The 115,343-nt window shown below is 55.1% G+C and carries 102 protein-coding genes, 1 pseudogene and 1 other annotated feature (1 of these 104 only partly in view); of the genes and pseudogenes, 49 read left to right on the top strand and 54 right to left on the bottom strand.

From position 1 onward, the window contains the following. Positions 1–162: 162 nt before the first annotated feature. Positions 163–1,623 carry a cardiolipin synthase gene (cls, locus tag SERS4_RS0114445; protein WP_012145416.1) on the bottom strand — a complete coding sequence of 487 codons (1,461 nt, stop codon included), beginning with the start codon at positions 1,621–1,623 and terminating at the stop codon, positions 163–165. A 252-nt stretch (positions 1,624–1,875) separates the two neighbouring features. Between cls and SERS4_RS0114440 the strand changes: the two genes are divergently transcribed. Then, positions 1,876–2,052: a YciY family protein gene (locus tag SERS4_RS0114440; protein WP_071593055.1), complete on the top strand. Its 177-nt coding sequence runs from the start codon at positions 1,876–1,878 to the stop codon at positions 2,050–2,052. A gap of 46 nt (positions 2,053–2,098) precedes the next feature. Here the strand turns inward: SERS4_RS0114440 and SERS4_RS0114435 are convergent, their stop codons facing one another. Together SERS4_RS0114435 and SERS4_RS0114430 are read right to left on the bottom strand one after the other, a co-directional pair. After that, positions 2,099–2,590 (bottom strand): Dps family protein, encoded by a 492-nt coding sequence (locus tag SERS4_RS0114435; protein WP_012145415.1) that lies wholly within the window; start codon positions 2,588–2,590, stop codon positions 2,099–2,101. A gap of 196 nt (positions 2,591–2,786) precedes the next feature. Beyond that, on the bottom strand, positions 2,787–4,259 hold the full coding sequence (locus tag SERS4_RS0114430; RefSeq protein ID WP_026142398.1) for an MFS transporter: 1,473 nt from the start codon (positions 4,257–4,259) through the stop codon (positions 2,787–2,789). Between the two features lie 122 nt (positions 4,260–4,381). On the opposite strand from SERS4_RS0114430, the gene SERS4_RS0114425 reads away from it, so the two are divergent. Next, positions 4,382–4,927, top strand: a complete 546-nt coding sequence (locus SERS4_RS0114425; RefSeq protein WP_017893039.1) for a TetR/AcrR family transcriptional regulator — start codon at positions 4,382–4,384, stop codon at positions 4,925–4,927. 183 nt (positions 4,928–5,110) lie between these two features. Here the strand turns inward: SERS4_RS0114425 and SERS4_RS0114420 are convergent, their stop codons facing one another. Next, a complete protein-coding gene (locus tag SERS4_RS0114420) occupies positions 5,111–5,407 on the bottom strand; it encodes a YciI family protein (protein ID WP_012145411.1) in 297 nt (98 codons plus the stop codon). A 181-nt stretch (positions 5,408–5,588) separates the two neighbouring features. Between SERS4_RS0114420 and SERS4_RS0114415 the strand changes: the two genes are divergently transcribed. From SERS4_RS0114415 to SERS4_RS0114400, 4 genes are all read left to right on the top strand, one after another. Further along, positions 5,589–6,242 carry an epoxyqueuosine reductase QueH gene (locus SERS4_RS0114415; protein WP_017893038.1) on the top strand — a complete coding sequence of 218 codons (654 nt, stop codon included), beginning with the start codon at positions 5,589–5,591 and terminating at the stop codon, positions 6,240–6,242. Between the two features lie 237 nt (positions 6,243–6,479). Then, positions 6,480–7,226, top strand: coding sequence for a TonB system transport protein TonB (tonB, locus tag SERS4_RS0114410; RefSeq protein ID WP_012145409.1), 747 nt, complete (start codon positions 6,480–6,482; stop codon positions 7,224–7,226). Positions 7,227–7,554: 328 nt separating this feature from the next. Further along, positions 7,555–8,772: an MFS transporter TsgA gene (gene tsgA, locus SERS4_RS0114405; protein ID WP_012145408.1), complete on the top strand. Its 1,218-nt coding sequence runs from the start codon at positions 7,555–7,557 to the stop codon at positions 8,770–8,772. Beyond that, positions 8,769–9,737 (top strand): nucleoside hydrolase, encoded by a 969-nt coding sequence (locus SERS4_RS0114400; protein ID WP_017893036.1) that lies wholly within the window; start codon positions 8,769–8,771, stop codon positions 9,735–9,737. The genes tsgA and SERS4_RS0114400 overlap by 4 nt, the downstream gene beginning before the upstream one ends. A gap of 18 nt (positions 9,738–9,755) precedes the next feature. Here SERS4_RS0114400 and SERS4_RS0114395 read toward each other — a convergent pair whose 3' ends face one another. The 3 genes from SERS4_RS0114395 to SERS4_RS0114385 form a co-directional block, all read right to left on the bottom strand. Continuing rightward, entirely contained in the window at positions 9,756–10,781 is a 1,026-nt protein-coding gene (locus tag SERS4_RS0114395) for a LacI family DNA-binding transcriptional regulator (RefSeq protein WP_017893035.1), read from the bottom strand. Between the two features lie 250 nt (positions 10,782–11,031). After that, on the bottom strand, positions 11,032–11,460 hold the full coding sequence (yciA, locus tag SERS4_RS0114390; protein ID WP_012145405.1) for an acyl-CoA thioester hydrolase YciA: 429 nt from the start codon (positions 11,458–11,460) through the stop codon (positions 11,032–11,034). A 75-nt stretch (positions 11,461–11,535) separates the two neighbouring features. Then, positions 11,536–12,075 carry a septation protein A gene (locus SERS4_RS0114385; protein ID WP_012145404.1) on the bottom strand — a complete coding sequence of 180 codons (540 nt, stop codon included), beginning with the start codon at positions 12,073–12,075 and terminating at the stop codon, positions 11,536–11,538. A 234-nt stretch (positions 12,076–12,309) separates the two neighbouring features. Here SERS4_RS0114385 and SERS4_RS0114380 point away from each other — a divergent pair, with 234 nt between their 5' ends. After that, a complete protein-coding gene (locus tag SERS4_RS0114380) occupies positions 12,310–14,013 on the top strand; it encodes a SulP family inorganic anion transporter (RefSeq protein ID WP_017893034.1) in 1,704 nt (567 codons plus the stop codon). Positions 14,014–14,059: 46 nt separating this feature from the next. Here the strand turns inward: SERS4_RS0114380 and SERS4_RS0114375 are convergent, their stop codons facing one another. Then, complete coding sequence (locus SERS4_RS0114375; protein ID WP_012145402.1) at positions 14,060–14,812, bottom strand: YciC family protein; 753 nt, start codon at positions 14,810–14,812, stop codon at positions 14,060–14,062. A 355-nt stretch (positions 14,813–15,167) separates the two neighbouring features. On the opposite strand from SERS4_RS0114375, the gene ompW reads away from it, so the two are divergent. Further along, positions 15,168–15,812 (top strand): outer membrane protein OmpW, encoded by a 645-nt coding sequence (gene ompW, locus SERS4_RS0114370; RefSeq protein WP_017893033.1) that lies wholly within the window; start codon positions 15,168–15,170, stop codon positions 15,810–15,812. 47 nt (positions 15,813–15,859) lie between these two features. On the opposite strand, the gene SERS4_RS0114365 is transcribed toward ompW, so the two are convergent. The 6 genes and pseudogenes from SERS4_RS0114365 to SERS4_RS0114335 form a co-directional block, all read right to left on the bottom strand. Next, positions 15,860–16,174 carry a BON domain-containing protein gene (locus tag SERS4_RS0114365; RefSeq protein ID WP_012145400.1) on the bottom strand — a complete coding sequence of 105 codons (315 nt, stop codon included), beginning with the start codon at positions 16,172–16,174 and terminating at the stop codon, positions 15,860–15,862. 218 nt (positions 16,175–16,392) lie between these two features. Further along, positions 16,393–17,199, bottom strand: coding sequence for a tryptophan synthase subunit alpha (gene trpA / locus SERS4_RS0114360; protein WP_017893032.1), 807 nt, complete (start codon positions 17,197–17,199; stop codon positions 16,393–16,395). Next, on the bottom strand, positions 17,199–18,392 hold the full coding sequence (gene trpB, locus SERS4_RS0114355) for a tryptophan synthase subunit beta (RefSeq protein ID WP_172491194.1): 1,194 nt from the start codon (positions 18,390–18,392) through the stop codon (positions 17,199–17,201). Before trpB ends, trpA begins: the two co-directional genes overlap by 1 nt. Before the next feature lie 28 nt (positions 18,393–18,420). Continuing rightward, on the bottom strand, positions 18,421–19,782 hold the full coding sequence (gene trpCF, locus SERS4_RS0114350; protein WP_026142397.1) for a bifunctional indole-3-glycerol-phosphate synthase TrpC/phosphoribosylanthranilate isomerase TrpF: 1,362 nt from the start codon (positions 19,780–19,782) through the stop codon (positions 18,421–18,423). Positions 19,783–19,785: 3 nt separating this feature from the next. Beyond that, positions 19,786–21,381, bottom strand: a pseudogene (trpD, locus tag SERS4_RS27340) (bifunctional anthranilate synthase glutamate amidotransferase component TrpG/anthranilate phosphoribosyltransferase TrpD). Further along, positions 21,381–22,943 carry an anthranilate synthase component 1 gene (locus SERS4_RS0114335; RefSeq protein WP_017893029.1) on the bottom strand — a complete coding sequence of 521 codons (1,563 nt, stop codon included), beginning with the start codon at positions 22,941–22,943 and terminating at the stop codon, positions 21,381–21,383. Before SERS4_RS0114335 ends, trpD begins: the two are co-directional and overlap by 1 nt. Before the next feature lie 25 nt (positions 22,944–22,968). Further along, positions 22,969–23,072, bottom strand: a sequence feature (Trp leader region). Between the two features lie 243 nt (positions 23,073–23,315). Here SERS4_RS0114335 and SERS4_RS0114330 point away from each other — a divergent pair. The 5 genes from SERS4_RS0114330 to rluB all read left to right on the top strand — a co-directional run bounded on the left by SERS4_RS0114330 (position 23,316) and on the right by rluB (position 27,356). Further along, entirely contained in the window at positions 23,316–24,203 is an 888-nt protein-coding gene (locus SERS4_RS0114330) for a PHP domain-containing protein (RefSeq protein WP_017893028.1), read from the top strand. A 48-nt stretch (positions 24,204–24,251) separates the two neighbouring features. Further along, positions 24,252–24,872: an L-threonylcarbamoyladenylate synthase gene (locus SERS4_RS0114325; protein WP_012145392.1), complete on the top strand. Its 621-nt coding sequence runs from the start codon at positions 24,252–24,254 to the stop codon at positions 24,870–24,872. A 115-nt stretch (positions 24,873–24,987) separates the two neighbouring features. Beyond that, complete coding sequence (locus tag SERS4_RS0114320) at positions 24,988–25,347, top strand: Rap1a/Tai family immunity protein (protein ID WP_012145391.1); 360 nt, start codon at positions 24,988–24,990, stop codon at positions 25,345–25,347. A gap of 149 nt (positions 25,348–25,496) precedes the next feature. After that, on the top strand, positions 25,497–26,294 hold the full coding sequence (locus tag SERS4_RS0114315) for an alpha/beta fold hydrolase (protein WP_017893027.1): 798 nt from the start codon (positions 25,497–25,499) through the stop codon (positions 26,292–26,294). A 150-nt stretch (positions 26,295–26,444) separates the two neighbouring features. Continuing rightward, on the top strand, positions 26,445–27,356 hold the full coding sequence (gene rluB / locus SERS4_RS0114310) for a 23S rRNA pseudouridine(2605) synthase RluB (RefSeq protein ID WP_017893026.1): 912 nt from the start codon (positions 26,445–26,447) through the stop codon (positions 27,354–27,356). Positions 27,357–27,399: 43 nt separating this feature from the next. Here rluB and cobO read toward each other — a convergent pair whose 3' ends face one another. After that, the gene (gene cobO, locus SERS4_RS0114305; protein WP_017893025.1) at positions 27,400–27,990 is read right to left on the bottom strand and encodes a cob(I)yrinic acid a,c-diamide adenosyltransferase; all 591 of its coding nucleotides are present in this window, start codon (positions 27,988–27,990) and stop codon (positions 27,400–27,402) included. Positions 27,991–28,003: 13 nt separating this feature from the next. Next, complete coding sequence (locus tag SERS4_RS0114300; protein WP_017893024.1) at positions 28,004–28,765, bottom strand: YciK family oxidoreductase; 762 nt, start codon at positions 28,763–28,765, stop codon at positions 28,004–28,006. Between the two features lie 360 nt (positions 28,766–29,125). Here SERS4_RS0114300 and sohB point away from each other — a divergent pair, with 360 nt between their 5' ends. After that, positions 29,126–30,172: a protease SohB gene (gene sohB, locus SERS4_RS0114295; protein WP_012145386.1), complete on the top strand. Its 1,047-nt coding sequence runs from the start codon at positions 29,126–29,128 to the stop codon at positions 30,170–30,172. Between the two features lie 45 nt (positions 30,173–30,217). Here sohB and SERS4_RS0114290 read toward each other — a convergent pair whose 3' ends face one another. Continuing rightward, positions 30,218–30,469, bottom strand: a complete 252-nt coding sequence (locus SERS4_RS0114290) for a YciN family protein (protein WP_012145385.1) — start codon at positions 30,467–30,469, stop codon at positions 30,218–30,220. Between the two features lie 426 nt (positions 30,470–30,895). Here SERS4_RS0114290 and topA point away from each other — a divergent pair, with 426 nt between their 5' ends. Both topA and cysB read left to right on the top strand, forming a co-directional pair. After that, positions 30,896–33,493: a type I DNA topoisomerase gene (gene topA / locus SERS4_RS0114285; RefSeq protein ID WP_012145384.1), complete on the top strand. Its 2,598-nt coding sequence runs from the start codon at positions 30,896–30,898 to the stop codon at positions 33,491–33,493. A gap of 360 nt (positions 33,494–33,853) precedes the next feature. Then, the gene (cysB, locus tag SERS4_RS0114280; protein ID WP_012145383.1) at positions 33,854–34,828 is read left to right on the top strand and encodes an HTH-type transcriptional regulator CysB; all 975 of its coding nucleotides are present in this window, start codon (positions 33,854–33,856) and stop codon (positions 34,826–34,828) included. A gap of 127 nt (positions 34,829–34,955) precedes the next feature. Here the strand turns inward: cysB and SERS4_RS0114275 are convergent, their stop codons facing one another. After that, entirely contained in the window at positions 34,956–35,561 is a 606-nt protein-coding gene (locus SERS4_RS0114275; RefSeq protein WP_017893023.1) for a hypothetical protein, read from the bottom strand. A gap of 299 nt (positions 35,562–35,860) precedes the next feature. Between SERS4_RS0114275 and acnA the strand changes: the two genes are divergently transcribed. Then, positions 35,861–38,533 carry an aconitate hydratase AcnA gene (gene acnA, locus SERS4_RS0114270; RefSeq protein WP_026142395.1) on the top strand — a complete coding sequence of 891 codons (2,673 nt, stop codon included), beginning with the start codon at positions 35,861–35,863 and terminating at the stop codon, positions 38,531–38,533. 45 nt (positions 38,534–38,578) lie between these two features. Here acnA and ribA read toward each other — a convergent pair whose 3' ends face one another. Beyond that, positions 38,579–39,172: a GTP cyclohydrolase II gene (gene ribA, locus SERS4_RS0114265; protein ID WP_012145380.1), complete on the bottom strand. Its 594-nt coding sequence runs from the start codon at positions 39,170–39,172 to the stop codon at positions 38,579–38,581. Between the two features lie 277 nt (positions 39,173–39,449). Between ribA and pgpB the strand changes: the two genes are divergently transcribed. The 3 genes from pgpB to lapB all read left to right on the top strand — a co-directional run bounded on the left by pgpB (position 39,450) and on the right by lapB (position 42,163). Then, positions 39,450–40,223: a phosphatidylglycerophosphatase B gene (pgpB, locus tag SERS4_RS0114260; protein ID WP_017893020.1), complete on the top strand. Its 774-nt coding sequence runs from the start codon at positions 39,450–39,452 to the stop codon at positions 40,221–40,223. 461 nt (positions 40,224–40,684) lie between these two features. Beyond that, positions 40,685–40,987: a LapA family protein gene (locus SERS4_RS0114255; RefSeq protein WP_017893019.1), complete on the top strand. Its 303-nt coding sequence runs from the start codon at positions 40,685–40,687 to the stop codon at positions 40,985–40,987. Positions 40,988–40,993: 6 nt separating this feature from the next. Beyond that, positions 40,994–42,163, top strand: coding sequence for a lipopolysaccharide assembly protein LapB (gene lapB / locus SERS4_RS0114250; RefSeq protein WP_017893018.1), 1,170 nt, complete (start codon positions 40,994–40,996; stop codon positions 42,161–42,163). Positions 42,164–42,217: 54 nt separating this feature from the next. On the opposite strand, the gene SERS4_RS0114245 is transcribed toward lapB, so the two are convergent. Next, positions 42,218–42,514 (bottom strand): Arc family DNA-binding protein, encoded by a 297-nt coding sequence (locus SERS4_RS0114245; RefSeq protein WP_017893017.1) that lies wholly within the window; start codon positions 42,512–42,514, stop codon positions 42,218–42,220. Positions 42,515–42,683: 169 nt separating this feature from the next. Next, a complete protein-coding gene (locus SERS4_RS0114240; RefSeq protein WP_012145375.1) occupies positions 42,684–42,944 on the bottom strand; it encodes a YdgH/BhsA/McbA-like domain containing protein in 261 nt (86 codons plus the stop codon). Positions 42,945–43,272: 328 nt separating this feature from the next. On the opposite strand from SERS4_RS0114240, the gene pyrF reads away from it, so the two are divergent. Beyond that, positions 43,273–44,001, top strand: a complete 729-nt coding sequence (gene pyrF / locus SERS4_RS0114235) for an orotidine-5'-phosphate decarboxylase (RefSeq protein ID WP_017893016.1) — start codon at positions 43,273–43,275, stop codon at positions 43,999–44,001. 10 nt (positions 44,002–44,011) lie between these two features. After that, on the top strand, positions 44,012–44,338 hold the full coding sequence (gene yciH, locus SERS4_RS0114230; protein ID WP_017893015.1) for a stress response translation initiation inhibitor YciH: 327 nt from the start codon (positions 44,012–44,014) through the stop codon (positions 44,336–44,338). Between the two features lie 192 nt (positions 44,339–44,530). On the opposite strand, the gene osmB is transcribed toward yciH, so the two are convergent. Continuing rightward, positions 44,531–44,749: an osmotically-inducible lipoprotein OsmB gene (gene osmB, locus SERS4_RS0114225; protein ID WP_004945176.1), complete on the bottom strand. Its 219-nt coding sequence runs from the start codon at positions 44,747–44,749 to the stop codon at positions 44,531–44,533. A gap of 363 nt (positions 44,750–45,112) precedes the next feature. Here osmB and araD point away from each other — a divergent pair, with 363 nt between their 5' ends. Beyond that, positions 45,113–45,808 carry an L-ribulose-5-phosphate 4-epimerase gene (araD, locus tag SERS4_RS0114215; RefSeq protein WP_017893013.1) on the top strand — a complete coding sequence of 232 codons (696 nt, stop codon included), beginning with the start codon at positions 45,113–45,115 and terminating at the stop codon, positions 45,806–45,808. A 48-nt stretch (positions 45,809–45,856) separates the two neighbouring features. On the opposite strand, the gene SERS4_RS0114210 is transcribed toward araD, so the two are convergent. From SERS4_RS0114210 to SERS4_RS0114200, 3 genes are read right to left on the bottom strand one after another with little or no spacing between them, the layout of a single operon-like run. After that, on the bottom strand, positions 45,857–46,603 hold the full coding sequence (locus tag SERS4_RS0114210; protein ID WP_012145371.1) for a DNA-binding transcriptional regulator YciT: 747 nt from the start codon (positions 46,601–46,603) through the stop codon (positions 45,857–45,859). A 48-nt stretch (positions 46,604–46,651) separates the two neighbouring features. Continuing rightward, positions 46,652–49,084 (bottom strand): formate C-acetyltransferase/glycerol dehydratase family glycyl radical enzyme, encoded by a 2,433-nt coding sequence (locus SERS4_RS0114205; RefSeq protein WP_017893011.1) that lies wholly within the window; start codon positions 49,082–49,084, stop codon positions 46,652–46,654. Positions 49,085–49,088: 4 nt separating this feature from the next. Beyond that, positions 49,089–49,988 (bottom strand): glycyl-radical enzyme activating protein, encoded by a 900-nt coding sequence (locus SERS4_RS0114200; protein ID WP_017893010.1) that lies wholly within the window; start codon positions 49,986–49,988, stop codon positions 49,089–49,091. A 146-nt stretch (positions 49,989–50,134) separates the two neighbouring features. Here SERS4_RS0114200 and fsa point away from each other — a divergent pair, with 146 nt between their 5' ends. Continuing rightward, positions 50,135–50,800 carry a fructose-6-phosphate aldolase gene (fsa, locus tag SERS4_RS0114195; RefSeq protein WP_017893009.1) on the top strand — a complete coding sequence of 222 codons (666 nt, stop codon included), beginning with the start codon at positions 50,135–50,137 and terminating at the stop codon, positions 50,798–50,800. Between the two features lie 82 nt (positions 50,801–50,882). On the opposite strand, the gene SERS4_RS0114190 is transcribed toward fsa, so the two are convergent. From SERS4_RS0114190 to SERS4_RS0114180, 3 genes are all read right to left on the bottom strand, one after another. Beyond that, the gene (locus tag SERS4_RS0114190) at positions 50,883–52,940 is read right to left on the bottom strand and encodes a carbon starvation CstA family protein (protein WP_017893008.1); all 2,058 of its coding nucleotides are present in this window, start codon (positions 52,938–52,940) and stop codon (positions 50,883–50,885) included. 274 nt (positions 52,941–53,214) lie between these two features. Beyond that, positions 53,215–55,149, bottom strand: a complete 1,935-nt coding sequence (locus SERS4_RS0114185) for an exoribonuclease II (protein ID WP_017893007.1) — start codon at positions 55,147–55,149, stop codon at positions 53,215–53,217. 206 nt (positions 55,150–55,355) lie between these two features. Then, positions 55,356–57,662 carry an FdhF/YdeP family oxidoreductase gene (locus tag SERS4_RS0114180; RefSeq protein ID WP_017893006.1) on the bottom strand — a complete coding sequence of 769 codons (2,307 nt, stop codon included), beginning with the start codon at positions 57,660–57,662 and terminating at the stop codon, positions 55,356–55,358. A gap of 281 nt (positions 57,663–57,943) precedes the next feature. On the opposite strand from SERS4_RS0114180, the gene dacD reads away from it, so the two are divergent. Both dacD and SERS4_RS0114170 read left to right on the top strand, forming a co-directional pair. Beyond that, positions 57,944–59,113, top strand: a complete 1,170-nt coding sequence (gene dacD / locus SERS4_RS0114175; protein WP_017893005.1) for a serine-type D-Ala-D-Ala carboxypeptidase DacD — start codon at positions 57,944–57,946, stop codon at positions 59,111–59,113. 80 nt (positions 59,114–59,193) lie between these two features. Continuing rightward, complete coding sequence (locus tag SERS4_RS0114170; protein WP_012145363.1) at positions 59,194–60,090, top strand: LysR family transcriptional regulator; 897 nt, start codon at positions 59,194–59,196, stop codon at positions 60,088–60,090. Here the strand turns inward: SERS4_RS0114170 and SERS4_RS0114165 are convergent, their stop codons facing one another. From SERS4_RS0114165 to sapA, 6 genes are all read right to left on the bottom strand, one after another. After that, entirely contained in the window at positions 60,091–61,281 is a 1,191-nt protein-coding gene (locus SERS4_RS0114165; RefSeq protein ID WP_017893004.1) for a peroxidase-related enzyme, read from the bottom strand. A gap of 473 nt (positions 61,282–61,754) precedes the next feature. Then, complete coding sequence (gene sapF / locus SERS4_RS0114160; protein ID WP_012145361.1) at positions 61,755–62,567, bottom strand: putrescine export ABC transporter ATP-binding protein SapF; 813 nt, start codon at positions 62,565–62,567, stop codon at positions 61,755–61,757. Between the two features lies 1 nt (position 62,568). Continuing rightward, on the bottom strand, positions 62,569–63,561 hold the full coding sequence (sapD, locus tag SERS4_RS0114155; RefSeq protein ID WP_012145360.1) for a putrescine export ABC transporter ATP-binding protein SapD: 993 nt from the start codon (positions 63,559–63,561) through the stop codon (positions 62,569–62,571). Next, positions 63,561–64,451, bottom strand: coding sequence for a putrescine export ABC transporter permease SapC (gene sapC, locus SERS4_RS0114150; RefSeq protein ID WP_012145359.1), 891 nt, complete (start codon positions 64,449–64,451; stop codon positions 63,561–63,563). The genes sapD and sapC overlap by 1 nt, the downstream gene beginning before the upstream one ends. Next, positions 64,438–65,403, bottom strand: a complete 966-nt coding sequence (gene sapB / locus SERS4_RS0114145) for a putrescine export ABC transporter permease SapB (protein ID WP_012145358.1) — start codon at positions 65,401–65,403, stop codon at positions 64,438–64,440. The genes sapC and sapB overlap by 14 nt, the downstream gene beginning before the upstream one ends. Next, complete coding sequence (gene sapA, locus SERS4_RS0114140) at positions 65,400–67,052, bottom strand: ABC transporter substrate-binding protein SapA (RefSeq protein ID WP_017893003.1); 1,653 nt, start codon at positions 67,050–67,052, stop codon at positions 65,400–65,402. Before sapA ends, sapB begins: the two co-directional genes overlap by 4 nt. 205 nt (positions 67,053–67,257) lie before the next feature. Here sapA and folE2 point away from each other — a divergent pair, with 205 nt between their 5' ends. The 3 genes from folE2 to zigA are packed head-to-tail and all read left to right on the top strand — an operon-like array spanning position 67,258 to position 69,937. Beyond that, a complete protein-coding gene (gene folE2 / locus SERS4_RS0114135) occupies positions 67,258–68,187 on the top strand; it encodes a GTP cyclohydrolase FolE2 (RefSeq protein ID WP_017893002.1) in 930 nt (309 codons plus the stop codon). After that, complete coding sequence (locus SERS4_RS0114130; RefSeq protein WP_012145355.1) at positions 68,177–68,737, top strand: carbonate dehydratase; 561 nt, start codon at positions 68,177–68,179, stop codon at positions 68,735–68,737. Before folE2 ends, SERS4_RS0114130 begins: the two co-directional genes overlap by 11 nt. Before the next feature lie 12 nt (positions 68,738–68,749). After that, entirely contained in the window at positions 68,750–69,937 is a 1,188-nt protein-coding gene (zigA, locus tag SERS4_RS0114125; RefSeq protein ID WP_017893001.1) for a zinc metallochaperone GTPase ZigA, read from the top strand. A gap of 193 nt (positions 69,938–70,130) precedes the next feature. On the opposite strand, the gene pspF is transcribed toward zigA, so the two are convergent. Beyond that, positions 70,131–71,138, bottom strand: a complete 1,008-nt coding sequence (gene pspF / locus SERS4_RS0114120; RefSeq protein ID WP_017893000.1) for a phage shock protein operon transcriptional activator — start codon at positions 71,136–71,138, stop codon at positions 70,131–70,133. Positions 71,139–71,322: 184 nt separating this feature from the next. On the opposite strand from pspF, the gene pspA reads away from it, so the two are divergent. From pspA to tyrR, 7 genes are all read left to right on the top strand, one after another. Beyond that, on the top strand, positions 71,323–71,988 hold the full coding sequence (gene pspA, locus SERS4_RS0114115) for a phage shock protein PspA (protein ID WP_012145352.1): 666 nt from the start codon (positions 71,323–71,325) through the stop codon (positions 71,986–71,988). Between the two features lie 57 nt (positions 71,989–72,045). Beyond that, positions 72,046–72,273, top strand: a complete 228-nt coding sequence (gene pspB / locus SERS4_RS0114110) for an envelope stress response membrane protein PspB (RefSeq protein ID WP_012145351.1) — start codon at positions 72,046–72,048, stop codon at positions 72,271–72,273. Next, the gene (gene pspC, locus SERS4_RS0114105) at positions 72,273–72,632 is read left to right on the top strand and encodes an envelope stress response membrane protein PspC (RefSeq protein WP_012145350.1); all 360 of its coding nucleotides are present in this window, start codon (positions 72,273–72,275) and stop codon (positions 72,630–72,632) included. Before pspB ends, pspC begins: the two co-directional genes overlap by 1 nt. A gap of 95 nt (positions 72,633–72,727) precedes the next feature. Next, the gene (gene pspD / locus SERS4_RS25770; RefSeq protein ID WP_017892999.1) at positions 72,728–72,994 is read left to right on the top strand and encodes a phage shock protein PspD; all 267 of its coding nucleotides are present in this window, start codon (positions 72,728–72,730) and stop codon (positions 72,992–72,994) included. Continuing rightward, on the top strand, positions 72,975–74,372 hold the full coding sequence (locus SERS4_RS0114095) for a YcjX family protein (protein ID WP_017892998.1): 1,398 nt from the start codon (positions 72,975–72,977) through the stop codon (positions 74,370–74,372). The genes pspD and SERS4_RS0114095 overlap by 20 nt, the downstream gene beginning before the upstream one ends. Then, a complete protein-coding gene (locus tag SERS4_RS0114090) occupies positions 74,369–75,430 on the top strand; it encodes a YcjF family protein (protein ID WP_017892997.1) in 1,062 nt (353 codons plus the stop codon). Before SERS4_RS0114095 ends, SERS4_RS0114090 begins: the two co-directional genes overlap by 4 nt. Positions 75,431–75,760: 330 nt before the next feature. Then, positions 75,761–77,332 (top strand): transcriptional regulator TyrR, encoded by a 1,572-nt coding sequence (gene tyrR / locus SERS4_RS0114085; RefSeq protein ID WP_017892996.1) that lies wholly within the window; start codon positions 75,761–75,763, stop codon positions 77,330–77,332. Positions 77,333–77,396: 64 nt separating this feature from the next. Here the strand turns inward: tyrR and tpx are convergent, their stop codons facing one another. After that, positions 77,397–77,900, bottom strand: coding sequence for a thiol peroxidase (gene tpx / locus SERS4_RS0114080; RefSeq protein ID WP_012145344.1), 504 nt, complete (start codon positions 77,898–77,900; stop codon positions 77,397–77,399). Between the two features lie 223 nt (positions 77,901–78,123). Here tpx and ycjG point away from each other — a divergent pair, with 223 nt between their 5' ends. Then, positions 78,124–79,095 carry an L-Ala-D/L-Glu epimerase gene (gene ycjG / locus SERS4_RS0114075; RefSeq protein ID WP_026142394.1) on the top strand — a complete coding sequence of 324 codons (972 nt, stop codon included), beginning with the start codon at positions 78,124–78,126 and terminating at the stop codon, positions 79,093–79,095. A gap of 5 nt (positions 79,096–79,100) precedes the next feature. Here ycjG and mpaA read toward each other — a convergent pair whose 3' ends face one another. After that, entirely contained in the window at positions 79,101–79,808 is a 708-nt protein-coding gene (gene mpaA, locus SERS4_RS0114070; RefSeq protein ID WP_012145342.1) for a murein tripeptide amidase MpaA, read from the bottom strand. Between the two features lie 210 nt (positions 79,809–80,018). Between mpaA and SERS4_RS0114065 the strand changes: the two genes are divergently transcribed. The 3 genes from SERS4_RS0114065 to SERS4_RS0114055 all read left to right on the top strand — a co-directional run bounded on the left by SERS4_RS0114065 (position 80,019) and on the right by SERS4_RS0114055 (position 83,321). After that, on the top strand, positions 80,019–80,969 hold the full coding sequence (locus SERS4_RS0114065; RefSeq protein ID WP_017892994.1) for an NADP-dependent oxidoreductase: 951 nt from the start codon (positions 80,019–80,021) through the stop codon (positions 80,967–80,969). Between the two features lie 206 nt (positions 80,970–81,175). Beyond that, on the top strand, positions 81,176–81,526 hold the full coding sequence (locus SERS4_RS0114060) for a hypothetical protein (RefSeq protein WP_012145340.1): 351 nt from the start codon (positions 81,176–81,178) through the stop codon (positions 81,524–81,526). 160 nt (positions 81,527–81,686) lie between these two features. Then, on the top strand, positions 81,687–83,321 hold the full coding sequence (locus SERS4_RS0114055) for an ABC transporter substrate-binding protein (protein WP_017892993.1): 1,635 nt from the start codon (positions 81,687–81,689) through the stop codon (positions 83,319–83,321). 69 nt (positions 83,322–83,390) lie between these two features. Here the strand turns inward: SERS4_RS0114055 and SERS4_RS0114050 are convergent, their stop codons facing one another. Next, positions 83,391–84,467 carry a hypothetical protein gene (locus SERS4_RS0114050; RefSeq protein WP_017892992.1) on the bottom strand — a complete coding sequence of 359 codons (1,077 nt, stop codon included), beginning with the start codon at positions 84,465–84,467 and terminating at the stop codon, positions 83,391–83,393. A gap of 145 nt (positions 84,468–84,612) precedes the next feature. Here SERS4_RS0114050 and zntB point away from each other — a divergent pair, with 145 nt between their 5' ends. Continuing rightward, on the top strand, positions 84,613–85,596 hold the full coding sequence (gene zntB, locus SERS4_RS0114045; protein WP_017892991.1) for a zinc transporter ZntB: 984 nt from the start codon (positions 84,613–84,615) through the stop codon (positions 85,594–85,596). Positions 85,597–85,812: 216 nt separating this feature from the next. Here zntB and SERS4_RS0114040 read toward each other — a convergent pair whose 3' ends face one another. From SERS4_RS0114040 to nifJ, 5 genes are all read right to left on the bottom strand, one after another. Beyond that, positions 85,813–86,211, bottom strand: a complete 399-nt coding sequence (locus SERS4_RS0114040; RefSeq protein WP_012145336.1) for a VOC family protein — start codon at positions 86,209–86,211, stop codon at positions 85,813–85,815. A 140-nt stretch (positions 86,212–86,351) separates the two neighbouring features. Continuing rightward, positions 86,352–87,284: a tRNA 2-thiocytidine(32) synthetase TtcA gene (gene ttcA, locus SERS4_RS0114035; RefSeq protein WP_017892990.1), complete on the bottom strand. Its 933-nt coding sequence runs from the start codon at positions 87,282–87,284 to the stop codon at positions 86,352–86,354. 127 nt (positions 87,285–87,411) lie between these two features. Beyond that, positions 87,412–88,680 carry a translesion error-prone DNA polymerase V subunit UmuC gene (gene umuC / locus SERS4_RS0114030; protein WP_017892989.1) on the bottom strand — a complete coding sequence of 423 codons (1,269 nt, stop codon included), beginning with the start codon at positions 88,678–88,680 and terminating at the stop codon, positions 87,412–87,414. Further along, entirely contained in the window at positions 88,680–89,102 is a 423-nt protein-coding gene (umuD, locus tag SERS4_RS0114025; RefSeq protein ID WP_017892988.1) for a translesion error-prone DNA polymerase V autoproteolytic subunit, read from the bottom strand. The genes umuC and umuD overlap by 1 nt, the downstream gene beginning before the upstream one ends. Positions 89,103–89,391: 289 nt before the next feature. After that, positions 89,392–92,925 (bottom strand): pyruvate:ferredoxin (flavodoxin) oxidoreductase, encoded by a 3,534-nt coding sequence (gene nifJ, locus SERS4_RS0114020; RefSeq protein ID WP_017892987.1) that lies wholly within the window; start codon positions 92,923–92,925, stop codon positions 89,392–89,394. Positions 92,926–93,175: 250 nt separating this feature from the next. Here nifJ and SERS4_RS0114015 point away from each other — a divergent pair, with 250 nt between their 5' ends. Both SERS4_RS0114015 and SERS4_RS0114010 read left to right on the top strand, forming a co-directional pair. Continuing rightward, positions 93,176–93,508 carry an SMR family transporter gene (locus tag SERS4_RS0114015; protein ID WP_012145331.1) on the top strand — a complete coding sequence of 111 codons (333 nt, stop codon included), beginning with the start codon at positions 93,176–93,178 and terminating at the stop codon, positions 93,506–93,508. Positions 93,509–94,143: 635 nt separating this feature from the next. Then, on the top strand, positions 94,144–94,404 hold the full coding sequence (locus SERS4_RS0114010) for a DUF333 domain-containing protein (RefSeq protein ID WP_017892986.1): 261 nt from the start codon (positions 94,144–94,146) through the stop codon (positions 94,402–94,404). A gap of 42 nt (positions 94,405–94,446) precedes the next feature. Here SERS4_RS0114010 and hslJ read toward each other — a convergent pair whose 3' ends face one another. Both hslJ and SERS4_RS0114000 read right to left on the bottom strand, forming a co-directional pair. Continuing rightward, complete coding sequence (hslJ, locus tag SERS4_RS0114005; RefSeq protein WP_017892985.1) at positions 94,447–94,875, bottom strand: heat shock protein HslJ; 429 nt, start codon at positions 94,873–94,875, stop codon at positions 94,447–94,449. A 21-nt stretch (positions 94,876–94,896) separates the two neighbouring features. Then, positions 94,897–95,889, bottom strand: coding sequence for a 2-hydroxyacid dehydrogenase (locus SERS4_RS0114000; protein ID WP_012145328.1), 993 nt, complete (start codon positions 95,887–95,889; stop codon positions 94,897–94,899). A 557-nt stretch (positions 95,890–96,446) separates the two neighbouring features. On the opposite strand from SERS4_RS0114000, the gene SERS4_RS0113995 reads away from it, so the two are divergent. The 3 genes from SERS4_RS0113995 to SERS4_RS0113985 are packed head-to-tail and all read left to right on the top strand — an operon-like array spanning position 96,447 to position 99,585. Next, positions 96,447–99,059 (top strand): YdbH family protein, encoded by a 2,613-nt coding sequence (locus SERS4_RS0113995; protein ID WP_017892984.1) that lies wholly within the window; start codon positions 96,447–96,449, stop codon positions 99,057–99,059. Then, positions 99,056–99,253 carry a YnbE family lipoprotein gene (locus SERS4_RS0113990; protein WP_012145326.1) on the top strand — a complete coding sequence of 66 codons (198 nt, stop codon included), beginning with the start codon at positions 99,056–99,058 and terminating at the stop codon, positions 99,251–99,253. Before SERS4_RS0113995 ends, SERS4_RS0113990 begins: the two co-directional genes overlap by 4 nt. Before the next feature lie 8 nt (positions 99,254–99,261). Beyond that, positions 99,262–99,585 (top strand): YdbL family protein, encoded by a 324-nt coding sequence (locus SERS4_RS0113985; RefSeq protein ID WP_012145325.1) that lies wholly within the window; start codon positions 99,262–99,264, stop codon positions 99,583–99,585. A 212-nt stretch (positions 99,586–99,797) separates the two neighbouring features. On the opposite strand, the gene azoR is transcribed toward SERS4_RS0113985, so the two are convergent. Next, positions 99,798–100,403 (bottom strand): FMN-dependent NADH-azoreductase, encoded by a 606-nt coding sequence (gene azoR / locus SERS4_RS0113980; protein ID WP_017892983.1) that lies wholly within the window; start codon positions 100,401–100,403, stop codon positions 99,798–99,800. Between the two features lie 269 nt (positions 100,404–100,672). On the opposite strand from azoR, the gene hrpA reads away from it, so the two are divergent. After that, positions 100,673–104,560 (top strand): ATP-dependent RNA helicase HrpA, encoded by a 3,888-nt coding sequence (hrpA, locus tag SERS4_RS0113975; RefSeq protein WP_017892982.1) that lies wholly within the window; start codon positions 100,673–100,675, stop codon positions 104,558–104,560. A 31-nt stretch (positions 104,561–104,591) separates the two neighbouring features. Here the strand turns inward: hrpA and SERS4_RS0113970 are convergent, their stop codons facing one another. From SERS4_RS0113970 to folM, 6 genes are all read right to left on the bottom strand, one after another. Continuing rightward, entirely contained in the window at positions 104,592–105,413 is an 822-nt protein-coding gene (locus tag SERS4_RS0113970) for a serine protease (RefSeq protein ID WP_017892981.1), read from the bottom strand. A 300-nt stretch (positions 105,414–105,713) separates the two neighbouring features. Then, positions 105,714–105,995 carry an acid resistance repetitive basic protein Asr gene (gene asr, locus SERS4_RS0113960; RefSeq protein ID WP_017892980.1) on the bottom strand — a complete coding sequence of 94 codons (282 nt, stop codon included), beginning with the start codon at positions 105,993–105,995 and terminating at the stop codon, positions 105,714–105,716. 310 nt (positions 105,996–106,305) lie between these two features. Further along, positions 106,306–107,802, bottom strand: a complete 1,497-nt coding sequence (locus SERS4_RS0113955; protein ID WP_012145320.1) for a carboxypeptidase M32 — start codon at positions 107,800–107,802, stop codon at positions 106,306–106,308. Between the two features lie 67 nt (positions 107,803–107,869). Continuing rightward, complete coding sequence (rstB, locus tag SERS4_RS0113950) at positions 107,870–109,174, bottom strand: two-component system sensor histidine kinase RstB (RefSeq protein WP_012145319.1); 1,305 nt, start codon at positions 109,172–109,174, stop codon at positions 107,870–107,872. After that, positions 109,171–109,896 (bottom strand): two-component system response regulator RstA, encoded by a 726-nt coding sequence (rstA, locus tag SERS4_RS0113945; RefSeq protein ID WP_026142393.1) that lies wholly within the window; start codon positions 109,894–109,896, stop codon positions 109,171–109,173. The genes rstB and rstA overlap by 4 nt, the downstream gene beginning before the upstream one ends. Before the next feature lie 73 nt (positions 109,897–109,969). Further along, positions 109,970–110,692, bottom strand: a complete 723-nt coding sequence (gene folM / locus SERS4_RS0113940) for a dihydromonapterin reductase (RefSeq protein WP_017892979.1) — start codon at positions 110,690–110,692, stop codon at positions 109,970–109,972. Between the two features lie 125 nt (positions 110,693–110,817). Here folM and SERS4_RS0113935 point away from each other — a divergent pair, with 125 nt between their 5' ends. Then, positions 110,818–111,234 (top strand): hypothetical protein, encoded by a 417-nt coding sequence (locus SERS4_RS0113935; protein ID WP_017892978.1) that lies wholly within the window; start codon positions 110,818–110,820, stop codon positions 111,232–111,234. A gap of 29 nt (positions 111,235–111,263) precedes the next feature. Here the strand turns inward: SERS4_RS0113935 and SERS4_RS0113930 are convergent, their stop codons facing one another. Beyond that, positions 111,264–112,655, bottom strand: coding sequence for an amino acid permease (locus tag SERS4_RS0113930; protein ID WP_017892977.1), 1,392 nt, complete (start codon positions 112,653–112,655; stop codon positions 111,264–111,266). A 245-nt stretch (positions 112,656–112,900) separates the two neighbouring features. Then, on the bottom strand, positions 112,901–113,851 hold the full coding sequence (gene ydgH, locus SERS4_RS0113920; RefSeq protein ID WP_017892975.1) for a DUF1471 family protein YdgH: 951 nt from the start codon (positions 113,849–113,851) through the stop codon (positions 112,901–112,903). Between the two features lie 538 nt (positions 113,852–114,389). Here ydgH and pntA point away from each other — a divergent pair. Next, positions 114,390–115,343 carry the 5' portion of a Re/Si-specific NAD(P)(+) transhydrogenase subunit alpha gene (pntA, locus tag SERS4_RS0113915; protein ID WP_017892974.1) on the top strand. The gene runs 576 nt beyond the window's last position, so only the first 954 of its 1,530 coding nucleotides appear in the window; it begins with the start codon at positions 114,390–114,392; the stop codon falls past the right edge of the window.

Genomic DNA, 115,343 nt, shown 5'->3' with positions numbered 1-115,343 from the left:
TAAGTAAGTAACTGGGGGTGACAAATCTGCCGGGAGCCGATTTGAACGCTGCTTGCAGCGGCCCCGAAGGGGGGTGGCCCATGGACGGGCCACATAACCGAGTGCAGGTAACAACGCTGCAACTTGAAAGGCGACGGGTATGAAGCATGCCCGTTACGGCGTTTATAGCAGCGGGCTGAAAAAGTAGAACAGGCGCTCAACAATACGGTGCCAAAAAGGCCGTTTCTGCCACTCTGCGGCATTCAATAACTGCGAACGAGCAATATAGTCGTCCTGCACGCAGGCCAGATCGCTACCGAAACCGTCATCGTCAATCACCAGGGTAATTTCAAAGTTCAACCACAGGCTGCGCATGTCCAGATTCACCGTGCCGACCAGGCTGAGCTGGCCATCAACCAGTACGCTTTTGGTATGCAGCAGACCGTCTTCAAACTGATAGATGCGTACGCCAGCCTCCAGAAGTTCGGAGAAGAAAGAGCGACTGGCCCAACGGACCATCGTTGAATCGTTATCGCGTGGGACAATGATGCTGACTTCAACCCCGCGCAGGGCGGCGGTGCAAATCGCATGCAGTAAATCGTCGCTGGGTACGAAGTAGGGGGTGGTCATGATCAACTGTTCACGTGCTGAGTAAACCGCAGTCAGCAACGCCTGGTGGATCATTTCTTCCGGGAACCCGGGGCCAGAGGCGATAACCTGAATAGTGTGGCCGCTTTCCTGTTCGAACGGCATGATATTGACGTCCGGCGGCGGCGGCAGGATCCGTTTACCGGTTTCAATCTCCCAGTCACAGGCATAAACGATGCCCATGGTACTGGCGACCGGGCCTTCCATACGGGCCATCAAATCGATCCACTGACCGACCCCGGCATCCTGTTTGAAATAGCGTGGGTCGACCATGTTCATACTGCCGGTGTAGGCAATATAGTTGTCAATCAGCACCACTTTACGGTGCTGACGCAAATCCATTCGGCGCAGGAATACGCGGAACAGGTTTACCTTGAGCGCCTCCACCACCTCGATACCGGCATTGCGCATCATGCCAGGATAGGGGCTGCGGAAGAACTGCAAACTACCGGCAGAGTCCAGCATCAGGCGGCAATGTACGCCACGGCGTGCAGCGGCCATCAGCGATTCGGCTACCTGATCGACCAACCCGCCAGGCTGCCAAATGTAAAACACCATCTCTATATTATGGCGTGCCAGCTCAATATCACGGATCAGCGCCTTCAGCGTTGCATCGGTAGTGGTGAGTAACTGGAGTTGGTTGCCCTTAACGCCATCGATGCCCTGACGGCGATCGCAGAGTTGGAACAGGGGTCTGGCGACCTCGCTGTAATCGGTAGCGAAGATGCGCTGGCTCTCTTTTAACTCGCTCAGCCAGCGTGCGGTAGAAGGCCACATGGCCTTGGCGCGTTCGGCACGGCGTTTGCCCAGATGTAATTCACCAAAAGATAAATAAGCCACAATACCGAACAGCGGCAGAATATAGATCACCAGCAGCCAGGCCATAGCGGAAGGTACGGCGCGGCGTTTCATCAGAATACGCAGTGTTACACCAGCGATAAGCAGCCAGTAACCGAACACCATGAGCCAACTGATTACGGTATAAAATGTTGTCATAAAGGCGAAAAATCCCGTTCGCAAACCACCAACGATGAGTGTACGCACAGAACGCTAAAGGGGAAACCTTTTCTCGGCGCTTATGTTGCAAAAATATGATTGGCTTAAGGCACTTGCTGTAAACAAAAAAACATTTTGGCGCGGAAGACGCGTCGCCCAGCCGGATTAAAATACGCTGAACTGTGGCTTGGATCCTGTAATGAAAGGACTATAATGCCCGCCGTTGGCATTTGACGAATGAGTGACAAAACGATGAGACGCAGTAGAAACGAGGTGGGCCGCTGGCGGATGCTGCGGCAGAGTCAGCGCCGCAGGCATCGCTGGTTGGAACGCCAGTCTTGCAGCAATCGGCATATTATTCGGGTGCGACGTCGCCTGGATGACCAGCACCGGCGTTCATTGCTGTTTGTGGTGGCCTACGAGTGGTAAAACAAAAACAGTCCCCAAGGGGACTGTTTTGTTAGCTGGGTTGTGATTATTTCCCCAGATAGGCGTTAAGCATCCAAACCTGTTTTTCCTGCTCTTTGATGTAGTCGCTCATCAGTGAAGCAGTACCTTCATCCCCCGCATCGGCGGCCAGCGTCAACAACTCGCGCTGCTGTTGCAGCAGCACCGAATAGCCGTGCAGCAAACCACCCAACGTGCCTTTATCGTCGGTGACATTAGTGTCTTCCTTGATATCAGACGTTTTCAGATAATCGCTGAACGCATGGCGCGGCTGCGAGCCCAGAGTCAGAATACGCTCTGCCAGCTCATCAACCTTGGTCAGCAGATCGTTATAGGTTTCTTCAAATTTGACGTGCAGCTCAAAGAAGTGCGGGCCGGAAATATTCCAGTGGTAGCCGCGCACGTTCATATACAGCACCTGATAATTTGCCAGCAGCGCATTCAACGCTTCCGAGAGTTTTGCCGATTGTTTGCTGTCCAGGCCGATATGGTTTTTCGCTGCTTTCTTCGTCGTTGCCATAATAATCTTCTCCTGATTATTTGATTCGATGATTTACACAATATCCATAACAAACACAGTAACCGGATTTATCGCAGGGTTAAAGACGATCAAAAGCATCAATGCAATTGCTGAAACCGATAACGATAAATCCGACAAGCAAATTGCCCATTCAGTGTAAGCAGAATGCGTTAACAACAACAGCTGCTAGGTATCATTACTTGCGTAAGACCAATTTTGCCACGCCGGCGCTTAGCGCCATCAGTAATGCTGCTGCAATCAACACCGCGATAAATGCTCGGTCGAAAGCCAGCCGAGCCAGTTGTCTCAGTTGTTCAGCCTGTTCGACAGCCAGATTGGCAGCCAGCCGCAGGGCTTCATCAATGCTGTCGTAAGCGACATCGCCCACTGGCAAATTGTCGGGTAACACCAGGCTGTGGCTATAGATGGCGGTCATCAACCCACCCAGCAAGGTAATACCGAGCACGCCACCCAGCTCATAGGACACGTCCTCGATCGAGGCAGCCATACCGGATTTTTCTTCCGGAGCGTTGAGCATGATGGCGGTCGACGCGGCGGTAATGGCACCACCGATGCCAAAACCGGCGATAAACAGACAAGCCAACTGCGACATCAGGCTGTTCTGGTAAAGCAGAGCCAGCCCGGCAATGCCCAGGCCGGTCAGGAACAATCCACCGAATATCATGTTGCGCTCGCCGTAACGCGGCAACAGTAAACCGGCCAGCGGACCGGCCAGTGCGGAGGCCACCGGGATCGGCAGAATAAACAGCGCGGCCTGTAATGGACTCAGCTCAAGCACCAGTTGCAGGCGTTGAGTCAGTACCAGTTCAACACCGACTAGCGCAACCATCGACACCAGAGCCACGCCGACGCCGCCGGCAAACAGCCGATTCTGAAATAGTGAGAAGTCGATCATCGGGTAACGGGCCCGACGCTGTCGACGAACAAACAGCCAGAGCGACAAAATGCCAATGGTGGCGGCGATTGCCAGCGCAGAAATGGAGGGCGTTGTTTTGCTCAGCTCCTTCAGGGCATAGATGCTACCCACCAGACCGGCCATGATCTGCACTGACCCGATGATATCGTAAGGGCGCTTATTTTCCCCACCGCAGTGCGGTATCAATCGCCAGGCCAGCGGCAGCACCACCATGACGACAGGGACGTTGATTAAAAATACCGATCCCCACCAGAAATACTCCAGCAAGACTCCACCGACCACCGGGCCGATAGCGGCACCACCGGACGCGACTGCGGCCCAAATGCCAATCGCCAGGGCGCGTTCACGTTCGTCGGTAAACACATGGCGGACAATGGACAGGGTTGCCGGCATCATCATCGCCGCACCTACCGCAAGAAATACGCGGGCGGCGATCAGCCATTGGGCTGAAGGAGAAAAGGCGGCACAAAGGGAGGCGACGGCAAACACCGGCAATCCGGCCATAAACAGCCGTTTATGACCAATGCGATCGCTCAGCATGCCCGCACCGGGCAGTAACCCGGCGACCACTAGCGGGTAGGCATTCACAATCCATAATTTTTGCGAGGCGCTGGCGTCCAGCGCCTGGGTCAGCCGTGGCAATGCGGTGTATAGCACCGTCATATCGATAATGATCAAAAATAGCGCGCTGGAGATCATTGCCAGGATCAACCAGCGGTTGTTTGCGTGCATAATATTATTCCAAAAAAGCAGGCGACGCGGATGCGTTGCCATAAGGTCACCACCCGAACGCGCCGGGTGGTATACTGGCGTAATATATATCCATACGTATGTATTGAAAAGAGGGTTTCTCAATGGGACGTCAACGGAGCATCGATCGCGACAAGGTTCTGGATATGGCGGAGGAGATTGTCGCCAGGCAGGGTGCCGCCGGGTTGACCATTGATTCTGTTGCCAAGGCGATGGGGATTTCCAAGGGCGGGGTGCAGTACTGCTTTGGTACTAAAGACGCGTTGATTGATGCGATGTTCGAGCGTTGGGGTAAAGCCTATGACCAGGTTTTCGATGCCATTGCTGGGGAAAGTCCCTCGGCCACAACGACAGTGCGGGCGCATATGCAGGCCACCCAAAGTTCCGATCAGGCATCCAGCGCCAAGGCCGCAGGGCTGATGGCGACCCTGATCCAAACGCCAGAGCATTTGGAAAGCACGCGCGAGTGGTACCGCAGCCGGATCGCCGGTCTGGATTTAACCACCGAGGAAGGCAAGCGGGCGCGGTTGGCCTTTCTGGCTACCGAAGGGGCATTTATGTTGCGTTTCTTTGGCCTGATGGAGATTAACCAGCCGGAATGGGATGCCATGTTCGCGGATATGCAGACGCTGATTCTGGCGAAAAAATAGTTCACCTATCACAGCGATAGCTGGCGGACCAGCAGGTGAAAAGAGTAGTTTTATCGAACAAGATATTCCCTCGAAGAACCCTTTAGCCAGCCACTCCGTGCTGGCTTTTTTTGTCTGTAATTTAGCGGGAAAGGCGATAATGCCTAACCCGCGGCAGCAGAATCCAGCGGGTCGTGATTAAAACTAGAACACCTGCTTAAAGGGTTTGACCGTCACGTCAGCATAAACGCCGGCGGCAACGTAGGGATCCTGCTCGGCCCAGGCTTGGGCGTCTGCCAGTGAGGCGAATTCCGCAATCACCGTAGAACCGCTAAAACCGGCACTGCCTGGGTCGTTGCTGTCGATGGCAGGATTGGGACCGGCCACCACCAGACGGCCTTCATCACGCAGTGCCTGCAGGCGTGCCAGGTGGGCCGGGCGTACCGACAGGCGGTTTTCCAATGAATTGGGTACGTCTTGTGCGTAGATCAGATAAAGCATGTTTCACCTTTAAAATCATTGCTATAGAACGGTAAATGTAAAGTAGCGCAAAAGGGGATACATGGGAATGCCTGACCGTTGGAATTTGCCTGCGGCTGGCGCTTATGCCTTGAAGCGACTAGCTTTTATTCGTATAGTGCGGCCGCGCGATTTAATGAGACAAGGATCCAGAGGTGAGGAAATGACGGAACTGGTTAGAGATAAACTCGACTTGCCTGAAGGCAAAAGCAAACTGCTGCTGCACTCTTGCTGTGCGCCCTGTTCCGGTGAGGTGATGGAAGCTATTCAGGCTTCTGGCATCGAATACGCCATTTTCTTCTATAACCCGAACATTCATCCGCAAAAAGAATATCTGCTGCGCAAGGATGAGAACATCCGCTTTGCCGAGCAGCATGGCGTGCCGATCATCGACGCCGATTACGATACTGACAACTGGTTTGCTCGCGCCAAAGGAATGGAGCACGAACCTGAGCGCGGGATCCGTTGCACCATGTGTTTCGACATGCGTTTTGAACGCACTGCGCTGTACGCGCATGAGCATGGCTACGACACCATATCCAGTTCGCTGGGAATTTCACGCTGGAAGAATATGCAGCAAATCACCGACTGCGGCGTGCGCGCAGCGGAAAAATACCCGGATCTGGAGTATTGGGATTACAACTGGCGTAAAAAGGGCGGTGCGTCGCGGATGATTGAGATCAGCAAGCGGGAACGCTTTTATCAGCAGGAGTACTGTGGCTGCGTCTATTCGCTGCGTGACAGCAACCTGCATCGCAAGGCGCAGGGCCGGCCGCTGATCAAACTGGGCGTGCTGTATTACGGCGATGAAGAGTAACGCTGCATTGGTGACGAATGACCCGCTACGGCGGGTTTTTTATTTTCGGCGGCGGTAAATCAGGTTAATGAAGCGTGTAAAAGCCTAAGTTAAAAGGCAAATGAAAGGTTAATATCCCCATGAGTTTGCAGGTTTTAGCGATGAATAATGACGATTAGAGCGATAGTTTGCCATTCGTTATTGAATATGATTGCTATTTGCATTTAAACTTGGCGAACCAGAGGAAACAGAATCATTATGCCGCTAAAAAAGATGTTCCTTAATCGTCGTTTGTCCGTGCCAATTATCCTGTCTGTTGGCTTACATAGCGCCCTGGTGGCGGGTCTGCTCTATGCTTCTGTCAAGGAAGTGATGGAGTTGCCTAAACCTGAAGATGCGCCGATCAGCGTCATGATGATCAATACCGCCGCGATGGCAGAGCCGCCTCCGCCTGCACCGGCCGAACCTGAGCCAGAGCCGCAGGTAGAGCCGGAACCCGAGCCGGAACCGGAACCGCTCCCAGAGCCGCCGCCGAAGGCGATACTGAAGCCGGAGCCGGTAAAACCCAAGCCGAAGCCAAAACCGAAGCCGAAGGTCGAAAAAACGGTTAAGCGTGAACCACAGAAAGCCGAACCGCGTGAGCCGTCGCCGTTTGAAAATAACCAACCGGCCAAGCCTATCGATAAGGCCCCGGTGAAGCAGGGGCCGGCAGCACCGATTCAGGGCAATTCACGAGATGTGGGGCCGAAACCGATCAGCCGTGCCGATCCGATTTATCCACCGCGTGCCAGAGCGTTGCAGATTGAAGGCAATGTGCGGGTGCAGTTTGATATCGACAGTGATGGTCGTGTGAGTAACGTGCGTATCCTGTCTGCGGAGCCGCGCAATATGTTTGAGCGTGAAGTGAAACAGGCATTACGCAAGTGGCGTTATGAAGCCAAAGAAGCGAAAGATCGTACCGTAAACATTCGCTTTAAAATTAATGGCACCACGGAAATGAACTGACACTGAGATGGTTTTTTTATAACGAAGAGGGTCGCCATGCGACCCTTTTTGCTGTCTGCGACCTGGTAAAACATCGTCTTCGCTTTGAAATTTTGTTGGAAATAAAAGGGTGTAACGATAAACCTTTAGTTGATTCGCCCCTGGCCTAATGAATAAAAACCCTACTCCGGGGTTAATTCTCTGGATTTACCTCGAAAAAATACGATCCCCATCCCACTTGTTGTATTAATAACAGCCTTCTGAACGAATTGTGAACCCGATCACTTCAATAAAAAGGTGCATAAAACAAAATAAATTGGTGTAACGTTAAACCTTTTCGGGGAAAGCTATGAGTTCTTACAAAGCAAGTTTACTGTCAGTCTCATTTATGACCTACATGGTGATGGCCGGACTCCTCACTCAAATAGGCATTGTCATTAGTCCGATGTCTCAATATCTGGATATCAGTATTACGGACGCCGCGGCCATGTTCTCGTACCTGACCGGCGGAACTCTCCTGGGGACATTCATCTCGATGGTGGTGTATTCCCGATTTGAGATCCGTCACATTTTGCGAGCCACCTATGCAATTTTTCTGATTGTTATGGCCGCATTGGTCTTTCTTGAGGTCAGAAATCCGTTTGTCGTCTCGTTTTATCTGTTTGTTTTGGGAGCCTGCTGCGGTACCGGTTTGTCAGGTGGTGCCGTACTGATCTCCAAAGTTTTTGATGAAAACAAACGCGCTTCCGCCTTTATCGCCACCGACTGTGCATTTAGCGCCTCAGGTTTTATTTTTCCATCGGTGGCGACAATGATCATCGCTGCCAACATGCAATGGACCAATGCTTACGGACTGGTCGGCATTATTGCCGCACTGGTGTTTATCAGCACCTTTGTTTTGCAATACCCGAAAGGGGATTTGGCGGAAAACACGAGAGGTGAAGCCAACGCCAGCGCTTCCGGATTTAACTTCAAACAGATTATGACCCCCAGAGTGATTCTGATGGGGCTAGCGCTGGGTATCTATCTGTTCGCCCAAAGCACTTTCCTGACCTGGTCGCCCAGCTACCTGCAGCAGGCGTTTGGTTTATCTTCGACGGATTCCGGTGCGGCAGTGCGAAATTATTGGGGGCCATCCGTGTTTGGCTTAATCGCCGCCGCCATATTAGTGAATAAGATCCCCGCGAGGGTCATGTTGGTGACGGTCTCTGTCATCGCCATTGTCGTAACCTTCTACTTAAGCATGACCCATAGCCCGAAAGTCTTTTTGACCGCCACCCTGGGGTTCGGTTTCCTGACTTCATGTGTCTATAAATTAGGGATTTCTGTTGGCTCTCAGCAGGTTAAAAACTCACCCGCGGTGCTCGTCACCTTCTTGCTGACGTGCGGAACCCTTGGCAGCACCATTTCACCGGCCTTGTCTGCCGCCATGGTTGCGCGGTTCGGGGTTGCCAGTGCGATGGTCATGACCGCCCTGGGTTTTACTGCCGTATGCGTTTGCGTTGTCGCCTGCCTGATCCTTGAGAAGGTTGAAAATTCCAAATCCACAAAGGAAATATACTTATGAAGAGAAAAGTCATTTTTGATACGGATCCCGGTATTGATGACACTATGGCGATGCTATTGGCGCATGCCAGTGACCAGATCGAGCTGGTGGGCATTACCACGGTTTTTGGCAATGCGACCATTGAGAATGCCACAAGAAACGCCCTGTATATAAAGCAGCGGTTTGGCCTGACTGCGGATGTCGCCGTGGGTGCAGATACGCCTTTGGTGGTAGCGGCGGGTGAGGCGACCACTTTCGTTCACGGCGAAAATGGTTTGGGGGATATAGATATCCCCGCGGGGGATTACCAGGGTATTGATAAGCGAGCGGCACATGACTACATCATCGATAGCGTAAAAGCGCATCCTGGTGAAATCACGCTGATTGCCGTCGGCAGGTTGACCAATCTTGCCCTGGCGGTTGAAAAGGATCCCGGCATCGCCAGCCTGGTTAAAGAGGTGATTATTATGGGCGGGGCATTTGGCCATAACGGTCATACGGGCAATGTTACCCCTTTTGCCGAGGCCAATATCATCGGTGATCCGCATGCAGCCGATAGAGTGATGACCACCGACTGGCCGGTTACCGTCGTCGGACTGGATGTCACTCAGCAAACGGTGATGAGCAGCGAATATATTGAGCGGTTGCGCATCAATTCAGCCCGGTACGGTGAGTTCATTTACCAGATCACGCGTTTTTACGCTGATTTTCATAAGAGGGAGATCGGCATGGATGGATTCTATGTACATGACTCCTCGGCCATTGCCTATGCCATTGCGCCCGAGTTGTTTGACGTAAAAGTCGGTGCTGTACGGGTGATTACCGAGGGGCCGGCCATCGGGCATACCCTGCTTAAGGAAGGGGCGAAACCTTACCCTATCGATGAGTGGAGTGGCAAACCTCAGCAACGGGTCTGTGTTCAGGTTGACCATCGGGGCGTGCTCGATCTCTATATGGCAACCATGGCGGAGAGGGTTACCGCTTAGACTACGCGTTTTTGACGGTCATTTGCCAAAATCGGTGGGTTCACTGACTGAGCCCCTGACAACCAGGCTGGGCGTGGCGGATATTATTGCTTTACTGCCTGGGGTGGACATTTTCATGCTCAACCCTTCCAGCGCCTGGTAAGCAATGTCGTCCAAAGGAATTCTGACCGTGGTGAGTGACGGGAAAGACAATTTGGACATTTCTATATCATCATAGCCAATGACCGAGAGTTCCCTTGGAATTTTCAAACCTAACTCATTCGCTGCATTTTGTACGCCAATGGCCATTAAGTCGTTATGACAGATAATGGCCGTTGGCAACGCCACGGAGGAAAATAGTTGATACATGGCATCAACGCCACTCTGATAGGTGTAATCCCCTTCGATAAAATCGACTGAGTCTTCCGGCAGATTAAAATCTGCAAGTGCCTTTTTCAAACCCCCTATGCGATTCACCGTGGTTTTTAACGCTTTTGGGCCGGTAACGCAGGCAATTTTTTTGTGCCCTTTGGACAGCAAAAATCTGCCGGCTATGTAGCCGCCGGTCTCATTGTGTAAATTGAATTCCGTACCGCCGCACAGGCTCATTACATCACCGATATCGAAAGCGATGGCAACGACGGGGACCGCATGGATATGTTTGATTACGTTATCGATTTTATCGCGTTTTAACGAGATGAGGATGATTCCGTCAACACGACCCGACATCAAATTAATGTAGGTGTGTAAATCCTCTTTATCTTTATGGCGGAAGCAGGAGATAACGGTAAAGTCTTGCTTGAAGCACTCATTTTCCAGCTTGAAGAATAACTCGGAGAAAAAGGGATTTTGGTCAACGATGGAAATGATGCCAATGCTTCTCAGGCTCGCAGAGCTTTTCTTCAGTGAGGCGGCCAGGGCATTGTGTCGGTAGCCGGTAGCTTGAATAGCCTCCAGAATGTTATGCCGGGTATCATCTTTGAGCTTTTTTTTATTATTAATAAAATTCGATACTGTCGTTACAGAGACACCGGCATGGAGTGCAACGTCTTTAAGGGTAGCCATTCTCTACTTATAACCTCAGTTTTATGTCACAAGATGGATTGATAGTGCGCATCCCTTAACAGAATACCCATAGGCGCCCCAGGTCGTGAGGGTACCCGGTTGATTATACACAAGCAAAATCAAGATTCAGGCCTTTAACGTTCAAAAGGCGTTATCGAAACAGGGTATTGCGACACCGGGTAATCAGCATCAATAAAAAAACCCGATGGGTCACATCGGGCTTTTTGAAAAAGAATCCTGGCGCTAAGGCTTATTCTTCGAATCCGACGCGGAAGTTCATCTTGCCATCGGGCAGGGCGCGTGAATTGCCTTCATCGTCTACGGCAACATAGGTAAACACCGCTTCGGTGGCGCGATAGCGCTGGCCGATAGGGGCGGAAGACACTTTCTTGACCCACACTTCGATATTGATGGTGATCGAGCTGCGTCCGGTACGGATACAGTGCGCGTAGCAACACACCACGTCACCTACCGCGACCGGCTTCAGGAAGGTCATGCCATCCACACGCACGGTGACTACGCGGCCTTCGGCAATTTCTTTGGCCTGAATAGCGCCGCCGATATCCATCTGCGACATCAGCCAGCCGCCAAAAATATCGCCGTTGGCATTGGTATCTGCCGGCATCGCCAGCGTTCGCAGCACCATTTCGCCACTGGGTAAAGGTCGTTGTTGAGTCATAGCTGTCTGCTTATCAAAGAAGGGATTTCACTATACTGCCCGTAGCAAAGGCCACGGGCATTAACAATTTTGTAACTATTTTTTCTGTTCTTCCGGCATGTGCCGATAAATATAAACGCCGCTGAGCAGAGTAAAGACCAGCGTCAGCGCGGTCAGGCCGAACACTTTAAAGTTAACCCAAACGCTCTGAGGCAGCCAGAAGGCGACGTAGATGTTTGCCAGGCCGCAGACCAGGAAGAACACTGCCCAGGCCAGGTTGAGGCTGTTCCAGACTTTATCCGGCAGCGTCAGCTCTTTGCCCAGCATGCGTTGCACTAACGGTTTTTTGAGCACCAGTTGGCTGATCAGCAGCGCCAGCGCGAACAGGGTGTAGATGATCGTCACTTTCCACTTGATAAACAAATCGTTATGGAACACCAGCGTCAAAGTGCCGAACACCAGCACCATCAGGAAGGTGATCAGCGTCATCTTCTCGATTTTGCGGTATTTGAACCAGGTGAATACCAGCGCCAGGGCGGTAGCAACAATCAATGCGCCAGAGGCCACATAGATATCGTAGAGCTTATAAAAAGCGAAAAAGACAATTAACGGGAGGAAATCAAGAAACTGCTTCATAAATCAATCCATCATCTGTTTATCGGCCGACTATACCGGATTTGGCGGGCTCTGTGTACCGCTGGCAACTGCTGATTATCGGCGTTTGGCCGCCGGATTTCCGCCATGAAAGCAGGAATTTGCATAAACTTACGATTGAGGTCGCGAGTTCGCGGCGGGCAGATTGCCAGCACGGCATTGGCATCGCATGATACGCGCAATAATAGCCGGATAATTTATAACGGAAAACAGTTTATGCAGTGGAAATCTCTCCAGGCGCTTACGCCCGGTTTGACGCATTTATTAGGGTATCAACGCAGTTGGCTCAAACCGGACATCCGCGCCGGGCTTTCCGTCGCCGCCGTGGCCTTGCCGGTAGCGATTGCCTACGCCGAACTGGCCGGAGTCAGCCCGATAGTGGGGTTATATTCCTGCATTTTACCCATGGTGGCCTATGCGTTTTTCGGCTCCTCACGCCAACTGATTGTGGGGCCGGATGCGGCGACCTGTGCAGTGATTGCCGCCGTTGTGACCCCGTTGGCGGCGGGTAATATGGAACGCCACTGGCAATTGACCATTATGATGACGGCGATGATGGGCGCCTGGTGTCTGTTGGCCAGCCGCTTCAAACTGGGCGCACTGGCCGATTTACTCTCACGGCCGATACTCAGCGGTTTGCTGAACGGCGTGGCGATTACCATCATGGTCGATCAGATTGGCAAGGTGTTCGGATTTGGTGTGCACCCGGCGCAGCTGATCGAACGTATTTACGCGCTGCCAGGCAACCTGATGCACAGTGATTGGCTGACCATGGCGGTCTCGTTACTGGCTTTGGTTACGCTGATCGGGTTTAAAAAATGGCGCCCCAACTGGCCGGCACCGTTATTTGCCATTGTTCTGGTCACGTTTATTACCTGGGCATGCAAGCTGCAGCAGCATGGTGTGGTGACGGTCGGCGGCTTTAGTGATGTCTTGCCGATAGTGCAGTGGCCGGATTTTCAACCGGGTTTGCTACGTGACATGGTGATCCCGGCGCTCAACCTGGCCGTCGTGAGCTTTGTCAGCATGATGCTGACCGCCCGAAGCTTCGCGGCGAAAAACGGTTACGAGGTGAATGCGGATGCCGAGTTTCGTGCGCTCGGGCTGGTGAATATTGTCTCGGCGCTGTCGCAGGGGTTCGCCATCAGCGGGGCGGATTCACGCACCGCGGTCAATGATGCCAACGGCGGCAAGAGCCAACTGGTGTCGATCATTGCGGCGGCGGTAATTGCCTTCGTGCTGTTGTTCCTGATGGCGCCGCTACAGTTTATTCCGGTCGCGGGGTTGGGCGTGGTACTGATGTATGCCGCCTGGTCGCTGCTGGATATTCGTGGCATCTGGATCATGCGGCGACGCAATGCCCAGGCCTTCCGGCTGGCGATGTTTACCTTCCTTAGCGTATTGCTAGTGGGGGTGATCAGCGGCATTGGCCTGGCGGTTTTACTGGGCCTGATGCAGTTCCTGCGCACGGTGTTCCGCCCGACTGAGCAGCTGTTGGGCGTCAATGAGGAAGGTATGATCCACTCGATGGGCAACAATAACGGCATTAAAGCGGTACCCGGTGTGATGATGTATCGCTTCAACTCGCCGCTGACCTATTTCAACGTGGCGTATTTCAAACGGCGGATCCTGAACCTGGTGGACAGCACACCGTTCCAGCCGCGTTGGGTGGTGGTGGACGCCGTTGCCAGCTTTACTCACGCCGATATCAGCGTACTGGCGGCGATCGACGAATTGAAACGTGATTTGTTACAGCGTAACGTGAAGCTGGTGCTGGCAGGGCGCCGAACCGAGCTGACGCGCTGGTTCCGTATTAATCGGATGGGGCGCGACCGGGAATTGATCCTGGTACCGGATTTGTACCTGGCGCTAAAGTTGATCCAAAGTAAGGAACAGGCGGAACCGACCGTGGCTCAATAAACAAAAAGGCACGCCGAAGCGTGCCTTTTGGATTTCTACCGCAAGATTAGCTGCGCAGCAGCATATACAGACGGAACAGGTAAATCAGCAACAGGGCCGAAACCAGGTTGCTCAGGGCGGTCAGCACTACGCTGGCGACGTTCGGAGTCAGCACCGAAAGGTGGCTCACCATAAACAGCACCAGCAGCTTGGCTGCCAGCCACAGCATCATCGCCGGAACAATCACCCGCGCATTGGCGAACGCCAACTTGCAACTCAGCTTAATCGAGGCGAAAACGCCTTTCTTGTCGGTAGCCGTAATCACCGGCGCCAGCGAGAAGGCGATCGCCATGATCACGCCCGGCACCACAAACAGCGTCAGACCCAGCTGGATCAACAGCGTGCAGATGAACAGCAGCAGCAGCAAACGCGGCAGTTCCGGCGCGGAAGCACCGATAGCGCGCAGTGCGCTGATACGCTGCCCCTGAGAAACCAGACGAATCAATGTCAGCATCCCGCCAACCAGCAACACGTTGCCCACTAAGGCGGAAAAAGTGGCGGCGGCTGAAACCTTCAATAACACCATCTGTTGCTCAGGCGTCATTTGTTGAATGATTTCCTGGATCCCCATACCGGCGGATGCAGCAAAGTCACCTTCCGTTGCGCTCAGGATCTTCAACTGCTCGACGTCAGGGCTGAAAGCCTGATTGAGCAGCACAGAAATGAACGCGGTCAACAGCGCCAGCATCAGAATACTGGTCAGTTGGTTACGGAAAAAATTAAAACTGTCACGGTACAACGTGTTGGCCGTGATAGGCATGCAGACTCCTTGGCATCGAGAAACAGAGATAAATCAAAATCAGTGGGCGATTGTACCCTGTTCCAGGCCGCTGTGGCACCCCGCGAAGTGCACTGTGACGATTTCTTCTGCAATCAGCCTCATCGACATTCCCCGTCGTCTTTCATGCCGCGCCCTGGCAACTGAACATGTAGATAATTTGCAACAAAAGGCGTTTTTTGATTCAGATCAATCCTTGATTTATTAGCCTCTTAGGTAACCTTGTTTTTAGTAGGAATTAAAACTTTTACACATAAGATGTGATCTCGATGGGATCATAAATACCCGTAAGTAGGTATATTCCCCCTGGATGATAACCACACAAATGGAATGGATAATGAAAAAGACAACTCTGGTGGTATTGGCGGCAATGATGGCCCCTATGTTGGCAAGTGCGCATCAGGCAGGCGATTTTCTGTTCCGCGCAGGCGCTGCTACTGTGCGGCCAAATGCCGGATCGGACGACGTGTTGGGGCAAGGCTCATTCAGTGCCGACAATAATACCCAGCTTGGTCTGACCTTCGGCTATATGGTAACGGACAATATTGGCGTCGAACTGCTGGCCGCAACGCCGTTTCGCCACAAGGTAGGGCTGAATGGTGGCGCGGTGAACGGCAACATCGCGACGGTACACGATTTGCCCCCGACCCTGATGGCGCAATACTATTTTGGCGACAAACAGGACAAACTGCGTCCGTACCTGGGGCTGGGCGTTAACTACACCACCTTCTTCGATGAAAAATTCAACGATAACGGTAAAAGTGCCGGGCTGAGCAACCTGAGTTTGAAAGACTCCTGGGGCGTAGCCGCGCAAGCCGGTCTGGATTACAACCTGGATGAACACTGGATGCTGAACATGTCAGTGTGGTGGATGAACATCGAAACCAAAGCTCGCTTTGACGATGCGGACGGTAACCATCACAGCATTGATACGCGTTTGGATCCGTGGGTGTTTATGTTCGGGGCAGGGTATCGCTTCTGACAGGGGTGAAACAGGGAGGCGCATGCAGCGCCTCCGTTTTACTTTTACTACTTGATGTTCATGACGTTCTCAACGGATTTCACACCCGCTACGCCACGAGTCACCTGTACCGCACGGTTGGCATCGGCGCTTGAGCTGACAAAGCCGCTCAGTTGCACACGACCTTTAAAGGTCTCGACGCTGATTTCGGTAGATTTGATGGTTTTATCCGCCAGCAGCGCTGACTTCACCTTGGTCGTCACTACCGTATCGTCAATATAACCGCCAGTCCCTTCAGATTTCGCTGTTGGCGCGCAGGCACTCACTGCGAATGCCACAACGGCTGCCATGCATAAGACCGAAAGGGTTTTAAATAGCTTCATAAATTACTCTCCATGCAATGTTATTGTTGAAACTACATTTGGGTATTCACCTGAAAACATAGCGCATTCCCCCAAATAAAGAAATGCCCAACGCGCAAGGTTAATTGTGAGACAAGAATTGGGTTTGTTCAAATCCAGGCTGTAAAAAATAGCACAACTTTTAAGAGAAACAATATGTTAACAACGGGCACAGATCCTCTGCGCCCGTTGCTGGCCAATTATGCCCGGGTTGCGGCTTTCATTTCACTAACGAAGGTCGCCAGTCGCGCCAGCATTTCGGCCGGTTGCGTATGGTTTTGTTCGATAATCTTGACGATCGCCGAACCGGATATCGCCCCCGCAGCCCCGGCCTGCAGCGCATCACGTACCTGGGCCGGCTCAGAGATACCAAAGCCTTGCAGCGGTGGTGCTGCATGGTATTCACGCAGTTTGTTCACCAGATGATGCAGTGGCAACTGGGCACGGCTTTCGGTTCCGGTTACGCCTGCACGCGACAGCAGGTAGGTGTAGCCCCGGCCATGTGAGGAGATTTCACGCAGCAAATCGTCGTCTGCATTGGGCGGGCAGATAAAGATCGGCGCGATGCCATGGCGGATAGCGGCGGCACGGAAAGGCGCGGACTCTTCATACGGCACGTCGGCAATCAGCACCGAGTCTACGCCCACTTCGGCACAGCTTTGGTAAAACGCATCGATACCTTTATGGAACACCAGGTTGGCATACATCAGCAGGCCGATCGGAATGCTGGGGTGTTTCTGGCGGATGGCAGCCAGCATTTCGAAACACTGAGTCGGCGTGACGCCAGAGGCGAATGCGCGCAGCGCCGCACTTTGAATGGTTGGGCCGTCAGCCAGTGGGTCGGAGAACGGGATACCCAACTCCAGCGCGTCGGCACCGGCTTCAACCAGGGTATCGATGATTTGCAATGACAATGCCGGGTTAGGATCGCCGAGGGTCACGAACGGGACGAAGGCGCCTTCCTTGTTGCTTGCCAGGCGGTCGAACAGTTGCTGGTAACGTTCCATCAGATTTCTCCCCGTGCTTTCAGAATGTCGTGAACGGTAAATATGTCTTTGTCGCCGCGGCCGGACAGGTTAACCACCAGGATCTGTTCCTTTTGCGGTGTTTCACGGATCATTTTCAGCGCATGCGCCAGGGCGTGGGAAGACTCCAGCGCCGGGATAATCCCTTCGCTACGCGACAGCGCCTTGAATGCGTCCAGCGCTTCGTCATCGGTAATCGACACATATTCGGCGCGACCGATGCTGTTCAGATAGGCGTGCTGCGGCCCAACGGAAGGGAAGTCCAACCCGGCGGAAATGGAGTAGGACTCTTCAATCTGGCCTTCGGAAGTCTGCATCATCGGCGCTTTCATGCCGAAATAGATACCAACGTGACCGTGTTTCAACGGCGCACCGTGTTGGCCGGTTTCGATACCCAGACCGGCAGGCTCAACGCCGATCAGCCCTACGCTGGTATCATCGATAAAGTCGGCAAACATGCCGATGGCGTTGGAGCCGCCACCCACGCAGGCCAGCACCGCATCCGGCAGGCGGCCTTCGCGTTCCAGCATCTGCGCTTTGGTTTCTTCACCGATCATGCGTTGGAATTCACGCACGATAGTAGGGTACGGGTGTGGGCCGGCAGCGGTACCCAACATATAGTGGGCGGTTTCGTAGCTGCCGGACCAGTCACGCAGCGCTTCATTACAGGCGTCTTTCAGCGTAGAAGAACCGCTGTGTACCGGGATCACTTCCGCACCCATCAGGCGCATGCGGAATACGTTAGGCGACTGGCGTTCAATATCTTTGGCACCCATATAGATGCGGCATTTCAGACCGAGCAAGGCACAGGCCAGGGCCGAGGCAACGCCATGCTGACCGGCACCGGTTTCGGCAATGATTTCGGTTTTACCCATGCGTTTGGCCAACAATGCCTGACCCAACACCTGGTTGGTTTTGTGCGCACCGCCGTGCAGCAAGTCTTCACGCTTCAGGTACAGCTTGGTTTTGGTACCGGCAGTGAGGTTTCTGCACAGCGTCAGTGCCGTTGGGCGGCCGGCGTAGTTTTTCAGCAGATCGATAAATTCAGCCTGGAACTCTGGGTCGCGCTGGGCGCTGACAAAGGCTTCTTCCAGTTGTTTTAGGGCCGGCATCAGAATCTGCGGCACATATTGGCCACCAAATTCGCCGAAGTAGGGGTTAAGCAGCGTCATTATAGTTCCCGTTATTATCCGTTAATGATCTTCAGTAAGCGCGCAGGGTCTGGAACACCGCCGCGAGGCGGGCAGGATCCTTAATGCCGGGCTGGCTCTCAACGCCGGAGTTAAAGTCCAGACCGGCACAGCCAAGTTTGGCCGCGTCAACACAGTTATCCGCGCCCAGGCCACCGGCCAGCATCACGTTCTCCAGGTTTTCGCCATGCAGCACCGACCAGTCGAAACGCTGCCCGGTACCACCCGCACCGTTATCCAGCAGATAGCGGTCAACGTGCAGCAAATCGCGCTTTGGCAAATGGTCTTTTACGCTCAGCGCTTTCCAAATTTGGCAGTCGGCCGGCAGTTCGGCACGCAAGGCGGTGATATAGGTTTGATCTTCAGCGCCGTGCAGTTGCACCGCTTTCAGGCCCAGGCGCTCGACGGTCTGTACTACCGTCTCTACCTGCGCGTCACAGAACACGCCGACGTATTTTAGCGGTGCACCGGCAATCACTTCGCGGGCACGATTGATATCAACATAGCGCGGCGAGCGCCCGACAAAAATCAAACCACCGTAGACGGCACCGGCCTGATAAGCCGCGGCAGCATCCTGTGGACGGGTCAGCCCGCAGACTTTATTGTCGCCCAGTATCACCCGGCGAACGGCTGCGCGCAGGTCAGTTTCCGACATTAATGCGCTGCCAATCAGGAAACCGTTGGCAAAGTGGCTCAATTCGCGGATCTGACCGTAATTGTTGATGCCGGACTCGCTGATCACCGTCACGCCGTGTGGCACGCGTGGTGCCAACTGACGGGTGCGATCCAGATCGATACTCAGGTCGCGCAGGTCCCGGTTATTGATGCCCACCACGCGCGCTTCCAGAGCAATGGCCCGTTGCAGCTCTTCTTCGCTGATCACTTCGGTCAGTACACCCATGTTCAGGCTATGGGCCACTGCGGCTAACTGGCGGTATTGCTCGTCGTTAACCACCGACAGCATCAGCAAGATGGCATCGGCCTGATAGAAGCGCGCCAGATAGATCTGATACGGGTCAATAATGAAATCTTTGCACAGCACCGGCTGTGTCACCGTTTTGCTGACCAACGGCAGAAAATCGAAGCTGCCCTGGAAGTATTTTTCGTCTGTCAGCACCGAAATTGCCGAGGCAAAATCTTTGTAGACCGAAGCTATTTCTACCGGATCGAAGTTTTCGCGGATCAACCCTTTGGAAGGGGATGCCTTTTTACATTCAAGAATAAACGCCGTTCTGGCTCCCTCTAACGCGTGGTAAAAACCGCGTTCGCTTGGGACGATTTCATTTTGAAAACTGGCCAGTGGCTGTTGTTGCTGTCGTGCCGCGACCCATTGCGCTTTGTCACGAACAATCTTGTTGAGCACGGTTTCCTGCATCATTTATCCTCTTGCTGCCAGTGCGGTGACACGCTCGTAAGCCTGCCCGCTGTGAATCATGTCCAGTGCCTGCTGCGCATTTTGGCGCAGGTCTTCATGCCCGAATAACTTCAGCAGCAGCGCCACATTAGCGGCTACCGCAGCGGCGTGCGCCGGGTCACCTTTACCTTGTAACAACCTTGCCAGAATGTCACGATTTTCTTCCGGCGAGCCGCCCAGCAGGGCTTCCAGCGGATAGCTTTGCAGCCCGAAGGACTGTGGCGTCAACTGATAGCTTTCAATTTCGCCGTTATTCAGTTCGGCCACGTGGGTCGTTGCATGGATCGCCACTTCGTCCATACCGCCGCCGTGCACCACGGCTGCCCGTTGATAACCGAGCACGCGCAGGGTTTCGGCAATCGGCAGCACCAGTTCCGGGCTGTAAACGCCGATCAGCGCCAGCGGTGGGCGTGCCGGGTTGATCAACGGGCCGAGCACGTTGAACACCGTGCGGGTTTTCAACTGCTGGCGTACCGGCATCGCATGGCGGAATCCGGTGTGGTACTGCGGGGCGAACAGGAAGCACACGCCCAGTTCGTCTAGCGCCTTACGCGCTTCGTCTGCCGGTAAATCCAGGCGAATACCAAATGCTGCCAGCAGATCCGATGAACCCGACCGGCTGGAAACGCTACGGTTGCCGTGTTTGGCTACTTTGGCGCCGCACGCCGCCGCCACAAAGGCGCTGGCGGTGGAGATATTAATACTGTTGGTGCCGTCACCCCCGGTGCCGACGATATCGGCAAACGGGTAGTCCGGGCGCGGGAACGGCAGGGCATCGGCCAGCAATGCCTTGGCTGCACCGGCGATCTCTTCCGGGTGTTCGCCGCGGATCTTCATGCTGATCAGTGCGGCGGCCAGTTGGCTTGGCTCCAGTTCACCGCGCACGATGGCGCTGAATAACTGCTGGCTCTCCTGCTGGTTCATCGACTCTGAACGGTACAGTTTTTCAAGAATAGTTTGCATCGTCGTTTCCCCTCGTTATTTCGCCAGCGCCCAGGCCAGAGTCTGCTCAAGCAAACGCGCGCCATGGGTGGTCAGGATCGATTCCGGATGGAACTGGAAACCGCATACGCGATGCTGGTCATTACGGACTGCCATCACCATCTCGTTAAAATGGGCGTTAACGGTGAGTTCGGTCGGGATATTGCTGCCAACCAGTGAGTGGTAGCGTGCTACCGGCAGCGGGTTCGCCATACCGGCAAACATGCCTTCGCCGTCATGACTGATTGCCGAGGCCTTGCCGTGCAAGATCTCACCGGCCTGGCCGACGTGGCCACCGTAGGCTTCGACAATCGCCTGATGTCCCAGGCAAATACCGATAATAGGCAACTGGCCGCGCAGGCGCTGCAACAGCTCCGGCATGCAGCCGGCCTCGGACGGGGTACCCGGACCCGGAGACAGCATCAGCACCGGTTGTTCCATCTGCTGCAGGCGTTCGATAATCACGTCGGCAGAAATCTGGTTACGGTAAATCACTACCTGATGACCGCTGGCGCGCAGCTGATCGACCAGGTTGTAGGTAAAGGAATCGACGTTATCGAGCAGTAAGATATCGGCCATCAGAACACCTCCTTGGCCTGGTGCGCGCTGGCAATGGCACGCAGCACGGCACGTGCCTTATTACGGGTCTCATCGGCTTCCGCCTGAGGAACAGAATCCAGCACCACACCGGCACCGGCTTGCACGGTAGCAATGCCGTCTTCAACATACGCGGAGCGGATGACAATACAGGTATCCAAATCGCCGGTGGCGGTGAAATAACCGACCGCACCGCCGTAGCTGCCGCGACGGGTGCCTTCAGAGGCGGCGATTAACTGCATGGCGCGCACTTTGGGGGCGCCGCTCAGGGTGCCCATGTTCATACAGGCCTGATAAGCGTGCAGTACGTCGAGGTCGGCGCGCAGGGTGCCGATCACCCGGGAAACCAGGTGCATGACGAATGAGTAGCGGTCCACTTTGGTCAGGTCGGCCACATAGCGGCTACCGGCCTGACAGATGCGCGCCAGATCGTTACGTGCCAGATCGACCAGCATCAGATGCTCGGCCAGTTCTTTATGATCGGTCCGCATTTCCAGTTCGATACGACTGTCGAGATCCAGATCCAGAGAACCGTCGGCGCGACGACCACGCGGGCGGGTACCGGCAATCGGGTAGATCTCGATCTGGCGGTTGCTGGCGTCGTATTTCAGCGCGCTTTCCGGCGAAGCACCGAACAGGGTGAACTCGTCATCCTGCATGAAGAACATATACGGGCTTGGGTTGTTGTCTTTCAGCGTCTGGTAAGCGGCCAACGGGGCCGGGCACGGCAGTGAGAAACGGCGTGACGGCACCACCTGGAAGATTTCGCCCTGACGGATGGCCTGTTGCAATTCGCTGACAACCGCACCGTATTCTTCATCGGTCTGGTTACAGCTCAGTTGCATGTCTTCCAGCTTCTGGTGCGGGATCGGCTGTGGGGTCTGTTTCAATTGCAGCTGCAACTGCTCCAGGCGCTGTTGCAAGCGCTGTTCTTCCGCGGTATCGGCCGTGAAAACGCTGGCCTGCAGACGGGCAACGCCGCGCTGATGATCCAGCACCAGCAGGGTCTCCGCCAGATAGAAGCAGAAGTCCGGGCAGCGGTTTTCCTGACGCAGCGGCGGCAGGTCTTCGAACCCGGCGACCAAGTCGTAGGCAAAGAGTCCGCCGAGCATCACCGCTTCACGTTCGTCAGCCGGGGAGTCAACCAGTGTCAGCAGGGTGCGCAGTGCATCAAACACCGACAGCGAACGCAGGCGGGCATCTTCATCCTGAATCGCATCAATCACCGGGAAAGTCAGTTCACGTCCATTAGGACGCACCTGGTTCTGGACTTCTGCCGGCAGGGCCTCATCCAGCAGCGGCAGCATCGCCGCGCCGTTGGCGGTCAGCGCATGCAGCGTCACGGTGCGGCCCAGTGCGGTGATGCGCAGAGCGCTGTCGATCACCAACAGGCTTTGCAGGTTTTGCTTGCTGTTGATTTCAGCCGATTCCAACAGCAGGGTGGCCGGACGAGCGCCGCACAGCTGGTGGAAAATGGTGGTCGGATCGCCCCGGTAACTGGCCTCCGCCTTCAGTAATTTGAGTTGTGGTTTGATGTTCATCATTGGTGGTTCCAGTTAAAATTTGTCCATAAAAAAGCCCGCGTTACCAGCGGGCTTAGGGAATCTGCAGTGTCAGATGACAGGTATGCGTGATTACTCCGCCCGAAAAAGGGAGTGACGCCACCAACGAAGAAGAGAAGTTTGCTTATTCATTTCTATGCTCTCTTGTTTATCATCCAACCAGGGAACTGCCCTGAACTTGTGTACTAGTTAACTGGTTCGCAGGAATAAAGTCAACCCTCTTTTCGCACAATGTTTTAGCGCCAGGCGTGAATTATTTTCATCAAGAGGAAAGGGATGTGACCCAGAATAGATTTCCGTCCGGCGGGCGATCGCGGGTATGATAGAAGGCCAAGCCATTGCCGGATATTCCTTTTGACAGACAGCAACCCCCAGCCCTCCGCCTTTACTCTCTACGACTTACACAGCCACACCACCGCCTCTGACGGTTATTTGACGCCGGCGCAGTTGGTGCAGCGCGCGGTTGAAATGCGGGTAGGCGTTTTGGCGATTACCGATCATGACACCACTTCCGGCCTGGCCGCAGCGGCCGCCAGCATTGCTGAATTGTCGCTGCCGTTGCAGTTGGTTAATGGCGTCGAGATCTCCACGCTGTGGGAAAATCACGAGATTCATATCGTGGGTCTCGGGATAGAGACCGAGCACCCGGCGATGGTGCAACTGTTGGCCGAACAGACCGAACGCCGTAACCTGCGCGCTCAGGAAATAGGTATACGGCTGGCTAAAGCGCGTATCGACGGTGCTTTTGAAGGTGCGCAAAAGCTGGCGGACGGTGGTGCGGTGACCCGTGGCCACTTTGCCCGTTATCTGGTGCAGATCGGCATGGCCGATAATATGGCTCAGGTGTTCAAGAAATACCTGGCCAAAGGCAAAACCGGTTACGTTCCGCCCCAGTGGTGTACAATAGAACAAGCCATTGATGTGATTCATCAATCTGGTGGCCAGGCGGTGATAGCTCACCCGGGTCGTTATGACCTGACGGCCAAATGGCTGAAGCGGTTGTTGGCGCACTTTGCGGAACATGGCGGTGATGCCATGGAGGTTGCGCAGTGTCAGCAGGCACCGCATGAGCGTTCGCAACTGGCAAAGTATGCGCAGGAATATCAATTACTGGCGTCGCAGGGTTCTGATTTCCATCAACCCTGTTCGTGGATCGAACTGGGTCGCAAACTGTGGTTACCCGGCGGTGTTGAACCCGTGTGGCGTGACTGGCCGCAGCCACAACTGGCCAAGGTCGATTGATTTAACGTGGGCGACGCCGCCCGCGTGCATCATTTTTAGGAGCAAGTCATGAGTCAGCTTTTTTATATTCATCCAGACAATCCGCAACCGCGACTGATCAACCAGGCGGTGGATGTGCTGCGTAAGGGCGGGGTGATCGTCTATCCCACCGATTCCGGTTACGCGCTGGGTTGCAAGCTGGAAGAGAAGTCGGCAATGGAACGTATCTGCCGCATCCGTCAATTGGACGGCAATCATAACTTTACGCTGATGTGTCGCGACCTGTCCGAGCTGTCGACTTACGCTTATGTCGACAATACCGCGTTCCGACTGATCAAGAACAACACACCCGGCAACTACACTTTCATTCTGAAAGCGACCAAGGAAGTGCCGCGTCGTTTGATGAACGACAAACGTAAAACCATAGGTTTGCGCGTGCCGTCGAACCCGATTGCGTTGGCGTTACTGGAAGTCTTAAACGAGCCGATGATGTCGACCACGTTGATGCTACCGGGCAATGATTTTGCCGAATCCGATCCGGAAGAGATCAGTGATCATCTGGGTAAGCAGGTGGATCTGGTGATCCACGGCGGTTTCCTGGGCCAGCAGCCAACCACCGTCATCGATCTGACCGAATCCGCGCCAGAAGTGGTGCGTGAGGGCGCGGGCGACCCAGCGCCTTTCCGCTAAGTTATTGCCGGAATTTTTGCTCATTTTCTGAAAAGTGGCTGAAACGACGTCATTTATCGTTAAAGCCGCTATTCTACAATCATCAAAAATTGATAATCAGGCAGGATGCGTAGCGATGATTAAGTGTGTTTCTCTTTTAGCGGCCATATTGTTTTCCTCTGCGGCCAGCGCGGGTTTTTATTCTGGCAGCGCCTTGCTGTCTGAGACCAGCGGTTATGTGAAAAATAAAGACGGGGCAGCCACCGTTGCCGAAGCGCTCGATGGCGGGTTGTTTATGGGCTATGTGGCTGGGGTATTCGATACCTTTTCGATGCAAGGCAACCGCAATATTTGCCCGGATGCCGGTATGAGCGTTGGCATGGCATCAGATGCAGTCATGCAGTATTTAAATGAACACCCGGAACAACTGCACTACTCAGCACCTTCGGTGATTATGCTGGCGTTAACCGCCGCTTACCCTTGCGAACGGCATTAAAACTGTTCGTTTAGTGCGTATTTTTTCATTAGGTGCGAAGCCGATTATTTAGCACCATTTCCAATCGATGAAATCGATAAACGCTGTCATTTTACCGCTAACGCACAACACCCCTAACCGATGGGGGAATATGACGTTCAGGAGACAAAATGACAGCGTTTCGCCATGGTACTCTTTCCCTCGATTATCAAGATTCCGGCTCAGGTCCGCTGACGCTGGTATTACTGCCCGGTTGGTGTGAGCCGAAAACCGTTTTTGCCCCTTTCACCGCTTTGGCGGAACAACAATACCGGGTGATTAGTCTCGACTGGCGCGGCCACGGCCTGTCAGCCCGCGATGGCGGGCTGTCGCTGAGCGCCGACGATTTGCTGGCGGATCTGCGCCAACTGTTACTGGCGCTGCAGGTGGAGCGATTTGTGACCCTGTCTGTCGCGCACGCCAGTTGGATTGCGGTGGCGCTGGCCGAAAGCCTGCCACAGAAGACGCAAGGCATGGTGTTTCTCGATTGGATAATGACACCGCCCGAAGCGGAATTTTTCGATTCGGTGCAACAAATGCAATGGCCAGAAAAATGGCTGGCGGCGCGCGATGCTTTGTTTAACTTCTGGCAAGGTGGCATTGAGCAACCGCAGGTTAAACATCATTTGACCGTTGAAATGGCACGGGAAGATTTTCGTGTCTGGCAGGCGGCCGGCGTGGCGATTGAACAAGCCTATCGGCAATACCGTTCGCCGCTTAACCGACTGCGTGAATTAAGCTCACCCCCGGCTTGTCGGCATATTTACTCTCTTGATCGTGATGCCGATTACCTGCGGCAACAACAGACATTTGCCGCTGAGCATCCTTTTTTCTCGGTTGTACGACTGGAACAGGCGCGTACTCATCTCGGTATTCTGGAACGGCCGGATGCGGTGTATCGGGAGGTCGTCAATTTCCTCGGTAATTAATCGACCGGGCAATAAAGTGGGTTTCAACCCCATTGAAAGCCTGTATAATGCGCGGTTCGATCTATGTAAACGTATTGTTACTGCTGTGGCGCCCGACGCCGCGGCAGTCATCCCCCCGACGCCTGTGAAGGCGACACTAGAGGTTGCTCAATGAGCGAGAAGTTACAGAAAGTTTTAGCGCGCGCCGGCCATGGCTCGCGTCGTGAAATCGAAACCATTATTGAAGCCGGCCGCGTCAGCGTCGACGGTAAAATCGCCAAATTGGGTGATCGTGTTGAAGTCACCGCTTCAATGAAAATCCGTTTGGATGGCCACGTTGTCTCAATTAAAGAATCCGAGGAAGAAGTTTGCCGTGTGCTGGCGTATTACAAGCCGGAAGGTGAACTTTGCACCCGTAGCGATCCTGAAGGCCGCCCGACGGTGTTTGATCGCCTGCCTAAGCTGCGTGGCTCACGCTGGGTGGCGGTAGGGCGTCTGGACGTCAATACCTCAGGTTTGCTGCTGTTCACCACCGACGGTGAGCTGGCGAATCGCCTGATGCACCCAAGCCGTGAAGTTGAGCGTGAATATGCGGTGCGTGTATTTGGTCAGATTGATGACGAAAAAATCAAGCAACTGAGCAAGGGCGTTCAACTGGAAGACGGCCCGGCCGCTTTCCGCACCATCAGCTTCCAGGGTGGCGAAGGCATCAATCAGTGGTACAACGTAACTCTGACCGAAGGGCGTAACCGTGAAGTTCGTCGTCTTTGGGAAGCGGTTGGCGTTCAGGTTAGTCGCCTGATCCGCGTACGCTACGGCGATATCGATCTGCCGAAAGGCCTGCCGCGTGGTGGCTGGACTGAACTGGATTTGCCGGCGATTAACTATCTGCGTGAACTGGTTGAATTGAAGCCGGAAACCGTTAGCAAGATGCCGATTGAGCGGGAGCGTCGTCGCGTGAAAGCCAATCAGATCCGCCGTGCCGTCAAGCGCCATACCCAGGTTGCCGGCAGCGGTCGCCGCAGCACTGCGGGCAGCAAGCCTGGCAGTAAGCCCGGCAACAAACCTAGCAAGCGCAGTTAATCATCACGCCGCAGCTTCTTCGGGCTGCGGCGTTTTCTTTCTGTTACCAGTCAATTCCCTGTTGCGCCTTGATACCTGCGTCGAACGCGTGTTTCACCGGCCGCATCTCCGTGACCGTATCCGCCAGTTCCAACAGATCGCGATGGCATCCCCGCCCGGTGATAATCACCGTTTGGTGCGCAGGGCGCTGTCGTAACGCCACCAGCAGCTCCTCCAGCTCAAGATAGCCGTAGCTGACCATATAGGTCAGTTCGTCCAGCAGCACCAGATCCAGGCTGCTGTCGGCCAGCATGCGCTTGCCGTGTTGCCATACGGCCTGACAGGCTGCGGTATCGCTGGCTTTATCCTGGGTTTCCCAGGTAAAACCGGTAGCCATCACCTGAAATTCAACGCCATGTTGCTGCAACAGGTTTTTTTCCCCGTTCGGCCATTCACCCTTAATAAACTGAATAACGGCGGCTTTCATGCCGTGGCCGATGGCGCGAGTAACGGTGCCAAATGCGGCGGTGGTCTTGCCCTTGCCGTTACCGGTGAATACCAGCAGCAAACCCCGTGCGTCCTGAGCCGCAGCGATACGGGCATCGACCTGTTCTTTCAGACGTTGCTGACGTTGTTGGTGGCGATCTTCAGCCATGGTAAAACCCCTTTTATTCGGCGGCGCCGGGTTTACGGTTTGGCTGGGCGTCGAAGCTCATGCCGGTTTTACGGCGGCTGTCATCACCCATCAGGTAGAGGTAAAGCGGCATAATATCAGCCGGAGTTTTCAGCTTGCTTTTGTCTTCATGCGGAAAAGCCGTTGCGCGCATTTGAGTGCGTGTTCCACCAGGATTGATGCAATTTACCCGAAGATTGCGACTTTTATATTCATCGGCCAACACCTGCATCATGCCTTCGGTGGCAAACTTGGACACCGCATAGGCACCCCAGTTAGCCCGCCCGCTACGGCCAACGCTGGAGCTGGTAAAGACCAGCGATCCGGCATTGGATTTCAATAGCAGCGGCAACAGCGCCTGGGTGAGCATAAAGGTCGCGTTGACATTCACCTGCATCACCTCGTTCCACATCTCCATCGACAGCTCGGCCATCGGGGCGATATCGCCGAGTAGCCCGGCATTATGCAGCACGCCGTCGAGGCGCGGGACATGGGTAGCCAATTCATCGGCCACCTGTTGGCATTGTTCCTGAGTGGTATGCAGCAGATCCAGGGTGATGATGTAGGTTGGCGCACTGCTGAGCCTGGCGATTTCGGCTTGCACCGCCTGCAGTTTGCTTTCGGTACGGCCTAACAGCACCAGTTGCGCACCAAATTTTGCGTAAGTGAGTGCCGCTTCGCGACCGATACCATCACCGGCGCCGGTGACCAAAATAATACGTTTTTCCAGCAAATCTTGTTTAGGTTGGTAATGCACAATAATTCCTCGCGCCTTGGCGGCTGGTCTCCCGCTTGCATCGGGGAGAGGGGTGGGTTGAGAGGCCATGACAGGAGCTAAGGCTCGACCGCATGCAAGGCCCCGCAGCGAATTTGGATCATCATGTTGATGAATAATCCGTGTTATATGCCTTAAATGGATCGTATTTTCAATGATTAGGCAGCAGAATCGGCATTCTTTTGTAACAAAAACGGAACAGCAGCGGCTTGGTTAAGCCAAAATGCGCCCACATAGTAAAGAGGTAGCACAAGGAATTTTTATTTAGCCGCGACAGCCACTGCGTCGGTTGGCTAGAATGAATGAGATAGTACTAACAACCTGTTAATAAAGGCGGAATCTGTGGAGTTTATATCTGTTTACGGCCTGTTTTTGGCCAAAGTCGCGACGGTAGTGATTGCCATCGCCGCGCTGGCGTTGCTGGCGGTCAGCCTGGGGCAACGTAAGAACCGCCAGAAAGGGGAACTGCAGCTGACTGACCTCGGTGAACAATATCGCGACATGCAGCGTGATATGCGCCTGGCGCGCATGGGTGATGCGGAACAAAAGGCCTGGAACAAGCAGTTTAAAAAACAGACCAAGGCCGATGATAAACTGAAGAAACAACGCGCTAAAGCCGGTGCGGTTGAAGCCACCAAGCCTTGTCTGTACGTGCTGGATTTCAAAGGCAGCATGGATGCCCATGAGGTGACCTCACTGCGTGAAGAAATCTCGGCGGTGCTGGCGGTGGCGACGCCGCAAGACGAAGTGTTGCTGCGGTTGGAAAGCCCGGGTGGGGTGGTACACGGTTACGGCCTGGCGTCATCGCAACTGGCACGTTTGCGCACCGGCGGTATTCGCCTGACGGTAGCGGTAGACAAAGTGGCGGCCAGCGGGGGCTATATGATGGCCTGCGTGGCGGATCGCATTGTTGCGGCTCCCTTTGCCATCATCGGCTCAATTGGTGTCGTGGCGCAAATCCCCAACTTCCACCGCCTGCTGAAAAAGAATGATATTGATGTAGAGCTGCACACCGCCGGCGAGTTCAAACGCACGCTGACGCTGTTTGGTGAAAATACCGAGCAGGGGCGTGAGAAATTCCGTGAAGATCTGAACGACACCCATGAGCTGTTTAAACAGTTTGTGCATCAGCAACGTCCATCGCTGGATATCGACAGCGTGGCGACCGGTGAACATTGGTTCGGCACTCAGGCGAAAGAGAAAGGGCTGATTGACGCTATTGGCACCAGTGACGATTTACTGATCGCTGAAATGGAGAATCACGAGGTGGTCGGGGTGCGCTATGCACGTCGCAAACGCATGATGGACCGTTTTACCGGCAGTGCGGCAGAAAGTGTCGATCGTCTGCTGTTACGCTGGTGGCAGCGTGGTGAAAAGCCACTGCTTTAAACCGCAGAATTAAACATCAAAGGGGCCAGGGCCCCTTTTTAATGCTTAGTCGACTAAATGATATTTATCAGAAAACACGTGGGCCAAGTGTTTAAACATATTAAATACTGCGGTAGTTTTTATTGTTGGCAATCCGTCCGGATCCAAAAAGAATTCGCCGCGGAAAACTAAAACGCTGCCTTTTTGTTCAACATCGGTGGCAACCATACCTTGCAGATAATCATCATGCTGACGAATTAGATTATTTGCTTCTTCCAGCAGGGCTTCACGGGCAATAGGTGAGGTTTCAGCGCGCATTTATTACACTCCAATGAAAAATTCTGAACATATTCTAACGCCAGTTCGCATTTATCCGCAAACAGACTAAGGTTTATTTGCCGTCTGGATGGCCAGCACTATCTGCCGATTGGCGAAATCTGCCTTTCCGTGCTAATTAGGTTGCGTGACGCTTTTTATCAGGTACAGTGTGGGATTTTGCGGCGTCGGGTGGAAGGTTTTGTTTACGCCATAAATGAGTTTCACACAGCCATACCTCTGGGGCATGGGTGAATAGCGGCCAGGATCAACAACTTGCGTTCAGGTTGAGCAGTTAAGCAGCCAATAGAAAAAAACATGTTGATCTCTTGCCAGACTGCCGCAATATAAAAAAGAGATACGAATCGCTGCGGCAAGGCGAGATAAAAGACTTCTTTTTAGAAGAAATAAAATTAGGTAAAGGTAAATATGGGTAAAGCTCTCGTAATAGTTGAGTCCCCGGCAAAAGCCAAAACTATTAATAAATATTTAGGTAATGACTACGTGGTGAAGTCCAGCGTCGGTCATATCCGTGATTTGCCGACCAGTGGCTCAGCCAGCAAAAAGAGCGCTGACTCAACCGAAGACAAAGCCAAGAAGAAAGTTAAAAAAGATCCAACGACGGCGCTGGTAAATCGTATGGGCGTCGATCCTTACCATGGCTGGAAAGCGCATTACGAAATCCTGCCGGGTAAAGAAAAAGTTGTCGCCGAGTTAAAGTCGTTAGCGGAAAACGCCGACCACATTTATCTCGCAACCGACCTTGACCGCGAAGGGGAAGCCATTGCCTGGCACCTGCGGGAAGTTATCGGTGGTGACGACAAACGCTTTAGCCGCGTGGTGTTTAACGAAATTACCAAGAACGCGATCCAAAACGCGTTCAAACAGCCCGGCGAACTGAATATTGACCGTGTCAACGCACAGCAGGCGCGTCGCTTTATGGACCGCGTAGTGGGTTACATGGTTTCGCCACTGCTGTGGAAAAAAATTGCCCGTGGCCTGTCCGCTGGGCGAGTGCAATCCGTTGCGGTTCGACTGGTGGTGGAGCGTGAGCGCGACATCAAAGCCTTCGTGCCGGAAGAATACTGGGAGTTGCACGCCGATCTGTTGGCGAAGGGTGATACCGCGCTGCAGATGGAAGTGACCCATGCCCACGACAAACCCTTCAAACCGGTTAACCGTGAGCAGACTCACGCCGCACTCAACGTGCTGGAAAAAGCCCGTTATACGGTGCTGGATCGCGAAGACAAACCGACCAGTAGCAAGCCGGGCGCACCTTATATTACTTCTACGTTGCAGCAGGCGGCCAGTACCCGTCTGAGCTTTGGCGTGAAGAAAACCATGATGATGGCTCAGCGCTTGTATGAAGCCGGTCACATCACCTATATGCGTACCGACTCCACCAACCTGAGCCAGGATGCGCTCGAGATGGTGCGGGGTTACATCGGTGACAATTTTGGCGACAAGTACCTGCCGAAAGCGCCGAACCAGTACAGCAGCAAAGAAAACTCGCAGGAAGCACACGAAGCCATCCGTCCGTCGGATGTCAACGTGCTGGCCGAGCAGTTGAAAGATATGGAAGCGGATGCGCAAAAACTGTATCAGCTGATTTGGCGCCAGTTTGTGGCCTGTCAGATGACACCGGCGCAGTACGACTCCACCACGCTGTCGGTGAAGGCCGCTGATTACCAACTGCGCGCCAAAGGCCGTACGCTGCGTTTCGATGGCTGGACCAAAGTGATGCCTGCTCTGCGTAAGGGTGATGAAGACCGCACCTTGCCGTATGTTGAAGTAGGCAGCGATCTGGAACTGCAGAAACTGATCCCAAGCCAGCACTTTACCAAACCGCCAGCGCGTTATAGCGAAGCGTCATTGGTAAAAGAGTTGGAAAAACGGGGTATCGGGCGTCCTTCAACCTACGCTTCGATCATTTCCACTATTCAGGATCGTGGTTATGTGCGAGTCGAAAGCCGCCGTTTCTACGCTGAAAAAATGGGTGAGATCGTTACCGACCGTTTGGAAGAAAACTTCCGCGAGCTGATGAACTATGACTTCACCGCACGTATGGAAAACGGTCTTGACCAGGTAGCCAACAACCAGGCCGAGTGGAAAGCGGTGCTGGATGAGTTCTTTGCCGAGTTCAGCGAACAGCTGGAAACGGCGGAGAAAGAGCCGGAAGAAGGCGGCATGCGCCCGAATCAGATGGTGATGACCAGTATCGATTGCCCAACCTGCGGTCGCAAGATGGGTATCCGTACTGCCAGTACCGGCGTTTTCCTGGGTTGCTCCGGCTATGCATTGCCGCCGAAGGAACGTTGTAAAACCACCATTAACCTGGTGCCGGAAACGGAAGTGCTCAACATTCTCGAAGGGGATGACGCGGAAACCAACGCGTTGCGTGCCCGCCGTCGCTGCCAGAAATGCGGCACGGCGATGGACAGCTACCTGATCGATAACCAGCGCAAGCTGCACGTTTGCGGTAACAATCCGGCGTGTGACGGCTATGAGATCGAAGAGGGTGAGTTCCGCCTGAAAGGGTACGACGGCCCTGTGGTTGAGTGTGATAAGTGTGGTTCTGAAATGCACCTGAAAATGGGGCGCTTTGGCAAGTACATGGGTTGCACCAACGAGAGCTGCAAAAATACCCGTAAGATCCTGCGTAATGGTGATGTTGCACCGCCGAAGGAAGATCCGGTTCCATTGCCGGAACTGCCATGCGAAAAGTCGGACGCTTACTTTGTTCTGCGTGACGGCGCTGCCGGTGTGTTCCTGGCGGCCAATACCTTCCCTAAATCGCGCGAAACCCGTGCGCCGTTGGTGGAAGAGTTGGCCCGCTTCAAGGACCGTCTGCCTGAAAAACTGCGCTATCTGGCGGATGCGCCGGTGGCCGATGCGGAAGGCAACAAAACGCTGGTGCGTTTCAGCCGCAAGACCAAGCAGCAGTACGTCTCTGCAGAGAAAGACGGCAAAGCCACTGGTTGGTCTGCTTTCTACATCGATGGCAAATGGGTTGAAGGCAAAAAATAAATTTGCAGCCTGAATGCAACATTAAAAACCAGCCCATGTGGCTGGTTTTTTTATTGGCCAAAGAGGGCTAACGGATCTATCCTTGGCTGTTTTTTTCCTCCTGGGGCCAGGGTTTCACCTTGATCGCAATGCAAAATAATCGTTACCACAGTGTGACGTGGATCTATACTTGAAGCTGTAGCGTGATATAGTGGTTATATAAAAAGTTTTTTTATGATTAAAGCTTATTAACAACGGCGGTTTCTTCAGCGTCTGGGTGAAACACGGTGTTTATGGCTTGTTACTCTTCAGCATACCGGGGCGACACCGATATACCTGGCTGCGGCTCAACGCAGTGTTTAACCTAGGATGGTATAAGATATGAAATTGCAGCAGCTTCGTTACATCGTGGAAGTGGTTAACCACAACCTGAATGTCTCCTCGACGGCAGAAGGGCTTTACACTTCACAACCCGGTATCAGCAAGCAGGTGCGGATGCTGGAAGATGAACTGGGCATCCAGATTTTCGCCCGTAGCGGTAAGCACCTGACTCAGGTGACACCGGCAGGCCTTGAAATTATCCGGATCGCCCGTGAAGTCCTGTCCAAGGTAGATGCCATCAAAGCCGTCGCCGGCGAGCATACTTACCCGGACAAAGGCTCACTGTATGTGGCCACCACTCACACCCAGGCACGTTACGCGCTGCCTAACGTTATTAAAGGCTTCATTGAGCGTTATCCGCGTGTTTCGCTGCATATGCATCAGGGGTCGCCGACGCAAATCGCCGAAGCCGTCTCCAAAGGCACCGCAGACTTTGCCATTGCCACTGAAGCGTTGCACCTCTACGACGATTTAATCATGCTGCCGTGCTACCACTGGAATCGCGCGGTGGTAGTAAAACCCGATCATCCATTAGCCGGTAAAAGCCACATCACCATCGAAGAGTTGGCGGCTTACCCGATTGTTACCTATACCTTCGGTTTCACTGGCCGTTCCGAGTTGGATACCGCGTTTAATCGCGCAGGCCTGACGCCACGAATCGTATTCACCGCGACTGACGCCGACGTGATTAAAACTTACGTGCGACTGGGGCTTGGTGTAGGGGTGATTGCCAGCATGGCTGTGGATCCGGTTCAGGATCCCGATCTGGTGACGGTGGATGCGCGTGATATCTTCACTTACAGCACCACCAAAATCGGTTTCCGCCGCAGCACCTTCCTGCGCAGTTATATGTACGATTTCATTCAACGCTTTGCTCCGCATCTGACGCGCGACGTGGTTGATAGCGCAGTTGCGCTGCGTTCCAACGAAGAGATTGAAGCGATGTTTAAAGACATCAAACTGCCGGAAAAGTAAGCCGTCAGGTTAATGGCTGATAGCAGGAGGGGAACCCACCCCTCACTGTTTTATCTTTTCAGGTTTGTTCATCGCTGATATCCCCTTTGTACTCCCACAGAACGCTGCCAGTACCGGCATCCATTCGTCATCTGTCTTTCATTGCCAGTTTCTGCTGCACGGCAAGCAGGGTGCGGCGCCTTATCCAACCGCTGGCCGGGCGAATGGCCCCCCAATAGCAGGCGAAACGCGCTTTTACCTGGGGCGTAGGGCACCAGACGAAGGTTTCCGTACTTAGCACTGCCCATCCGGTACTGTCCTGTGTGACGTTGAAGCGCAACACCAGCTTAGCCGCGTCGGGATCGTTGTAATGGTCAAACTCTTCTGCATTGGCCAGATTTGCCACCCCCATGGTTGGGCGCCAGAAACGACCGGCCAATCCAAGAGAAATTTCATTAGTGCTCTGATGCAGCAGGGTAAAAGTGTCGAAACCAAACGCAGCGGGCGGCGCAGTGTTTTTGGTGTTGGTGAACCATTGGCGCAGCTTCGTGGGTAACTGACGCAGCATCAGTAACCGACTGATGATAGGGTCCTCGGCCATATCCAGCGCAAGCACCGCCTGAATAATGGCTTCAGGTGTGGCATTAATGGGGGCTGACTGATGTTTTTCATGAAAGCTGAAGGCGGGAATATAGGGCGGCGCGCCTTGCCAGCGCTGACACTCACGTTCACTGACGAATCCGAAAAATGCCACTCTTCTCTCCCTGGATTTAAAATATGACTTTGGCATCACGGCCATTGCCGTGCGGACGGCTGGAAAGGAACCTTAACAGATAGCAATCGACGCAGGAATATGGCTCTCTTGCTATTCTGTGCTCAGCGAAGTCCATGCCTAAGCCGTTGGGAAAAAACGACTTCTCCCTTCTTGATTACTTCTGCCTATCGTTATGATCAAAACGTGTTGTTATCAAAACGTTACATCATCTTTGTGTTATCTTTAAGTAAGACCTCAGTGATTACCCTGTTTTATGCATAATAAGAAATGGAGGAGCTATGTCGTCCGATCTTCGTGAAACGAGTATGGATAAGCTGGTTGCGCTCAATAGCGAATATCGCTATTACAGTCTGCCACTGGCCGCGAGACAGCTGGGTGATATCGACCGGTTGCCCAAATCAATGAAAGTGCTGTTGGAAAACCTGTTACGCCATGTGGATGGCGACACCGTGCAGGTTGACGACCTCAAAGCTATCGTCGGCTGGTTACAGACCGGTCATGCCGACCGCGAGATTGCCTACCGACCGGCTCGCGTACTGATGCAGGACTTTACCGGCGTGCCCGCGGTGGTGGATTTGGCCGCTATGCGTGAAGCGGTGCAGCGATTGGGCGGCAATGTTGACCAGGTCAACCCGTTGTCACCGGTCGATCTGGTGATTGACCACTCGGTCACCGTTGATGAGTTCGGTGATGACGAAGCGTTTGAAGAAAACGTGCGTATCGAAATGGAACGCAACCACGAGCGCTATACCTTCCTGCGTTGGGGGCAGAAAGCCTTCAACCGCTTCCGCGTAGTGCCGCCGGGTACCGGTATCTGTCACCAGGTTAACCTGGAATATCTTGGCCAAACGGTGTGGCACACCGACGAAAGCGGTCAGCGTATTGCCTACCCGGACACGCTGGTGGGCACCGACTCCCATACCACCATGATCAACGGTCTGGGCATTCTTGGTTGGGGTGTGGGGGGTATTGAAGCCGAAGCGGCGATGCTTGGCCAGCCGGTATCGATGCTGATCCCGGACGTGGTGGGCTTTAAACTCACCGGTAAGCTCAGCGAGGGCATTACCGCTACTGACCTGGTGTTGACCGTCACCCAGATGCTGCGTAAACACGGCGTCGTGGGCAAGTTTGTTGAGTTCTACGGTGACGGCCTGGCGGATCTACCGCTGGCTGACCGAGCGACCATTGCCAACATGTCACCGGAGTTTGGTGCGACCTGTGGCTTCTTCCCGGTGGACGAAGTGACGCTGGGGTATATGAAGCTGAGTGGCCGCAGCGATGAGCAAATCGCGCTGGTGGAAGCCTATGCCAAAGTGCAGGGCATGTGGCGCAATCCTGGCGACGAACCGGTGTTTACCAGTACCCTGGCTCTGGATATGTCGACGGTGGTAGCCAGCCTGGCTGGGCCGAAGCGTCCGCAGGATCGCGTGGCGCTGCCAGAGGTGCCCAAGGCTTTCAATGCCGCAACCGAGCTGGAGCTCGGCAACCAGCAACGAAAATCCGAATTCAAGCCCTTCACCCTTAATGGGCAGCAGCACGATCTGCATAACGGCGCGGTGGTGATTGCCGCCATTACCTCCTGTACCAACACTTCCAACCCCAGCGTAATGATGGCCGCCGGCTTGCTGGCGAAGAATGCGGTGAAAAAAGGGTTGCGAACCAAACCCTGGGTGAAAACCTCGTTGGCGCCAGGCTCTAAAGTGGTGACCGACTATTTCGACAGCGCCAAGCTGACGTCCTACCTGGAAGAACTTGGGTTTAACCTGGTGGGTTACGGCTGTACTACCTGTATCGGTAACTCCGGGCCGTTACCTGAGCCTATTGAGCAGGCGATTAAAGAGGGCGATCTGACCGTTGGTGCGGTGTTGTCAGGTAACCGTAACTTCGAAGGCCGTATTCATCCGCTGGTGAAGACCAACTGGCTGGCCTCGCCACCCTTGGTGGTTGCCTATGCGCTGGCCGGCAGTATGAAGATTGATCTGACCAACGAGCCACTGGGTGAAGGCCGTGACGGTCAGCCGGTTTATCTGAAGGATATTTGGCCGAGCAGCCAGGACATTGCCCTGGCAGTCGAGGAAGTGCGTACCGAGATGTTCCATAAGGAATACGGTGCGGTATTTGACGGTGACGCCAACTGGCAGTCGATTCAGGTTGCCGGTTCGGCCACCTATCCATGGCAGGCGGACTCCACCTATATTCGCCATCCGCCGTTCTTCAGCAGCATGAAAGTACAGCCGGATCCGGTGCAGGACATCAAGGACGCCCGCATTCTGGCGATCCTGGCCGACTCGGTGACCACCGACCATATCTCACCGGCAGGGAACATCAAACGCGACAGCCCGGCAGGCCGCTATCTGAGCGATCATGGCGTTGCGGCGTTGGATTTCAACTCTTACGGCTCGCGCCGTGGTAACCATGAAGTCATGATGCGTGGCACCTTTGCCAACATCCGCATCCGTAACGAAATGGTACCGGGGGTTGAAGGGGGTTATACCCGCCATATCCCGTCACAGAATCAGTTATCAATCTACGATGCTGCGATGCAGTATCAGCAGGAGCAGGTACCGCTGGCGGTGATCGCCGGTAAAGAATACGGTTCCGGTTCCAGCCGTGACTGGGCTGCGAAGGGGCCACGACTGTTGGGGGTTCGCGTGGTGATTGCCGAGTCCTTTGAGCGTATTCACCGCTCCAACCTGATTGGTATGGGCATTTTGCCACTGGAGTTCCCGGCAGGTGTGACGCGCAAAACGCTGGGGCTGAGTGGTGATGAGCAGATCAGCGTCAGCGGGTTACAAACGCTCAAGCCAGGGCAAGTGGTACCGGTGCTGATCGCTTATGCCGATGGGCGCAAGGAAGTGGTCAATACCCGTTGCCGAATCGATACCGGCAATGAGCTGACCTACTATGAAAATGACGGCATCCTGCACTACGTGATCAGGAAAATGCTGTAATTAAAAGGGCGCCTTTCATGGCGCCCTGATTTTTCCCGCGGGAAATTACTCTTGGTCCAGTAAATGGCCCATTTTTGCGGCCTTGGTGGCCAGGTAACGCTCGTTCTTCGGGTTGCGACCGACGATCAGTGGCACACGCTCGGTAATGTTAATACCGGCTTCGGTCAGGATCTCGACCTTTTTCGGGTTGTTGGTCAGTAAACGCACCGCATCCACGCCCAGCAGTTTGAACATGTCCGCACACAGGGTGAAATCACGTTCATCCGCAGCAAAACCCAACTGGTGGTTGGCTTCTACCGTATCAGCGCCCTTGTCCTGCAGGGCATAAGCGCGGATCTTGTTCAGCAAACCGATATTACGACCTTCCTGGCGATGGTAGAGCAGAATACCGCGACCTTCTTCCGCGATATGCTCCAGTGCGGCTTCCAGCTGAAAACCACAGTCGCAGCGCAGGCTGAATAAGGCATCACCGGTCAGACACTCAGAATGTACACGTGAGAGTACCGGTGTTGCGCCAGAAATATCCCCGAACACCAGTGCCAGATGATCGTGCCCGGTCGCCAGTTCTTCGAATCCTACCATCAGGAAATCGCCCCAAGGTGTTGGCAATTTGGCCTCTGCCACCCGTTTAAGCTGCATGTTGCTCTCCACAAATACTTCCGATTCAATCATGGTTGCGCATCCTACTTCTGGGTCAGTTGGCTGACCAGTATTAAATGCACAACGACGATCGGCATTTCGTTAATTATCGGCTATTTTGCCATAACTTCTTGCCCTGAGGTGCTCAGCAAATCAGCATCCGACGCTTTCAGCCAACTATTATTGCGATAGTCCGTTTATCTGTTTAATTTTTCGAGTGTTATCAATATTGCAAGATTGTTACACTGCAAATTGGCTTATGCAAAGGACGATGGGAATGTTTGAGATTGCAAAACGTACGGCAGCTGGTGCGCTAGTGCTGTTGTTGATGCCGCTGGCGGTATGGATTTCCGGCTGGCAATGGCAACCGGGTGGCGACGGCAGGCTGTTGAAAGGCCTGTACTGGCTGACTGAAACCGTCACTTCGCCCTGGGGTATCCTTACCAGTATTATTCTTGGCGCCTGGTTTCTGTGGTGCCTGCGTTTTCGTATCAGACCGGCCATTGGGTTGTTGGTGTTGCTTAGCGCGTCGATTCTGATCGGACAGGGCGTGAAGTCTTTTATTAAGGATCGCGTGCAGGAGCCTCGGCCATTTGTGTTGTGGCTGGAGTCGGCCCACCAGATTGATGAAAAGTACTTTTACTCGCTCAAGCGCAAAGAGCGGGGCGCGTTGGTGAAAGAGCAACTGCAGGAGCAAACGCTGGTACCGGTATGGCTACGTGAGCACTGGCAGTTTGAGACCGGCTTTGCGTTCCCTTCAGGCCACACGATGTTTGCCGCCAGTTGGGCGCTACTGGGCGTAGGGTTGTTGTGGCCACGACGGCACTACAAGACCGTCGCGGTCTTGATGGTGTGGGCAATAGGTGTCATGGGCAGCCGTTTGCTGCTGGGCATGCACTGGCCACGGGATCTGGCAGTGGCGACCTTGATCAGCTGGCTGTTGGTGACGATAGCTTGCTGGTTGGCTCAACGCTGGTTTGGCCCTTTGACGCCACCGCCGCAAGAGCAGCAGGAAATTGCGGAAAGAACCTCGGAAGAGAAAATCAGGTGACGCTGTCACTTAATGCGGTGTCGCCATGGCACCGCATTAACCGCTTACATTTCCCGTCATTGTAATTCTTATTAATGCCCCCATATCCTTATTAATCTATTATTTTGAGAAGCTTTCTCATTAATTTGTTCGGGAGCGTCGTTTACTGTCGAATATGCCAGCAGATATGTGGTTTTATCGTGCCGCAGGGTTTCCCTGCCACGATGGGAAATGCTAACTTAAAGGTTAGGGAAGCCACGTATTGGCATATACCCGTCATCTTTCAAGTCGCAGCGTTGTTATCTGCACTAGCTCACCCCAGTTACTTACTTGAGTAAGCGCCTGGGGATGAGCGAGCTGGCCGCCTAGCTGTGCTGTACAGGGATGTACAAATGCCGCGAGCGCATGGACGCGCTAGAGCGGCCAACTTGAAAGCTATAGGGTAGAATTCATCCGATTAACTCGGCATTGCGGGAAAGAATGTGAAATATTTGCTGATTTTTTTGTTGGTTCTGGTGATTTTCGTGATTTCTGTCACGTTGGGCGCGCATAACGATCAGGTTGTGAGTTTTAACTATCTGGTTGCGCAGGGCGACTACCGCGTATCGACCCTGTTGGCGGCGTTGTTTGGCGCCGGTTTTGTTCTTGGCTGGGTCATTTGTGGCCTGTTTTATCTGCGTACCCGCATTGCGTTGGGGCGAGCCGAACGCAAAATCAAAAGGCTGGAACTGCAGCTTGAACAACCTGCTGAATCGGCAGCTCCGTCCGTTGTCAGCAAGGAATAACCTTCTATGTTAGAGCTGCTGTTTCTGTTGTTGCCCGTGGCTGCCGCGTACGGCTGGTACATGGGGCGCAGAAGTGCTCAACAGGACAAACAACAGGAAGCCAACCGTCTGTCGCGTGAGTATGTGGCCGGGGTTAACTTCCTGCTTTCCAACCAGCAGGATAAAGCGGTCGATCTGTTCCTTGATATGTTGAAAGAGGACAGCAACACCGTTGAGGCCCACCTGACGCTGGGTAACCTGTTCCGTTCGCGTGGCGAAGTAGACCGCGCAATCCGCATCCATCAGGCGCTGATGGAAAGCGCTTCCCTGACCTTCGAACAACGCCTTTTGGCCGTGCAACAGCTGGGGCGTGATTATATGGCCGCCGGCATGTACGATCGCGCCGAAGATATGTTTGGCCAGTTAATCGGCGAAGAAGATTTCCGCATTTCCGCGTTGCAGCAACTGTTGGTGATCCACCAGGCAACCAGCGATTGGCAAAAGGCCATCGACGTGGCGGAAAAACTGGTCAAGTTGGGTAAAGATAAACAACGTATCGAGATCGCCCATTTCTACTGCGAACTGGCTTTGCAGGCGATGGGCAGTGACGATCTCGATAAGGCGATGGGCTTGCTGAAAAGAGCGGCCTCGGCAGATAAACAGTGCGCCCGGGTTTCTATAATGGTAGGGCGCATTTATATGGCGCAGGGTGAATACGCCAAGGCGGTTGAATCGCTCACGCGAGTGTTGAACCAGGATAAAGAGCTGGTGAGCGAAACCTTGCCGATGCTGCATGAGTGTTACCAGCATCTGGAACATCAACAGGATTGGGCGGACTTCCTCAAGCGCTGTGTTGAAGAAAATACCGGTGCCACCGCAGAGCTGATGCTGGCGGAAATTATTGAGCAGAATGAAGGCCGTGACGTGGTGCAGGTGTATATCAACCGCCAGCTCCAGCGTCACCCGACGATGCGGGTATTCTATCGCCTGATGGATTATCACCTGGCAGATGCGGAAGATGGCCGTGCGAAAGAAAGCCTGTTGCTGCTGCGTGATATGGTCGGCGAACAAATACGTACCAAGCCGCGTTATCGCTGCCATAAATGCGGGTTTACCGCGCACTCGCTGTATTGGCATTGCCCGTCATGCCGGGCCTGGTCATCGGTTAAACCGATTCGTGGGCTGGATGGACAATAAGCTGCAATAAAAAACGGGGCTAAAATAGCCCCGTTTTTTTATGATGTTAGCGATTTATTTTTTCTTGCCGGCTTTGACGCCGCCTTTCAGCAGTTGACGCAACTTCTTCAATTCTTTCTGGTTCAACGGCTGCTCGATTTCCTCTTCAATCCCCTGATTGTCAATTTCACCGTGATGCAACTCCGCCGATTTTTTAGCGGTTTTGTCCGCCTTGGCCGGTAAGTCGAAGCTATTTTCAAGACGTTGACAGACCTCGGCGCTCAGAGAAAGTTGGTTATCGGCAGCAATGGCACGAATTTTTTCTTTGAGTTCCAGAGGGATTTTAATCGTTAGTGTAGATATCTCGCTCATTTTGAAGCCTTTCTGCGGGAAGATTGCCTTCAAGCTAAGCCAGTCGCGAGTGAGAGTCTAGTGTGTAATAAAAATTTAATATTTCTGTAACATTGATCGGGGGAATAATGAACGATAAGGCGGGAGTATTGAGGTAGAGCCCGGCGTGCCGGGCTCTATACCAGAGTGCTTATTTGTAGATGACGGCGGTGCCACTTAGCATGTTATTACCACCGGCAGAGATAATGCGGTAGCTGCTGGCGCCCTGGGCTTCGGCTTTGGCGGCCAGTTTGGCTTCCAGGCTGCTCAGCGTCGTGGCATGGCCTGCAGAGACGACGCCGGATGCGCTCAGGCTGGTGGCCTGCTGTAGGTCTACCGGTTCAGCGGCGAAGGTAGCGAAAGAGGTCATGGCGATAGCGGCGGCTGCTGCAAAATATTTGATGCTTTTCATAAGAAACTCCAGTCTGTTTGTTTGGGTTGGAAGCCGTTCGCTTCCGATGTGTTGAATAATAAAGCATCCAGAAAGATTTAAAATCTGATAATGCTGAGCATCTTGTTCAAATTATTTGATTTATAATTTACGCATCTTTACGGCGCTTTACGCAGCCTGGGTTAATGGCAGCGGTGTTATATTGACGCTTGATGACGAACCTGGGCCTAACATTACTTAACCGCAGGGTGCGCTGCGGCTGGGATTTCTGTCGGCTGGCATGTAGAATGCGGCGGTTAGTTTGGCGGGTTGTTACCTGGTTATGTCCATTTTACAGAAGGTAGAAGAAATGAAGTCTGAAAATAACATTAATAACAACGACTTAAAATCATCTCCGATCATTGTTGCGCTTGATTACGCAGATATTGGCGCAGCATTGGCATTTGCCGATCGTATCAGTCCGCAGGACTGCCGGCTAAAAGTGGGCAAGGAAATGTTCACCCTGTTTGGACCACAATTGGTGCGCGACTTGCACGCCCGCGGTTTCGATGTATTCCTGGATTTGAAATTTCACGATATTCCCAACACCACCGCCCGTGCGGTAGCGGCGGCGGCTGAACTGGGCGTGTGGATGGTTAACGTTCACGCCAGCGGCGGTGCGCGGATGATGACCGCAGCCAAAGAGGCGTTGCTGCCTTATGGCGCGCAGGCGCCGTTGTTGATTGCCGTGACCGTGCTTACCAGCATGGAGGCGGAGGATTTGCAGGCTATCGGTATCGACCTATCTCCGGCCGAGCAGGCGGAACGACTGGCGCGTCTGACCCGCGATTGTGGACTGGACGGCGTAGTCTGTTCTGCGCATGAGGCCGAACGCCTGAAAGCGGCCTGTGGCCAGCAGTTCCAGTTGGTGACACCAGGTATCCGTCCGGAAGGCAGCGATGCCGGCGATCAGCGCCGTATTATGACGCCGGTGCAGGCACAGGCGGCCGGTGTTGACTATATGGTGATTGGGCGCCCGATCACCCAATCTGCCGATCCTGCCGCTACGCTGAGCGCCATTCGCGCTTCACTGGCCTGAGGAGTTACTGATGAAGGTCGATAACAGCCGTCTGGTTTACTCCACCGACAGCGGACGCATCAAGCCGGAAGAGGTTAAGCCACAGCGTGACAAGGGTGACGGCATCGTGCGCATTCAGCGCCAGACCAGCGGGCGTAAGGGGAAGGGCGTTTGCCTGATCTCGGGCGTCGATCTGGATGATGCGGCACTGGAAAAACTGGCGGCTGAACTGAAGAAGAAGTGTGGCTGTGGTGGCTCGCTCAAGGATGGTGTGATTGAGATCCAGGGTGATAAGCGCGATTTGCTAAAACAGCTGCTGGAAGCCAAAGGGATGAAGGTCAAACTGGCGGGCGGTTAATCGCCTCGGGCGAATTGCCATGCCGCGGTGCAATGCTGCGGCATGGCAGTGGGTGTTGCTGCCGGGCGTTAACCCGTTAATGGCAATGATGCCATTGACTAAAAGTAAAACAGACCTGAAATAATCTTTATTATGGTTAATACGTCAAAGCGTAAACGCTTTTGCCAGCCTGTCGGCTAGTGGCCGGATAGGTTACTTGCCTACCTGATGACCAATGATGCCCCCAACGGCGGCCCCGCCGAGCGTACCCAGTGCGCTACCATCGGTCAACACCGCGCCGCCTACAGCCCCCGCACCGGCACCAATAGCGGTGTTACGGTCACGTTTGGACATGTTGGAACAAGCGCTGAGTGAAAACGCCAGCGTAAGCGCCAGAGCGGCGGTGGCGAAACGTTTATTGATAATCATCATAGTGACTTCTCCTTAGCATTGGCTTATGGGAGTGCCCTATAAGTATAGGCATGAACCCTAAATTCGGCCTGCTATTGGCTCCCAAAGCGTATCGATATAAAAAATGGCATTTTTTGTTAAAGGCAGAACAATTGAAAAGCTAAAAGCGCTCTCTCTGCCAATATCCACTATAAGCCTCTGCCTGACGATAAACAGGTAAATAGTCCTAAAGTCCATTTACCCGCTTTTGGCCGGCCATTTCCTCTGTGCTCCACAGTTCTCGGTTTCCAGCAGAAGGCTACGCGGTCTTTAGCTATTTACGCCATACCCTCTCAGGAGCCGCCTGCCGACAATATTCCTTACAGGCTTAACCGGGAAAGACACATGCTTAACGAACTCAAGCAGCAGGTATTAGAGGCCAACCTGGCCTTGCCACGCCATCATCTGGTGACTTTCACCTGGGGTAACGTCAGTGCTGTCGATCGCCGCGAGGGGCTGATGGTGATCAAGCCGTCGGGGGTAGAGTATGCATTGATGACCCGTGACGATATGGTGGTGGTGGAACTGGAAAGCGGCAAAGTGGTGGAAGGGAGTAGAAAGCCGTCATCGGACAGCGATACCCATCGCGTGTTGTACCTGGAGTTTGCCGCTGCCGGGGGGATTGTTCATACTCATTCGCGGCATGCCACCATCTGGGCGCAGGCGGGGCTGGATATTCCTGCCTGGGGCACCACACACGCCGATTATTTTTATGGTGATATCCCCTGTACCCGCCAGATGCACAATGAGGAAATCAATGGCCGCTACGAGTGGGAAACCGGCCGGGTGATCGTCGAAACCTTTGCAGAACGCCAGTTGGATCCGGCGGCGATACCGGCGGTGCTGGTGCATTCACACGGCCCCTTTACCTGGGGAAAGGATGCGGAAAACGCGGTGCACAATGCGGTGGTACTGGAAGAGATTGCCTACATGGGGATTTTTTCGAGCCAACTGACACCGGGGCTGACGAACATGCAGCAGACGCTATTGGACAAACATTACCTGCGCAAGCACGGTAAAAATGCCTATTACGGTCAGTAATCCTCAGGTAGGCCGTCGTGTGACGGCCACCATTTCCCCGCCTGGATCCTAGTCGTTTACTATATCCAACTGTATTCCCTGGCGTTTTAACTGGTGCTGATAGTCCAGCGACAGCCGGGAATCGGTGATCACCCGATGTACCTTTCCCTGCTGAGTCAGTGGGTTGGGCTGTATTTGACCAAACTTGGACGAGTCGGTCAGGACAATATTCTCTACGCCCTTGGCCAGTACGGCATTAACTACATCGGCGCGCATCATATCGCGACCGGTAAAACCGGTGTCCGCATGGTAGCCATCAATGCCGATAAACGCCTTGCTGAAATGCACCTGCTGAATACATTGTCGCGTTAACGGCCCGACCACGGTTTCGCTTTTTTTCTGATACAGGCCACCCAGCACGATCACCTCGCAGTCGGTCTCTTTCAGCAGGTTGGCGATATAGTGGCTGACGGTGATTAGCGTGATGCGCTTGCGTTCGGCAATGTAGCGAGCCAACAGCGCGTTGGCACTGCCGCTTTCGATAAAGATGGTTTCATCGTCGTTAACCAGCGATGCGGCATATTGCGCCAGCTTTTGCTTGAGGGTGAAGTTGGACATCATGCGTGCATCGACGTCGTCACTTTCCAGCGCCAGCGCGGAACCATGCACCCGTTTCAAATAGCTGCGTTTCTCCAGCAGGTTCAAATCCTGACGGATTGTCACCTCAGAAACGCCGGTAGCGGCAGCTAAATCGCTGACGCTGATGCGCCGACGATCGTTAACCAATTGCAATATTGTCTGTTGTCTTGAATTCATATCAACCTGATGTGCGGCCACCAAGGTGCGGCCGCTAATATTTGTTGTTTAAATAGTATGTTCTGTTCGCGCAATAATATCATCCTGCGCGTCAGGGGATAATGCGGTAAAGAACGCGGAATATCCAGCAACGCGAACCACTAAATCACGATACTGGTCAGGATGTTGCTTCGCTTCCAGCAGGGTTTCCCGCGACACAATGTTGTACTGTACGTGCCAGCCCAGGTAGGTCTCAAAGAAGGTGCGCAGCATCAACATCAGCTTTTCACGGTCGACCGGGTTTTCCAGCGTGGCCGGGTTGAGTTTCTGGTTCAGCAGCACGCCACCGAGGATTGCAGCGGTAGGCAACTTGGACAGTGAATTGAACACGGCAGTCGGCCCGAGATGGTCGGTCCCTGATGCCGGGCTGGCACCTTCCGCCAGCGGCGTATGCGCTTTGCGCCCATCAGGGGTTGCCAGGGTAGCTGCTCCAAAGGGGACGTTAGCCGAAATGGACGAAGTGCCGGCGTAGTAAGTGCCGCCAATCGGGCCACGACCAAAGCGGGTATTGTGGTACTGCGCGAGTTCGTCAATGTAGCTTTGATAAGCGCGTACCAGCAATTGGTCGACCTCATCCACGTCATTGCCGTATTTTGGCGCGGCGTTGAGCAACCGCTGACGTAACTGCTCGCCGCTCAGCCCGTCAAAGTCATTGGCCAGCGCTGCCGCCAACTGCTGCTGGCCGATCGCACCCTGTTCGAACACCAGTTTACGCACTGCCGCCAGGCTGTTGCCCAGGTTGGCGATACCGACCTGCAGGCCCGAAACCCAGTCGTATTTTGCACCGCCTTGCTTAATGCTTTTACCGCGTTCGATGCAGTCGTCCACCAGCGCCGAACACAGGATGTCATGAGCATTTTCTTCCAGCACGCTATCGACCACGCACTCAATTTCAATCGACTTACGGGTGTAGTAGCGGATCTGGCTGTCCCAGGCACCCAGCACCTGGTCGAAATGGCTGAAGTTGCCCCGCGACAACGCCAACTCCTGGGGCAGGAAGACTTTGCCGGAGGTGGCATCACGCCCTTGCTCCAGTGCTGCCAGCAATACTCGGGCGAAGTTGATAAAACTCATGCCGGTGCAGCGATAACCCCATTTTCCGCCGACGGCGGTTTCGATGCAGCCGATCGCCGCATAATCATAGGCATCCTGAGGTTCCACGCCCAGCTTGATAAACTCCGGAATCACTATCTCATCGTTGTTGAAGGCCGGCATGCCAAACCCGCAGCGGATCACCTGCACGCATGCATCGAGAAAGTCGCTGCTCATCCCGGCATGGTAACGAACGCTGAGGTTGGGTTGGGTCGAACGCAGGCGGCCGCAGGACTCCAGAATGGTATAGGACAAAGGGTTCACCGCGTCGCGGGGTGAGCCATCGACCAGCTGTTGTCCGCCGATAGTGACGTTCTGATACAGCGGGCTGCCTGCCGAGGCTTTGGAGTGCGAGCCGGAACGGATCTTGTTGATCTCCAAAAGTTTCAGCCAGCAGCTGTGCAGCATTTCAATCGCACGCTCACGTGGCAGAGTCTGTTCCAGCTCGACATCGCGGCGATACCAGGGGTACAGATATTGGTCGAGACGGCCAAAGGACACCGAATGGCCGTTGGATTCAATTTGTAGCGTTAACTGAATGAAGTAACACAGTTGCAGCGCCTGCCAGAAGGTCTGCGGTGGGCGGTGGGCGATCAACTCGCAGTTTTCCGCGATGGCCTGCAGCTCTTCACTCCGCCAGTGGCGGCTTTCCGCCTGTGCCATGCTGCGGGCCAGTTCGGCAAAGCGCAGGATATGGGCGCTCAGTGCCTCCAGGGTCAGGTCGATAGCCTTCAGGAATTGTTCCTGCTGTAACTCTTGCCAGTCGGTGAGGTGAATGCGGCTGCGGCGCTCGTCCACCTTGTCGCGTAGTCCGTCGAGGCCTTTTTCCAACAGCAGTGGGAAATTCACCGCCAGGTGGGCATCTCCCGAAGTCATATTGCCTTCGGCCTTGATGATGCCGGTGGCCAGCAGCGCCCGTTGTTCATCGGTGAACATGCCGTAGCAGCGGTCTTGTACCGTCTGGCCACGCCACCACGGGCATATCCGGTGCAGGATGGCCTTATTCTCTTCGCTGATGGAAAAACCGGCACCCGGACGGTCGGCCAACTGGTCAATCTCGTCTTCGATCCAACTGACGGTATATTCCGGGAAGATCGGCGCGGCGCGCAATTCGCTGGCCTGGTTGCCGATAATCAGCTCATCGTTTTCGATTCTCAGGGTTCGTTTGGCCAGATGATTAGCTAATGCCAGCGCCCGACGCACCGGCAAGGGTTTGTCCAGGTGTTGCTGATAGGCTTCGGTATAGTGTTGCGCACGTTCGGTGCAAACCGGCGGTTTGACGATATGGATCAACGCGTTCTTGTGGGCCAGGGTGCGTGCGGTCAGGGTGGTCAGGTCCAGCGTGGTCATGATGTTATCCTCGCAAAATAGCGGTCAGCCCTTTGGTGTTGGCGTACTGCTCGGCATAGGCCAGCAGTTCGGGCGCATCCAGTGGGGTACGGGCAGCGTGATAGGGTTCGCCGAGCAGGTGGTATTTGTTGATGCCCAGTGTGTGGTATGGCAAAAAATGAATCTCTTTGGCGCCGGCTTCATCGGCGGCGAAATCGACAATCGCACGGACAGAGTGGCGATCGGCGTTAAACTCCGGGATCAGTGGTACGCGCACAATAGTTTGGGTACCGCGCTCGGCCAGCCGACGAAAATTGTCCATCACTCGTTTGGCGGAGCCGCCGGTCCACTGTTTGAAGCGCCGTTCATCGACGTGTTTCAGATCCGCCAGCATCAGGTCAAGCCAGGGCAGTGACGGGGCTATGTTGGACCAGGGGGTATGCAGACAAGACTCCACCGCGGTATGAATACCGGCCTCACGACTGCGGCGCAGCAGTTCAGCCGCCACGGTCGGTTGCATAAAGGGTTCACCGCCGGACAGCGTCAGCCCACCGCCGGTGCGCAAATAAAAGGGTCTGTCGCGCAGAACTTCGGCCATGATATCGTCGATATTTCTCGCGCTGCCGCACAGGCTGAGCGCGCCGGTTGGGCAACGGGCAGCCAATGCGGCATAATCCTCATGGCTGAGTAAATTGCGCTGGAGCACCAGGCTATCGTCTATCCGCCGGACAGCCTGCGTATTGTCTTCGATACACAGCGTGCAGCCGCCAAGACACAGGCGTGGGTCGAACAACAGGTCTGCCTTTCGCGCCCGGCTTTCCGGGTTCTGGCACCAGAGGCAGCCAAGCGAGCACCCCTTTAGAAACACTACGCTGCGAATGCCTGGGCCATCATGGGTGGAATAACGCTGCAGATTGAAAATCACGAGTCACCTGTCATTCGGTTGCTTTGCTGCTTTCATTAAAGTTGTTTCGAATGAAGGTTGATTTGATTTCGATCAAATATAAACCTATTGCATGTCCTACTATGTTCAGAGTTTGAATTCGCCCACAGAAGATTCAGGAGTCCGTAATGGAGCTTTATCTCGATACCGCTGATGTGAACGCCGTGAAACGCCTGGCGCGCATCCTTCCGTTGCATGGTGTGACCACCAATCCAAGTATTGTGGCCAAAGAAGGCAAGCCAATTTGGGAAGTGCTTCCGGCGCTGCGCGATGCGCTGGGAGGCACCGGTAAGCTGTTTGCTCAGGTGATGGCCAACGATGCCGAACTTATGGTGGCAGAAGCGGCGCTGCTTCATCAGCGGGTACCAGGGCTGGTGGTGAAGGTTCCGGCGACCGCTGAAGGGTTGGCAGCAATCAAGAAACTCAAAGCGATGTCGATCCCTACGCTGGGGACGGCGGTCTACGGCGCGGGTCAGGGATTGCTGGCGGCGCTGGCCGGGGCAGAGTATGTTGCCCCTTACATTAACCGTGTGGATGCGCAGGGCGGTGACGGCATTAAGATGGTGCAGGAGCTGCAGCAGTTGCTGACGCTGCATGCACCAGGAGCCAGAGTGCTGGCCGCCAGTTTTAAAACGCCGCGTCAGGCACTGGAATGTTTACTGGCAGGTTGCCAGGCCATCACCTTGCCGGTCGAGGTTGCCGAGCAGTTCCTTGCCGCCCCGGCGGTACAGGCGGCGGTAGAGAAATTCGAACAGGATTGGCAGGGGGCCTTTGGGACTAATTTATTGAACTGAGTTGTAAACAAAGAAAAGGGCACTGACCAAGTGCCCGGTTGTTTAGAAGTAGGGGCGCTGCATGCCGCGCCCAATCGCAGGTTTAGCCATTCTCACGCAGGACGATCGGTGACTCTTGGGCTGTAGGCTGACTGGAGTTCAGCGCACGGCGGATCACAAAGAAGGCGGAGACCAGCATGGTTACCGCCACCAGCATAAAGAAAGCACAGAGTGCGGCGTTAATCTGGTTGCTGAACACGATGGTTTCCATATCCTTTAACGTCTTGGCCGGTGCGATTAACGTACCTTGCTCAATACCGCTAGAAAACTTCTTCGCCTGCGCCAGGAAGCCGATACTCGGTTTTTCATGGAAGATCTTCTGCCAGCCGGCGGTCATTGAGGTGATAAACAACCAGACGGTGGGCAGGATAGTCACCCAGGCGTAGCGCTGTTTTTTCATTTTGAACAGCACCACGGTACCGAGGATCAGCGCCATCGACGCCAGCATCTGGTTACCGATACCGAACAGCGGCCACAGGGTATTGATGCCACCGAGCGGATCGACCACCCCCTGATAGACAAAGAACCCCCAGCCTGCGACTGCCACCGTAGTCCCCGCCAGATTACCGAACCACGAACGGTTGTTGGCCAGCCGTGGGATCGCCACGCCCACCAAATCCTGCACCATAAAGCGACAGGCACGGGTCCCGGCATCGACGGCGGTCAAAATAAACAGGGCCTCGAACAAAATGGCGAAGTGATACCAAAACGCCATCATCGCGCGGCTGTTAAAAACCTCGGTAATGATGTGCGCCATACCTACCGCAAAGGTCGGTGCGCCACCGGCACGGGACAGAATCGAGTGCTCACCGACGTCTTTGGCAATCATCGTCAGGGTTTCCGGGGTGATCATAAAGCCCCAACTGTTAATCACCTGCGAGGCATTTTCCACCGTGGTGCCGATCAGCGCCGCCGGTGAGTTCATGGCGAAGTAAACGCCCGGATCGATGACCGAGGCGCAGATCAGCGCCATGATGGCCACGAAGGACTCCATCAACATGGCACCGTAGCCGATAAAGCGGATATGGCTTTCACGCTCCACCAGTTTCGGTGTCGTGCCGCTGGACACCAGCGCATGGAAGCCGGAAATCGAGCCGCAGGCGATGGTAATAAACAGGAACGGGAACAGCGATCCGGCGAACACCGGGCCGCTACCGTCGATAAAGCGCGATACCGCCGGCATTTTCATTTCCGGCATGGCGAAGACAATGCCAATCGCCAGCCCGATAATGACGCCAATCTTCATAAAGGTGGACAGATAGTCACGCGGTGCCAACAGCAACCACACCGGCAGCACCGAGGCGACAAAGCCGTAGACGACCAGCACCCAGGTCAGCGTAGTGCCGTGCAGCGTGAAGAACGGGCCCCAGTAGGGGTCTTGCGCCACATTGCCGCCGTAAATAATCGCCAGCAGCATCAGGGCAAAACCCACCACCGAAATTTCGGCGATTTTACCCGGCCGGATAAAACGCATATACACGCCCATAAACAGAGCGATAGGAATGGTGGCGGCAATAGTGAACAGGCCCCATGGGCTGTCGGCCAGCGCTTTTACCACTACCAGCGCCAGCGCAGACAGAATGATAATCATCACCCCCAGCGCACCCAGCATGGTGATCACCCCGGCGAAGGCCCCCAGCTCCTGCTTGGCCATTTCACCCAGCGAACGGCCATCGCGGCGAGTGGAGATAAACAGGATCAGGAAGTCCTGCACGGCACCGGCCAACATCACCCCAACCAGGATCCAGATGGTGCCGGGCATAAAGCCCATTTGTGCTGCCAGGATCGGGCCAACCAACGGCCCGGCACCGGCGATGGCGGCAAAATGGTGTCCAAACAACACCCATTTGTTGGTGGGCACATAGTCCAGCCCGTCGTTGCGACGTTCTGCCGGCGTCTTGCGGCGATCGTCAAGCTCAAAAACTTTCTTGGCAATAAACAGGCTGTAGAAGCGGTAAGCGATGCTGTAGCAGGCGACCGCCGCGACGACTAGCCAAACCGCATTGACATGCTCCCCACGGCTTAGCGCCAGCATGGCGAAGGCAAATGCGCCCACCAACGCCACCGCCAGCCAGATGATCCCGGACTTGACGTTTTTCATGATCAACAACTCCTAGATGCGCAGAAATAAAAAAAGAAGCTCTTATTGGAGAATGGATACAAATTAAAAGTAGGAGTTTTGTGCGTTAAGAACAGCAAGTCGGATGAGAAATGTGAAGCAGGTTGAGTAATGACGTAAAAACAATGTGATGGGGGTGCGGCTGGCTTACCTGGCTGTGGCGCAATAGCGGGGACGCTGCTGTTTGAGCGACGAAAAAAAACACCGGAGGTTGACCCGTCCGGTGTTTGTCTGGCGTGCGATTAATCTCGCGAGGTTAGGCCGCCGGTCTGGCGATCACGCTGCGGGTTTCCATACGCACTTCGGCAATGGTGACCTGCAGGTTATCCCCCTGGCGATAGACGACTTCGCCTTTGATCTGAACCGTGCCGGTCTCCTGGCTGCAGACCATTTCATCACGCACCGCGTGAATAAATGGAGCCGGGATAAAGGCCACTGCGCCGTTGTCCAGCAGGCGTACACGCAGGCCGCCGCGGGTCACGTCGATGATCTCGGCATTGAAGCGCTCATCGGTACCGGCTTTATCTTTCAGGTAGCGAGCGTACAACCAGTCACCCACGTCGCGCTCCGCCATGCGGTTCAGACGACGGCGTTCTGCCAGTTGGACGGTGACTTCATCCTGAGGTTTTTCGGCGGACTGCTCGGCGATAATGGCTTTCAGCAGACGGTGGTTAACCATATCGCCGTATTTACGGATCGGTGAGGTCCAGGTGGCGTAGGCTTCCAGCCCCAGGCCATAATGCGGGCCCGGTGTGGTGCTGATCTCGGCATAAGTTTGGGAACGACGGATGCGGCTGTCGAGGAACTGGGTCGGCTGTGAATCCAGGTGACGGCGCAGTTCGCAGAACCCGTCCAGCGTCAGCAGTTTCTCGGCATCGGCTTCTACGCCGTTGGCCTGCAGCACGGTAACCGCCTGCTCAACCAGCAGCGGATCGAAACCGGTATGCACGTTGTAAATGCCGAAGCCGAGACGGTCGCGCAGCACGATAGCGGCGCAAACGTTGGAAGCAATCATGCACTCTTCAACGATACGGTTGGCCGTGCGGCGCTGCTCGGTGACGATCTCCAGCACTTCGCCTTTTTCGCCCAGAACAAAGCGGTAGTCAGGGCGATCCTTAAATACCAGAGCGTGCTGGTGGCGCCAGGAATTACGCACGTCACACACACGTTTGAGCAGGGTGATTTGCTGTGCAATGTCGTCACTTGGCGGTTGCCAGCCGGCAATGCCTTCCAGCCAGTCGGACACTTCGTCATAAACCAGTTTGGCTTTTGACTCGATCTCGGCGGCGAAGAAGCGAATGTCGTCAGCCAGGGCACCATCGGCACCGATGGTCACGCGGCAGGCCAATACCGGACGGCGTTGGTTCGGGCGCAGTGAACACAGGTTGTCTGACAGATCGCGTGGCAACATAGGGATGTTGAAGCCCGGCAGGTAGTTGGTGAAGGCGCGCTTGCGGGCGATTTCATCCAATGGGCTACCTTGCTCGACGTAGGCGGTCGGATCGGCAATGGCGATGGTCAATTGCAGTGAGCCGTCACCGTTGTCCTGTACGAACAACGCATCGTCCATATCTTCGGTGCTGGCACTGTCAATGGTGACAAAATTCAGCGCAGTCAGGTCTTCACGCGGCAGTGAAGCATCCGGCTCGCTGATGGCGATCATCTCCGGAGCTTCTTTTTCCAGATTATGACGGGCCAGCGTGACCCACCATGGCGCCAGGTGGTCTTCACCATCGGTAATGAATTGGGTCAGATCGGCATTGAAACCGCGGTCGCCTTTCAGCGGGTGGCGACACATTTCTGCCACTGCCCAGTCACCGGCCTGGAAATTGTGGTTCAGGCCACGCACGGGACGACACTGAATCGCGTCTTTCAGCAACGGATGATCGGGCACGATTGACAAGCGGTCATCGCGCTTTTGCACTCGGCCAACAAAGCGCGACAGGAATGGCTCGATCAGAGTTTCCGGCTCGGCGATTTCGCGCTCTTTCTCGGTGTGCAGAGTCGCGCTCACCCGGTCGCCGTGCATGACTTTCTTCATGTACGGTGGCGGAATGAAATAGCTTTTTTGACCGTCTACTTCAAGAAAGCCAAAGCCTTTCTCAGTCCCTTTTACTACGCCTTCAACGCGCGGGGTCTGAGAGTGAAGTTGCTGTTTAAGCTGCGCCAGCAGCGGGTTATCTTGAAACATATCGTCCAGTGAATGGGTTGTGAGTGGCAAGATTTGCGGCTGACAGTTTTACGCGAATCACCCGCTGCGGGCAAGCCTAACGTCACGGTTTTACCGCGTTAGCGCGTGATTATAGGGAATATCCAGTCATCAAAAGTCGCCGGAGAGAAAAGCAGGCCCGTTGGCGATCGAGATATTAGCGCCCGGCGTAAACCGGGCGCAGCAGGTCAGGCGATACGCAGCGTCGGCTGCGCGGCGCAACGGCGTATTTCCACCGGTATCGACTTGGAGGTCGGCGTGCCGGTGCCGTCACCAAAGCTGGCCAGCGGCACCAGCGGGTTGGTCTCGGGATAATAAGCCGCCAGATTGCCGCGCGGGATATCGTAGCTCACCAGTTTGAAACCGCTTACCTTGCGGGTGATGCCGTCATTCCACAGGGTTTCGATCTCCACCAATTCGCCGTCCTGCATATCCAGAACGGCCAGATCTTCCGGGTTAATAAACAGCACTTCTCGTTGACCATACACGCCACGATAGCGGTCATCCAGCCCGTAGATAGTGGTGTTGTACTGATCGTGCGAGCGCAGGGTCTGCAGTGTGAAGGGCGCCTGGCGACCATCCAACTGCGGGAACAGGCTGTCCGGCAACGGGGCAGCCCCGAATTCCGCCTTGCCGCTCGGCGTATTGAACCGCAGTTCGGCGGCAGCATTGCCCAGATAAAAACCACCCGGCTGATCGCAGCGATGGTTAAAATCTTCGAAGCCCGGAATGGTGGCGGCGATATGGTTGCGGATCAATGAATAGTCATCCGCCAACTCCAGCCAGTCGAGCTGTTGGTTGCCCAGCACCGCATCAGCGATACCGCAGACAATGGCGGTTTCCGAGCGTTGGGTTTCCGCCAGCGGCTTGCCGACGCCTTCAGACGCATGCACCATGCTGAAGGAGTCTTCTACCGTGATGTACTGCGGGCCGCTGGCCTGCAAGTCCTGCTCGGTTCGGCCCAACGTTGGCAGGATCAGTGCGTCCTTGCCGGTGACCAGATGGCTACGGTTAAGCTTGGTACTGATATGCACCGTCAGGTCGCAGCAGCGCAGGGCGCGGGCTGTGCGTTCGGTGTCCGGTGCGGCGGCGGCCAGATTACCGCCCAGCGCCAGCAAAACCTTCACTTCACCACGTAGCATGGCCTCAATCGCCTCTACGGTGTTATGGCCCGGTTCGCGTCGCGGCGAAAAGTTAAAATGTTGTTCCAGGCTGTCTAGCAGCGCCTTGGGCGACTTCTCGTCGATCCCCATGGTACGGTTGCCCTGCACGTTGCTGTGGCCGCGTACCGGGCACAGACCGGCGCCCGGTTTGCCTAACTGACCGAACAGCAGTTGCAGGTTGGTGATTTCACGTACCGTCGGCACCGAGTGTTTATGCTGGGTCACACCCATTGCCCAGGTGCAGATCACGCGCTCGGCACCCTGATAAATGGCCGCCGCCTGGCGTAGTTGTGCTTCGCTGAGGCCGGACTGCTGGGTGATTTGCTCCCATGAGGTGGCATCCACCTGGGCCAGATAGCTCTCCACACCGACGCTGTGCTGCTCAATAAAGGCCAGGTCGAACAGGCCCGGCTCACCGGCAACCAAGCGCTGACGGTGGCCTTCAAGCAAAGCTTTCACCATGCCGCGTACCGCGGCCATATCTCCGCCGAGGTTGGGTTGGAAATAGGACGAACTGATCGGTGATGACTTGGGCGTCAGCATCTGAATCGGGCTTTGCGGATCGGCAAAGCGCTCCAGCCCACGTTCGCGCAGGGTGTTAAAACTGACAATGCGCGCCCCACGGCTGGCCGCGTTTTTCAGGCTGTGCAGCATGCGCGGGTGGTTGGTGCCGGGGTTCTGACCAAAGACGAAGATGGCGTCGGCCTTTTCAAAGTCATCCATACGGATGGTGCCTTTACCCACGCCGATACTTTGTTTCAGCCCGACGCCGCTGGCTTCATGGCACATGTTGGAGCAGTCAGGAAAGTTACTGGTACCGAGCATGCGACCAAACAGTTGATACAGGTAGGAGGCTTCGTTACTGGCACGCCCCGAGGTATACAGCTCGATCTGGTTCGGATTATCCATTTGTTTGATGTGGCGGGCAATCAATGCCAGCGCGTCTGGCCAACCGATCGGCTCATAGTGGTCGGTTTCGGCGTTATAGCGCATTGGGTGGGTGAGGCGGCCCTGATACTCAAGAAAGTAATCGCTTTGTTGCTGCAGAGTGCTGACGCTGTGAGCGGCAAAGAATTCCGGTTCGACCGCATTACGCGTCGCTTCCCAACTGACCGCCTTGGCGCCGTTTTCGCAGAAGCTGAAGGTGCTGTGATTATCATCGCCCCAGGCACAGCCCGGGCAGTCGAAGCCGCGGGCCTTATTTACGCGCATCAGGTTACGCAGGTTTTTCAGCGTCTGTTTGCTGTCGAGCACATAGCGAGTGGTGGCTTCGAGTGAACCCCAGCCGCCCGCCGCGCCGGTATAAGGCTTTATTGACGGTTTAAATTTCATTTTGGTCTTCGCAGGTGGTTGTAGCTAAAAGGTGAACGCTTTTTTAAGCGCTTTCAGTGTTTATGTCACAAGTTTAGGAGGGCGCGGCTTCAGCGTCTAATCGAATGGGGCTATGGCGGCATAGAGCCGGTTTATCGCATGCTCGGAGCGGACAAACAAATGGTTGCATAATGACATGTGCTGAAAAAGAGTAATGATTCCGCTTTCGCCACAATTAATGCAGTCTATGCCTCGGATTATATTGGTATTTTACTTTGCCCGCAGGGCCTGAGGAACAGCAATTGAAGCGTTCAGTATTGGCGGTGATAACCGGAATTTTGCTGCCGTTGGCGGTACAGGCGGCAGATGCGCCACTCAACTTTCCCCTTAATACCCCGCCGGCGATAGACGCCGCCTCTTACGTGCTGATGGATTACACCACCGGCCAGGTACTGGCACAGGAAAATGCCGATCAAAGGCGCAATCCGGCCAGCCTGACCAAACTGATGACCGGGTTGGTGATTGATCACGCGCTCGATCAACACAAGATTGGTCTGGATGACGTGGTAACGGTGGGTAAAGATGCCTGGGCGCAGGGCAATCCGGTGTTCAAAGGCTCTTCGTTGATGTTCCTGAAACCCGGTGACAGGGTCACGGTTCGCGATCTCAGCCGCGGCATTATCATTGACTCCGGCAACGACGCCTGCGTAGCCATGGCGGACTACGTGGCGGGCAGTCAGGCCGCATTTGTCAAACTGATGAATGAGAAGAGCGCCCAGCTTGGCCTGCAAAACACCCATTTTGAAACCGTCCACGGTCTGGATGCACCGGGGCAATTCACCACGGCGGGCGATCTGGCGGTGATCTCCCGCGCCATTATTATGAGCGAACCGGCGGAATACCATATGTACAGCGAGAAATCGCTGACCTGGAACGGTATCACCCAGCAGAACCGCAACGGGCTGTTGTGGGACAAAAACCTGCGGGTGGACGGCCTGAAAACCGGCCATACCGAATCCGCCGGTTTTAACATTATTGCCTCTGCCACCGAAGGCGACCGTCGGCTGATTGCCGTAGTGATGGGCGGTAAAAGTCCAAAAGGGCGCGAAGAACAGGCGCGTAAACTGCTGACCTGGGGGCTGCGTGATTTCGTTACCCTACATTTGTTTAGCGCTGGGCAAAGCCTCGGGCAGGAGAAAGTGTGGTACGGCGATCGCCATGAGGTTGCGGTGGGCAGCCAACAGGATCAATATCTCAGCCTGCCGAAAAGCGAAGCGGGCAAGCTGAAGGCGCAATATGTGATCAATACGCCGCGTCTTGATGCTCCGCTGACTCAGGGGCAGTCGGTCGGCGAAATTCGTATCAGTGACAATGGCAAAGTACTGAAAACCTTGCCGCTGGTGGTGTTGCAACCGGTCAATCAGGGCGGCATGTTCTCGCGCCTGATGGACTATATGAAGTTGAAAATCTGACTCTCGGGGCGCAGCGCTCCGCGCCCGAAATCCAGCAGCGATGATATACTCAGGTTAGTCATGACTTGTTGAGCCGTTTTATGGATATTAAGCAACTGATTTACCTGTGTAATCTCGAACGTGAACGTCACTTTGGCCGTGCGGCGCAAGTCAGCTTCGTCAGTCAGCCGACGTTATCCATGCGGCTGAAAAATCTGGAAAAAGAGCTGGGCGTTTCGTTGATCAATCGCGGCAACAATTTCGAAGGCTTCACCGCTGAGGGTGAACGAGTGCTGTCGTGGGCGCGTGAGATTGTCTCGGTTTATCAGGGGCTAAAACTGGAGGTCGAGTCGCTTAAGCACGGCCTTAGCGGCACGCTGCGCATCGGTGCCGTTCCTCAATGCAGCATTTCGCTGGCACAAATGTTAAAGGCGGTCAGCGAGCGTTTCCCGCAGTTGGACTACCGGGTGTCCGTGTTGAGCGCCGATCAGTTGCTGGAGGCGTTGACGGCGCATACCGTGGATATCGGCATCGGCTTCTTTGAGCTTTCCACGTTGCAGGAGCTGCATTTCCAGTCGCAGCCATTGGCGGACGCCGGCGTTGAATTGGTGTTCCACCCTGAGTACTTCCCCGAACTGACAGGGGATACGCCAATGACGTTGGAGGAGGTGGCGGCACTGCCGCTGTGTCTGGCGGAACCGACGCGTTATTTCCGCCGCTACCTTGATCAAAACTTCCGTGAAGCCGGTTTGACGCTGCATGTACGTATGGAAACCACCTCGATATTCCAATTGCTGCAGGGCATTTTTGTTGGCCTGGGCTGCGGATTGTTTCCGCCAGGCAACCTGCTGCCGACCATGATGCCGGAGCTACAACGCAGGCCGGTTACCATCGCAGCCATGTCACGTCACGCCGCAGTGGTCACCGCCGAGCCAGGGCGCGCATCGCCATTGGCGCAGCACTTTTTTGATGCCGCGCGCGGTTGGCTGTTGCGGTAACTATTCCGCCTGGCTTTCGCTGAAGTGCTGTGTGTCACCCAGGGTTTGGCGTAAACGGTTCTCCCAGGCGTAGAGTGCCCCGGTCAGGATCACATCCAGCGCCTGGGCCTGATTCATCCCACTGTTAAACAACGGCTGCACGCTACGTGGAGTGAACTTTTCCGGCGTGCGGGTCAGGTCTGTAGCCACGCGGATCACCGCCTGATAAACCGGGTTATCGGTGCTCTCAAGCCCATGTTCAATATTGCTGAATAGGGCATTGACCAATAAGTCATGCTCAATATCCTGCGCCACGGTGGAGGCACAATAGCGGCTGCCGTTAATGCGCGAAACTGCCAGCGTCGCCAGTGCCTTCAGCCGCGCCGACAGGCCATAGCCGTCGGCGTTGATACTGTTAAATACACCGTTGCGTTCACGTAGCGCGGGGGCATCGTGGGCCAGCAGCAGATAATAAGACTCGCTGCGGGCGTCGGGGTGGCTTTGATCCAGCACGTCAAGTTGTTCAGCGCATGCTTCCTCCAGCACCACCGATGGCAGCCGTGCTTGCCATGCCAATTCTTCCGTCGTGAAGGGCACACTTTCAGCATCCGCTATGTTCGGGAAACCGGGCACCACGCCAGTTGGCCGCCCGGCTAATGCGGCCACGCCGGCCACCACCCGCGCCTGATAGCTGACAAAGCCGATAATCTGCGAAAACGCGACAATATCCGCCGGGCTGAGCCCGACGTCGCTGAGCTGTTGTAAGGCTTTAGGGCAAATCAGGGTCGGCTGACTGGCGAGCTGACGGGCATATTGGGTGATTTGTGCCAGGCGGATGTTACTTTCTCGGGAGGCGTCGGGGCTGTACAGCGGGGCGAGGCGGGCAGCGTAATGGCTACAGAGGGATTGCACGCCGGTCACCTGTGCCACCGTCAGCGCAGTGCTGAGACGGTCGTAAGGTGACAATGTCACTGTTCGCGTTAATTCGACCCGTTCCGGGAACAGTACGTGGTAACTGGCCAGTGAGGCGTTAAATACCCCCGCGCGTGCGGTCAGTGCCGTGTTCAGCGCTTCGTCGGCAAAAGCGCCCAGCCCCAGCAGGAAGCGATCGCGGATACCGGCCGCCTGAGGTTCCAGCGGCTGGTCACCGCGCACGCTGCTTTGGGTTTCGTGATACCACTGGGCATTATGTTGTCGACGTAGTAGTTCCATAGGGGATAGTCCTTAATCAAGCACAACAGCCACCGCTGCAAGAGGCAACGGCGGCAAGATAAAAAGGCAACCTGCCCACAGAGGGGCACGGAATGGCAGGATCAGCGCTGACTGTCGCAACACAGTGCGTGGCCATAAACAGAGAAACCTGCGGCTAAAGCGAGCAAAAACTGCGCGAGTTGGCGATGGCGTGGGCTGTTCATCAGTGCGATATCCTGTCGTTTAAGAAGCTCAACGTAGGGGATATCCTCACCGATTCGATTGACGAGATAAAATAATGTTAAGTGCTAATCAATAACTGAATGGAATAAAATATAATGAGATATAACAAAAATGTAATTTGTATTTGAGGATATTGGCTAAGCCAGTGCCGGGTAGATCAACAAGTCTGTCCGGCATGGCTTAAGCGGACGTCACCCTCTCCAGGGGGAGAGGGCCGGGGTGAGGGGCTCATGCATCTCAGGACCGAAGGATCAGAACCTGCCGCCGTCGCGCCGCCAGGCGTCCGCGGTCAGGGCTTCACCGAAGTGGCTGGCGATCAGGCGTTTGGTCAGTTCGTGAAGAGGAGAAGCCAGTACCTCTGCGGTACTCCCGCGTTCGACGATTTCCCCTTCGTGCATCACCATCACCTGATCGCTGATATGCTTCATCATTCCCAAATGCTGGGTCACGTAGATATAGGAGATGCCGTGTTTCTCCTGCAGCTCCAGCATCAGGTTGATGATCTGCGAGCGCATCGACATATCCAGCGAGGCCAGTGCCTCATCGGCAACGATCACCTTGGGTTGCAGGATCAGCGCACGGGCCAGCGCCACCCGCTGTTTCTGGCCTGAGGCCAGCATGTGCGGGTAATAATTGGCGTGGTCCGGCAACATGCCTACCTGGCGTAGCGTCTGGTTGATGTGCTGCTCGCGCTCCGGGGCGGCCATTTCGGTATTCAGCCGCAGCGGGGCATCCAGCAGTTGGCCAATACGCTGACGAGGATTGAGCGACGTGCTCGGGTCCTGAAATATCATGCGAATGCGCTGGCTACGATAGCGATAGTCACCATAGTCAAGCCGATGATCGTCGATCAGCAGCTCGCCGGATGAAGGCTCCACCATGCCGGACAGCATCTTGGCCAGCGTCGACTTACCGGATCCGTTCTCGCCGATGATGGCCAGCGTTTGCCGTTCGCGCAGGGTAAAACTGACCGATTTCACCGCCTCAACGTGCTGGCGGCGAAACAGCCCGGTACGGTAGCGGTAGGTTTTGCTCAGATTGCGCACTTCCAACAGCGTTTCCATGTTATTGCTCCTCCATGTTCAGCGGGAAGTGGCAGGCGAACAGGTGGTTTTTCACCGGGCGCAGGCGGGGTGTCTCAATGCACTTTTTCTGTGCGTAAGGGCAACGCGGCCCCAGGCGGCAACCGATAGGTAAATGCTCCAGCGACGGAATGGCTCCCGGCAGGGTGTTGAGCCGGCTTTTATGCGGCAAGGCGCGGCCGAAGTCAGGCATTGAGCGGATCAGCGCCTGGGTGTAAGGATGGTGCGGTGCAGCCAGCAGATCTTCGCACTGGGCGCTTTCCACCGTTTGGCCGCAGTACAGCACGTTGACCCGATCCGCCCATTTACTCATCATTTGCAAATCGTGGCTGATCAGCAAAATGGTGGTGTTGTTGTTTTGGTTCAGACGCGCCAGCAGGCGGAAAATCTGCGCCTGAGTGGTCGGTTCCATGGCGTTGGTCGGTTCATCGGCAATCAGCAGGCGCGGCTGATTGGCCAGGGCGATGGCGATCATTACTTTCTGGCATTCGCCGTCGGTCAGCTCATAGGGGAAGCTGCCCATAATGTCCTTGTGATCCTTGATGCCCACGCGGTGTAGTAACTCAATCGCGCGGCGTTTGCGCCAGTTAAAACGTTGCCACCAACGGCCCTTATAGGTCCAGCCAGGGATCGCCTGCGCCAACTGGCGGCCAATGCTTTCGGACGGATCCAGACAAGACTGCGGCTCCTGGAAGATCATCGAAACGTTATGCCCGACCAGTTTGCGCCGTTCACGCGGGGTCAATTGCAGCAGGTCGATATCGTCAAAACGGAAACGGTCGGCGGTAACGCGCCAGTTGTCTTTGGTGACGCCGCAAATTGCCTTGGCAATCAGGCTCTTGCCTGAGCCGGACTCACCCACCAGGCCGCGAACTTCACCTTCGCTCAACGTCATGCTGACGCGGTCAACCGCCTTGACCGGCCCTTCGGCCGTCATAAATTCAATCGTCAGGTTGCGGATATCAAGTAATGGCATTATTCCACCCCCGTATTGATTGCGCGGCGCATACCATCGCCCAACAGGTTAACCAGCAGCACGCTGATCAGGATCGCGGCACCGGGCAGCATCACCGTCCAGGGGGCGACATACACCAGCTCCAGCGAATCGCCGAGCATGGCTCCCCATTCCGGAGACGGGAGTTGTGCACCGAGATCGAGGAAACCGAGTGCGGCAATATCCAGGATCGCCATCGACAGCGCTCGGGTAAATTCAGTCACCAGCACCGCCACAATATTGGGCATCACGGCATACCACAGGATCTGCAGCGTAGAGGCACCGTCGAGACGCACCGCGACTACGTATTCTTTTTCCAGTTCGTCGTGTACTGCGCTGTAGATAGTGCGCACCATGCGTGGCAACAACGCCAGCCAAACGGCCAGCATGGCGTGTTCGAGCTTGGGCCCGAGGAACGCCACCACCACAATCGCCAGCAGCAGCGAAGGGATGGAGAGCAGGGTGTCGAGAATATGATTGAGCACCGCAGAGCGAAAACCACGGGTTACGCCGGCAAATACCCCCAGGATCACCCCGACAACGGATGCGGCCACGGTGACCAGCAGTGCGGCGCCGTAAGTGGCAGCGGTACCGGCCAGCAAACGGCTGAGAATATCGCGGCCGAGGTCGTCAGTGCCCAGGAAGAAGGAAACGTTGCCGTAACGCGACCAGGAGGGTGGCAGCAACTGATAGCCCAGGAACTGTTGATCGAGCGCATAAGGCGCCAGCAGGCTGCCGAACAGGGAAAGCAGCAGCAGCGCTATCACGCCGTAGAAACCAATCATCGCCAGCGCATCACCGTAAAAAATCCGCCAGGTGTAGAGCAGCGGACTCGGCATTTTCTTTTCGCGGTATACGTTATCTAAGGGCATACCATTCCTTATGTTTCAGTGGGTTGGTGGCAGCGCCCAAGATATCGGCCAGCACGTTAATGGTGATCACCAGCGTGCCGACCACCATCACGCCGGCGGAGATCGCCGCGTAATCCTGCTGGCGGATGGCGTTAATCATCCAGCGCCCGAGGCCCGGCCAACTGAACACCACTTCGGTGATCATCGCCAGCGTCAGCATGGTGGAGAACTGCAGGCCCAGTTTGGGCACGATCGGTGGCAGTGCATTGTGCAGCACGTGGCGACGGATAATGGTGAAACGGGAAAGCCCACGGGTCGCGGCGGCCTTAATGTAGTTCTGGTTGAGCACGTCGTCGGTGCTGATACGCATCAGTCGCACCACCTCGGTGGTAGGTGCCACTGCCAGCGCGGCAATCGGCAGGATCATATGGCGTAGCGCGCTGCCAATCATTTCGCTGCGATAGGGCGAATCGGACAGCCAGGCGTCAATCAGGGCAAAGCCGGTGATCGGCTTAACCTGATACAGCAGATCGAAACGGCCGGAAACCGGCAGCCAACCGAGGTGCAGTGAGAAAAACAGCATCAGCAGCAGCGCCAGCCAGAACACCGGCATCGAGAAACCGAGCAGCGCAAAGGTACTGATGGCGGTGTCCTGCCATTTACCGCGCATCACGCCGGCAATAATCCCCAGGGGAATGCCGATAAATAACGCCATGGTGAACGCCAGAATGCACAGCTCCATGGTCGCCGGGAACACTTCACGAAGTTGTTCGCTGATGGCCTGGCCGTTAATGCTGGAAACGCCAAAATCCCAGTGCAACAGGCTGACAAAGTAAAACTGGTAGGCATCCAGCAGGGCGGCGCCGTTCAGCGGAGCGCGCGGTGTGAAATAGCTCAGGCTAAAGCTGACCAGCGTCAGGAAGAACAGCGTGATCAGCAGCAGCAGGCAACGGCGTAAGGTAAAGATAATCACTTTTTCGGCCCCTGGGCAGATTCACGGAACACGCCGGCAAATGACGCATTGCCGAACGGGCTCAGAACCAGTCCCTTGATGTCGTAACGATAGGCCTGCAGGCGCAATGAAGACGCCAGCGGCAACACCGGCAGTTGTTGTTCGAGAATTTTCTGCGCCTTCTGATAGTTTTCGATTCGCTGCGCCAACTGCTGTGACAGCAGGGCATTTTGCAGCACTTCGTCAAACCCCGGGTCACACCAGTGAGCATAGTTGGTTTGTGAGCGGATTGCCGCGCAGCTCAGCAGCGGCCGGAAGAAACTGTCCGGGTCGTTACTGTCGGTGGCCCAACCGGTCAGGGTCAGGTCGTGATTCATCTCCATCAGCCGGGCTTCCTGGAAGCGACCTTCAACCGGAACTATGGTGACTTTGATCCCCACCTGGGCCAAATCGGCCTGGATCAGCTCGGCGGTCTTCAGCGGGCTGGGGTTGTAGGATTGCGACGCGGTAGGCACCCACAGGCGCAGGTTTAGCGACTCAATGCCTGCCTGTTTCAGCATTTCGCGTGATTTGGCCGGGTCAAACTCGGTGACGTGCGCATCATTGTCGTATGCCCACGAAGCGCGCGGCAATATTGAGGCGGCGGTTTCCGCCGTGCCGTAGTAAATCGACTGCATCAGACGCTGGTTATTGATTGCCAGCGAAATTGCCTGACGGACTTTCAAATCGTCAAGCGGCGGTTTGCGGGTGTTGAACGCCAGATAGGCGATGTTCATCCCCGGACGCAGCGTCAGGCGCAGACGCGGATCATCACGCAGAATAGAAAGCTGGCTGGCGGCCGGATAGGCCAGCACATCACACTCGCCGGTCAGCAGCTTCGACAACCGACCGGTGCCGCCAGCACCCAGGTCGATCACCACCTGCGGCATGCGTGGTTTACCTTTCCAATACAGGTCGTTACGAGCCAGACGAATGTATTGCCCGGAGCGATATTCGTTTAACAGGAAGGGCCCGCTACCGACAGGTTCACGGTCGATCATCTCCTGACGGCCTTCACGCGTCAGGTTGTCAGCATATTCCGCCGACAGCACTGGCGCATAGTGGGTCGCGATATGCCACAGGAAGGAGGCGTCCGGCGCTTGCAGACGGATCTCGACCGTGTACTCGTCGAGCTTTTTCACGCTTTGCACCGAGTCGCCAAACTGCAGGCTGTCGAAGTACGGATACTCGCCGCCGTTGACGTCATGGTATGGGTGCTTCTGGTTGAACACGCGCTCAAAGCTGAATACCACGTCGTCGGCGTTCAGTTTACGGGTCGGCGTGAACCAGGCGGTGGTCTGGAAGGGCACATCCTTACGCAGATGGAAACGGTAGGTCGCGCCGTTATCCAGCACCTCCCAGCTTTGCGCCAGTTCGGGGATCAACCGATAAGTATAGGGGTCAACATCCAGCAGACGATCGTACAGCTGTGCGGACAGGGTATCGACCGTCAGGCCGCTGCTGGCCATCTGCGGGTTAAAGGTGTTCAGTATGCCGCTGACACAATAGACAAAGCCGCTTTGGCGGATGTCCGGCAGCGGGGGGGCCGCGGCGGGCGCAGGAGGTGTTGAGGCCAGGGCGGTGCTCGCCAGGCAACTCAGCGACAAAATCCAAAGGGGTAAACCACGCATAGAGGCTTCATGGGTTAATAAGCAATAGCCTTAGTGTATCGCACTCTGACGAACAGCCCAATCCATTGAGCAAAATGGCTGAGTTTTCTGCTACTTGATTGAACAATTCGCCGTCAAGAGCAAAAAAAGTTTAATTGATATGTTATAACATAACAAAATAATGTTACCTTTCTCTGGCAATGTATCAATAATCGCAAGGGGATGTATGAACAAGGTTGCACTTCCACCAACCCAGCCGCTGCCGGATGCACAGGCCTGGCAGGGGGCAATGAGTGATGTCGGACTCGATTGGGTAGGGATGCAAGGGATCGCACTGCCGCTGGAGTTGGCGGGCAAGCCGCTGATGGCAAAAGTTAATGCCGGGATCAATCTGCGTGCCAGTCGCCATGGCGCGCGTGGAATACATATGTCGCGCCTGTACCTGACGCTGGATGAATTGACTCAGGGCGAACTGACGCCGCAACGTATTGCTGATTCGCTGCGGGCTTTTCTGGCATCACAGCCGGAACACAGTGACAGTGCCAGCCTGAGTATCAGTGGCGAACTGATGTTGTCGCGCCCGGCGCTGCTGTCGGCACATCGTGGCTGGAAAGCTTACCCACTGAAAATTGACGCCAGCCTAACCACAGGGTTAACCCTGTCGCTGACGGTGGGCGTACCCTATTCCTCCACCTGTCCGAGTTCGGCAGCGCTAAGCCGCCAACTGGCACAGCAGCAGTTTCAGTTTGATTTCGAACAGGCGCCGGACAAAGTCAGTCAACAGCAGGTGATTGACTGGCTGGGTGAACAGGGCATGCCTGGCACCCCGCATAGCCAGCGCAGTTGGGCCTGGGTGACGGTCACGCTCAATGAAGGCGAAGCCGAATTGCCGGTGGTCAATTTAATCGATCGCATCGAGCATGCGCTGGGTACGCCGCTGCAGACGCTGGTGAAACGTCAGGACGAGCAGGCATTTGCCCTGGCTAATGGCCAGAACCTGATGTTCTGTGAGGATGCCGCGCGCCGTTTGTATCGGATGCTGCGCAGTCAGTGCTACCACCGCGCATTTTCATTGCGTGTGGAGCACCAGGAAAGCCTGCACGCCCACAATGCGGTGGCGGAGTTAAGCTGGCAGGAGGCTGGAAATGCTGCGTAAAAACCCCAGTGGCCATCTGCCACAGGTTTCACCGAAAGCCTACATCGATCCTACCGCCATTATTTGCGGCCGAGTGATTGTCGAAGATTTTGTCTACGTTGGCCCCTATGCCGTGATCCGTGCGGACGAATTGAATGCGGTCGGGGACATGGAGCCGATTATTATCGGTTCCCATTCCAATATTCAGGACGGCGTGGTGATCCACTCTAAAAGCGGCGCAGCGGTCACCATCGGCAGCTTCAGCTCTATCGCCCATCGCGCGATTGTCCACGGCCCGTGCCGCATTGAAGATCGGGTGTTTATCGGTTTTAACAGCGTGCTGTTCAACTGCCATATCGGCTCCGGCTGCGTGGTGCGTTACAACGCGGTGGTGGACGGCGTGACGCTGCCGGAAAACCTGTATATCCCGTCAACCGAGCGCGTAGGTGTGGACAGCGATCTGTCGCTTTACCCGCAGGTGGATCGCGGCGCGCTGCAATTTTCTGAAGAAGTGGCTGCCACCAACGTTGAACTGGTGCGCGGCTACCAGGCATTACGCAATGAGTTTTGAGTGAGGAACCCCATGAATCCATTACCTGTAACCGTACTTTCCGGCTTTCTCGGCGCCGGTAAAACCACGGTGCTGAACCATATTCTGAATAATCGTCAGGGCATGCGTGTGGCGGTGATCGTTAACGACATGAGTGAAGTGAACATCGACGCCGCGCTGGTCGAGAACGAAGTCCAGCTCGACCGCCAACAGGAAAAGCTGGTGGAGATGAGCAATGGCTGCATCTGCTGCACGCTGCGTGAAGACCTGCTGATTTCGGTGCGCGAATTGGCGCAGGCCGGCCGCTTTGATTATCTGTTGATTGAGTCCAGCGGTATCTCCGAACCTTTACCGGTGGCAGAAACCTTCACCTTTGAAGACGAGCAGGGCGAAAGCCTGTCGCACTTCGCCCGCTTGGACACCCTGGTTACGGTGGTGGACGGAGTCAACTTCATCCAGCAGTACCAACAGGCGCAAACGCTGCAGGAAGCCGGTCAAAGTTTGGGCGAGGATGATTTGCGTAGCGTGGCCGATCTGTTGATCGAACAGATTGAGTTCTGCGACGTGATGCTGGTGAGTAAAACCGACTTGCTGACTGCGGAACAACTGGGCGAAGTGATGGCACTGCTCGCCAGCCTGAACCCGGATGCCAAAATCATCGCTATCTCTCCCGGCAAACTGCCGCTGGAGGCGGTATTAAACACCGGCAGCTTCAGCTTTGACAAAGCGCAGCGGGCTCCCGGCTGGCTTAAGGAGCTGCGCGGTGAGCACCTGCCTGAAACGGAGAACTATGGCATCAGCAGTTTTGTTTATCGGGCGCGTCGACCTTTTGCACCGGATAAATTCTATCGGGTGATCAACGGCGACTGGGGCGGTGGCAAACTGTTGCGTTCCAAAGGGTTCTACTGGTTGGCGACGCGTCCGCGTCAGGCTGGGCAGTGGAGCCAGGCCGGCGGCATCGCCCATTATGGGTTGGCCGGGACTTTCTGGCGCGCTATCGCGCAGGATCACTGGCCGCAGGATGAAGAGACCCAGGCACAAATTATGGAGAAGTGGGTGGAGCCCTTTGGCGATATGCGCCAGGAACTGGTGTTTATCGGGCAGAACCTGCCGCAGGCCGAAATAACGCGTTTGCTGGATGCCTGCCTGCTAAGTGATGAGGAAATGGCTGCCGGGGTAGGCTACTGGCATGAGATGGCCGATCCCTTCCCTGAGTGGTAATTGCACAATGACAGTGTGGTAATGAGAAAAATTCTCAACAAAGTGCTTTACAGGTGATACTGATAACTATTATCATCGCCTGGCAGTTCACGGAAGGCCACGGTCTGTGGCTCTGCTGTGAAAGGCACGACATTGCTCACATTGCTTCCAGTGTTTTTTAAGCCAGCTCGGGTGCTGGCTTTTTTTTTGCCTGTTATTCCTCTTCTGCCTCGCCATTTTGCAACAGCGCGTGCTTTTTCAACATGCCACGTAATTGGTGATAGGTCAGCCCCAGCAGCTCCGCCGCCTTACGCTGATTAAATCTTCCCTGTTGAAGTGCGGCTTCGATTAGCAATTTTTCCTGCGCCAACTGCCAGGCTTTCAAATCCAGCGGCAGGACTGGCCGCTCATCATGCGTTACGCGCTCGGTGGGCAGCGGCATAGTTTCCCGTCGGGCGAAGGGGTTGATGACTATCTGATCCAACGCGCTGTCACTGGTACCGTGCCGATACATCGAACGTTCCACCACGTTTTTAAGCTCACGCACGTTGCCCGGCCAGTGATAGCCGAGCAGGGTGTCTCTGGCACGTTCGGTAAAGCCGGGGAACAGTGTCAGCGACAGCTCACGGCACATCTGAATCGCAAAGTGCTCGGCCAGCAACATGATGTCTTGCTGCCGCTGGCGCAGCGGCGGTAACTGCACTACGTCGAATGCCAACCGATCCAGCAGGTCGGCGCGGAATTTGCCCGCCGCCGCCAGTGCCGGAAGATCGTCGTTGGTGGCACACACCAACCGCACATCTACCTGCAACGGCTGGCTGCCGCCGACGCGCTCCAGATGGCCGTATTCAATCACCCGCAGCAATTTTTCCTGCACCAGCATCGGGGCGGTGGCCAGTTCGTCGAGAAACAGCGTGCCGCCGTCGGCACGTTCAAAGCGGCCCAGATGGCGCTTTTGCGCGCCGGTAAAGGCCCCGGCCTCGTGACCGAACAGCTCGGAGTCCAGCAGGTTTTCATTCAGGGCCGCGCAGTTAAGCGAGATAAACGGCCCCTGCCAACGGTTGGACAGGTAATGCAACCGGTGGGCAATCAGTTCTTTACCGGTGCCGCGCTCACCGATCACCAACACCGGTTTGTTCAACTTTGCCAGTTGCGAGACTTGCTCCAATACTTCGACAAAGGCATTCGCTTCGCCCAACAGGTTTTCTAACTGTTCGCTCATGATGAAATTCGCCAATGTTTGGTGAAAATAATCACTCTACAGTATGCTCACAGAGAGTCAAAAATATATAATCGTTATTATTCAATGAAATAAAAGTTGGCACGGGTTTTGATTAGGTATTAGGGAAATCTGTATGACCCAACACGGCGCTTCAGACGCCATCAGAACCAAGAGGAAGTGAATTATGGGTATTTTTTCTCGTTTTGCCGACATCGTGAACGCCAACATCAATACGCTGCTGGATAAGGCGGAAGATCCGCAAAAGCTGGTGCGTTTGATGATCCAGGAAATGGAAGACACGCTGGTTGAAGTTCGCTCCACCTCAGCGCGTGCGCTGGCGGAGAAAAAACAGTTACTGCGTCGCATCGAGCAGGGTGAAAACCAGCTTAGCGATTGGCAGGACAAAGCCGAACTGGCACTGCGTAAAGAGAAAGAAGATCTGGCCCGTGCGGCACTGATCGAAAAACAGAAAGTGGCCGACCTGATCACCACGCTGACGCATGAAGTGTCCACCGTAGAAGAAACGCTGGCGCGTATGAAAAGCGAAATCGGCGAGCTGGAAAACAAGCTGACCGAAACCCGCGCTCGCCAGCAGGCGTTGACCTTGCGTCACCAGGCGGCGTCGTCTTCCCGTGACGTGCGTCGTCAGCTCGACAGCGGTAAACTGGACGAGGCGATGGCTCGTTTCGAGCAGTTCGAACGCCGTATCGACCATATGGAAGCCGAGGCGGAAAGCGTCATCATCGGTAAAAAGAAGTCTCTGGATCAAGAGTTTGCCGAGCTGAAAGCCGACGACGCCATCAGTGAGCAACTGGCAGCGCTGAAAGCCAAAATGAACCGCACTGAGTAAGGCAACAGCGGCCACGGTGTGTGGCCGCCCACCAAGACGCATTAAGAAGGAAAAGAAATGAGTGCTCTATTACTTGCCATTCCGTTGACAATCTTTGTGTTGTTTGTCGCACCGATTTGGCTTTGGCTGCATTACAGCAATCGGCAACAAAACGGCATTCAACTGAGCCATCAGGAGATGCAGCGACTGGCGCAGTTGGCTGAAGATGCCAAGCGCATGCGTGAACGCATTCAGGCGCTGGAAGAGATCCTTGATGCAGAACACCCGAACTGGAGACAGTCTTGATGAACAACACTCTGGGCAGTAAAAAGCTTTATCGCGTTCCTGAAGAAGGCATGCTGAAGGGCGTCTGCGCCGGTCTGGCCCATTATTTTGACGTGCCGGTACGCCTGATCCGAGTGATCGTGGTGTTGTCGATGTTCTTCGGGCTGTTCTTCTTCACCCTGATCGCTTATTTCGCGCTGGTATTCGTGCTGGACGAAGCACCGGCCAGCCGTTTTGAGGGCGAGCAGCAAAAAACACCGCGCCAGTTGCTCGACCAATTAGAGTACGAACTGGGCAGCGGCGAACAGCAACTGCGACAGGTTGAGCGTTATGTCACGTCGGACACCTTCGGCGTACAGAGTCGCTTCCGCAAGTTATAACCCCGCCTTGCGCGCAATGGCCTGCGCACGGCGCAGGTCAGGCATCGCACCTGACATCATCCTTTTGAACCAAACTGTGCCGGAGGGCATTGCTAATGAAAAAAACCTATGCCGTAAACGCCGTTAAATCCGGTGGATTTAAACAAGGAGCAGGTGCAATGTTGAAGACATTGTCTAAAGTCATCATCATAGCGTTACTCAATTACGGCCCGGCAGGGGCGGCCGGCTGGCTGCTGCGCACCGTAGGCCGCAAACCGATTCGCTTTGTCCTGGCACTGGTGCTGGAACCGCTGTTCCGCAAAGGGCTGAACAAGGTATTTGGGCGTTATGCCAAGGAGAACAATGAAACGACTGCAAAATGAGTTAACGTCGCTGGTCAACCGCGGGATGGATCGCCACCTGCGTCTGGCGGTGACCGGCCTGAGCCGCAGCGGCAAAACCGCCTTTATCACCGCTTTCGTCAATCAATTGCTGCATGTTCACAGCGGTGCCCGCATGCCGCTGTTCTCGCCGGTGCGCGAAGAACGCCTGCTGGGCGTGAAGCGCATTCCGCAACGCGATCTCGGTATTCAGCGTTTTACCTATGATGAAGGGCTGGCACAGCTTTATGGCACTCCGCCGAGCTGGCCGACCCCGACGCGTGGCGTCAGCGAAATTCGCCTGGCGTTGCGTTATCGCTCCAATGATTCATTGCTGCGTCATTTCAAAGACACTTCAACGCTGTATCTGGAGATTGTCGATTATCCCGGCGAATGGTTGTTGGACTTGCCGATGCTGGAACAGGACTATCTGGCCTGGTCGCGGCAAATGGCCGGCTTGCTGCAGGGCGATCGCGCCGAATGGGCCAGGCCCTGGCTGGAACTGTGCAAAAGCTGCGATCCGCTGGCACCCGCCGATGAAAACAAGCTGGCGGCCATCGCCCAGGCCTATACCGATTATCTGTTGCGCTGCAAAAGTGAAGGGCTGCATTTTATTCAGCCGGGTCGCTTTGTGTTGCCGGGCGATCTGGCCGGTGCGCCGGCATTGCAGTTTTTCCCGTGGCCAAACGTCGACAGCCTTGGCGAGTCAAAGCTGGCGCAGGCGGATAAACACAGCAACATCGGCATGCTGCGTGCGCGTTTCAACTATTACTGCCAGACCATCGTCAAAAACTTTTATAAAGAGCATTTTGTCCGTTTCGATCGCCAGATTGTGCTGGTGGATTGCCTGCAGCCACTCAATAGCGGCCCGCAGGCGTTCAATGACATGCGGCTGGCGCTGACCCAGTTGATGCAGAGTTTCCACTATGGCAAGCGCACGCTGTTCCGCCGTTTATTTTCACCGACCATCGATAAACTGATGTTTGCCGCTACCAAGGCCGATCACATCACCGCCGATCAGCACGCCAATTTGGTGTCGTTGTTGCAGCAGCTGGTGCAGGAAGCCTGGCAGAACGCGGCGTTTGAGGGCATCAGCATGGACTGCGTCGGGCTGGCCTCGGTGCAGGCGACCGAAAGCGGCATCGTTGACCATCAGGGGCAGCGCATCCCGGCGCTGAAGGGCAATCGTCTGAACGACGGCGCACCGTTGACGGTGTTCCCCGGCGAAGTGCCAGCACGTTTGCCGGGGCCGGCGTTCTGGCAGAATCAGGGCTTCCATTTTGATGAGTTCCGGCCACGAGCGATGAGTGTGGACAGTCCGTTGCCACATATCCGCCTGGACGCGGTGATGGAGTTTTTACTGGGAGATAAATTGCGATGAGCGAGCCGATAAAACCGCGTATCGATTTCGAACAGCCGTTGGAGCCGCCGCAGGAGCCGGTGCTGCGTGCCAACGTTGCTTTCGACGAACAGCAGGCTGAGCACTTTTTCCCGGCGGCGGCGGAGCTGCAGCAGGAAGAGGAAGAGGGGCGTGCCGAAGGCATTATCAACGCAGCCTTGAAACCCAAACGCAGCCTGTGGCGCAAAATGGTTACCGCCGGGCTGACGCTGTTCGGCGTCAGCGTGGTGGCGCAGGGCGTGCAGTGGGTGCATACCGCCTGGGTGCAGCAGGATTGGATCGCCATGGGCGGTGGCGTGGCGGGTGGTTTGATTGTCTTCGCCGGGGTAGGTTCGGTGGTGACCGAATGGCGCAGGCTATATCGTCTGCGCCAGCGTGCAGAAGAACGGGATGTGGCGCGTGAACTGTTGCACAGCCACGGATTGGGCAAAGGGCGTGAGTTTTGCGAAAAACTGGCGCGTCAGGCCGGCCTGGATCAGGGGCATCCGGCGTTGCAACGCTGGCAGGCTTCACTGCATGAAACTCAGAACGATCGCGAAGTGGTAGCGCTGTACGCCAAGCTGGTGCAGCCGGTGTTGGATAATCAGGCACGGCGTGAAATCAGCCGTTCGGCGGCGGAGTCCACCTTAATGATTGCCGTCAGCCCGCTGGCGGTGGTGGATATGGCGTTTATCGCCTGGCGTAATATTCGGCTGATTAACCGTATCGCCGCGCTGTATGGCATCGAACTGGGTTACTTCAGCCGTCTGCGCTTGTTCCGTCTGGTGCTGTTGAATATCGCCTTTGCCGGCGCGTCCGAGCTGGTACGCGAAGTGGGAATGGACTGGATGTCGCAAGACCTGGCCGCCCGATTGTCCGCCCGAGCGGCGCAGGGCATCGGTGCCGGTTTGCTGACGGCCAGGCTCGGTATCAAGGCGATGGAGCTTTGTCGTCCGTTGCCCTGGCTGGAAGGGGAAAAACCGAAGCTGGGTGATTTCCGCAGCCAACTGATTGGCCAGTTGAAAGACACCATGAAAAAGAGCGACAACAAGGCCAAATAATCTGCCCACGGCGTCTATTCAGGCGCCGTGGTTATTTTTACCGCAATGATTTTCCCCGCTAACGCCAATACGTAACCCGCGCTTGACGAAAGACGATCCCCCTGTAAATGCATTATATTTATCTGCAAATTTACTGGCGGTTGTGATAACTCTCTGCTGATAAGCTAAAATGACGCCGATGGTGTTATTCACTTGCGTTTAAAATCATCAACAACAACGATAAATCAGAGTTCTGTCAACTTTTGCTGACAGATTGCTTCTACCGCTCGGGGTGAGAGAGTATCATCATCTTCAGTCATCCCCGCACCTGCAGAGATAAGGCCAATACTGATGCGTTTGGAAGTTTTTTGCGAAGACCGGATCGGTCTGACTCGAGAGTTACTCGATCTTTTGGTATTGCGCAGCATAGATTTACGTGGCATCGAAATCGATCCCATCGGCCGCATTTACCTCAATTTTTCCCAACTGGATTTTGACACCTTCCGCGCGCTGATGGTGGAAATCCGCCGCATTGCCGGCGTGACCGATGTGCGCACCGTGAATTTCATGCCGTCTGAACGCGAACACCGCGCACTGCGTGCGTTGCTGGAGTCGATGCCTGAGCCGGTGTTCTCGATTGATATGAAAGGCAAAGTTGAACTGGCCAATCCGGCAGCGCAGGCGCTGTTCGGGCTTAGCGAAGACAAAATTCGCAACCAGACGGCCACCGCATTGATTGGCGGTTATAACTTCAACCGTTGGCTCGAGAGCGAACAGACGGCGCCGCAATCTGAGCGGGTGGTGATCCGCAGTCAGGACTTCCTGATGGATATCACGCTAATCTACCTGGAGGACGAAAACCAGCAGAATGCCGCCGTAGGCGCGGTAGTGATGCTGAAGTCCACGGCCCGTATGGGGCGTCAGTTACAGAATCTGTCGGTGAACGACGATACCGAGTTTGATCATATCGTTGCCGCCAGTCCGAAAATGCGCCAGGTGCTGGAGCAGGCGCGCAAGTTGGCGATGCTGGATGCGCCACTGTTGATTGTGGGCGACACCGGCACCGGCAAAGATATTCTGGCCCGGGCCTGCCATTTGCGCAGCCCGCGTGGCAAGCAGCCGTTCCTGGCGCTCAATTGTGCCGCACTGCCGGATGACGTCGCGGAAAGCGAGTTGTTCGGCCATGCGCCGGGGGCTTACCCGAATGCGCTGGAAGGCAAGAAGGGCTTCTTTGAGCAGGCGCACGGTGGTTCGGTGCTGCTGGATGAAATCGGTGAGATGTCGCCGCGCATGCAGACCAAACTGCTACGTTTCATTAACGATGGCACTTTCCGCCGCGTGGGTGAAGAACACGAAGTCCATGTAGATGTGCGGGTAATTTGCGCGACGCAGAAAAACCTGACCGAACTGGTGCAGCGTGGTGAGTTCCGTGAGGATCTCTATTATCGACTTAACGTGTTGACCATCACCATTCCACCACTGCGTGAGCGTCCACAGGACATCATGCCGCTGACTGAACTGTTTGTGGCGCGTTTTGCCGATGAACAGGGCGTGGCGCGGCCGAAGCTGGCGGGCGATCTGGGCAGTTTCCTCAGCAAATATGGTTGGCCGGGCAACGTGCGACAGTTAAAAAACGCCATTTACCGGGCGCTGACGCAAACCGAAGGTTTCGAACTTCGTCCGCAGGACATTGTACTGCCGGAGTTCGAGGTTGAAATGTCGCTGGGCGATGAGGTGATGGACGGCTCGCTTGATGATATCAGCAAGCGTTTCGAACGTTCGGTGCTGACCCGTTTGTACCGTACTTACCCGAGTACCAGAAAACTGGCGAAACGCCTGGGGGTTTCACATACCGCGATCGCCAATAAGTTGCGCGAATATGGGCTCAGCAGCCGTAAGCCTTCCGGGGAAAACGAAGAATAAAAAAACGGGCGCCATAAGCGCCCGTTTCAACGTTTAGAGGCCGGCAATCGTCGGCCTTCTGGCATTACTTCAATGCAGCCAGCGCCGCATCGTAGTTCGGCTCGGTGGTAATTTCATTCACCAGCTCGCTGTACAGCACGTTGTCCTGGCCATCCAATACCACAACCGCACGTGCGGTCAGGCCTGCCAGCGGGCCTTCAGCGATTTCAACGCCGTAAGCCTGTTTGAATTCTGCGCCACGCAGCGTGGACAGGGTGACTACATTGTTCAGGCCTTCTGCACCGCAGAAACGTGACTGGGCGAACGGCAGGTCGGCCGAGATGCACAGCACCACGGTGTTATCCAGGCCGCTGGCCAACTGGTTGAATGTACGAACCGAAGTTGCGCAAACGCCGGTATCAATACTTGGGAAAATGTTCAGAACTTTGCGTTTCCCCGCGAAGCTGCTCAGCGCCACGTCCGACAAGTCTTTGGCAACCAGTGAGAAGGTTTTGGCTTGTTCGCCGGTTTGTGGCAGGTGGCCTGCAACGCTAACCGGGTTGCCTTGAAAATGTACTGTCTGAGTCATTAGCTTGATTCCTTTTACAGGTGTTTATACAAAGGGCGTGAGCCTAATAAAATGGCTTTTTGGCCGCTTTTAACATTAGGTTCACACCCTGGCATCAGTTTATGTCAACAATTGTGGGTTGGATAGATAAAGTTTGCTAAATAGTTGTATATATTAGAGTGTGTCCAAAAAAGCGCCCACGCGTTCGCCCGATTTTATGCGCAATTTCCGTTCAGGAGCCATTATGAGAAGCATGCGTTTTTACCCAGAAGCCTGGCCGCTGCATACCGCCTTTGTTATCGCCCGCGGCAGTCGCACCGAAGCCAAAGTGGTGGTGGTCGAAATTGAGCAGCAGGGCGTGCGCGGTATAGGTGAGTGCACACCTTATCCGCGTTACGGTGAAAGTGAGACTTCGGTGATGGAACGGCTGGCCGAAGTTGCTACGGCTGTCGAACGGGGCGTGACGCGCGAGCAACTGCAGCAGCTAATGCCGGCCGGCGCGGCACGTAATGCGGTGGATTCCGCCTTGTGGGATTTGGAGTGTCAACTGAGCGGTCAGAGCCGCTGGCAGCGTAGCGCTGCTGCCGAGCCGGAACGCATTCTGATGGCGCAAACCGTCAGCATAGGTTCGCCGGAAGCCATGGCCTTCGCCGCACGCGAACTTGAACAGCAAGGGGCTAGCTTGCTGAAAATCAAACTGGACAATCATCTGATCAGCGAACGGCTGGTGGCGATCCGCGCGGCGGTGCCGGATACCACGTTGATTGTCGATGCCAATGAGTCCTGGCAGGCGGAAGGGCTGGCGGCGCGCTGCCAACTGTTAGCGGATCTGGGCGTGGCGATGCTGGAGCAACCCCTGCCGGCAACGGATGACAGCGCACTGGAAAACTTTATCCACCCGTTGCCAATTTGCGCCGATGAAAGCTGCCACACCCGCGGTGATTTACCCAAGCTGGTTGGCCGTTATCAAATGGTCAATATCAAGCTGGATAAAACCGGCGGTCTGACCGAAGGGCTGGCGCTGGCGCAGGAGGCGCGGCAACAAGGGTTCGCTATTATGCTCGGCTGCATGTTGTGCACTTCGCGGGCGATCAATGCCGCATTGCCGCTGGCACCGGGCGCGCGATTCGTCGATTTGGACGGCCCGACCTGGCTGGCTAATGACGTTGAACCGGGGTTGGATTTTGAATGTGGGGCGATTAATCTCGCCCCATAGCCGGTTTAGCCCGGGTAAGTCAGCAATTCTACCATCGCGTTGAGGTAGTTTTCGCTGGCCGCATCGGCCGAGATCGGCGGGAATTCTGCGGTAATGCAAGGCAGTGACAAATCGGCACACCAGCTGCCGAATGATCCCGGCGTCTCGTAGCCGACGCTGGTGACCAGCGGCAAAGCAAACTTATGCGAAAGCCAGACGCCGAGCTGTGAACTGGCCGGATCTTCAATACAGGCCAATGGCTCGTGGAACGACACCACCCAGTGCGGCTTCAACCGATGGATCAGATGACACAGCCCCTGGGTTTCCGGTTCGGAGCCAGGGCGGCCGCCGGTTGAGAGTTTAACATCCCGCGCTTCCGCCGCGCTGTTCCAGCGATAAACCGTATCCCCGGAACGCCAGTTGGCCGCCGGGAAGTTACGGTTCAAATCTACGCCGTTAGCGTTGGCGCGCAGCCCGAGTTGGCAACCGTCGGGATTGACCGCCAGTACTACATGGTGACGCAACTGGTTTGGTGCAATGCTGCGTAATGCGCAGGACAGGGTAACGATAGCGGCGCTCTCATCACCGTGGGTACCGGCAATAATCAGCCCGGTTTGCGGGCCGCTGACGGCCGCCGGGAAATAGAGCAGTGGTGCACCCAACAGCGAACTGCCGTAATTCTCTCCTGCAACGGCCAATTGGCCACGTTCACTGCGCGGTCGATGCTGGATCATGATGTAGTCCCTGATTTAAAGGTCGAGAGTGATTATCATTTTATTCAGTGTATTACGCTTTCGCTTAACTTTCCCAGAGCAATTTCTCACCCAGTGACAAAATTGATTGTCATAAAATCCTGAACAGTGATTCCAATTATTGATGGCTGGCGGACGATCTTGGGTTCGCTACACTGACTCCTATTATGAACAGATACACTGGAGCTCCTCATGAAAGCGATTGCAGTCAAACAACTCGGTGCTATGCCAGAACAGGTAGAGATCGCCAAACCTTCGCTACAACCCGGCCAGATCCTGGTTAAAATGGCCGCTGCCGGGCTAAACCCGGTTGACTGGCGGATAGCCGACGGCATGCTGCAGGGGAAATTGCCACACGTTTTCCCTTTGGTGATTGGTACCGACGGTGCGGGCGTGGTGGAGGCGGTCGCCGATGATGTCAGCGGATTCAGCGTCAATGAACGGGTGGCCGGCAAGTTTATGTTCGGCGTTGTCGGCGCCGGTAGCTACGCCCAGTATGCGACGATTGACCAAAAAGCGGTACTGGCGCGAGTACCTGATGAGGTGAGTTTGACCGAGGCGGCGGCCATGCCGATTGCGGCCGGTACCGCGCTGAAACTGGTTGAAAAGTTGCAACTGAGCGCGGGTGCGACTCTGTTGGTGGTGGGCGCAACCGGCGGCGTTGGGCGTTTTGTTATCCAGTTGGCCAAACGGCAGGGGCTGAAGGTAATTGCTACCGGCGGCGCCGATGCCGAGGCCGCATTGCGTGAGCTGGGGGCTGAGAAGGTGATTGATCATCACCGGGCACCCGTGCTGCAGCAGGTTCAACAACTATACCCGCAGGGCATTGACGGCATGATCGATCTGGTCAGCAATGCCGAAGGATTCAGCGCCTTACTGGTTATTCTGCGTAAGGGCGGCGTGGCGCTGAGCACCATTTGGTCGGCAGCTCCGGAGCAGATGCAGCAACAAGGCCTGCGTGGCGGCAATATTGAGGCGCAAATCAGTGCGGATGAGCTGGAGCAACTGTTACAGAGCGTCGCGCGTGGTGAGCTACAGGTGCCGGTGGAACGTCTGGTATCGATTAAACAGGCACCGGAAATGCTGGCGGAGAGCAAAGCCGGTGGCTCACGCGGCAAAACCGTGCTGAACATTGATTGGTGAAGCCAATAAAACCACGCCAGCTATTTCACCGTTATTAAACCCTATGAGTTTCAAGTTGCAGCTAGGCGGCCAACTCGCTCATCCCCAGGCGCTTACTTAAGTAAGTCACTGGGGTGAGCGAGTGCAGATAACAACGCTGCAACTTGAAAGGCGACGGGTATATACTATCGGCAAAGCTAACCCAATTACCAAACAGGGGATTTAACATGCCAGTAGCCAGAATAGTTGCCAGCTATAGCGAAAATGATAAGGATACCATCACGCTGCTGTGCGGCGTGGACGAGGAAAACCAGATCCGTCAGGGTGAATGGTTTGGCGTGGTGAAGAATGACGACGGGCGTGGCGATGAGTCCAACTATCCGTTTACCCTGCACGTCGATTACCAGAAAAACAGCTTCTATCTCGACTATGGTTTTGACGATGCCGAGTCGCGCCAGATGCAAAAAACCGATATTCATGCCAAGCCATTGGCCGAGAAAGGCTTCTTCACCATTTTTGATGAAGAAGAGGGTGAAGAATTCAGCTACCGCATCAATAGCATTCACCTTTACGACTAATAAAGCCGACTAACAGAAAATGCCCGTATCGACACCGTCGTGCGGGCATTTTTATTGCCTGGCCCCCAGTTTTTACATCTTGTCCGCCGGGAACTCTAGGTGAGACTAATCTTGTGCTATAAGATAAAAAATTCAGATGGTTAACGGGGGATGAATCAGAATGACGAGAAAAAAAATTCAACAGGGTTTTCGTTTGGCACTGTGTGCCGTGGCGATTGGCGCAGGGTTGAGCAGCGCCATGGCGGCTCAGGTTCCCCCAGGTACTACGCTGGCGGAGAAACAGGAAATAGTTCGCCATATCAAAGATGAGCCGGCCTCACTCGATCCCATTAAAGCGGTTGGCCTGCCGGAAGCACAATTGGCGCGCGATCTGTTTGAAGGGCTGGTGAACCAGGATGCCAACGGCAAGGTGATCCCCGGCGTCGCAACCCGCTGGCAAACCACCGATAACCAAACCTATATTTTCACCCTGCGTAAAGATGCGCGCTGGTCTAACGGTGACCCTGTCACGGCGAAAGACTTCGTTTACAGTTGGCAGCGGCTGGTTGAGCCGAAGAACTTGTCACCTTTTGCCTGGTTTGCCCAGTTGGCCGGCATCCAAAACGCCGATGAGATCATTACCGGCAAGCTGCCTGCCGATAAGCTGGGCGTCACCGCGCTGGATGATTACACCTTCAAAGTGCAGTTGAACAAACCGGTGCCGTATTTTGTCAGCCTGACGGCCAACTTCAGCCTGTTCCCGGTCAACAAGGCGGTGGTAGAGAAATTTGGCAACGACTGGACCAAGGTCGGCAACCTGGTCGGTAACGGCGCGTTTAAATTGCAGGAACGGGTAGTTAACGAGAAACTGGTACTGACGCCAAACGATCACTATTGGGATCATGCGCATACGGTGCTGACCAAAGTGACCTTTGTGCCGATCAACCAGGAATCCAACGCCACCAAGCGTTATCTGGCCGGCGATATCGACATCACCGAGTCCTTCCCGAAAAACATGTACCAAAAGCTGCTGAAAGACATCCCGGACCAGGTCTATACCCCGGATCAGCTCGGCACCTATTATTATGCTTTTAATACCCAACGCGCGCCGACTAACGATGTGCGGGTGCGCAAGGCATTGTCTTACGCTATCGATCGCAAGATTATCGCCGAAAAAGTGTTGGGGACCGGTGAAAAACCGGCTTACCACTTCACCCCGGATGTCACCGCCGGGTTTAAGCCGGAAGTGAGCCTGTTGCAACAGCAACCACAGGCCGAACTGGACGCCCAGGCCAAGGCGTTGATGCAGGCGGCAGGTTATGGCCCGAACAATCCGCTGAAACTGACGCTGTTGTACAACACTTCGGAAAGCCATCAGAAAATTGCGATTGCTGTGGCTTCAATGTGGAAGAAAACGCTCGGTATTGACGTCAAGCTGCAAAATCAGGAATGGAAAACCTATATCGATAGCCGTAACACTGGCAATTTCGACGTGGTGCGTGCTTCCTGGGTCGGCGATTACAATGAAGCCTCGACCTTCCTGTCGTTGTTAAGCTCAACCCACAGCGGAAATATCGCTAAATTCAAAAGTGCGGATTACGACAAACTGCTCGCGCAGGCCAGCCGAGAAACCAGTCCGGCAGCCTTGACCACTGACTACAACAAACTTGAGCAGATCATCGCCGAACAGGCACCGATCGCACCAATTTATCAGTATACCAATGGCCGATTGATCAAACCCTGGGTGAAAGGCTACCCGATCACCAATCCGGAAGACGTGGCGTACAGCCAGACGATGTATATTTTGAAGCATTGATATATTGCGATAGTCCCATGTGTTGCCATCAAACCCCGCGAGAGCGGGGTTTCTACTTAGGTGGCAGGACTATGGGGCATCAAACAATGCGCTACGGCCTGTCTTCGAAGGAAATACGCAGGCTACATCGTGGGCACAGTCGGGAACGATCAGCAAATCACGTTTGGCGTGCGGCGCAATAAACCGCCGGTCGTAAGCGGCATAGGCGATGCCGCGCTGCAGTCGGTAGGGGCCTTGCGCCTGAGCTGCGCAGGATTTATCGAGTATTTTGTAGAAAGTGCCGGGTGCGCTGCCGGTATCCTTCTCGCCTTCAAGATAGGTGATATCCGCCGATGCATAGCGCTGGCGCACCGATGTGCTGTTTTGGTCGAGAAAGGCCGGAACCGCTTCAATGCCGTATTTCCAACGATCGACGTTCGGGCAGACATCGTTCCTGTTCTCAACCCAATCAAAGCTACAGTCGCCTTGTTGGTTACAGTCGCGCCAGTCGGCAGGGCGATCATTTTTTACCGGCTGCGGCCGCCGGCTATCGAAATAGAGCCAACTGCCGGGGTCGGCGATGACGTAACGCAGTTTCACGCCGGCCGGCGGATGGGCGAACCCGACATAGTGCTGCACAAACTGTGCCCCGGCAGAGAAGCCGGCGATGGTCACCGACCGTACCGTTGGCCATTTTATTTTCAGCTCGCCAACCAGACTATCCAGTGCAGCAAATGAGCTGGTATTCCCCTGATTGTCCAGACCCCCTTCGATCCAGGAACTGCAACTCCAGAGTGCGTCATCTGCCTGTGCGGGTGGCACTCCGGGGGAGTGACAGTGTGCGGCCTGCGCATCGCTAACCGGAAACAGCGGGGCAACCAGCAGCCTGTCGTCGGTTTTGGCTGCCAGTTGAGCGGCTTTCAGCGCCGCAGCCAGGGTTTTCCCCGCATCTCTGGGGTGCCCGTGCAGTACGATTAACGCACTGTGTGGCGTGGGACCATGATATTTCGCGACGAAGTAAGGCAGGTCACCCGCTGAGTCAGCTAATTTGACCCGGTATGCATCAGCGATAGCGTCGAGTGAGTTATCTGCGGCAAACAGCGGATGAAACGGCGCCGGAGCAAACGCCAAAACTGAGGCTAACAAGAATGTCGAAGTGGATTTCATTAGGTGCCCGGCCGCGCGTTGTGCGTTATTTATCCATGTTAGCGCATAAGCACCTCCCAGGTGCAGTATTCGCACGGCTTCATCTTTGATCCGCTTACCATTAACGCTAGACTCTGGAATAACTGAAAAGCAGAGGGGATGAGGAATGGAAGTCATTGAGGGGCGCGAGTTACAGGTTCCTGACGCAGTGTATGCCTACCAGCTCGATGGCAAGGGCGGTGTAACATCGATTGATTACGATGACAAAGTCACCTGCGATGAGCCTTGCTGGCTGCATCTCGATTATGCGCACCCTGCCAGCGCCGAATGGCTGGCCACCACGCCACTGCTGCCGGATGCGGTCAGAGAGGCGCTGTCAGGAGAGAGTTCGCGGCCACGCGTCAGTAAGGTGGGCGATGGCACCATGATTACACTGCGCAGCATTAACTTTAACGCCAATTCGCGGCCGGATCAGTTGGTGACCATTCGCGTCTACATGACGGATAAACTGATCGTTTCCACCCGCCATCGCAAGGTTTTTTCCATCGACCAGGTAGTGAACGATCTGCAAAGCGGCATCGGGCCGACCAACAGTGGCAACTGGCTGGTGGAAATTTCGGATGCACTGACCGATCACGCCAGTGAGTTTATCGAGGATCTGCATGACAAGATCATCGATCTGGAAGATTCGCTGTTGGAGCAACAGGTTCCCGAGCGCGGGCAACTGGCGCTGATCCGCAAACAGCTGATCGTACTGCGCCGCTATATGGCACCGCAACGTGATGTATTTTCCCGGCTGGCCAGCGATCGTCTGCCCTGGATGAATGATGACGACCGTCGTCGCATGCAGGATATTGCCGATAGATTAGGGCGCGGCCTGGATGACTTGGACGGCAGCATTGCCCGTACCGCGATCCTTTCTGACGAAATCACCACCGTGATGGCTGATGCCATGAACCGCCGCACCTACACCATGTCATTATTGGCGATGGTGTTTTTGCCGACGACCTTTTTGACCGGGTTGTTCGGCGTTAACCTGGGCGGCATTCCAGGCGGCGGCAACCCTTTTGGTTTTGCTACGTTTTGCCTGACGCTGACCGGATTGGTGTTCGGCCTGGGCTGGTGGCTGAAGCGACGCCGCTGGCTGTAGCCAAAAAACGCTGATAACCCGGTTAACATTGAGCGATATCAACTTTTACCGGAGGGAAATGGGGCATGATCTATCTCGCAGGTGAATGCAACGTCAAGCGATGGGCGTTGTGCTCCATAATTGTCTTACTTTCTTATATTTAGAATTACTGCATAGCACATTGATTCATACGATGCCGGTTTAATCACCGGCATTTTTTTGTCTGCAATTTGCCCGTCAGGCCGCACTCTCATCCCAGAAACTGGCCTCGATCTTATGTCCGTCCAGATCCCGAACAAAGCAGCCGTAATAGGCTTCGCCATAGTGTGGCCGTGAGCCGGGGGCGCCTTCATCTGTCGCACCGGCCTGCAGCGCCTGGCGATAAAAATCATCGACCTGCTGTTTGCTGGTGGCGAAAAAACCCACGTGCAGGCCATTGCCGGTAGTGGCCGGTTTACCGTCGATCGGCACCTGCAACCAGAACTCCGGATAGTCACGCCCATAGCCAATGGCGCCAGGGTGTTCCAACACCCGCCGGCAACCTAGCGCGGCAAGAGTGCGATCGTAGAAGTCGGCTGCGGCGTCAAAATGATTGCTGCCGAGAGAAACGTGAGACAAGCAGGGGGTGATGTTCATCGGTAATCTCCAGGTGACTGTATAAAAACACAGTATAGGATAAAAACGGCACTGTCCGATGAATTCTGCTGAAATTGCGAGCGGGATCGAAAACTGATGAAGGGAAATTTCCGCCCACAGCGTGCGGGCGGAATAACGACTTACTTGATTTCGAGAACGTCTAAACGCACCGGGGCGGCTTCATCCGCATCTTCCGGTTGCCAGCCGATCGGCTGCATTGGAATATCTTCACGGTCAAAGGCCAGATCGCCACCGTCAACCACTTCGCTGCCGTGGTGAATACCTTTGAAATCAAAAAGGTTGTAGTCACTCAGGTGCGAAGGTACTACGTTTTGCATCGCGCTGAACATGGTTTCCAGACGGCCTGGATAACGTTTATCCCAGTCGCGCAGCATGTCGCCAATCACCTGGCGCTGCAGATTAGGCTGCGAGCCGCACAGGTTGCACGGGATAATCGGGAAGCCTTTGGCGACCGAGAAACGCTCGATGTCTTTTTCACGGCAGTAAGCCAGCGGGCGAATTACCACGTGCTTGCCATCGTCGCTCATCAGCTTGGGTGGCATGCCTTTCAGCTTGCCGCCGTAGAACATGTTGAGGAACAGCGTCTGCAGAATGTCGTCGCGGTGATGGCCAAGGGCAATTTTGGTGGCCCCCAGCTCGGTAGCGGTGCGGTAAAGAATGCCGCGGCGCAGGCGTGAACACAGTGAGCAGGTGGTTTTGCCCTCAGGGATCTTGTCCTTGACGATGCTGTAGGTGTTTTCCTCAACAATCTGGTATTCCACCCCCAGGCTTTCCAGATAGGCTGGCAGAATATGCTCGGGGAAACCGGGTTGTTTCTGATCGAGGTTGACCGCAACCAGTGAGAAATTGACCGGGGCGCTTTGCTGCAGGTTGCGCAAAATCTCCAGCATGGTGTAGCTGTCTTTGCCGCCGGACAGGCAAACCATGATGCGGTCGCCTTCCTCAATCATGTTGAAATCGGCGATCGCCTGGCCCACGTTACGACGCAGGCGCTTTTGCAATTTGTTCAGATTGTACTGCTCTTTTTGACTAACTGTTTGTTGTTCTGACATTTAAATCGTGCTCGTTCTCAATTGGGGGCACTATGGGCATAAAGTTTTAGGCAGCGAGTTTAGCATTCTATGGGCTGCTTGGGTATTTCATCCATCCGCTCCGGATAGCAAATGCGGTTTGCTTGCCTCAGTACACGCGGGCACGTGGCAAATCTGCCACCCGCGTGGTGTAAGCGGGAGAGAGAAACTCGCGTTTCATTGACCATGTCTGTTGGTTTCCTTGCCCGGCAAACCAGACCCCGGCATGCCCGGACTGATTGATTTTATCCAACGCGGCCATTAAGCGTGCGCTGTTAGGCCGTGGCTGATACTCATCGAACAGGTCCAACTGAGCGACGCCTTGCGAGTAAAAGTCCTGCAGCATAACGCCGGCTTTTAGATAACGGTGGCCGGGCTGCCATATCTTATCAAGGCATCGAATCGCAGCGGCGATGATGTCGCGCGTATCTTGCGTCGGCGTATTGAGCCTGATGCTCGCGGTGTTGCCGTAATACTTTTCATTGGCCGAGAAGGGGCTGGTTTTAACCCATGCATTGATATTCCGGCAATACTGGTGTTCTGCACGCAGTTTTTCTGCCGCGCGGGAAGCGTGCATGCAGATCGCCTGATGCATATCCTGGTATTCAGTGACGCGTTCGCCAAATGATCTGCTGCAAATGATTTGCTGTTTGGTGGGGGCAAACTCCTCAAGTGACAAACAGGGTTCACCACGCAGTTCACGCACCGTGCGTTCAACCACCACGCTGAAATGTTTGCGGATCATCGTGGTGCTTGCATCCGCCAGCTGCAGTGCGCTTTTGATCCCCATATTTTGCAATTCTTTGGTTATGCGCCGCCCGATGCCCCAGACTTCAGCCGCCGGTACTCTCTCCATTAGTTTTCGCTGCCGCTCCAGGTTGGAAAGGTCAACCACGCCTTGGGTCTGACTCCATTTTTTCGCCGCGTAGTTCGCCAGCTTTGCCAGCGTCTTGGTCTGGGCAATACCAACGCCGACGGTGAGGCCGGTGCATTGCAAAACGCGGGCGCGAACCTGGTGCCCGAACGTGGCCAAATCGACACAATTTTGTACCCCGGCAAGCTCCAGGAAGCTTTCGTCGATAGAGTACATTTCGGTCCGCGGTGCCATTTCTTCGAGCACGGCCATCACTCGCATCGACATATCGGCGTACAGCTCGTAGTTGCTGCTGAATGCGATACCCCCGGCACGCTCAAAGTCGTGTTTTATTTTGAAATAGGGCGCGCCTGTTTTCAGGCCCAGGGCCTTTGCCTCTTTGCTCTGCGCCACCACACAGCCGTCGTTGTTCGACAGCACAACTATCGGTCGACCACGCAGGTCCGGACGCCACAGCGTTTCACAACTTGCATAGAAGTTGTTTACATCGGCCAGGGCGTACATTATTTCAGCCTGGTGATGGTTGAAACCACCACGCCGACAATGTCCAGTTCCGCACCATCATCCGGGAGCGGTATCGGCCTGAATGTCGGGTTCATCGGCTCAAGCTGTTTGACTGGGTGCAGGCACAGGCGCTTAACCGTGAACTCGCCTGCGACGCTGGCGATCACGATATCGCCGTGACAGGCACCAATACTGCGATCGACCACCAGCATGGATCCGTCGGTGATCCCGGCCTCGATCATGCTTTCTCCTGAAGCGATCAGAAAGTAAGTCGCCGAAGGGTGGCTAATGCAGTACTCGTTGAGGTCGATCCGCGAGTGTATATAGTCTTGCGCCGGGCTGGGAAAGCCCGCCGGGACGTTATCGGCGTAAAGCGGAATGAACTGTTTCTCTGGGGTTGGCGTGGGGAAAAAGTGTTTCATGGTGCATTTCTCTGTACTGTTTTTATATACAGTATAAGCGAGTTTTAGCCATTACAACCATAAAGAAAGTCAGGGGCGAGAGGATCCACAGCTATCCCCTTGTTGGGCAAGATGATCCTCTCGGAAAATTTTTAGGGTGTGGCTTGCAGGGCCGAATGTAGCGGTGTTTTTACGCCCGGAAACGTTTTTTATCAGCCGGGAAAGGCGAGCTACGTACGGGGGGCGGTGAAAGAGGCACAGCGGCAAAGCTGGCTGGAAGCGGGGCGCGAACCGGTCGCGCCCCGATGATTTACTCGGCGGAGGATTTTTCCCCTTTGCCGGCCAGCAGGCTGAGGAAGTCGTACTTCTCCTTCAGCTCTTTCTCTGCGGCCTGATACAGCGCGCTGGCGACCTCCGGCTGCTGTGAGTTCAGGCGGCGGAAGCGCTGTTCTTTCAGCAGCGTTTCGGTCAGGTTGCTGTTTGGCGGCCGGGAGTCCAGCGCCAGCGCAGCTTTGCCCTCATCGGCACGACGTGGATCGAAGCGGTACAGCGGCCAGAAACCGGTGGCGGTCAACTGCTTCATTTGGTCGTGACTGAGCGCCAGATCGTAGCCGTGCTCTTCGCAGGGGCTGTAGGCGATAATCAGTGACGGGCCGGGATAGGCCTCGGCTTCCTGAATCGCTTTCACCGTCTGGTTGAGCTGCGCACCCAGCGAGATCTGCGCCACATACACATGGCCGTACATCATCATGCTGACGCCCAGATCCTTACGTGCCTTGCGCTTGCCGTGCTCACCGAACTTGGTGACTGCGCCCAGCGGGGTAGCTTTCGACTGTTGGCCACCGGTGTTGGAGTAACATTGGGTATCCAGCACCAGTACGTTGACGTTCTCGGTCAGGCTGAGGACGTGATCCAACCCACCGAACCCGATGTCGTAAGCCCAGCCATCGCCGCCAATCAACCAGATGGACTTATCTACCAGATAATCGGCGTCGGTCGCCAGTTGGCGTGCATCATTGCCTTCAATTTTCGCCAACAGGCCGCGTAGTTCAGCAATCTGCTGGCGGCGCGGTTCCGGTGCTATATCTTCCATCTGCAGAGCATTAACCAATTGTGTCGGCAACTGCGGTGCCAGCGTGTTCAACAGGCGCAATACGCGGCTGCGGTGCTGGTCGACAGTCAGGCGGAAACCCAGACCGAATTCGGCGTTGTCCTCAAACAGCGAGTTGGCCCAGGCCGGGCCGCGCCCTTCGGCATTGGTGGTGTAAGGCGTGGTGGGCAGGTTACCGCCGTAAATGGATGAGCAGCCGGTGGCATTGGCAATCAGCAGCCGGTCGCCATAAAGCTGGGTCAACAGTTTGATATACGGCGTTTCGCCGCAGCCAGAACAGGCGCCGGAGTATTCGAACAGCGGCGAAATCAGCTGTGAGGTACGAATATCGATACGCTCGAGCTGCGATGGGTCGATCTCCGGCAGTTGCAGGAAGAAGTCGTAGTGTTCTTTTTCCACTGCCAGATGATCCAGCCGTGGCGCCATGTTGATGGCCTTGATGTCAGGATCCTGGCGGTCTTTCGCCGGGCACACCTCAACGCACAGGTTGCAGCCGGTACAGTCTTCCGGCGCCACCTGCAGCACGTATTTCTGGCCGCGCATATCTCGCGCTTTTACATCCAGCGATTGCAGCGAGGTAGGGGCATTCTCCATGGCCTCCGGCTGAACCACTTTGGCGCGAATGGCGGAGTGTGGGCAGGCGGCAACGCAGTGGTTGCACTGGGTGCACAGATCCGGCTGCCAGATAGGGATCGCCTCGGCGATATTGCGTTTTTCCCACTGGGTGGTGCCCACTGGCCAGGTGCCGTCCGGCGGGAAGGCGGACACTGGCAGTGCATCGCCCAATCCGGCCAGCATCGCGGCGGTGACGGTTTTGACAAAGTCAGGCGCGGCGTCGGAAACGATTGGCGGTCGCATTGGACTGCTGTCGTTAACCTGCTGCAGCGGGATCTCAATCAGTGCATCGAGCGTAGCGGCCAGCGCCTGCCAGTTGCGTTCAACAATATCCTGGCCTTTGCTGCTGTAGCTGCGGGCAATGGCGTCGCGCAATTGCTGCAGTGCCACATCGCCCGGTAGGATCTGAGTCAGGTGGAAAAACGCCATCTGCATCACGGTATTGATACGCGCGCCAAGTCGGCATTCCCGCGCCAGTTTGGCGGCGTTGATGATGTAAAATCGCGCCTGACGCTGTTGCAGCACCGCCTGCACTTCCTGCGGCAGCCGCGACCAGGCTTCTTCTGCACCGTACGGGGTATTGAGCAGGAAAATGCCGCCGGGTTTCAGGCGCTCCGCCATCTGGTAGGTATCGATAAACTGCAACTGGTGGCAGCCGACGAAATCGGCGCGACTGACCAGATAGGCCGAGTTAATTGGCTGCTCACTGACGCGCAGATGCGACACCGTCAGGCCACCGGCCTTTTTCGAATCGTAGACAAAATAGCCTTGGGCATAGAGCGGCGTGCTGTTGCCGATGATTTTGATGTTGTTTTTGGTGGCGGAAACCGACCCGTCGCTGCCCAGGCCGTAGAATAACGCCTCCAGTGAGGCACGCTGTGGCAGGGTTTCTTCACTGAGCGGCAGGGAAAGGCCAGTCACATCGTCAAAAATACCGACGGTAAAACGTGGGCGCGGTTTGTCCAGCGTCAGTTCTTTAAATACCGCCAACGCGCAGTCCGGCCCGAACTCTTTCGAGGACAATCCATAACGGCCACCGATCACCATCGGCATGTTGGCGCGTTCACCCCGGCTGAAGGCTTCGGCCAGCGCGGTCATCACGTCCAGATACAGTGGCTCCGCCAGCGCGCCTGGCTCCTTGGTGCGATCCAGTACGGCGATTTTCGTTGCGCTTGCCGGCAGCACGCTGAGCAGGTGTTGCGCGGAAAAGGGGCGAAACAGTCGTACTTTCAGCACGCCGACTTTTTCGCCGCGAGTCAGCAGGGCGTCGATCGCTTCTTCGCAGGTACCGATAGCGGACCCCATCAGGATCACGACGCGTTCGGCCTGTGGATGACCGTAATATTCAAAAGGCTGATAGGCCCGGCCGGTGATCTGGGCAAACTTGTCCATCGCATCAATCACGTGCTGACTGGCCGCGTTATACCAGGGATTGGTGGCCTCACGGGACTGGAAATAGGTATCCGGGTTGGCGGAGGTACCGCGCACCACGGGATGGTCCGGTGACAGCGCGCGGCTGCGGTGCGCATCAATCGCTTCCTGCGGCAGCATCTGGCGCAGGGTATCGTCGCTCAGCGGGACGATCTTGTTGATTTCATGCGAGGTGCGGAAACCATCAAAAAAGTGAATAAACGGCAGGCGACTGTTGAGGCTCGCCGTTTGAGAAATCAACGCAAAGTCTTGCGCCTCCTGCACGTTACTGGCGCACAGCATGGCGCAGCCTGTCTGGCGTACCGCCATCACGTCGGAATGGTCGCCGAAAATCGACAGTGCGTGCGTAGCGATGGTCCGTGCGGCGACGTGCAGAACAAACGGCGTCAGTTCACCGGCCAGTTTGTACAGCGTCGGGATCATCAACAGCAGGCCCTGCGACGAGGTAAATGAGGTCGACAGTGCGCCGGTTTGCAATGCACCGTGCACGGTGGCGATCGCACCGCCTTCCGACTGCATTTCCACCACTCGCGGTACGTCGCCCCAGATATTCTGACGGCCGTCGCCGGACCAGGCATCGGCCTGTTCCGCCATGGTCGAACTGGGTGTAATCGGGTAGATGGCAATCACTTCGCTGGCGCGATAGGCCACGGAAGCGACTGCGTTATTACCATCTGTAGTAATCATCGACTTTACCTTTCATTGCTCAAAAAGCCGCAAAAGTCGCCTCTTGCAGTAATTAACAAAGTCTAGCAGAGGGATATATTGGCCCTTTATCGCATTTGTGTGACGGTGGAAAAATCGACCAGAGTTACTGTAAGTTGATATTTCCAGCATTAAAATCATGCCGCGAAGACGAATTGTCATGGTTGTTTAACGACAATTTATTTCCAGCGCGTCATACTGTTGAACAGGTGAACTTACGGAAGAAAAAACGATGAGCGGATTTATGTATTTAGCCATGGCGATTGTGGCGGAAGTGGTCGCCACTACCATGCTGAAAGCCTCTGAGGGCTTTACCCGCCTGTGGCCGTCGCTGGTGGTGGTGGTCGGTTACGCGGTCGCTTTTTGGGGGCTGTCGATGGTGGTTAAAACCATGCCTCTGGGTATTGTCTACGCTATCTGGTCCGGTATGGGCATTGTTCTGGTGTCCATTGCGGCAGTATTTGTTTATCAGCAAAAACTGGATTTACCGGCAGTTCTCGGGATGGGGCTAATTATTGCCGGCGTACTGGTGATTAATTTACTGTCGAAAACGGCGGCGCACTGATTGTTATTTTAAGGTGAACATAGCCAGCGTGACATTCAGTGACGCTGGCTGAACGCCTCAGTAATAATAACTGAAAATAATGAATCAGTTATATTCACCCAGTAACAAAACCAACGCTGTTCTTTTACTATTGTCTGACAATTCCCAGCCCGTCTATTGCTCCCAATCCGCTCCTTCAAACCTGTTATCGCACGTGTCGTCCAGACCGCACGCGGGCTGCTCCGTGAGCTGCGTGAAAGCCGCGGTGACGACAAGAATGATCGCAACGTTCAAATAAACGCCAAATAATTGCAGGAATATATTTTCATTATTTATATATCAGGCTAGATTAAATAGGTTTGCATCAAAGATAACGAAACGTGTCCGTAATAAGTGACGCGAGTTATACCCTTTGGGTTTCGAGTTGCAGCTAGGCGACCAGCTTGCTCATCCCCAGGCGCTTACTTTAGTAAGTAACTGGGGTGAGCGACAAATCTGTCGGGAACAGATTTGAACGCTGCTTGCAGCGGCCCTCTAAGGGCAAGACCCACGGATGGGTCTTGTAACGCAGGTAACAACGCTGCGGCTTGAAAGACGACGGGTATATCGGCAATGGCGATTTTACACAGCTTAGTTCCGGGTTCAGGAGTGGAGTAATGACAACATCAAAATGGTTGCTGGCCGGTGCCGTGTTGCTTTTGGCCGCATGCAGCAGCAAAAATGAAGAGCCAGTACAGCAGGGTAACAGTGCCAGAATCAATACCTTACAGACCAGCGCGAACTGCGCCAGCGTGGGCGGTACCACTACCGTGACGCACAATTTAAACGGCGAGGCGGTAAGAATGTGCCAGATGCCGAATGGTAAGCAATGCGAAGAATGGACGCTGGGTCAGGGAGCCTGTTCAACCGCCGGTTAAACAGCAAAGAACACCAGGCCACCTGGGCCTGGTGAACAGGGATTACTGCACCCAGTCTCGCTGGGTATAGACCAGGACGTGGCCGCTGCCGCTCAGAGTCAATTTCTGAGCGCTGAGGGTGACTTTTGCCCCTTTGCCCAGCACGTCGCCAATCACCCAATCCCACTGGTTGAGTTGCGGGTCTGAGCAGGCCATGCGGGTTGAAGCCAGCCCAGGCACCGTCAACACGCCGTCTTGCAATTGGCCGCTACCAAAGAAGTGGTTACACATGGCGCCGGAAACGTGCATTTTCTCACCGAACTCAAGATTGGGTCCGTTGCCGGGGCGTGACTTTACCGCCACGCCATCGACGCTTTGCAGCGCAAAATTGTGATGCAACAGATCGCTTTCTGTCACCGTTTTACCGTTCTGGCTCATACCACACCCCGCTAACAGCAGCGCCGTTAACGCCACTGAGATGGACTTTTTCATCGACTTTCCTTGTTAAAAATATCAGGCATTAAGCTGATTCGGGCAGTTCTCGCCCTGTTCCAATTGGTGAATGTTTTTCAGCGTGGTTTCCGAGATGCTGGTCAGCGCCTCTTCGGTCAGGAAAGCCTGATGGCCGGTAAACAGCACGTTGTGGCAGGCTGACAGGCGGCGGAAGATATCGTCCTGGATCACGTCATTGGATTTGTCTTCAAAGAACAGATCGCGTTCATTCTCATACACATCCATTCCCAGTGCGCCGATTTTCTGCTGTTTCAAGGCATCAATCGCCGCCGAGGAGTCAATCAGTGCGCCACGGCTGGTGTTGATAATCATCACGCCGTTTTTCATCAGACTGAAAGCATCACTGTCCAGCAGATGGTGGTTTTCCGGCGTCAACGGGCAGTGCAGGGTGATCACGTCGGACTGTGCGTACAGCGTTTTCAGATCGACATATTCGGCACCCATCTCCAGCGCTTGTTCGCTTGGGTAGGGATCATAAGCCAATAGCTTCATGCCAAACCCTTTCAGGATCCGCATGGTGGCGATGCCAATTTTACCGGTGCCAATCACCCCGGCGGTGCGGTTATGCATATTGAAGCCAATCAACCCCTCGAGCGAGAAGTTGGCATCGCGGGTACGCTGATAAGCGCGATGAATACGACGATTCAGGCACATCATCATACCCACGGCGTGTTCAGCGACCGCTTCCGGCGAATAGGCCGGTACGCGTACCACTTTGATGCCCAATTCTTTGGCGGCGTCCAGATCCACGTTATTGAAACCGGCGCAGCGCAGGGCCAGGATTTCCACCCCCAGCGCCGCCAGTTCTTCAAGGACTTCACGGCTGCCGTCGTCGTTAACGAAGATACAGATGGCTTTGCAACCGGCGGCGTTTTTGGCGGTTCTTTTACTGAGCAGGAAATCGAAAAACTCCAGCTCGTAGCCAAACTGCTGATTCACCAGTTCGAGATATTTACGGTCATACTGTTTAGTGCTGTATATCGCCATTTTCATCGTGGTTTCTCCAGCGTCATTTTTGTGATCAATTTAACAGATTTTAGTAAATTCTACAATTGGTTAGCCGGTTTCGGTAACGTTAAAAAGGGGTAACTACCATCGCCTGGGGCGGTATCAATTAAGGGTAGCTGGCGACGCTGGAGTATGGCGGATATTCGTGGTGGGTGGGTTGGCAAGGCGATGTGCGGCGCAAGGCTCTTTCGGCCTGAGCCAAAAAAAATCCCCACGGGGGGTGGGGAATGGCTTCTCAGTATAGTTAGCTAGCAGCTGACTTTTGTTAGAATGCTTGCAAGACTATTAATGATCAAATGTAACGACAATAACAAAAGTCTGAAATAGGTCATATTCATGTGATGAATATGTAACTAAAACTTACAGCATCCGCAGCAATGGCTATAAAAGCCCCGGTACAAGGTATCTTCTTCGGTCTCAGCTTCACCCTATGTCAAATTCATGCCATCATTATTGCCAATTCAGGCATAGACTTAGCCTAAACCTAAACGGTCTTTGGCCCGGGCAAAGGGCGCCTAACTCAGGAATGAAACAATCATTTAATGACTAAGCGATTGAAAGTATTCATAGGGATTGTGGTGAGTGTGCTGATCCTGCTGGTGGCGCTGTGGCAGACTCTGCCGCGCTGGCTGCCGCGTGTGCTCTCGCACTGGTTACCGCAGGGCAGCCAGTTGGTTTTGCAGGGCAAACTACAGTGGCGGCAGGGCGCCTTGCAGTTGGATGGCGCCCGCTTTTTAGCGCAAGATTGCCTGCTTGCCAGTGCCGGCCTAACCCGATTGGCGTATCAGCAAGGGCGCTGGCAACTGATCGGCGACAAGCTGCATGTCGATACGGCCTGCCTATCAAAATTGCCTGCCGGTGATGCCAATAGCGCCCCCCTGGCGCTTGACCAACTGCAAAAACAACTGCCGCTGCTGGATATCACCATTAAGGATCTCTCGGTGCTGCCGTGGCAATTCTATGCCGGTAAACTGCAGATACACGCCACCGCAGAAGGCCAGAGCCTGCAATATCAAGGCCCCAACATCAGCGTTGACGCGCTGCTGGATCAACATCAACAACTGACGCTGAACAGCCTGACGCTCACCGCGCCCAACAGCCCGCAGCCGCTGCATCTGACCGGCAAAATCAGCATTCCGCTGGATTTGGACAGCATGCCGACGCAAGGCGCACTGCAGGGCGAACTGCAGACCGCTTATCTGGAAAAGCCTTTGCTGCTGGATATGCGCTGGCAACAGCAGCAGGGGGTGATGACGCTGACAGAAAAGGGGGCAGATAAACCCTTGGCCACCTTGCCGTGGGAGATCAACCCGCAGCAGGTGAGTATCAAGCAGGGCGAGTGGCGCTGGCCGTACAGTCAGCAACCGCTTAACGGCGGCTTGAGCATCGCGCTGCATGACTGGAGCAAAGGCTTTGATGAAGCCCAGATCAGCGCCCGTTTAAATGTGATCACCGACGGCCATAACGGCAAGGGCAACGCGGTGTTGACGCTGGGGCCGGGTAAGGTCGGGCTAATCGACAGCGACTTACGCTTCCAACTGACCGGTCAGGCGAATATGGCCGATTTTTCCATGACCGCTTCCATCCCCGGCATCATCAGCGGCACTATTCTTAACCCGACGCTGGTGTTGCAGTCAGGGGCACTGCTGCGTTTGTGGGGCAACGCCACACCGGAAATGAAACTGGAAGAAGCGCGGTTGCCGCTGGCCGGCGTGAAGGTCACCGCGGGCGGCATCACCGGCCGCCTGCAGGCGATCATCAATGCCAGCGACAGCTATTGGGGCCGTTTTAAACTGCATCTGGACGGCAAGGCCCAGGATTTTTGGCCGGATCACGGTAACTGGCAATGGCGCTATTGGGGTAACGGCCAGTTGCCGCCGCTACAGGCTGCCTGGGACGTCGCCGGCAGCGGCAGTTGGCAGGACAGCACTTTGGTGCTCGATCGCCTTTCTACCGGTTTTGATCAATTGAAGTACAGCATGGTGACGGTAGACGCACCGCGTCTCAGTCTTAGCCAACCGCTGCGTTGGCAGCGTGACCAGCAGGCCCCGGCATTCAATGGCGAACTGCAGCTGGTTTCCGGCAAGGTTAGCTTCACCAACGGGGGGGACCTGCCGGCCCCGGTGCTGGCGCTGCAGCTCAAGGGCAAGGCGCCGGACAGTTTCCAGCTACAGGGTAAACTGCAGGCGGAACAGATTGGGCCGATAGCACTGCGAGGCCGCTGGGACGGTGAGCGTTTGCGCGGAGAGGGCTGGTGGCCAAAACAGTCGATGGAAGTGTTCCAACCCTTGATCTCACCCGATCTGAATATCAAACTGCGCGACGGCGAGTTTTATGCCCAGTCGGCCTTCTCTGCGGCCCGGGTACAGGGCTTTGAGGCCGGTGGCCACTGGGTGGTGAAAAACGGCGGCATGTGGCTGAAAGACGGCGAGATGAGCGGCCTGGATTTTGTGATGTCCTACCGACTGAAAAACCATCTCTGGCAGTTGGGGGCCAAAAAGCCGGTGATGTTACGCATCAGGTCATTCAGCAACCTGTTTGAAATGCAGAATATTACCGCCGATCTCCAGGGGACCTATCCGTACAGCGAACAGGCACCGCTGACGCTGAGCAACGTCGGAATGGATGCATTAAACGGTCATATCAGCCTGTCGGCGCTGCGGATGCCGCAGCATGACGCTGCCGTATTGAAACTGGATAAAGTTGATCTCAGCGCCTTGTTTACCGCGCTGAAGCCAAAACAGTTTGCCATGTCCGGGCGGGTGGACGGCGAACTGCCGCTGTATCTCAATCATCCCAAATGGCTGGTACGCAACGGTTGGATCGCCAACTCGGGCATGCTGACGCTGCGGCTGGACAAGGATATGGCCGATGCTATCGGCAGCAATAATCTGGCGACCGGCGCGGCGATCGACTGGCTGCGCTATATGGAGATTAACCGCTCGAAAGCCAGGGTTGATCTCGACAACCTCGGTGAGCTGACGCTGAAGGCGCGCATTGACGGGGTTAATCCGCAAAAAAGTGCCAAACGAGAAGTTATCCTGAACTATAGCCATCAGGAAAACGTGTTTCAGCTGTGGCGCAGTCTGCGCTTTGGCGACAATTTACAGGAGTGGCTGGAACAGGCCCTCTCAAAACCTGGGGAACAACCATGAAAATCATCAGCGGGCCATTGCTGGTCGCCGTGCTGGGCACGTTTTTGCTGAGCGGCTGCGTGCCGCGCATCGAGGTCGCGACGCCTAAAGATCCGATCACCATCAACATGAACGTGAAGATCGAGCATGAGATCCACATCAAGGTAGATAAGGACGTTGATAATCTGCTGAAAACCCAAAGCGGCCTTTTCTAGGAGCCAACATGAAAAAACGTTATTTAGGCTTGATGGCCGCCGCCTGGATGTTCAGCAGCATGGCGATGGCGCTGACGCTCGATGAGGCCAAACAGCAGGGGCGCGTAGGGGAAACGCTCAGCGGTTATATCGCGCCGGTGAAGCAGGACGCCGAAACGCTGACGTTGGTGAAAAACATTAATGCCGGGCGCACCGAAAAATACCAGCAAGTGGCGGACAGCAATCATATTGCCATCGACGATGTGGCGCGCATGGCGGGGCAGAAGTTGGTAACGCGAGCCCCGGCAGGGGAATACGTGCGCGGTATTAACGGGCAGTGGCTGAAGAAATAAAAAAACGCGCCGTCAGGTGTAATGCCGGTCAGTTAAGCAAAGTTCTGAATAAGAATGTACGACGTTGTTTAAGTGGGCGTCCCCCTCTCCCGAGGGAGAGGGCCGGGGTGAGGGGCTTTCGTGTTGGTATGTATCCCCTCACCCTAACCCTCTCCCAAAGGAGAGGGAACAATACACCTTAACTGACAAGCATTACGCCCCAGCGAGGGACATCAGGCGGCAACCACCTGAGTCAGCACGGCCTTGGCGTCGGCCTGTGCTTTGGTCGCAACGTCCGGGCCGTAAGCGATGCCTTCCGCAAACACGAACTCAACGTCGGTGATGCCGATAAAGCCCAGGAACAGACGCAGGTAAGGTTCTACCAGGTCAGTCGGGGTGTCTTTATGAATGCCGCCGCGGCTGGTCAGGATGATGGCGCGTTTACCTTTCACCAGGCCTTCAGGGCCGTTTTCGGTGTAACGGAAGGTGACGCCGGCACGGGCAATCAGGTCGAAATAGTTTTTCAACTGAGTCGGGATGTTGAAGTTGTACATCGGTGCCGCCATAACGATGGTGTCATTGGCCTGCAGTTCAGCGATCAGTTCGTCGGACAAGGCCAGCGCTTCGGTCTGACGTGGGGTCAGCGGCGTATCGGAAGGGCGCAGTGCACCCACCAGCTCACCGTCCAGTACCGGGATTGGCTGTGCAGCCAGGTCACGTACGGTGATAGTGTCGTTGCCATGAGCGCTTGCCCATTGCTCAACGAAGAAATCGGCCAGTTGGTTAGACTGAGAGTAACCTGCCAGGATGCTTGATTTAAGAACCAATACTTTGCTCATCGGTAATTCCTTAGGTTAAGACAGTGACATCAGGACGGTGCGTCCCTTGCATGTAGTACACTCTATTCACATTTTTCCAGCAGTGATAGCGCAATATTTCGAGACCTTTGTTCGATTTTATTGAATAACCTTTTGGGCCTTAAGCGGCGGGATTATGGGGAAAAAGCGGCTTGTGATATTCTTCGCGTCCAAAGCTAAAAACGGGCTAACCCATTACCAAACCGTTGCTAACGCTTGATACAGCAGCGATGAAACAAGGAATACCGAACGTGAAATCTCCGCTCGCGGCATTGTCTGCCCAACTGGGCGAGCTGATGCTCCGTGATCAACAGCGCCTGCAACGTCGGCTGCAGGGCGCACGAAAAATCAAAAATCCCGATGCTCAATTGGCGGCTGCCGTTGAAATCGAAAGTGACATGGCGCTGGCGTTGCGTAAGGTGCAATCCCGCGCTGCGACCTGCCCGAAAATAACCTATCCGGAAAACCTGCCGGTCAGCCAGAAAAAGCAGGATATTCTGCAGGCGATCCGTGACCATCAGGTGGTGATTGTTGCCGGTGAAACCGGCTCGGGGAAAACCACCCAGTTACCGAAGATCTGTCTGGAATTGGGGCGCGGGGTCAAAGGGCTGATCGGCCATACCCAGCCTCGACGCCTGGCCGCGCGCACCGTGGCCAACCGCATTGCCGACGAACTGGAAACCCCATTGGGCGGCAGCGTCGGTTATAAGGTACGTTTTAACGATCAGGTCGGGGAAAATACCCTGGTCAAGCTGATGACCGACGGCATCCTGCTGGCGGAAATCCAGCAGGATCGGCTGTTGATGCAGTACGACACGCTGATTATCGATGAGGCGCATGAACGCAGCCTGAACATCGATTTTATCCTCGGCTACCTGCGCGAACTGCTACCGAAGCGCCCCGATCTGAAAGTCATCATCACCTCGGCAACCATAGATCCGCAGCGGTTTTCACGTCACTTCAACAACGCGCCGATTATTGAAGTTTCCGGCCGGACTTATCCGGTGGAAGTCCGTTACCGCCCGGTGGTGGACGACGCCGACGATACCGACCGCGATCAACTGCAGGCGATTTTCGATGCGGTGGATGAGCTTGGCCGCGAAGGGCCGGGGGATATCCTGATCTTTATGAGCGGTGAGCGCGAAATCCGTGATACCGCCGATGCATTGAACCGCCTTAATCTGCCGCATACCGAGGTCTTGCCGCTGTATGCCCGGCTTTCCAACAGCGAACAGAACCGGGTATTCCAGTCACACCATGGTCGGCGCATTGTGCTGGCAACCAACGTGGCGGAAACCTCACTGACCGTACCGGGCATCAAATATGTGATTGATCCGGGGACGGCGCGCATCAGCCGCTACAGCTTCCGTACCAAGGTCCAGCGCCTGCCGATCGAGCCGGTGTCTCAGGCCTCGGCCAATCAGCGTAAGGGCCGCTGCGGCCGCGTGTCGGACGGTATTTGTATTCGTCTGTATGCAGAACAGGATTTCCTGTCGCGACCGGAGTTTACCGATCCGGAGATCCTGCGCACCAACCTGGCGTCGGTGATCCTGCAGATGACCTCGCTGGGGCTGGGGGATATCGCCGCTTTCCCGTTCGTCGAGGCGCCGGACAAGCGCAATATTCTGGACGGCGTGCGCCTGCTGGAAGAGTTGGGGGCGATTAAAACGGCAGAGAATGGCCATTACCAGCTTACTTCGCAGGGCCGTCAACTGGCACAGTTGCCGATCGACCCACGGCTGGCACGTATGGTGCTGGAAGCGCAGAAGAGCGGTAGCGTACGTGAGGTGATGATCATCACCGCAGCGCTGTCGATTCAGGATCCGCGTGAACGGCCAATGGACAAACAGCAGGCGTCGGATGAAAAGCACCGTCGCTTCGCGGATAAAGACTCGGACTTCCTGGCCTACGTGAACCTGTGGGACTGGCTGAAAGAGCAGCAAAAAGAGCATTCCTCCAGCCAGTTCCGTCGGCTGTGTCGCAATGATTTCCTGAACTACCTGCGGGTGCGCGAATGGCAGGATATTTACACCCAACTGCGCCAGGTGGTGAAAGAGCTGGGGCTGCCGGTTAACAGCGAGCCTTCCGATTATCGCAGCGTACACACCGCGCTGCTGACCGGGTTGCTGTCGCACATCGGCCAGAAAGATGCCGACAAGCAGGAGTTCACCGGTGCCCGCAACGCACGCTTCTCCATTTTTCCGGGGTCCGGCCTGTTCAAGAAGCCACCGAAGTGGACCATGGTGGCCGAACTGGTGGAAACCAGCCGCCTGTGGGGGCGCATTGCCGCACGTATCGAGCCGGAGTGGATAGAACCATTGGCTCAGCATCTGGTGAAGCACAGCTACAGCGAACCCCACTGGTCTAAATCCCAGGGGGCGGTGATGGCCAGCGAAAAAGTGACGCTGTTCGGGCTGCCGATTGTTGCCGCGCGCTCGGTCAATTACAGCACCATTGATCCTCTGCTGTGCCGTGAGCTGTTTATCCGCCATGCGTTGGTGGAAGGCGACTGGCAGACGCGACATGCGTTCTTTGCCGCTAACCTGAAACTGCGTGCCGAAGTGGAAGAGCTGGAACATAAATCGCGTCGCCGTGACATTCTGGTGGACGACGAAACCCTGTTTGCTTTCTACGATCAGCGCATTCCGAACGATGTGGTGTCCGGACGCCATTTCGATAACTGGTGGAAAAACGCCGGTAAGCAAAATTCCGACCTGCTCAGCTTTGAAAAGGAAATGCTGATCAAAGACGGTGCCAATCAGGTCAGTGCGCTGGACTACCCAAACACCTGGTACCAGGGCAACCTCAAGCTGCGCCTGACTTATCAGTTTGAACCGGGCACCGACGCCGATGGCGTGACGGTACACATTCCGCTGCCTATCCTTAATCAGGTTGAGCAGCAGGGCTTCGAATGGCAGATCCCGGGCATTCGGCGGGAACTGATTATTGCCCTGATCAAGTCCTTGCCAAAGCCGGTACGCCGCAATTTTGTGCCGGCACCGAACTACGCCGAAGCTTTCCTGGGGCGGGCTACGCCGCTGGAGATGCCGCTGCTGGATTCACTGGAGCGCGAGCTGCGTCGCATGACTGGTGTGACGGTGTCACGTGAAGACTGGCAATGGGATCAGGTGCCCGATCACCTCAAGATGACATTCCGGGTGGTGGGTGAAAAACACAAAACCCTGCTTGAAGGCAAAGATCTGACGGCATTGAAGCTCAAGCTGAAGGACAAGGTGCAGGAAACGCTGTCGGCGGTGGCGGACGATGGGCTGGAACAAAGCAATCTGCATATCTGGAGCTTCGGCAAACTGCCGGAGTTTTATGAGCAGAAACGCGGTGGCTACTCGATGAAGGCTTACCCGGCGCTGGTGGACGAAAAAGACAGCGTGGCGATCCGCCTGTTCGACAGCGAGCAGGAGCAGCGACAGGCGATGTGGCAGGGCACGCGTCGTCTGCTGTTGTTGAATATTCCTTCACCTATCAAATATCTGCATGAAAAACTGCCGAACAAGGCCAAGCTGGGGCTGTACTTTAACCCTTACGGCAGGGTGCTGGATCTGATCGACGATTGCATTTCGTGCGGCATCGATAAACTGATCGCCGAACACGGCGGCCCGGTGTGGCAGGAAGAAAACTTTGCCCGTCTGCAGGAGCTGGTGCGCGGCGAACTGAATGAAACGGTGGTGGGCGTAGCCAAACAGGTCGAACAAATCCTGACGGCGGTGTTTAACATCAACAAGCGCTTGAAAGGCCGGGTTGATATCTCGTTGGCGCTGGCACTGTCAGATATCAAAACTCAGCTCGGCGCTCTGGTTTATCGTGGGTTCGTCACCAACAACGGCTGGAAGCGTCTGCCGGATACGCTACGTTATCTGCAGGCGATTGAACGTCGGTTGGAGAAACTGGCTATCGATCCGCACCGCGACCGCGCACAAATGCTACGGGTGGAACAGGTGCAGCAGGCCTGGCAGCAATGGCTGAACAAACTGCCGCCGAAACGCCAGCAGGATGACGAGGTGAAAGAGGTGCGCTGGATGATTGAAGAGCTGCGCGTCAGCCTGTTCGCTCAGCAACTGGGCACGCCTTATCCGATCTCGGACAAGCGTATCCTGCAGACTATCGAGCAGCTTTCAGTGTGATTAATCGGGGGCAACAAGTTGCCCCCGGGTTTTATTTCCCCGCCGCCAGCGCGTCCAGCGCATCGCGGATACCGGTCACTGCCAGCGCGCGGTTATCGGCGCGGTAACGGTCTTTGGCTGCCGGTGCGGAGCTTTGAATGGCAATAAGCCGCCAACCGTCGGCAGTTTTCAGCAGTAACGGCGAACCGCTATCGCCGGGCAGGGTATCGCACTGGTGCGAAAGTACACCTTGTTGCGCCCAGCCGGTCACTTTACAGTTCTGGTGGCTGTAGAGATCGTCCAGATGATCTTCCGGGTATCCCGCCTGGGTAATCAGCCGTTTGGCTTGTTTCATTGCCTGGGTCAGTGCCTTGCTGTCGCCTTGCCACAACGGCAGCGGCTTAATCGGCAAGGTTTTTTTATCCTTCAGACGGATCAGGGCAAAGTCATAGGCCGCTGCCGCTGGCGGTACAATCCAGCCATCGCCGTCAGGCTTGAGTTTTTTCCCCAGTTTGCGATCCACCAGCGTCTCAATATTGTCGGTCTGGTATTTCCAGGTCTTATTACCGGCAACAAAACGCAGCGCAATGGCTTTATCCAGTTGACCCGGAGGTGCCAGCACGCAGTGGCCTGCGGTGAGCGCCAGATGCGGAGAGATCAGCGTGGCGGTGCACAGGTTACCGCTGGCGGTTTCCACTTGCCCAATGGCCTGCCACGGCCAACCGTCGGTTTCCGTTACTTTTATTCGTTCATCCTTGCCAAAAAACAGGCGGGTTTGCTCAGCGGTCGACGCATCGGATGGGCTGTCAGCCCGTGCTGAGAGGGAGAGTGCGAGCGGGAATGAGCACAGCAACAACAAAACGGTTATGCGCATAGGTTTCTTGCCTGGAAAATACGGATCATCCATAAACACACTGAATGGTAACTATAGACTGAATTAGTCGCCGTGTGGATGGGCAGTGATTGATTTTTCAATAATTTATTATCCAGAGGGCGGTGTGGCTACAGATAAAAAAAGGCGGCGATCAGTCCACAGAGGATCAGCGTGGTTAAAATGATTTCAAATAGGTAGCGACGCAGCATGATGAGAACCCCCGATGAAAAAACACCCGGCGAACCGGGTGTTGGACAACTCAAGCCTGAACTGGTGAGGGGAGCCTCACATTAATTGCTGTTACGCCGCTTTTTTATGGCTGGCTGTTTTGTGGTGTTTTTTAGCTGCCTGGGCTTTCTGAGCCGGCGCTTTTTTGTGGTGTTTTTTGGCGGCCTGAGCTTTTTGAACCGGCGCTTTCTTCGCGTGATGTTTTTTCACGTGAGTGGTCTTGGCTGGTGCAGCCGCGGTGGTGGTAGCCGTCGCCGCAGGTGCGGTAGGGGTGGTAGTGGCAGCGTCAGCAGCGAAGGCAACAGAAGACAGACCCATTGCAGCGGCAACAACCAGAGCTAATACTTTTTTCATCGTTGATTCCTCAAGTTACTCATCATATATCAAGCCCACTGCGGGGCCGGTGATAAGATAGTAGGCAAACGGCCCGATGCTTTCCGTGAGTGATTGGTTTCGGCGTGTAACCTAATGTACATCGCGAGCACTGGCCGGTTAACGAACCGGAACCATCGAACTTTAAATCTCACTTTAGTTACAACATACATGTAGGGAGTGGCCAACCGGTACTCTGCAGCCTGGGCGTCTTGGGTGGAGGAGGTGCGCTATGGAATAGCGGCGGCAAAGCAGGGGGAAAAAGGCACGGGATTAGCCGTGCCTGGGGATCTTACAGGTAACGACTTTCCAAATGCTTACGGAAATAGTCTGGGTTCAGGGCCTCGCCGGTCGCATTGGCGATCAGGGTATTAGTAGGGAAACGGCTGCCGTGACGCCAGATATTCTGCTTCAGCCATTGGAACAATGGATTCAGATTGCCTTCAGCAATGTCACTGTCCAGCGTTGGCAGAGCTTTGCGGACGCTGTGGAACAGTTGCGCGGCATACATGGCACCCAGGGTGTACGTCGGGAAGTAACCGAAGGCACCATCGGTCCAGTGAATATCCTGCATACAGCCGTTACGGTAGTTGCCGATAGTATCGAGGCCAAGGTAACCGTGCATTTTCTCGCCCCACAGCGCCGGGATATCTTCTACCTCAATCTCGCCTTCGACCAGAGCCTTCTCGATTTCATAGCGCAGGATCACGTGCGCCGGGTAGCTGACTTCGTCAGCGTCTACGCGGATCAGGCCTGGTTTCACTCGCTGATTTAGTCGGATGAAGTTACCTTCTTCCAATGCTGGTTGCTCGCCGAATTGTTTGACCACCAGTGGACGCAGGATCTTCAGGAAATCGCTGCCGCGCGCCAGTTGCATTTCAAACAGCAGACTCTGCGACTCATGGATAGCGGTTGAACGAGCCTGGGCTACCGGCTGGCCCAGCCATTCGCGCGGCAGATTTTGTTCGTAACGAGCATGGCCGGTCTCATGCACGATGCCGAGCAATGCGGTCAGAAATTCTTTGTCGTTGTAGCGGGTGGTAATACGAACATCTTCCGGTACGCCGCCGCAGAATGGGTGAGCGCTGACGTCCACGCGACCGCCGTCGAAGTTAAAGCCGAGCAGCTTCATCACGCTAAGGCTCAGTTGACGTTGGGTTTCCACATTGAACGGCCCCTGCGGAACCAGACAAGGTTCCTGGGCCTGTTTAGCCACTACCTTCTGCAGCAGGTCGGGCAGCCAGGTTTTCAGGTCACCAAAGATACGGTCTATATCGCTGCTGCGCATTCCCGGTTCATAAAGGTTCAGCAGGGCATCATAACGACTGCTACCTGCCGCTTCGGCACGGATCTGCGCTTCCTGGCGGCTCAGTTTAACCACTTCGCGCAGATTTTCCGCGAAACCTTCCCAGTCGTTGGCTGGGCGTTGGGAACGCCAGGCATGTTCACAGCGTGCACCGGCCAGGGATTTAGCCTCGACCAACGATTCTGGCACCAGCACCGCATTGTCATACTGGCGGCGCATCTCCAGCAAATTCGCCTGGTCAATGTCGTCCAGCGTTTCTTGCTGTGCGCGTTCAAACAGACGACCGGTTTTATCCGACGTTAAAATCTGGTGTTGCAATACGCTTAGCTCAGCCAGTGCCTCGGAACGCGCTTTACTGCCGCCCGGTGGCATCATGGTTTGCATATCCCAACCGGCAATGGCGGAGAGATGGCCGAAGCGTGACAGGCGGGTGAAAATGGCACGCAGCTCGTCGTAAGAAGAAGGGGAATGTGCAGATGTCATCGTTTAGCTCCATTTTTTGTAAACCGGATCACTGTTTCGCGTTTTTATGCTGCCACGTAAACGGGGGTTACACCGGGTCTGCTTTTAAATTGAAAGTGGGCTTTAGCGGCCAACAGAAGCGGAAGCTGGCACCACCGAGAGAGCTGGCGTCAACGTAGACCTGGCCCTGGTAGGCCACGGCAATCGAATGAACAATCGCCAAACCCAGGCCACAGCCGCCGGTAGCGCGATCGCGGCTGGGATCGAGACGTACAAAGGGCTCAAATACCCGCTCACGTTCTTCCGGCGGAATACCTGGCCCATCGTCTTCTACCTGCAGGCAGGCGTTGTCGCCGTCAAACCACAGGCCGATGCGCAAGCGTTGCTCACTATAACGCAGCGCATTGTTCACCAGATTATCCAGCACCCGCTCCATTAGCCGTAAATCGACGCCGCCAAAATCACCGACGTGCGGGATGTTCAATTCGATTTCACGTTCCGGGTGGATCAGGCGCAGGTCGTCAGCCTTGTCCTCCAGCCATTTGGGCAAATCCAGCGGTTCTATATTAAGTGCTACCTGCGGACGGTCCAATCGTGCATAGGTCAGCAGTTCGTCTATCAGTGACTCCAACTGACCGATATCGCGGTTCAGCGCCTGCTGTTCACTCTCGGAAAGGTTATCGCTCATCGCCAGGCGGTAACGTAGCCTCACCAACGGGGTGCGCAGTTCATGGGCGATACCGTCTATCAGCTGTTTCTTGCTGGCGATCAGCGTATTGACGTTATCCGCCATCTGGTTAAAGGCCACCCCGAGCCGATTCAGGCTGGAGGTGGGGTCGAAATGGGTTCGCTCATCCAGATGCCCGGCACCGAGGCGCTGAGCCGCGTTTTCCAGCTTGAGTAAGTCCTGCCAGTGCGGACGCATCCACAGAAAAACCGGCAGCGCCAGCGACATGCCGATGAACACCAGCAGCGCCAAATCCAGCAGCCGCATTTGATGCAGATAGAACAGATAAGGGATCGGGCCGACCACCAGCACGTAGTGACTACGCGGGATGCGCTGCATAAAGGTGTATTGGTCGTCGAGGGCGATAATCTCCCCCAGACGCAGCCGTTTTTTCAAATCTTCGCTCAGGTCCTGTTTGCCCAGCGGCTCGATGTGCAGCTTAAACGACAGATTCAAGTCCAGCGTGGCGATGGTCTTGTTCCAGTCTTTGAGCGGAATTTCCCGCAGTTCGCTGCGCATCAGGTACAGCGAGCTTTTCATCAGATCGTCCATCGACTGGCGGCCGGCGCGTTCGGCGGTGACTTTGTACACCAGACCCACCAGCATCGCCATCACCAGGAAACATACGAAAAGCAGCAGGAAGAACTGCACAAAGAGCTTTCTCATTGCTGCACGAACTCCCAGGCATTCGGAGCGAACAGGTAACCTTTATTACGGACGGTTTTGACGCGGAAGGGTTCCAGGGCATTGTCGTACAGCTTGCGGCGCAGGCGGGAAATCGCCACGTCTATACTGCGGTCCAGACCGTCATAACTCACGCCACGCAGGTTTTGCAGCAGGGCTTCGCGATCCATTATTTGGCCGGCGTGGGTGGCCAGTTCCCACAGCAGATCAAAATCTGAGGTGGAAAGGGTGATGACCTCTTCACCCAACGTCACCTGTCGGTTAACCGGATCGATGCATAACAGGCCAAAGTGCAGGGCGTTGTGTTGAGTGAGCGGTTGTGTTGACTCTTCCTTTGGCTGGCTGCCATGCTGACGCAGGTGCAAACGCAGTCGCGCCAGTAACACCGCTGGCGGCGTGGTCTTCAGGATGTAATCGTTGGCGCCCATTTCCAGCGAAAGAATATGGTTCATATCGCTGTCGAGTGAGGTGAGCAGCACGATCGGGCCGGGGAAGGTTGGGCGCAAATCACGGCACAGCGTCATACCATCCTTGCCGGGCAACATAATATCCAGCAGCACCAAATCAGGTTGCTCCAGCTCGATGCGGGCTTGTGCACTGTCGCCGCGTGGCTCAATCAACACTTCAATGTCGTGCTTGCCCAGATAGGCGGCAATCAGTTTGCCGACTTCGGGATCGTCTTCTACAAAAACAATTTTATGCATATTCAGCGGTTTTATCAGAATAACGAAATTCAGCATAACGCGGGGCTCCGCGATACGCCATGCAGATCATGCGTTAGCGCAGCGGGCGTCCGCCGTCGACACCGTGAGTACGGCCGGTGACATAGCGGCTGTCCAGCAGATAGTTCACCAGATTGACCACTTCACTCTCGCCTGGGGCGATTTTCATCAGTGATTTTGCCAGCGCCTGTTGCCGATAATGCTCGTCGTCGCCCGGATTGAAAATAATCAGCGCCGGAGCGATGGCATTGACTTTAACTTCGGGTGCCAGCTTGCGGGCAAAAGAGCGGGTCATATTGTCCAGCGCGGCCTTACTGGCGGCATAGGCAATGTGCTTGTCGCTGCCTTTCTCCACCACATAGTCGGTCAGATGGATGATATCCGCACCGGCTTGCCCCTGGCCCAACAGACAAGATTCCAGCAGTTGATTGAGCAGATAAGGCGTATAAACGTGAATTTGCAACATGGCCGCCATCACTTGCTCCGGTGGCACTTCCGGTGATTCGGCCTGCCAGGCGCTGGCGTTGTGGATCACCGCGCGCAGTTTGGGCGCCACCTGGCGAACCTGCTCGGCGAAACGATAGATACCGTCGTGCGTTGAGAAATCGCCCTGAATGCAGGTTGCCCCCAGTCTTTTCAGTTCGCCCAGCGCCGGGTAGTCGCTGCGATAGGCAATGATCACGGGAATATCACGTTGCAAGAATGACCTGGCCAATGCCAGTCCAATCCGGCGTGCGCCGCCCGTAATCAGCACCGGGGCTGAGTTGTGAAGTTCCATTGATTAAAGCTCCTGGACAGACTGGCAAACAATAGGGGAATTATGCCATTATACGGCGGAAATTCGTTAAAGCTTCGCATCGATTATCCATTTCAGGATGTAATACACGGCAATGAGAGGAAGGGATGAACAGCAGTCACCTTGCACCCGTCGCCCGCAGTGAGAAAATCTGTTTTGATTACATGGATTTTCTGTCCGCATCGTGCAAGAAGCACTGGCGCTTTGTTGATGCAATTTATGGCGTGATGCCATTTTTTGGCATGGTATTGAAATCTCAGGCTTCCGCTTCGCAAACGCGGAAAGAGCAGTTGAAAGCGTTGGCGCTGCAGGTGGTTTCTACCCAGGTCAGCGACGAAACCAACATCGTGCGCCTGATCGACCTGGCACAGCAACAGGGGTTGGCGGTATTCGACATTAAGCTGCCTTACGCTCTGGACACGCAGCAGTTGGCAACCATTCAACAAGAGTGCGTTGAGGGAGTGATTATCTCTCAGGTTGGGGAACGCATGACCATCAGCCTGCGTACATCTCAAAGTAACTGACCGGGTGATCCCACCCGGCCATTTTTCACCTACTGCAGCATAAACCAGCCGGCCGGTACCGTGGCCACCAGCAACAGAAAAATACTGCCTTTCTCCAGCTGATTCAGCAGCTTGATATCATCATGTCCGCTTCGGGCATAAATAAACACCAGCAGCCCCGGTGCATACAGCAACACCGACATCAGCAAATGCATTAACCCAGAAGCGTAGAGCAGCCAAATGCCGTACAGGCAGGCACCTGTGGCGGCGAACATCAGCCGTTTGTCCTGACGACGGATCGCCACCTTAAACAGGAAGGCACCGACCAGGAAATAAGGCACCAGGATCATTTCCGAGGCGATAGTCAGCAGAGAATTATAATTACTGCCGGTCAGCCAGATCAGCACCAGTGCGAACTGCACGGCAATATTGGTCAGCCACAGTGAAGCTGAAGGCGCATGATTCTTGTTCTGCTTGCGGAAAATCTTTGGGAAAGCGCCGTGTTGTGCCGCCAGCAGCGGGACTTCGGCGGCCATAATCGTCCAGCTCAGATAGGCCCCGCAGACCGAAACAATCAGCCCGGCCGCGATAATCACATCACCCCAGGGGCCAATCAGATCGACCATCAGCACCGCCATGGAAGGATTGCGCATTTCGGCCAGTTCGCTGCGCGGCACCACACCCAGGGACAACAAAGTCACCAGCAGGTAAACCGCCAGTGCGGAGATCACTGCCAGCATGGTTGCACGGCCGACATCCTTTTTATGACGCGCCCGCGCTGAAACCACGACTGCGCCTTCCACACCGATAAATACCCACAGGGTAATCAGCATGGTGTTTTTTACCTGTTCCCACACCGGTTTACCGAGAGCGACGCCGTGGAAATCCAGCGTAAAGACGTCCATGTTGAACGCCATCGCTGCCAATACCGCAAACATCCCCAGCGGCAACAGCTTGGCCAGGGTCGCCACCAGATTGATGCTGGCTGCAGTTTGCACGCCGCGCAACACCAGCGCATGGACGATCCACAGCAATACTGACTCTGCCAGTAGTGCCTGCCAGGTATTGCCATCGCCCAGAATGACGTTTCCGCCGCGGTCGGTGAATAAACTCAGTGCGGCGAACACGATAACCAGATAAGAGACATTGGCGATCACTGCGCACAACCAGTAACCCCAGGCGGAACAAAAGCCCACCAGCTCGCCAAAGCCTTCTTTCGCATAGGTAAAGATGCCACCGTCCAGATCGGGACGCAGGCGGGTTAGCAACAGCATGGCAAAAGCCAGAAACAGGATGCCGACGCCGGTGATTGCCCAACCCAATAGCAGGGCCGCCGGGCTGGCAACCTGCGCCATGTTTTGTGGCAGGCTGAAAACCCCGGCGCCCAGCATTGAGCTCAGCACCAATGCGGTTAACGCGGTAAGACCTAGTTTTTTTTCCAATGACGGATCCTGAGCGCAGAATAAACAACTGGAAGGGAACTGCTTGGCAGTAACAACGTAATGGCAATTACTGAACGAGTAGACAATAGCCCTAAAAATTGGCGCAAATTCTACGGCTGGATGCGTGTGGATGCAATGATTAAGTATGCGTGATTTACAAAAAACTATTCAACTGGCAGGGCGGTATCAGCGACAAAAAAACGGGCAGCTCAATGGCTGCCCGATGGTAAACCGCAAATTGAAACTTATTTGAACAGGTCGGCGCTGACGGTCAGGTTACCGCCGCTCTTGTTCTGCCACTGGCGGGTCACGTGATAGTATTTGGCGCCTTTCTCGGCCGCACGTTTGGCAACTTCGCTAGAAACATCAGTCATGCTGTTGAAGTGGCCAGTGAAGGTCACGGAATCAAACGGCACCATCTGCGCGGCAGTCACGTTGTTCACTTCCTGAATCTGGGTACCGTTTGGTAAAGTGACAGTATAACGTTTGCCGGTAGAAGACTGGGTTTCGAAGAAACGGCCTACGTCGCGACTTGGTGAGCCAGAAGAGGCAACACCCGGAATTTCAACCTTGGCAGCAGCAGCGCCACCGGCAGCCAGTGCGGCTTTACCGGCTTCAGAATCAGCCGGAATGGCATCCGGGCTCTGAACGGTACGTTTAGGGGCATCGGCCTTATAGATATAAGCGGTAATGAACTGGTTGCCGCCCTGGTTGGCATCTACCTGACGCACGATAAAGAAGGAGGCTGCGCCTTTCTTTTTCGCTTCTTTGGTGATGGCATCGTTGATGTCCGGCTGGCTGCGGTAGAAACCGCTGACGCTCACCGTGTCGTACGGCTCCAACAGGAAGGCTTGTTCTTTCGGCAGTTCGGTAACACCGTTAATCACGCGGTATTTGGGGTCTTTGCTCACTTCCGGCGCATCTTTATGATAAAGATCTGCGGTGACGCGCCAGTTGCCGCCATTGTTGCTGTTGTTGCTGTCCTGGATATAGAAGGAGTCTGCACCCAGTTTATCTGCACGGCGGGATATGGCATCAGCGGCTTCATTGATGGCATTAAAGCGGCCGGTAATCGTGATGCGATCAAACGGCTTCAGCGCCGCTGCTTTTTCAGGAGTTAACTCTTGTGCCGCCTGAGCAGACAGCGCTGTGAGTGATAACAAGGCTGATGCGATGATCGTGTTCTTCAGCTTCATAAAAAATCCTTTCGCCTAGCGCATTAACGTTTATAACGTGCTGAACTGTTTAGGTGTAATTCAGCCGCCGATTATTACATGTAATCTCGACCAGTGTCTCAGCATTTTATGTCATCCCGTGAGACAAACCCCCAGAAGGATTGTGCCCGATATATTGCGCAGAATCGCCATAAGTTTCAATAATAAAGCCTTTGATGTCATAAGTGTTAATTATTCACAAATTTATAACTTTTATGCGATTTCCCCCTGTGCCACTGGAAAGCCGCCAACCTCCGCCAGCCACAATATGGCCGCAAAAACGGCATTAAACCGGGGTTTTTAACTTTAATTTGCGATTTATCATGTCACTGCCTGAGTTTTTATGTAAAAACAGACCTGAATGCGTAAGCAATTATGGATCATCGATCATATTTTCAGTAGGTTATAGATGGCGCCTTAATTCGTTGCCGACAAGGCTAATAAAAACCTGTCAGCCGGGGCCATCGCTATGGGTAGGAAGATAATAAACATCATCATAGACAGGTGAGAAGGGAACATTATGCGTATTGGTGTACCAAGAGAACGGTTGGCCAATGAAGCCCGGGTCGCAGCAACGCCGAAAACGGTGGAGCAACTGCTGAAGCTGGGCTTTACCGTCGCGATTGAAAGCGGGGCGGGTAAACTGGCAAGTTTTGACGATAGCGCTTATGAAGCCGCTGGGGCAACAATCACCGACACCGCTGATGTCTGGCAGTCGGATCTGATTTTGAAAGTTAACGCACCGCTTGAGGACGAGATCGCGTTAATGCGCGAGGGCAGCACCCTGGTCAGCTTTATCTGGCCGGCGCAAAACCCGGAGCTGATCGCGCAGCTGGCCGCTCGCAACGTCACTGCGATGGCGATGGATTCAGTACCGCGTATCTCACGCGCACAATCCATGGACGCACTGAGCTCAATGGCCAACATCGCCGGTTACCGTGCGATTGTTGAGGCCGCGCATGAGTTTGGCCGTTTCTTCACCGGGCAAATCACCGCTGCCGGCAAGGTTCCACCCGCCAAAGTAATGATTATCGGTGCCGGCGTAGCGGGCCTGGCGGCCATCGGCGCCGCAGGCAGCCTGGGGGCGATTGTTCGCGCCTTCGACACCCGCCCGGAAGTCAAAGAGCAAGTGCAGAGCATGGGTGCTGAATTCCTCGAGCTGGATTTTGAGGAAGAAGCGGGCAGCGGCGATGGCTATGCCAAAGTGATGTCCGAAGCCTTTATCAAGGCCGAGATGGCGCTGTTCGCCGCCCAGGCGGCCGAGGTCGACATTATTGTCACCACCGCGTTGATCCCGGGCAAACCCGCACCGAAGCTTATCACCAAAGAGATGGTGGCTTCGATGAAACCGGGTAGCGTGATCGTCGATCTGGCGGCGCAAAACGGTGGCAACTGTGAACTGACCGTAGCCGATCGCGTGACCGTGACCGACAACGGCGTGAAAATCATTGGCTATACCGATTTGCCAAGCCGC

Origin of the sequence: Serratia sp. S4 (assembly GCF_000347995.1) — a bacterium.
GTDB classification, from domain to species: Bacteria; Pseudomonadota; Gammaproteobacteria; order Enterobacterales; family Enterobacteriaceae; genus Serratia; species Serratia quinivorans.
This window is presented reverse-complemented; position numbering and strand designations above follow the sequence as displayed.

Coding starts and splice junctions, on each gene's coding strand:
- cls (WP_012145416.1), bottom strand. CDS start 1,623: ATGACAACATTTTATACCGTAATCAGTTGGCTCATGGTGTTCGGTTAC.
- SERS4_RS0114440 (WP_071593055.1), top strand. CDS start 1,876: ATGAGACGCAGTAGAAACGAGGTGGGCCGCTGGCGGATGCTGCGGCAG.
- SERS4_RS0114435 (WP_012145415.1), bottom strand. CDS start 2,590: ATGGCAACGACGAAGAAAGCAGCGAAAAACCATATCGGCCTGGACAGC.
- SERS4_RS0114430 (WP_026142398.1), bottom strand. CDS start 4,259: ATGCACGCAAACAACCGCTGGTTGATCCTGGCAATGATCTCCAGCGCG.
- SERS4_RS0114425 (WP_017893039.1), top strand. CDS start 4,382: ATGGGACGTCAACGGAGCATCGATCGCGACAAGGTTCTGGATATGGCG.
- SERS4_RS0114420 (WP_012145411.1), bottom strand. CDS start 5,407: ATGCTTTATCTGATCTACGCACAAGACGTACCCAATTCATTGGAAAAC.
- SERS4_RS0114415 (WP_017893038.1), top strand. CDS start 5,589: ATGACGGAACTGGTTAGAGATAAACTCGACTTGCCTGAAGGCAAAAGC.
- tonB (WP_012145409.1), top strand. CDS start 6,480: ATGCCGCTAAAAAAGATGTTCCTTAATCGTCGTTTGTCCGTGCCAATT.
- tsgA (WP_012145408.1), top strand. CDS start 7,555: ATGAGTTCTTACAAAGCAAGTTTACTGTCAGTCTCATTTATGACCTAC.
- SERS4_RS0114400 (WP_017893036.1), top strand. CDS start 8,769: ATGAAGAGAAAAGTCATTTTTGATACGGATCCCGGTATTGATGACACT.
- SERS4_RS0114395 (WP_017893035.1), bottom strand. CDS start 10,781: ATGGCTACCCTTAAAGACGTTGCACTCCATGCCGGTGTCTCTGTAACG.
- yciA (WP_012145405.1), bottom strand. CDS start 11,460: ATGACTCAACAACGACCTTTACCCAGTGGCGAAATGGTGCTGCGAACG.
- SERS4_RS0114385 (WP_012145404.1), bottom strand. CDS start 12,075: ATGAAGCAGTTTCTTGATTTCCTCCCGTTAATTGTCTTTTTCGCTTTT.
- SERS4_RS0114380 (WP_017893034.1), top strand. CDS start 12,310: ATGCAGTGGAAATCTCTCCAGGCGCTTACGCCCGGTTTGACGCATTTA.
- SERS4_RS0114375 (WP_012145402.1), bottom strand. CDS start 14,812: ATGCCTATCACGGCCAACACGTTGTACCGTGACAGTTTTAATTTTTTC.
- ompW (WP_017893033.1), top strand. CDS start 15,168: ATGAAAAAGACAACTCTGGTGGTATTGGCGGCAATGATGGCCCCTATG.
- SERS4_RS0114365 (WP_012145400.1), bottom strand. CDS start 16,174: ATGAAGCTATTTAAAACCCTTTCGGTCTTATGCATGGCAGCCGTTGTG.
- trpA (WP_017893032.1), bottom strand. CDS start 17,199: ATGGAACGTTACCAGCAACTGTTCGACCGCCTGGCAAGCAACAAGGAA.
- trpCF (WP_026142397.1), bottom strand. CDS start 19,782: ATGCAGGAAACCGTGCTCAACAAGATTGTTCGTGACAAAGCGCAATGG.
- SERS4_RS0114335 (WP_017893029.1), bottom strand. CDS start 22,943: ATGATGAACATCAAACCACAACTCAAATTACTGAAGGCGGAGGCCAGT.
- SERS4_RS0114325 (WP_012145392.1), top strand. CDS start 24,252: ATGAGTCAGCTTTTTTATATTCATCCAGACAATCCGCAACCGCGACTG.
- SERS4_RS0114320 (WP_012145391.1), top strand. CDS start 24,988: ATGATTAAGTGTGTTTCTCTTTTAGCGGCCATATTGTTTTCCTCTGCG.
- SERS4_RS0114315 (WP_017893027.1), top strand. CDS start 25,497: ATGACAGCGTTTCGCCATGGTACTCTTTCCCTCGATTATCAAGATTCC.
- rluB (WP_017893026.1), top strand. CDS start 26,445: ATGAGCGAGAAGTTACAGAAAGTTTTAGCGCGCGCCGGCCATGGCTCG.
- cobO (WP_017893025.1), bottom strand. CDS start 27,990: ATGGCTGAAGATCGCCACCAACAACGTCAGCAACGTCTGAAAGAACAG.
- SERS4_RS0114290 (WP_012145385.1), bottom strand. CDS start 30,469: ATGCGCGCTGAAACCTCACCTATTGCCCGTGAAGCCCTGCTGGAAGAA.
- topA (WP_012145384.1), top strand. CDS start 30,896: ATGGGTAAAGCTCTCGTAATAGTTGAGTCCCCGGCAAAAGCCAAAACT.
- cysB (WP_012145383.1), top strand. CDS start 33,854: ATGAAATTGCAGCAGCTTCGTTACATCGTGGAAGTGGTTAACCACAAC.
- acnA (WP_026142395.1), top strand. CDS start 35,861: ATGTCGTCCGATCTTCGTGAAACGAGTATGGATAAGCTGGTTGCGCTC.
- ribA (WP_012145380.1), bottom strand. CDS start 39,172: ATGCAGCTTAAACGGGTGGCAGAGGCCAAATTGCCAACACCTTGGGGC.
- pgpB (WP_017893020.1), top strand. CDS start 39,450: ATGTTTGAGATTGCAAAACGTACGGCAGCTGGTGCGCTAGTGCTGTTG.
- lapB (WP_017893018.1), top strand. CDS start 40,994: ATGTTAGAGCTGCTGTTTCTGTTGTTGCCCGTGGCTGCCGCGTACGGC.
- SERS4_RS0114245 (WP_017893017.1), bottom strand. CDS start 42,514: ATGAGCGAGATATCTACACTAACGATTAAAATCCCTCTGGAACTCAAA.
- SERS4_RS0114240 (WP_012145375.1), bottom strand. CDS start 42,944: ATGAAAAGCATCAAATATTTTGCAGCAGCCGCCGCTATCGCCATGACC.
- pyrF (WP_017893016.1), top strand. CDS start 43,273: ATGAAGTCTGAAAATAACATTAATAACAACGACTTAAAATCATCTCCG.
- yciH (WP_017893015.1), top strand. CDS start 44,012: ATGAAGGTCGATAACAGCCGTCTGGTTTACTCCACCGACAGCGGACGC.
- osmB (WP_004945176.1), bottom strand. CDS start 44,749: ATGATGATTATCAATAAACGTTTCGCCACCGCCGCTCTGGCGCTTACG.
- araD (WP_017893013.1), top strand. CDS start 45,113: ATGCTTAACGAACTCAAGCAGCAGGTATTAGAGGCCAACCTGGCCTTG.
- SERS4_RS0114210 (WP_012145371.1), bottom strand. CDS start 46,603: ATGAATTCAAGACAACAGACAATATTGCAATTGGTTAACGATCGTCGG.
- SERS4_RS0114205 (WP_017893011.1), bottom strand. CDS start 49,084: ATGACCACGCTGGACCTGACCACCCTGACCGCACGCACCCTGGCCCAC.
- fsa (WP_017893009.1), top strand. CDS start 50,135: ATGGAGCTTTATCTCGATACCGCTGATGTGAACGCCGTGAAACGCCTG.
- SERS4_RS0114190 (WP_017893008.1), bottom strand. CDS start 52,940: ATGAAAAACGTCAAGTCCGGGATCATCTGGCTGGCGGTGGCGTTGGTG.
- SERS4_RS0114185 (WP_017893007.1), bottom strand. CDS start 55,149: ATGTTTCAAGATAACCCGCTGCTGGCGCAGCTTAAACAGCAACTTCAC.
- SERS4_RS0114180 (WP_017893006.1), bottom strand. CDS start 57,662: ATGAAATTTAAACCGTCAATAAAGCCTTATACCGGCGCGGCGGGCGGC.
- SERS4_RS0114170 (WP_012145363.1), top strand. CDS start 59,194: ATGGATATTAAGCAACTGATTTACCTGTGTAATCTCGAACGTGAACGT.
- SERS4_RS0114165 (WP_017893004.1), bottom strand. CDS start 61,281: ATGGAACTACTACGTCGACAACATAATGCCCAGTGGTATCACGAAACC.
- sapF (WP_012145361.1), bottom strand. CDS start 62,567: ATGGAAACGCTGTTGGAAGTGCGCAATCTGAGCAAAACCTACCGCTAC.
- sapD (WP_012145360.1), bottom strand. CDS start 63,561: ATGCCATTACTTGATATCCGCAACCTGACGATTGAATTTATGACGGCC.
- sapC (WP_012145359.1), bottom strand. CDS start 64,451: ATGCCCTTAGATAACGTATACCGCGAAAAGAAAATGCCGAGTCCGCTG.
- sapA (WP_017893003.1), bottom strand. CDS start 67,052: ATGCGTGGTTTACCCCTTTGGATTTTGTCGCTGAGTTGCCTGGCGAGC.
- folE2 (WP_017893002.1), top strand. CDS start 67,258: ATGAACAAGGTTGCACTTCCACCAACCCAGCCGCTGCCGGATGCACAG.
- SERS4_RS0114130 (WP_012145355.1), top strand. CDS start 68,177: ATGCTGCGTAAAAACCCCAGTGGCCATCTGCCACAGGTTTCACCGAAA.
- zigA (WP_017893001.1), top strand. CDS start 68,750: ATGAATCCATTACCTGTAACCGTACTTTCCGGCTTTCTCGGCGCCGGT.
- pspF (WP_017893000.1), bottom strand. CDS start 71,138: ATGAGCGAACAGTTAGAAAACCTGTTGGGCGAAGCGAATGCCTTTGTC.
- pspA (WP_012145352.1), top strand. CDS start 71,323: ATGGGTATTTTTTCTCGTTTTGCCGACATCGTGAACGCCAACATCAAT.
- pspB (WP_012145351.1), top strand. CDS start 72,046: ATGAGTGCTCTATTACTTGCCATTCCGTTGACAATCTTTGTGTTGTTT.
- pspC (WP_012145350.1), top strand. CDS start 72,273: ATGAACAACACTCTGGGCAGTAAAAAGCTTTATCGCGTTCCTGAAGAA.
- pspD (WP_017892999.1), top strand. CDS start 72,728: ATGAAAAAAACCTATGCCGTAAACGCCGTTAAATCCGGTGGATTTAAA.
- SERS4_RS0114095 (WP_017892998.1), top strand. CDS start 72,975: ATGAAACGACTGCAAAATGAGTTAACGTCGCTGGTCAACCGCGGGATG.
- SERS4_RS0114090 (WP_017892997.1), top strand. CDS start 74,369: ATGAGCGAGCCGATAAAACCGCGTATCGATTTCGAACAGCCGTTGGAG.
- tyrR (WP_017892996.1), top strand. CDS start 75,761: ATGCGTTTGGAAGTTTTTTGCGAAGACCGGATCGGTCTGACTCGAGAG.
- tpx (WP_012145344.1), bottom strand. CDS start 77,900: ATGACTCAGACAGTACATTTTCAAGGCAACCCGGTTAGCGTTGCAGGC.
- ycjG (WP_026142394.1), top strand. CDS start 78,124: ATGAGAAGCATGCGTTTTTACCCAGAAGCCTGGCCGCTGCATACCGCC.
- mpaA (WP_012145342.1), bottom strand. CDS start 79,808: ATGATCCAGCATCGACCGCGCAGTGAACGTGGCCAATTGGCCGTTGCA.
- SERS4_RS0114065 (WP_017892994.1), top strand. CDS start 80,019: ATGAAAGCGATTGCAGTCAAACAACTCGGTGCTATGCCAGAACAGGTA.
- SERS4_RS0114060 (WP_012145340.1), top strand. CDS start 81,176: ATGCCAGTAGCCAGAATAGTTGCCAGCTATAGCGAAAATGATAAGGAT.
- SERS4_RS0114055 (WP_017892993.1), top strand. CDS start 81,687: ATGACGAGAAAAAAAATTCAACAGGGTTTTCGTTTGGCACTGTGTGCC.
- SERS4_RS0114050 (WP_017892992.1), bottom strand. CDS start 84,467: ATGAAATCCACTTCGACATTCTTGTTAGCCTCAGTTTTGGCGTTTGCT.
- zntB (WP_017892991.1), top strand. CDS start 84,613: ATGGAAGTCATTGAGGGGCGCGAGTTACAGGTTCCTGACGCAGTGTAT.
- SERS4_RS0114040 (WP_012145336.1), bottom strand. CDS start 86,211: ATGAACATCACCCCCTGCTTGTCTCACGTTTCTCTCGGCAGCAATCAT.
- ttcA (WP_017892990.1), bottom strand. CDS start 87,284: ATGTCAGAACAACAAACAGTTAGTCAAAAAGAGCAGTACAATCTGAAC.
- umuC (WP_017892989.1), bottom strand. CDS start 88,680: ATGTACGCCCTGGCCGATGTAAACAACTTCTATGCAAGTTGTGAAACG.
- umuD (WP_017892988.1), bottom strand. CDS start 89,102: ATGAAACACTTTTTCCCCACGCCAACCCCAGAGAAACAGTTCATTCCG.
- nifJ (WP_017892987.1), bottom strand. CDS start 92,925: ATGATTACTACAGATGGTAATAACGCAGTCGCTTCCGTGGCCTATCGC.
- SERS4_RS0114015 (WP_012145331.1), top strand. CDS start 93,176: ATGAGCGGATTTATGTATTTAGCCATGGCGATTGTGGCGGAAGTGGTC.
- SERS4_RS0114010 (WP_017892986.1), top strand. CDS start 94,144: ATGACAACATCAAAATGGTTGCTGGCCGGTGCCGTGTTGCTTTTGGCC.
- hslJ (WP_017892985.1), bottom strand. CDS start 94,875: ATGAAAAAGTCCATCTCAGTGGCGTTAACGGCGCTGCTGTTAGCGGGG.
- SERS4_RS0114000 (WP_012145328.1), bottom strand. CDS start 95,889: ATGAAAATGGCGATATACAGCACTAAACAGTATGACCGTAAATATCTC.
- SERS4_RS0113995 (WP_017892984.1), top strand. CDS start 96,447: ATGACTAAGCGATTGAAAGTATTCATAGGGATTGTGGTGAGTGTGCTG.
- SERS4_RS0113990 (WP_012145326.1), top strand. CDS start 99,056: ATGAAAATCATCAGCGGGCCATTGCTGGTCGCCGTGCTGGGCACGTTT.
- SERS4_RS0113985 (WP_012145325.1), top strand. CDS start 99,262: ATGAAAAAACGTTATTTAGGCTTGATGGCCGCCGCCTGGATGTTCAGC.
- azoR (WP_017892983.1), bottom strand. CDS start 100,403: ATGAGCAAAGTATTGGTTCTTAAATCAAGCATCCTGGCAGGTTACTCT.
- SERS4_RS0113970 (WP_017892981.1), bottom strand. CDS start 105,413: ATGCGCATAACCGTTTTGTTGTTGCTGTGCTCATTCCCGCTCGCACTC.
- asr (WP_017892980.1), bottom strand. CDS start 105,995: ATGAAAAAAGTATTAGCTCTGGTTGTTGCCGCTGCAATGGGTCTGTCT.
- SERS4_RS0113955 (WP_012145320.1), bottom strand. CDS start 107,802: ATGACATCTGCACATTCCCCTTCTTCTTACGACGAGCTGCGTGCCATT.
- rstB (WP_012145319.1), bottom strand. CDS start 109,174: ATGAGAAAGCTCTTTGTGCAGTTCTTCCTGCTGCTTTTCGTATGTTTC.
- rstA (WP_026142393.1), bottom strand. CDS start 109,896: ATGCATAAAATTGTTTTTGTAGAAGACGATCCCGAAGTCGGCAAACTG.
- folM (WP_017892979.1), bottom strand. CDS start 110,692: ATGGAACTTCACAACTCAGCCCCGGTGCTGATTACGGGCGGCGCACGC.
- SERS4_RS0113935 (WP_017892978.1), top strand. CDS start 110,818: ATGAACAGCAGTCACCTTGCACCCGTCGCCCGCAGTGAGAAAATCTGT.
- ydgH (WP_017892975.1), bottom strand. CDS start 113,851: ATGAAGCTGAAGAACACGATCATCGCATCAGCCTTGTTATCACTCACA.